Source organism: Gilliamella sp. Nev3-1 (assembly GCF_001690435.1).
Classification (GTDB): domain Bacteria; phylum Pseudomonadota; class Gammaproteobacteria; order Enterobacterales; family Orbaceae; genus Gilliamella; species Gilliamella apicola_C.
The window spans coordinates 1-115,343 of the sequence record NZ_LZHN01000003.1 but is presented as its reverse complement, the minus strand read 5'-3'; the positions used below and the strand labels follow the sequence as shown (position 1 = coordinate 115,343).

Genomic DNA, 115,343 nt, shown 5'->3' with positions numbered 1-115,343 from the left:
GAGAAAGATTATTGGTTGTTGAACCACATTCAAAATCGTAAGAACCGTTTTGTAACAGTGGAATACGGTTTTGAGAAGTCAGCGGTAAGTATTTAACTTGCAAGTTAGGCATGTTTAACTCTTTTTTTACCGCATTAATAATAAGATCTGAGTAATCTTGAGAATAACCCACAACTTTTTGGTTATCACCATAATATGAGAACGGGACTGATGATTCTCTATGTCCTACGACAATCACACCATTTTCTTTTACTTTAGCTAGTGTACCAGTTAATTCATCGGCAAATGCGGCACTATTCACTAGACCTAACATTGCAAATGATAACACGAGTTTGGTTAATTTTGTCTTTTTGTTCATACTCATCTCCTACGGTTTATTTTGTATCATATTAAATAATTTTAACATTTTTACAAAGGGCATATATTATAACTTATTTTTTAGCATAAAAGTACTTTTTACTGTTTATTTATCTATCATTGGAGCTAGATGTAAGTAATTAACACAATATTAGATTGTTGGTTACATCAAGATTTATTAAAACCAATTATATTTAAGCAATAATTATGCCAGTATTGTAAATTATGAACGTCGTTTTATAAAAAGTGAGATAAATATTAATATCATAATTACAAAATAGGGTAGATTGCCCCATTTTGCATAAGGTGTTAAACCTATTGTGGGCGATACAGATGCTGATAAAACACCTGTTTCAAATTGTGGTAATTGCTTAACGAGATTACCGTGCTCATCAATAATTGCCGTAATTCCCGTATTGGTACTGCGAATTAAAGGTCTGCCAAATTCCAACGCCCTTGCTTGTGCCATCTGTAAATGTTGTTTAGGACCAATGCTATCGCCAAACCAAGCATCATTTGAAACAGTAAGTAAAAAATCGGTATCAGAGGCAAAGTTTTGATGGATTAAATTCGACAAAATCACTTCATAACAAATAGCGGGTGTAAATTTAAAGCCTTTTATGTGTAATTGAGGTTGTATTGTTTCGCCAGGTTTCATTGATGACATTGGAATATCGAGAATGGCAGCAATCGGTTCAAGTATTGACTCTAGCGGTGTAAACTCGCCAAAAGGCACCAAATGATGTTTTCTATAACGATTGGTTGTTGGGTATTGATAAGGTTCTTTTTCACCGAGCACTAACAGGGTATTATAGATATCTCCATTGGACTGATATCCTTCTTCACCAAAACGATAATCAAGAATGCCCACGGCAATTTCAGCATCATGAGCTCTAGCTTCGTTGTCTAAATATTGCAAAAAAGTTTGCTGATTGATTTCATAATCGGTGATACTGGCTTCTGACCAGATGATTATTTCATTTTTATTTAAATTGTCTAAGGTTAGTTTAGTATAGGTTTGTAACGTGTTATTGAGCTGTTCTTTTGTCCAACGGATTGACTGCGAGATATTTCCTTGAATTAACGCAAAATGAGCCGAACGCGTCTTGTCTACAGTAGTCCAATTAATATTGCCGAATGAAATTGGTGCAATAAAGATCGCAAACAGTGCAATAATCGCACCAACTGCGTGCTTTCGGGATGTTTTGATGGTTATTGACTTAATACTATAAATAAATAACCCACACAAAATAGTAAGCAATAAAGTAACACAATCTATTCCCCCTATAGGGAAATAGGCTCGCAGTGGGCTATCAAGTTGACTATAACCGAGCTGTAACCAAGCAAATCCAGTCAATATATAACCACGCAAAAACTCAGTTATTTGCCAAAGCATTGGTGCTGCAAGTACTAGTTGCTTAAATGAAAATTGTCCAGCAAAATGATTTACCATTCTTAATAGAAAAGCAAAAAGCATAGGATAAAGCGATAAATACAGGATTAAAAAGCCTAAAATAATAATGGCAACGGGTAGAGGCAATTCTCCATATTGTTTTATGCTGATATAAACCCAATGCACGCCAGATGTAAAATAGCCGACACCCCAAGTTAATCCCAATAGCATGGCTTGTTTTTTAGATTTATCAGCAATAAGCCATAAAAAACCCGCAAACGAGACAAAAGCTAACGGCCAAATATGAAAAGGTGCATAACTAAAAACGGCTATTGCACCAAGAAATATACTTAATAATATCTGTTTAAGCATTTTCAGGTAACTCTAAATTGGGCACGGTTGCACCATCAGGAATGGTGACATGTAATTGAATGATTCGTCGTCTGTCTGCAATGGCGACTTTAAATTGATAACCATCAATGGTAATGCTCTCACCACGTAAAGGTAATCGACCAAAATGTTGCATGACCAGCCCCCCAATGGTGTCCATTTCTTCATCACTAAAATGAGTTGCAAAAATATCATTAAAATCTTCAACGGGAGTTAGTGCTCGCACTGTGTAGACTGAGGTTGTTAAACGGCGAATATCACGATCTTCAACCTCATCATATTCATCTTCAATATCGCCTACGATAAGCTCTAAAATATCTTCAATTGTCACAAGGCCAGAAACACCGCCAAACTCATCTATTGCCATCGCCATATGATAGCGTTGCATCCGAAATTCTTTTAACATATGATCAACGCGTTTGCTTTCGGGAACAACTACGGTTGGTCTAAGAATTTTTTTGAGATCAAAATTATCAACACCTTGGCGAATAAAAATCAAAAGATCTTTAGCTAATAAAATGCCTTCTATGTGATCTCTATCTTCACTAATAACAGGATAACGGGAGTGCCCATGTTCAGAAATAATATCTAAACATTCATCGAGGGTATAATTGTCTTTAATTGTGATAATTTGTGAACGGGGTATCATAATATCACGAATGCGCTGTTCGGCTATATCCATAACACCTTCAATCATATCGAGCGTGTCGGGATCGATAAGTTCGTTTTCTTCCGCTTCACGAATCACTTCAATCAGTTCTTCTTTATCTTTGGGTTCCGAATTAAACAACTGACTTAACCATAATGTAAACCCTTTTTTAGGTCTCCGGTGATTATCATCACTCATTTGCTCTTTTCCTTTCTTACTTTGTTATTAATTTAAATTATTTTATATATTTTGTTTAGTTAGCTAAATTGTCATTGAATTACTAAACTGCCCATTGAGTATTTTTATTCATCAACGGGTTGATAAGGATCTTCAAATCCTAACTGCTGCATGATATCAATTTCGATATTTTCCATTTCTTCGGCTTCTTCGTCAAGAATATGATCATAACCCAGCAAATGTAAACAACCATGCACAATCATATGCGCCCAGTGTGAGGTTAGTGATTTATGTTGTTGTACAGCTTCAGTTTCCACAACTTGCTTACAAATAATGAGGTCGCCCAATAAAGGAACCTCAATCTCAACGGGAGATTCAAACGGAAAAGATAAAACATTAGTTGGTTTATCTTTATGGCGATAAGTATAATTTAACTGCTGGCTTTCTTGTTCATCAACAATACGGATAGTCAGCTCGGCGTTATCCATAAACTGAGGTAAAATAACGTCTAACCATTGCAAAATTTGTGCTTCGCTGGGTAAATTCTGTTGCTCTTTTGTAGCAATTTGTAAATCTAAAATAATGGCGCTCATCTTATTTTGTTTACCTTATGTTATTATTCACGGTGATAAGGATGATTAGCGGTTAGGCTCCAAGCGCGGTAGAGGCTTTCAGCCACAATAACACGCACTAAAGGGTGGGGAAGTGTCAAGGGCGACAGTGACCAACTCTGTTCTGCCGCTGCTTTGCAAGCTGGGGACAAACCTTCTGGCCCACCAATTAATAAACTCACATCACGCCCATCAATTTTCCAGCGTTCTAACTGCTCGGCTAAATGGTGCGTGGTATAAGGCTTACCTGGAATATCAAGCGTTACAATACGATTGCTTTTACCGCAAGCACCTAGCATTGCCTCGCCTTCTTTATCTAAAATTCGGACAATATCTGCATTTTTGGTGCGCTTGCCTGCGGGGATTTCAATAAGTTCTAAAGGCATATCTTTAGGGAATCGTGACTGATAATCACCAAAAGCAGTGGTAACCCAGTTTGGCATTTTATTGCCAACAGCAATAAGCTGTATTTTCACGTAATTAACTCCAAAGTTTCTCAAGTCCGTAAAGCTGGCGGCTTTCTTCTTGCATGATATGTACAATCACTGAATCCATATCAACTACAACCCAATCTGCATCACTTTTTCCTTCACTGCCTAATACCAAATGGCCTTGTTTTTTTGCTTCATCAAGCAAATGGTTGGCGATAGACGAAACATGACGGTTAGACGTCCCCGTACAAATAATCATATAATCAGTAATGCTTGATTTACCACGGACATCAAGGGTAACAATATCTTTACCTTTTAAATCATCAATTTTATCAATAATAAAATCTTGTAACGACTGTTGCAAAATAATCTCTCTTATTAAAAAATAAAGCGTCATTATAACATATATTATTAAAAATAACGGTGATGATAAAATTTGGCGAGAAATAGTTTGTCAAACAGTTTCAGATAATCTATGCATTTCAGTAAAAAGTTCGCAACCTAGTCTACACATAAAAACACTATTGTCTTCTCTACAAAAGCAGACATTCTTACGCTAAAAAATTATTCAGAAAAACAATTGATTTTATTAGTTTTTTATTTTATAAAAAATAATTCCTTTTTTACCCCAAAAGACTCATGCTATGCCTTGCTTGGTGTTAGCATCTGCCCCCAACAGTTTGAGGTACTATTTTGTCTGGGGAAAATTAGCGACAATGGCGACGCAAATTCTTATGAAAAAAATTTGAACATCTGATCATTGCTTTACATATCATCATATACCCCATCTATTATATTATTGATATGTTTTTCTGGGTGCTTAATAAATTCTTTCCAAGAACAAATTTTAGCAAATATTTGGTGCTCAGGATCGATATAGCAAATTGCTTTTTCTGCTGGAGACCAAACAATGTATAGCTCATAACCGTCAACTTCTTCTATCAAAGAAATTAGTTTTTTCCTTTTCCATTTCATCTCCAGCAAATCGATAAAATTATAAAAAGTAATGTATTTTGAATAACAATCTTTTCCTGAAAAATGAATTTTACCTGGCGATGTTTTAAGATATGTCAACATATCCGCAGGCATTTTATAGCTTTTTAGGCGCTTTAGTTTTTCTTGCTCATTATGCCATTCAATTGGCTCTAATGATTTTAGCAATTGCATCAAATTTGTATTTTTATTCGTTGCAGCAAGAGAATATGGGCGATCACCATATTTATCAGTAATGGTAATATCGGCTCCACATTTTATAAGATATTCGGCAAGTTCGGTGTGATCGTGTCTGACCGCTTCTATCAACGGTGTTGGAGAATAAGGGAAAACCGTATCGGGTTGGTGATAATTAACATCGGCTCCCATTTCTACCCACATTTTTGTTTCTTCTATGTTTCCATCTGATGCGCTGGACCTAAGCGCAGCACCGCCATATTGTTTTACCGTTACTCCGTATTGCTCAAATAGCGCTATATTTTCATAATTTTTCCCGTAATGAATGCGGATTAATATTTCCGAATATTTTTTTAGGGGAAGAAAATCAAGCGCATTATTTTTTAGCAAAAGATCTGTAATTTTACCATCGCTATATTGTGCTGCCTTTTCGATAATGGTAAAACGACCAACATCCAAAGACACTTTATTTTCTAATAACCACTTAAAAACAGTAAAATTATTTGTGACAACAGCAAGCTCCAAAGGTGTTATATCTGTATATTCACCAAGGTGGATTTTTTCATTTATATCCCAGTTGGCATCATATAAACTTTGCATTTTTTCGATATTTGTTTCATATATGGCAACAGCTGGTTCAGGCATCGTTTCAAAGTTGCCAATGTGTTTTATGTTGTACATTTATAATCCTGTTTCATATTGTAAAAATACTTATTATTATATATATAATTTCTGAATTTAGCTAAATTAAAACAGTAAATTAAACAAAACATTCTATTTTTTACTGTACTTTTAGAACACATTATAGTGCCAGATTTTTTAAGGAATTTTCCCAAATGAATAATAACAAACTTAATGAAATTAACCATTATTTATCGGATCCAATCAACTTTGATTTTTTAAAAGCATTAAATGCAGACCAAGCATTAGATCTAAGAGATGAACCTGAGTTTGATAATCAATGGGTGAATAGCTTTAATACCTTAAACAAAAAAAGTTTTAAAAAGGAAGAAATCGAACTTATTAATATATTAAGAGAAAAAGCATTCAAACTGTCTTTTCAACTAATTAATCATTTTGAAATTGCGTCTCAAATATCTGACGATATAGAAATAATAGCGAAAAGTTTTCTTGCTCAAGAATATAATAACTGGGCAGTTACGCACTTATGGTCGGCTTATAAAAACAAAAAATTTCCAGTATAAATAGCCCAACGCATAGCAAAATAAACAAAAAAAGGATAACAGGTATATTTTTATGGACAAGAAACAATTAATTATTGATGAACAAAAATACCCAATTAACGCTAAAGATTGCTTGCTATCGCTTGATGAAAAAAGAAAAATTACTTTCCTTAGTTTAGGAGAATCAGCTTAGAAGAATTCAATCACTTTTGGGACGTAACATTTCCATTTAACCACTTAACCCCAATGCCCCATCCTTTTGTTCTGTTATAGAAAAAACGAATTTAGACTTTAATGCCCCAAAAAACTCGTTATTTTTTAACAACAAATTCACCGATACCACATTAATTTTTTCGGCAAACAAGCAAGCGCCATTGTTCCAGCGAATATTTTTATAAGATTCTAGAAAGACTTTTTCTACCCTAGTGATGAAACAAGCATTCTTTTAATAACAATAAAAATAAAATCATTTTTTCTTATGAAGACACCTCTTTTTATGCAGAGATCTTAAATGGATAAAAGGCCGAAAAAGGTTGAATTACGGCAAATAGCACCTTACCTGTTGGTGGCATATTCTGGGGCTGAGTAAGTATGGCGTTAGGTTTGTTGGGTAAAAATCGGTGATTTTTATAAAAAAACAAAAAAATAAAAACTTAAATAAAATCAATTGGTTTTCTGACTTATTTTTAAGTGCAAGAATGCCCCATTTTTCACGCTCTTTCGCGTTTATGATTTTTATTCAGAATTATTTAATAACATAATGATTTTATTTGTATTAATTCAAAAAGTTTGCATATGCTTTAATCTATTTAATCAAATCGTGTTTAATTATTAGGAATCTTCTTGAATAAGTCTTTAAAATTTGATAGTTTACAGGAAAGATTTTTAACATTAAAAACACTAAAAAGAAGGTAATTGTTATGACTATTAAAGTAGGTATTAATGGTTTCGGCCGTATCGGTCGTATTGTTTTCCGTGCTGCTCAAAAACGTTCAGACATCGAAATCGTTGCTATCAATGACTTATTAGATGTTGAATATATGGCTTACATGCTTAAATATGATTCAACTCATGGTCGTTTTGATGGTACTGTTGAAGTTAAAGACGGTAAATTAGTGGTTAACGGTAAAACAATCCGTGTTACTGCAGAACGTGATCCTGCAAACTTAAAATGGGACGAAGTAGGTGTTGATGTTGTTGCTGAAGCAACTGGTTTATTCTTAACTGACGAAACTGCTCGCAAACATATCCAAGCTGGTGCCAAGAAAGTTGTTTTAACTGGTCCTTCAAAAGACAACACGCCAATGTTCGTTATTGGTGTTAATGATAAAGAATATGCTGGTCAAGATATCGTTTCTAATGCGTCATGTACGACTAACTGTTTAGCCCCTTTAGCTAAAGTTATTAACGATAACTTTGGTATTGTTGAAGCATTAATGACAACCGTTCATGCAACAACCGCAACTCAAAAAACAGTTGATGGTCCATCTCATAAAGATTGGCGTGGTGGTCGTGGTGCGGCTCAAAACATCATCCCTTCATCAACTGGCGCGGCTAAAGCGGTAGGTAAAGTTATCCCTGAGTTAAACGGTAAATTAACAGGTATGGCTTTCCGCGTTCCAACACCAGACGTTTCTGTTGTTGATTTAACTGCTCGTTTAGAAAAACCAGCTAAATACGAAGATATTTGTAAAGCAATCAAAGCAGCTGCTGAAGGCCCAATGAAAGGTGTGCTTGGTTATACTGAAGATGACGTTGTATCTACCGATTTCTTAGGTGAAGTTTGTACATCTGTATTTGATGCTAAAGCGGGTATCCAATTAAGCGATAACTTCGTTAAATTAGTATCTTGGTATGATAATGAAGTTGGTTATTCAAACAAAGTATTAGATTTAATTGCTGTTGTTTCTAAATAATTAGTATTTATTGGTTGAAAAGCGACTTTGAGGTCGCTTTTTTTATGCTAAATTTTGAGTAATTTTAGGTTTACTTGGGATAAAAAACGCCCACCTTAAGGTGAGCGTTTTGCTAGTATGGAAATAAATTAGTTAGATAAACTAAATAACAACAACTTCAGCTGCTGCTGGTCCACGAGGGCTATCTTGGATCGCAAATTCAACTTGTTGCCCTTCAGCTAAGGTTTTAAAGCCATCACCTGAAATAGCAGAAAAATGAACGAATACATCTTTGCTTCCATCCGCAGGAGTTATAAAACCAAAACCCTTACTTTCGTTAAACCATTTTACTTGGCCTGTTTTTTTATTCATTTACTAGACATCCTAACAATAATTAATAATTAGCCTTTTAGGCTCGTATGGGCTTTAACACTGTATTAATTATGTAACTCAACACCATGATAAAGCTATCAAAATTACATTATTAAAGTTAATTGATTTCATAATTTCAACGTTGTTGTTTACCCAGTGCTATTACCGCATAAATTATAATCAAAAGCAAGATGTTAATAATAATTTTTTTTCTTAGAATATAGTTTTTTCTTAAATTTTTAGATAATTACCTAGAAATTGATAAAAGACAAATTATTGCATGATTCAAGTGCTGAAATTACTTCAAAAGTTGGCGTATTATAAAATAAAAAAGCCATAAAATATTATTTTATGGCTTTGGATTAACAGTGACTTTTTTGTTATTCAATTTTATTTGTTTTTTGCTCGTTCAAATGACTCAAGTATTTCTTTACGAGCTGCATCGGCATTGTCCCAACCGTCAACTTTTACCCATTTACCTTTTTCTAACGCTTTGTATTGCTCAAAAAAGTGTTTAATTTGTGATTTAAGTAGTTCAGGTAAATCATCAACATCTTTAATGTGATCATATTCTTTTGACAGTTTAGTGTGAGGTACAGCAACAAGTTTTGCATCTTGACCAGCTTCGTCTGTCATTTTTAATACACCAACAGGGCGACAACGAATCACTGAGCCTGGTTGTAATGGATATGGCGTTGGGACTAAAACATCAACAGGATCACCATCTAATGATAATGTATTATTGATATAACCATAGTTGCATGGGTAAAACATCGCTGTTGCCATAAAACGGTCAACAAATACAGCACCAGTATCTTTATCGACTTCATATTTTATTGGATCAGCATTAGCCGGAATTTCAATCACAACGTAAATATCATCAGGTAATTCTTTACCAGCAGGTACATTTAAAAGTCCCATTTTTGTATCCTCTATCTAAGTTAGTATAGTGTTTGTTAATAACAGTAAGCGCACATTATAAAGATTATTCTGTATCACTCAATTTTTTTAAATGTTGAAAAATTTGCCTTGCCGTTTTGGTGGGTTTATTGGCTTCTTGCTCTTTTTTAGCTAAACGCGCTAAGGTACGCAGTTGCTGGCGATTGGCTGTTGGATATAAGCTCATGATAGTTTCCGCATCGCCTGTTGCAATCAGGTCATCTCGTAGTTTTTCGAGTTTATGAAATAAAGAAATTTGTTGATTATGACGATTTTTGAGCTTATCAAGGGCTTGGCTAATGGGATCGATATCTCGGCTACGTAGTAGCTTGCCAATGTATTGGATTTGTCTGCGATACCCTTCTTTTTTTATTTTTTGAGCAAGTTCAATAGCATAAATAAGATCTTCATCGAGAGGAATTTTTTCCAGTTCGTTTTTGCTTAAATTAACAAGCTCAACACCTAATTTTTTTAGCGCTTCCGCATCACGTTTGATTTCGCTTTTACTAACGTAAATGATTTCATCGTCTTGGGTGTCAATAGCAAAGTTGGGTTCTAAATTTGTCTCTTGATTATGATTCATATTATTTCTTTTGTTAACTAATATTCAATTCTAGCTTATTATAACGTATCACTAGCAGAATTGTAGAAAATAATAAAATGAGTATTGAACAAATTAAAAAAGAAGCGATAAACCAAAAAGAAAATTTATCAGCTATTGTCGCTAATGCTATTAAGCAAGCAAAGTCACGAGTGGATGCCGTTGAAGTATCGATTAATCAATCAACGGGTATTAGTGTTAGCACCCGAATGGGGGATACCGAAAATGTTGAATTTAATAGTGATGGGGCATTATCCATTACTGTTTATCAAAACCAACGTAAAGGCAGTGCATCAACCAATGATTTATCCCCTTCGGCGATTTTGCAAACGGTGGATATGGCGATTAATATTATGCAATATACATCACCCGATCCTTGTTCTGGTTTGGGCGATGTAAGCCAAATGGCATTTAATCCTCCTGATTTGGATTTATTTTATCCAAGTGATTTAAATGTCGATAATGCCATTGAACAGGCAAAACAAGCTGAATTAACCGCACTCAATCATTCAAAACTAATTAGCACTGATGGTGGTTATTTTAGTAGCCGATATGGTGTTTATGTTTATGGTAATAGTTTAGGAATGCTACAAGGTTATTGTGCAAGTTCACATTCGCTTTCATGTTCAGTTATTGCCGAACAAGCAGGGCAGATGGAAAGTAATTATGCTTATACCTCGTCACGTGATTTTAGTGAATTAAAATCAGCAAGTTGGGTGGGTACGCAAGCAGCTGACAGAGCAATATCGCATTTAGGTGCTAAGCAAATCGCAACCATGCAAGCCCCAGTACTGTTTAGTGCTGAAGTTGCTGTTGGGCTTATTAGGCATTTAGTCAATGCCATCAGTGGTGGCGCAATTTATCGTAAATCCTCATTTTTATTAGACTGTGTTGGGCAGGCTATTTTTCCTAAATGGCTGACTATTTATGAAGATCCTTATATTTTAAAAGGTATTGGCTCTTCGCCTTTTGATAGTGAGGGCACAAAAACAGTTAAGCGTAATATTGTTGAGCAAGGCGTGTTGCAAACTTATTTATTAAGTAATTATTCAGCGCGTAAATTGGGTTTAACATCAACAGGTCATGCAGGTGGGATTCATAATTGGCTTATCTCGCCTAGCCAAACTCATGCTAGCTTTGATGATATGCTTAAAAAACTGGATAAAGGCGTTGTCGTTACTTCGTTAATGGGACAAGGTGTTAATAGTGTAACTGGCGATTATTCACGCGGAGCCACTGGATTTTGGGTTGAAAATGGGCAAATCCAATATCCTGTTAGCGAAATTACTATTGCCGGCAATCTTAAAGATATGTATAAAAACATTGTGGCAATAGGTAATGATGTCGAAACGAGAACTAATATTCAATGTGGTTCGATTTTGATTGATAATATGAGCATAGCTGGAAAATAAGGATTAGTATGGGTCGTTTTTTTAACAATGCTTTTTTTCAAAAATTAGCTTTGTGGATGCCAGGGTTAAGTAGCCTATTACAGTATAAGCGAGAATATCTTAATTTTGACATTAAGGCGGGTTTATCGGTCGCGGCAGTTTCGTTACCAGTGTCAATTGCTTATGCTGAATTGACAGGTGTTGGTGCTATAGCAGGACTATATTCGACCATTTTGCCTTTAATTGCCTATGCACTTTTTGGATCTTCGAAACAACTGATTGTCGGACCTGATACGGCAACATGTGCTGTCGTTGCGGCTGTTGTGTTGCCGTTAGCAGCTAATGATCCCATATTACGTTGGCAATTAGTCATGATATTAACAATAATGATTGGTATTTGGTGTATTATCGCAGGAAAGCTACATCTTGGCGCTTTGGCTGACTTGCTTAGCCAGCCTATTTTAATTGGTTTGCTTAATGGTATTTCAATCACCATTATGGTTGATCAGTTAGCAAAAACACTTGGTTTTAGTTATGATTATTCTTATCTGATTGAGCGAATCGTTTATTTACCTTTTAAAATATCGCAAATCCATATAGCCACTGCACTAGTTTCATTTTTTACTTTGTTTATTTTAATTGCTTTAAAGCGATTAAAACCGTTATATCCAGCGCCACTATTAGCCGTCATTGTGATGACATTTTTTTCATGGTTATTTAATTTTGAGTATTTTAATATTCGTATTATTGGCAATGTTAGTGGAGATTTGATTCCTGCCAAATCATGGCTTGATTTTGATAAAGGGTTGATGCGTGATTTAGTTGTGCCCTCACTGAATATTGCTATCATTTGTTTTGTTAGTATGATGATAACCGTGCGCAGTTTCGCATCCAAAAATAACTATGAAACCAACGCCGATATCGAATTTAAAGCGCTAGGTGTGGCTAATATTGTAGCGGGGTTATCACAAGGTTTTGTTGTTAGTGGTACCTCATCAAGAACAGCTGTTAATGATGCCAATGGTGGTAAAACTCAGCTAGTTTCAATTATTGCTGCAATATTAATTGGTATTGTCGTGTTGTTTTTTCTTTCGCCTTTACAATATATTCCCACTTGTGTATTAGGCATAATTTTGATTTATTCATCCATTTCATTAATTAATTTTCAAACAATCCTCCGCTTTTTTAAATTTGATCGAGATGCGTTTTATTTAAGTTTAACAACACTGATTTCAGTTCTTGTGATAGGTATTATTCCCGGTATGGCACTGTCGGTGTTACTTGGGATATTTTTATTTTTGCGCCGTGTATTTAGGCCGAAAGATCAATTATTAGGTGTTGATGCAAGTGGTCGAATTCATTCAATAAACCAAGGTGTTAAACCAATCAATAATACTCTGATTTATCGATTTAACTCTCCACTAACTTATTTTAATATTGCCTATTTTAAACGGAGAATTATTAGTTATATTGATGAAGCAAAAGAGCCAATAAACTATGTGATTGTTGATGCAATTCCTTGTTTTACTTATAAAGACGTGAGTGTGTTGTCAGGAATCGATGAATTAGTAAGATCCTTAAAAGTAAGAAACACCATGTTAATCTTATCAGGTCGGCGTAAAACACTCAAAAATTGGTTTAAACAAATGAATATTAAGCTTGATAACGATCATATTGATTTTGCTTATGATCTTTATTTTGCTGTGAGATTAGTTCAAAGTAAAAAGCATATGGATAATAAAATTGATGATGAATATGAAAAGTTATCGTAATCAATGATAAGAACCTAGCAATTTTTTATTATCTAAGATCTCTTTATTTCAATGTATAAAACAATATTAATATAGACAAATCACTACAAATTTAAGTAGAATATCAGATCTTTCAAATAAAGCATTTTAGTAAACAATTTAGAGGTGAAAATGGCACGTGTAACTGTTCAAGATGCAGTAGAAAAAATTGGTAATCGCTTTGATCTCGTTATTGTAGCAGCAAGACGCGCTCGTCAATTACAAGTTGAAAATAAATCTCCACTGGTTCCGGAAGAAAACGACAAAGAAACGGTTGTTGCTTTACGCGAAATTGAAGAAGGCCTTGTTAATAAACAAATTCTCGATATTGCTGATTTCCAAGCGCGTCAAGATGAAGAAGCAGAAGCACGTGCAACACTTCATGAGTCGATTCTTCTCGAAAACACACCATCATACGAATAAGCTTTACAGGAATTGCTTATGCAATATTTTGATAGCTTAAAAGAGGTTGTAGCATCTTATCTTCCTGCTAAAAAAGTGGAATTGATACAAGATGCTTATCTTTTTGCTAAAAATGCACATGAAGGGCAATTCCGATGCAGTGGTGAGCCTTACATCACCCACCCTGTTGCAGTTGCAACAAATTTAGCTGAGATGCGGCTTGATTATGAAACAATTATTGCCGCACTTTTACACGACACTATCGAAGATACTCCGGTTACCTTTCAAGATATTACGAATAAATTTGGTAAACATGTTGCCATTTTAGTTGAAGGTGTTTCTAAACTTGATAAATTAAAATTCCGTAATAGACAAGAGGCACAAGCTGAAAATTTTCGGAAAATGGTGCTTGCCATGACCGAAGATGTGCGTGTTATTTTAATTAAACTAGCTGACCGTACCCATAACATGCGCACACTCTGTGCCTTAAGATCTGACAAGCGCCGTCGCATTGCCAAAGAAACTCTCGAAATTTATGCCCCTTTAGCTCATCGTTTGGGCATTAATCATATTAAAACAGAGCTTGAGATTTTGGGCTTTACCGCAATGCATCCAAATCGTGCCAAAGTGATTGAAAAAGTAATTAAAACCGCGCGAAATACACGAAAAGAGCTTATCCAACAAATTTTGTCTGAAATACGTAATCGATTATTAGATGCTCATATTGACGCCGAAGTTACTGGTATCGAAAAAAACATTTATGCGATTTATCAAAAGATGAAATTGCGTGAGCAGCAGTTTCATTCCATTATGGATATTTATACGTTTAGAATTGTAGTAAAGGACGTTGATGCTTGTTATCGCGCTCTTGGGTTAGTGCATAATCTTTATAAGCCACGGCTTAATCGTTTTAAAGACTATATAGCGATCCCCAAAGCGAATGGTTATCAGTCATTACATTCATCGTTAATTGGACCTCATGGAACACCTGTTGAAGTACAAATCCGCACTGAAGATATGGATCAAATGGCTGAAATGGGCGTTGCTGCTCATTGGGCATATAACGAAACCGATGAAATGAACAATACTACCACGCAAATTAAAGCTCAGCGCTGGATGCAAAGTTTATTAGAATTACAACAAAGTGTGGGTAACTCTTTCGAATTTATCGAAAATGTAAAGTCTGATTTGTTTCCTAAAGAAATTTACGTTTTTACCCCTAAAGGGCGTATTGTTCAGCTACCTGAAGGCGCAACAGCAGTTGATCTTGCCTATGCAGTCCATTCTGATATTGGTTATCAGTGCATTGGTGCAATTGTTGATCGTAAACCTTATCCTCTATCGCAACCATTAAGTAGTGGTCAAACTGTTGAAATTATTACTTCATCGGAAGGGCGACCTAATGCTAATTGGTTAAGTTTTGTAGTTAGTGCTAAAGCAAAATCTCGAATTCGTCATGCGCTTAGGACACTTAAACGTGAAGATGCAATTAAATTGGGACGACGTTTACTCGATCTTTCGTTAGTTAAATCTGGCGGTATTAGTGAGTTATCATCAAATCAAAAAGCTCGTGCAGCTGAGTTAGCTAAATTGCCAACTTTTGATGATGTTTTGTCCGAAATTGGGCTAGGCAATATTATGAGCCATTTTATAGCTAAAGGATTAGAACATAAATCGCTATTACAAAATAAAACAGAACCCAATAAAACACTAGTTATCACGGGTAGTGAAGGCGTTTTGGTTACGTTTTCTAAATGTTGTCATCCTATTCCAAATGACCCTATCGTGGGACATGTCAGCCCAGAAAAGGGACTGATAGTGCATCACGAATCTTGTCGAAATATTTCAGACTATCAAAATAATCCAGGAAAATATATTCCACTTAAATGGGCGCCAGATATTTTTCAACGCTTTGTTGTTGAAATTTGGGTTGATATTTTAAATGTTCAAGGCGCTTTAGCGAATCTCCTTTCAATTATTAATGATGAAAATACCCACTTGCAGTGGTTAAATACCGAAGAAAAAGACAGACAAATTTATACCATCATTTTGCAAATAGAAGTAAAAAACACTCAGCAACTTAGTGAATTAATGCGGAAAATATCGCTACAGTCCGATGTAGTGAGCGTGACAAGAAATATAAATTAGTCATTATGATAAATCGATTTTTTGATCATTTGCCGTTGATAAAATTAACGGGGATTGGTGCAAGTTTAGAAAAAAAATTTAATACATTAGGTATTTATACCGTCAAAGATCTGTTATTGCATTTCCCTTTACGTTACGAAGATCGTACGTCGTCTTGTTCCATTGGCGATGCGGTTATTGGTGAGTTCACTACAATAGAAGGCGCTATAATCAAAAGTGAAGTTGCCTTTAAGCGTCGACAAATGTTAATTTGCTATATTCAAGATGATTCGGGCGTTGCCGTATTACGATTTATGCATTTTACACCCAGCATGAAAGCTTCTTTGATTAAAGGAAAATGGGTGAGTGCGTATGGCGAGATAAAACGTGGCAAAAATTATATTGAAATTATCCACCCACAATTTAAATTTAAAGCCAATGGAAACGAGTCATCAGTCAGGTTAGATGATACTCAAGAAAAATATACACCCATTTATTCAACGACCTATGGACTATCTCAAGCATTGATTCGACGGTCAATTATGGCAGCACTTTTGTTGTTAAAAAATAATCCGCCTAATGAAATTTTACCAGCAAAGCTAGCATGCCACTTTTTGCCAGTATTGGATTCTTTAAATATTGTACATAACCCGCCTATTGATACTCATATTGAACAATTAATGTCGGGCGAACACCCAGCTATTAAACGATTTATTTTTGAAGAATTGATTGCTTATCATTTAAGTATGTTGATGCTAAAAAAGCATAATCAAAAACAGCAAGCACATCTGTTTTCTCCAAATCAATGTTTGATTAAACCGTTTTTATCATCATTGCCTTTTACACCCACTTGTGCTCAGCAACGTGTTGTGCAAGAGATTTATCAAGACATGGCAAAACCAGTACCTATGATGCGATTAATTCAGGGGGATGTTGGTTCAGGCAAAACATTAGTTGCTGCATTAGCTGCATTAAATGCTATTGAAAATGGTTGTCAGGTAGTATTAATGGCGCCGACAGAAATATTAGCAGAGCAACATTATAACAATTTTAGTACTTGGTTTGCACCGTTGGGGATTAGTGTTGATCTGTTGTCGGGGCGATTAACGGCTAAACATAAACGACAGTGTTATGAACGTATTCAAAATGGTGACAGCACGTTATTAATTGGTACTCATGCGGTGTTTGTTGATAAAGTGGAGTTTAACTCGTTAGGATTAGTCATTATTGATGAACAGCATCGCTTTGGTGTAAACCAGCGTCTAAGCCTGTGGGAAAAAGGTATTAAAGATAATTTCTTTCCACATCAATTAATTATGACCGCAACACCTATTCCTCGAACATTAGCAATGACCGTCTATGCTGATTTAGATGTTTCAGTTATTGATGAATTACCACCAGGGCGAACACCAATTACTACGGTAGTAATACCAAATACTCGTCGAGATGAAATTATTGAACGGGTAAACCAAGCTTGTTTAGCAAATCGTCAAGTTTATTGGGTGTGTACTTTAGTCGAAGAGTCCGAAACACTTGATGCGCAAGCGGCCGAAATGCTGGTTACCGAATTACAAGCCCGTTTACCCCATTTAAGTATTGCGTTAGTACATGGCAAAATGAAATCGGATTTAAAACAATCCGTCATGCAAGCTTTTAAAGCTGGGAACATCCAATTACTTGTTGCAACAACAGTTATTGAGGTTGGTGTTGATGTGCCTAATGCTAGCTTAATGATCATTGAAAATGCTGAGCGATTGGGTTTAGCTCAATTGCATCAATTACGTGGACGAGTTGGACGAGGATCAGCCGTATCGCATTGTGTATTGATGTATCAAGCCCCCCTAAGTAAAGTTGCTCAAGCACGCATGAAGGTGATGCGTGAAAGTAATGATGGTTTTGTTATTGCACAAAAAGATCTTGAACTTCGTGGCAGTGGCGAAATTTTAGGTACCCGGCAAATGGGTATAGCTAATTTTAAGGTTGTCGATTTGGTTCGTGATCAACATTTGATTAGCCAAGTGCAACAAGCCTCTTATGACATTCAAAAACACTACCCGCAAAGTGCTACTCAACTAATTGATTGCTGGTTGCCAGATCGTGAAAGATACATTAATGTTTAATTAATTGGAGTAAAGAGATTGATGTGTGGACGGTAAAAAGCATTGTTTGAATCAGTCCACACATTGAAGCCTAATAATTATATTAGCCAATTATAAGAATGATCGATACGGCAATTCTGGTTCATCGGTAAAAATATCTCTAAAGCCACGGTAATGCTGATAATGCATTTTATGTTTATCGGTTGGATAAGTGTATCTACCACCAACTTGCCAGAAGAAAGGCGTAAATCGATAATCAAGACGATCTTTCTTCATTTGCCATAATACTTCAATTTCGCGTGGGTCACTTTGAAAGTTTGCCCAAATATCGTGATGGAAAGGGATCACAACTTGAGTATTAAGCGATTCAGCAGCACGTAAAATATCGGCTGATGTCATTTTATCCGTCACTCCTCGCGGGTTTTCACCATAAGATAGTAATGCCACGTCAATTTTGTAGTCATTGCCATGTTTGGCATAATAGTTAGAGTAGTGGGAATCGCCCGAGTGGTACAACGAACCTCCTGATGTCTCAAATAGATAATTAACTGCTCTATCATTCATGCCATCTAAAATAGATTTGTCGGTAGATGAAACGCCTTTTGGCAAAGTAACTAACGATGTTCTATCAAAAGAGTCTAATACGCGAATTGTAATATCACCAACCTCAATCGTTTCCCCCACTTTGGCAACAATACAACGATCATCTGGCACGCCCCAGCTTTTCCACAATTCTACACAAGCTTTCGGGCCAATAAATTTTACTTTTGGTGAACAGTTTTGAATAACTGCTGCAGCAACATTGACATCAATATGATCGGCATGATCATGAGTTGCCATCACTGCATCAATTTCTTTAATTGCAAAAGGATCAAGAACAAATGGGCTAGTTCTTAAGTTTGGTTGCAATTCACGGACTCCACCCATTCGCATCATTTGATGCTGTTTGTTCATTAATGGATTTGCGTGAGTTTTTTTACCAGTGCCACACCAAAAATCAACAGAAATATTGGTATTACCCGCTGATTTTAGCCAAATCCCCGTACAAGCAAGCCACCACATAGTAAATGTATTGGGTTTGACCTCTGTTGTTTCGATCTCCTCATTAAGCCACGTTCCCCATTCAGGAAATGTATTTAATATCCACGATTCACGGCTAATTTCATTTACTTTACTCATACTCTGTTCCTTCTACAATTTAATTGTTAAACTAAAATAACCTCAACGCCTTGCTCCTTAATGCATTCAATTACGTCCTTATTAGCTTGTTTTCCTGTGATTAAAATATCTATTTTATTAATAGGGCAAAAAAGCATGCCTGAATTGGCTTTGGTATCAATTTTGGAGCTATCAACTACAACAACTAATTTCTCGGTTTTTTCCAATATCTGTTGTTCAGCTACAGCGCCTAATATTTCGTTTTTATAAAGACCTGTTGGTGTTAATGTTTTACCACTGGTAAACATCCACTTGCCAGCATAAGAATCGGTTATGTTAGCAATAGGATTAAGAATAATATTTTGTGTTTTGTTATATAATCCTCCCATAATGATGACATTTTCATGATCATGCTCAATTAAGTAACAAGCTAATGGAAAATAATTAGTAATAATTGAAACATTTTTACCGCACAGTTCACGGCCAAGTAAAAAAGCCGTAGAACCGCAATTTATAACAATATTTTCGTCACAGTTGCATAATTGTGCAGCTCGAATTGCAATACGGGCTTTTTCGTGATAATGATCGGTATTATTACTATCAATCGGTGCCCAAATTGGTTTTATTTCTTCTAATCGCATAATACCATTGCGAACTTTTTTAACGCGCCCTTCCTCATCTAGCTTAGTAATATCGCGCCTTGCTGTTGCTGGTGATATAGCAAATTTTGCGATTAATTCGGACACTCTAACCATACCTTTTTCGTTTACTAACGCTACTATTTCATTATGTCGTGCAATTTCGTTCATTTTTTCTTACATTTCATTGTGATTAAATATGATTATTTTATCGTAATTTTTATTTGTATTATTGTCAATTGCTATAATTTTATTTATTAATACCAATATTTTTTAATTAATTGATAATAATAATTTTAATGGTTTTTGTCTTTATATTTTATTTAAGTTGTGATGCTGATCACATATGAAATTATAGTTTGTTAAGAAAAGTGATCCTTGTCAAAACAATCATAAATAATCATTGAATGATTTATTTTGATTGTAGAATATAACAAGTGTTTTTAATGAGCGATGATAAATAAAGTAAAGTAATCAGCGGTTCCATTCATTTACTTTACAGATTATAAGAAACTTGATGAGAGGCAATTAAATGAAACTCAATATCAGAGGTGAGTGTTGTTCGAGCAGTAAAAATGTCAATAACCGATGAGAGGAACATATGGAAGTAATTTATAACGTATTTTATATTTTTTATAGTCAAGTGATGACAAAAGCACCTTTGTTACTTGGCTTGGTGACAATGCTTGGTTATTGTCTATTACGTAAAGATATAACCACCGTGTTAAAAGGCACGATTAAGACCATTGTTGGATTTATGTTATTACAGGTTGGATCTGGCGTTTTGGTATCAACATTCAAACCTGTTATTGCTAAATTGGCAGAATACCATGGCATTAAAGGCTCTATCATTGATACTTATGCATCAATGGTCGCCGTCGAAACAGGTATGGGCGAATGCTATTCATGGGTTGGCTATTCTGTTTTGCTTGCATTAGCGATTAATATTATTTTGGTGGTATTTCGACGTTTAACCGGAATTCGAACCATTATGTTAACTGGCCATATTATGTTCCAACAGGTTGGTTTAATTGCACTATTTTATTTCCTTTTTGGTTACAGCATGTGGGAAACTATCATCTATTCGGCCATTATCACTGCGCTTTATTGGGGAATATTTTCGAATATGATGTTTAAGCCGACCGAGGCCGTTACTGGGGGAGCAGGGTTTTCAATAGGCCACCAACAACAATTCGGTTCTTGGATAGCGGTTAAATTAGCGCCAAAATTGGGGGATAAAAACGATACAGTTGATAATCTAAAATTGCCAAAATGGTTGCATATCTTTCATGATAGTATTGCCGCAACTACAATTGTGATGACAATTTTCTTTGGTATTATCTTGCTGTCATTTGGGTTAGATAATTTACAAACAATGGCAGGATCCACCCATTGGACCATTTACATCTTTGAAACAGGGCTTAAATTTGCCGTCGCAATTCAAGTTATTGTTGGTGGGGTGCGTATGTTTGTTGCTGAATTGTCCGAAGCTTTCAAAGGTATTTCAGAAAAGCTAATTCCTAATGCGGTATTAGCTATTGACTGCGCGGCAATTTATGCTTTTTCACCTAATGCGATGGTGTTTGGTTTTATTTGGGGGGCTTTAGGGCAATTCTTAGCGATTGCATTATTACTCATCTTTAAATCGCCAATTATGATTATTCCAGGCTTTATACCAATGTTTTTTTCGAATGCAACCATTGGTGTATTTGCCAACCATTTTGGTGGTTGGAAAGCCGTAATGAAGATCTGTTTTGCCATGGGAATGATAGAGGTATTAGGCTCTGCTTGGGTAATTCATATCTTTGCTCAAAACGGTACGCCGATTGACTCATGGATGGGGATGGCAGATTGGGCGATTTTATTTCCACCGATTTTACAGGCTTTATCTATTTCACACTTATTTATCTATGTTCTTATTGTTCTAGCCCTGATTTATATGTTTTTTGCTGCTAGACAGCTTCGCCAAGAAGAGGCTAACTCTACAAATCAGCCTGAAGTCAACGATAAACATCAAGATGTCAATGAATCAGTACTTGAAAAAATGGATGAAGTCGCCGTGAGTGAAGGTCGCCCAATTCGTATCTTGGCAGTATGTGGGAGTGGGCAAGGCTCTTCAATGATGATGAAAATGAAGATTGCTAATTATTTAAATAAAAAAGGCATCCCAAACGAAATGGATTCTTGTGCAGTGACTGATTATAAATCACGTTTACCCAATGTCGATATCATTGTTGCATCTAAACATCTTATTCATGAAATTGAGGTAAATGAAGGTCAACATGCGTTAGGCGTACAAAATATGTTAAATCCACAAACTTTTGGCGATGAGCTGATAAAGCTGATTGAACAAGTGTTTTCTAAATGATTTTAAATACTAAGGAGTGCACCATGGCTTTAAAAGAATCACTAATTGACAATAACTCTATTTTACTCAAAGCAAATGCTGCAACTTGGCAAGATGCCATTAAGCTAGGCACTGATATGCTAGTCGCCTCTAAAGCAATAGAGCCGTCGTACTATGATGCTATTGTTCGCTGTGTCAAAACAATGGGGCCTTATATTATTATTGCACCAAACTTTGCCATGCCTCATGCAAGGCCTGAAGATGGAGTAAATCGTACAGCTTTTGCTTTAGTTACCTTAAAAAAACCTGTCTATTTTGATGGTGAAGCTGAGCCTGTCGATGTTTTAGTGACATTAGCGGGTAGCACATCGGATCAGCATATGGAAGGATTAATGGAGGTCACTCAAATTTTAGATGATGAAAACAGTGAAACAGGGGTTGATCTAGATAAATTAAGGCGTTGTAACACCAAAGAAGATGTTTATGCCGTTATTGATCGTGCCTTAAATGGAGGTTAAATCATGTATCAAGCATTAAAAGAACGGGTATTGAATGCTAATTTATTGTTACCTAAATATCATTTAGTGACTTTTACTTGGGGTAATGTCTCTGAAATCGATCGTGAAAAAGGCGTTATCGCCATCAAGCCTTCTGGTGTTGAATATAGCAATATGAAACTGGATGATATTGTGGTTGTTTCGCTAATGGGAGATATTGTGGAGGGAAAATTAAATCCTTCAAGCGATACCGCAACGCATATTGAATTGTATAAAGCATTTCCACAAATTGGTGGTATTGTGCATACCCATTCTCGTTATGCCACTATTTGGGCACAAGCGGAATTAGACATCCCTGCACTAGGTACGACGCATGCCGATTATTTTTATGGTGATGTGCCTTGTACGCGTGAACTAACCGATAGTGAAATTGCAATTGATTATGAAAAAAATACAGGATTAGTCATTGTAGAAGAGTTTAAACGCCGAGGTCTAGATCCCGTCGCAATGCCAGGGGCAATTATCTCTGGTCATGCTCCATTTTGTTGGGGTAAAAATGCGTTAGATGCAGTGCATAATGCGGTCGTACTTGAAGAAGTAGCTATGATGGCTCTTGCCACTCGGCAACTTAATCAAGCAATCAAAATTCAACAAACGTTATCTGATAAGCACTATTTTCGCAAACACGGTGCGAATGCTTACTATGGTCAAAAATAGCAAATAGGAGAACAACATGGCAGCACCTAAATTACAAATCGCATTAGATCAAACTGAATTAGCGCCAGCATTAGATGTGGCAAAAAATGTAGCGGGTTTTGTCGATATCATTGAAGTGGGAACCATTCTCGCTTTTGGTGCAGGTATGCAAAGTGTAAAACAGTTAAGAGAACTTTATCCTAATCATATTTTGGTATGCGATTTAAAAACCACTGATGGTGGTGCAATATTGGCAAAAATGGCTTTTTCCGCAGGTGCAAACTGGTTAACAGTTTCAGCCGCTGCGCACATTGCTACAGTGGAAGCTTGTAAAAAAGTGGCTGATGAGTTTAAAGGTGAAATTCAGATCGAATTATACGGGCATTGGACATTAGAAGATGCTAAAGCTTGGCGTAACCTTGGCATTAAGCAAGCAATATACCATCGATCTCGTGATGCTGAACTTGCTGGTATTGGTTGGGGTGAAGATGATATAGCAAAAATGCGCCAATTATCTGATTTAGGACTTGAACTTTCAATCACCGGTGGCATTGTGCCAGAAGATATTCATTTATTTGCAGGCATAAAAACTAAAGCGTTTATTGCTGGTCGTGCGCTTGCTAATGAAAACGGTCAACAAACTGCGCAAGCATTAAGAACGCAGATCGCAAAATATTGGTAACAACAGCATGCAGTTGAAAAATCAGCTGCATGGTATTTTTTCATATAAAAAATGGGTTATCACAATGCCACAAAGTAACGATATATTTGAAAAACGGTATCAAACCAAAAACACGCCTCGAATAGGCATTTACGAAAAAGCCTTACCTAATCAACTATTATGGCAAGAGAAATTACAAATAGCCAAAAACTTAGGATTTGATTTTATCGAAATGTCGGTCGATGAATCAGATGAGCGCCGCGCACGATTAGATTGGTCTGACGATGAGATCTATTCACTTAGGCATCAATGTGAAAAAATCGGCATTCCACTACATTCCATGTGCTTAAGTGCGCATCGTAAATATCCATTTGGTTCAGCTAATCATGATACCCGCAATGAAGCTAAAAGCATTATGGATAAAGCGATTACACTAGCTTACAAATTAGGGATAAGAGTGATCCAGCTAGCGGGTTATGATGTCTATTATGAACCCGCTGACTTGCAAACTCATCAACGTTTTATTAAAGGTATGCAGTGGGCCGTTAAGCAAGCTGAGCGAGCTGGGGTGATGCTGGCGGTTGAAATTATGGATACACAATATCTTAATAGTTTAAGCAAGTTTGAAATTTTAAAAAAAGAAATCAACTCGCCTTATTTTATGGCTTACCCTGATGTAGGCAATATTACCGGATGGAATTACGATACTTGTACCGAGCTTATGTTAAGTCGTGATCATATTGTGCAGATTCATTTAAAAGATACCTATAAAGTTAGGTCGAATTATCTTGGTCAGTTTAGGGATCTTGTTATTGGTGAAGGTGAGGTTGATTTTACCGCTATATTCAAAACGCTTAGAGCTATGAATTATGTGGCTCCCCTAGTTATCGAAATGTGGGCGAATGATGATAATTGGGAAACTAATATTATTACTGCGCAAAAAAGATTAAAGCTAATAGGTGATAGAACCAATTTTCCTATTTTTGACAAGTAAACTAACCTTTTTTCAATCCACAGTTAGAATCAGTTTTTGTGCTATGACAACACGGTATTAAGTTCTACCAAAGTAATTCAGCGGTAGAGCTTAATATGAAATTGTTTAACGTGTGTTAAGGTATATGAATCAATGACAACAACAAGACCATAATTAACCTTTTTGGCATTTTACTTATTGCAATACGCCATCGACTTACTAATTTTATATATCGGTTTATCTAGACTTGATTAATTACACTTTGCACTGCTATGGGTATCGTGTAATATAGATAGCATCATAAAAAATCGAAATAATCTTGAATACGATATGAAATTAACTATAAAATTACTCTCTATCTTTTGGATTACGTTGGTATTAATGGGGTGTGGATTAAAAGGGCCGCTTTATCATCCAGTTGAAACCGCATCGATAGTACAGTTTAAAACTGCAACAACAGCTTCAATTCAGTCTGATTCATTGATTAAAAGAGTATAAAGGAATAAAGGGATGGATTTTCTGCATTATCAGCAGGGTCACTTATTTGCTAATCAAATAGCTATAGCGGATCTTGCAAAACAGTATGGCACTCCATTGTATGTTTATTCAGCAGATCACATAAGCAAACAGTTTTTAGCCTATGAACAGGCATTGGCTGCTAATAAACATTTAGTTTGTTACGCCGTTAAAGCGAATAGCAATTTAGCTGTTTTAAGTTTATTGGCAAAATTGGGAGCGGGCTTTGATATTGTTTCACAAGGTGAATTAGAACGAGTATTGAAAGCAGGCGCTGATCCTAAAAAGATCGTGTTTTCTGGCGTGGCTAAATCAATCGTTGAAATTGAACGCGCGCTTGAAGTTGGCATTAAATGCTTTAATGTTGAGTCTGAGCCTGAATTATATCGAATTGATGAAGTTGCAAAAAGATTAGGTAAAATCGCACCGATTTCATTGAGAATTAATCCTGATGTGGATGCTAAAACACATCCTTATATATCAACAGGTCTGCGCGAGAATAAATTTGGTATTAGTTATCAGTTAGCGTTGAATATTTATGAAAAAGCACGATCATTAGCGCATATTACCATTGTAGGTATTGATTGCCATATTGGTTCGCAACTAACCCAATTGTCACCATTTCTTGATGCTGCTGATCGCATTCTTGCTTTAGTTGATAAATTACAATCCAATGGTATTTTTATTAAACATATCGATTTAGGTGGTGGTTTAGGCGTTTGTTATGACAACGAGCAACCTCCGACAGCATTGCAACTCGTCACCGAGTTAAAGAATAAATTAGTTAATTACCCTGATATTGAAATTCTGTTTGAACCAGGGCGATCTATTGTTGCTAATTCAGGTTTGTTAATTACTAAAGTTGAATATACCAAACACCAAGATAGCAACCACTTTGCGATTGTCGATGCGGGAATGAATGATTTAATTCGTCCAGCACTGTATGAAGCTTGGATGAACGTATTACCTGAAAAACAACCGCAAGCTAGCGATGAGCCATTCATATACAATGTTGTTGGTCCTATTTGTGAATCTAGTGATGTTCTGGCCTATCAGCGTGCGCTTTCGGTTAAGCAGGACGATTTGTTGGTAATTTGTAGTGCTGGTGCTTATGGGTTTTCTATGGCATCGAATTACAATAGTCACCCAAGACCTGCTGAAGTGATGCTAATTAATGAACAACAGCATAAATTAATTCGCCAACGTGAGTCTTTGGATGATTTATGGCGAGGGGAAGTGGTTTTATAGCATTTATAAATAGTTGAAGGGTTAATAATCTCCATACAATATTCTTCTTTGCGTGGGTACGAGTTAACAGCCAAAATAAAAAAATAAAGAACTAATATGTTTGACAACAAAAGGTAAATTTACGATGAACTTTTCAAAAATGCATGGACTCGGAAATGATTTTATGGTTATTGATGCAGTGACGCAAAATGTTCATCTGTCAACTGAAATGATTAAGCGTATGGCTGATAGATATACTGGCATTGGCTTTGATCAACTTCTTATTGTTGAGCCACCTTATGTGCCCGATAGCGATTTTCATTATCGTATCTTTAATTCTGATGGTTCTGAAGTTGAGCAATGCGGTAATGGTGCTCGTTGTTTTGCTCGTTTTGTTCGTTTAAAAGGGTTAACTCGAAAACGTGTATTAAAAGTTAGCACCATGAAAGGCAATATTATTTTAACCGTAAATGACGATGAGACAGTACGCGTTAATATGGGGGAGCCTATTTTTGAACCCAATAAGATTCCTTTCAAGGCTATTAAAGAAGAAAAAACTTATATAATTCGAGCACAAGAACAGACCGTGTTATGTGGCGTTGCATCTATGGGAAATCCTCATTGTGTTATTCAAGTCGATAATATTGTAACAGCAGAAGTTACAAGGTTGGGAGCGGTATTAGAGCAACATGAACGCTTTCCCGAACATGCTAATATTGGCTTTATGCATATTATCGATCGCGATAATATTAATTTACGGGTATTTGAAAGGGGGGTTGGCGAAACCCAGGCTTGTGGTACAGGTGCTTGTGCAGCAGTGGCAGTAGGTGTTAATCAAGGGTTATTAAACCCGCGTGTTAATGTTAATTTACCAGGTGGTAAATTATTGATTGAATGGAACGGTGGGCATCAACCACTTTATATGACAGGACCGGCTACACATGTGTATGATGGCTTTATTGCCATTTAATTTTGATATTATCGCTGTTTAACCACAAGGCTTTGTTATCGAAAAATTTCGGCGGGTAAAAATTGTTTAGAAAACCCATTGATTTTTATTTGATTTTTTTTCGTTTGTTTTAAAAGGGTGACTTTAATCCCCCAAAAACGTTAGACATATAATATGATAGAAATGAATTATGGTTGCAAAAACTACTAGGAATAGACGAGCAAGAAAATCCCAGAAAAAACCATCTTCTGTACAATTGAATGATGAAATTGTCAGTCAATATATTATTGATAACCCTGATTTTTTTATACGAAATGCACGATGTGTAGAGAGTGTTCAAGTGCCTCATCCTGTTCGGGGGGGGATTTCATTACCTGAATGGTATATGGCACGCCAGCGCAATAAAATTAAGCAATTAGAATCCGAAATTACGTTGTTAATGGAACATGCTAGCGCTAATGAGCTACTTTTTAACCAAATGATGGATTTACAAATTGAATTGTTCAAAGCGCAAGATTTAAACCAATTAATAGTCATATTAAACACATGGGCAAAATCGTTAGGTCTCAGTGGTGCTTACTTATATCTTTTTGACGACAAATGGTTACTTAGTGCGCCGTCAAGTTATTATCATTTAGCTTTAAATACGTTACAGTTTGATTTTATTCGTGTTAGGCATTTACAGTATAGCCAACAATATTTAGGGACATTGAATTCAACCGAAATTGATTTTTTACTACCAGAACATGGTTATATTGGCTCGGTAGCTTTATCATTATTAGGACAATTTGGTGATCTGGGACTGTTAATGTTTACTAGCACTAATCCAGAACATTACCAAGCAGGGCAAGGGACATTATTACTTGAAAAAATGAGTGAAATTTTACCTATTTTAATTAGTAGATGGATCATGCGAATAAATTAAGGAAAGATCATGGCTCAGCCTAATCAAAATGTCGATGCTCGATTAACTTTGCCTGTTGAGCAGTTTTTAAATTATTTAAAGTCAGAAAAACAGCTCAGCTTAAACACACAAATTAATTATCGGCGTCAACTTTATGCGCTTATGTCATTGGCAAAAGATGCCGAAATTTCAACTTGGCAAGATTTAGACTCTTCAGCTGTAAGATTGTTAATTAGTCGTAGCAGACAAACAGGGTTACAAGCTAGAAGCTTATCATTAAGATTATCTGCTTTACGTAGCTTTTGTGATTGGATGGTAAAAAATGAATATCTTAACGTCAATCCTGCTCGAGGCGTGCTAAATCCCAAATTAGGTCAGCATCTACCAAAAAATATTGATATTGACGAAATTAATCAGCTACTTGAAATTGACCATAATGATCCGCTTTCTGTTCGTGATAGAGCGATGCTTGAAGTTATGTATGGTTCGGGGTTACGCCTTTCTGAATTAGTTACGCTTAACTGTCGAGAGTTAAATCTAGTTGATGGTGAAGTCCGTGTAATGGGTAAAGGAAATAAAGAGCGAAAACTGCCATTAGGCCGAGAATCTATCAAATGGATTAAACGCTGGTTGTCAATGCGAGATTTTTTTATTCCACAGGATGATGCGCTGTTTATTTCAAAGTTAGGTAAACGAATTTCACCACGTAATGTTGAAAAACGATTTGCCGAATGGGGCGTTAAGCAGGGCTTAAGTAGTCATGTCCATCCACATAAATTACGTCATTCATTTGCAACTCATATGCTCGAATCAAGTGGTGATTTGCGAGCAGTGCAAGAGTTGCTTGGGCATGCTGATTTATCTACGACTCAAGTTTATACGCATTTGGATTTTTCACATCTGTCTGAAGTTTATGATTCAGCCCATCCACGAGCTAAAAGAGGAAAATAAAGATGCACTTTTATCGCTCTATTACTACGATTAAAGCGCTGACTTTCGATCTGGATGATACTTTATATGATAACAGTATGATCGTTGAAAAAGCGGAAGACGAGATGATCAATACGCTTAAGCGTTATGAACAGTTGCATACTTTAACTCTATCTGAGTATTTTACTGAAAAGTATGCCGTGCTTGCTGATAATCCCGAAATCTATCATGATGTTAATGTTTGGCGAGCTCAAACGATTAAATCGTTATTAAGTAAAACCAATATTCCAAAATCAAAATTTACCGACGTGATTGATCAATCCGTTGCCTGTTTTAATTTTTGGCGACATAAGATGAAAGTACCTGAATCAACACACTTATTATTAACTCAATTGGCTGCTAACTATCCTTTAGCGGTGATCACTAATGGTAATGTCGATATTAATCAAATTGATTTGGGGGATTATTTTCAATTTTCCTTGCGAGGTGGTGAATGTACGCGTTCAAAACCTTTTCCAGAAATTTTTAATTTAGCCGCTCATAAATTAGCTATTCCATCACACCATATTTTACATGTAGGGGATAATTTATTAACGGATGTCGCTGGTGCTATTGATAGTGGTTTCTTAGCTTGTTTTATCAATATTTATAATCGCGATATTTTACAACTTGAGGAAGCAAGATGCTTGCCCCACATGGAAATAACTCAATTGTCAGAATTAGAGAATCTGCTATAATCTTCATTGTGTCTGTATAAATAAACAGTAAGATTAAGTGAAGATAAATTATGTTAATACCAGCGATACATTTTCTTAATAAATTTCTTTTTTCTTGGCTGCAAGTCGACAATAGTGGCTCAAGATATGATAACAATATTAATAATACACTCGACATTAATGCTGGTTAATGTTTTCGATTACTAAAATAGGTTATGAACGTAATGCAAAATAATAAATCATTATTAGACGACCTGAATACAGAACAACAAAATGCAGTCACCACCGATAATCAATATACCATTGTCCTTGCTGGAGCAGGGAGTGGTAAAACGCGAGTTTTAGTTCACCGTATTGCTTGGCTTTGTATTGAGAAACATTATTCACCGGGATCAATTTTTGCGGTTACTTTTACCAATAAATCTGCTGCAGAAATGCAAGAGCGAATTCAAACATTAGTAGGCGAAAGTTATTTTAATGGGATGTGGGTAGGGACATTTCATGGACTGACTCACCGTTTATTACGCATGTTTCCTGAACAAGCTAAGTTGCCACCAAATTTTCAACTTATTGATTCTGAAGACCAAGTTCGGCTCATCAAACGGATTTTTCGGGAACTAAAAATAGATGAAAAACAATGGTCACCTAAACAATGTGCTGCTTTTATTTCCACTCAAAAAGAAAAGGGGTTACGTGCTGGCGATATTGTTCCAGAAGATCCTAAACAAGTTATGTGGCAAACGATTTATCGCGATTACCAAGCTATTTGTGATAGAGTTGGTTATGTTGATTTTTCTGAATTAATCCTAAGAGCTTATGAACTGCTTTGCCGTGATAATGAAGTATTAGCTTATTGTCATCACCGTTTTTGCAATATTCTCATTGATGAATTTCAAGACACAAATCATATTCAATACCGCTTTGTACAAAAGTTAGCAGGTGGAACTGCCAATGTAATGATAGTCGGGGATGATGATCAATCTATCTATAGTTGGCGTGGTGCGAATGCAGATAATCTTCAATTATTTATTAATGATTATCCTGAAACTGAAATAATTCGATTAGAGCAAAATTACCGTTCGACAGGTAATATTCTTGATGTAGCAAATAAATTAATTGCACAAAATAAAAATCGGTTGGGAAAAAACTTATGGACAGATAGAGGCAATGGTGAGCTCATTTCGCTTTATGTTGGCTTTAATGATGTTGATGAAGCCAGATTTGTTATTGGTCAAATAAAAAAACTGCATCAAGAAGGCGAAAATTATGCAAGTTGTGCAATTTTGTACCGAAATAATGCGCAATCACGCATCTTTGAAGATACCTTGTTACAAGCTGGATTACCTTATCAGATTTATGGCTCTATACGTTTTTATGAACGGCAAGAGGTAAAATTAGCACTTGCTTATTTACGATTATTGCACGACCACAATAATGATATGGCGTTTGAAGCTACAGTCAATACACCGCCACGAGGTATTGGTCATGTTACGCTAGATAAAGTTAGATTGGCAGCAAAGCAACATAATATTTCATTGTGGCAAGCGTGTATAATGCTAATCCAAGCTAATGCATTGACAGAAAGACAGTGTTCGGGAATTCGTCGTTTTTTGGAGTTGATAGATTCTATTTTTAATGAAGTAGGTACGCAACCATTTTATAAGCAACTCGACGCGATTATTAAATTATCTGGTGTATTGCAAATGTATGAGCAAGAACCTGGCATTAAAGGTCAATCCAGATTAGAAAATCTTGAAGAATTAGTATCCGCAGCTGAGCAGTTTTATCTTTCTAATGAAAACACGGTTATTGAAGACAGTGAAACGGGTAAAACATTGACTGTTTTAGAGTCTTTTTTAGCTTATACGTCGTTAGAAAGCCGGGATGCAAATCGCGAACAAGATTTAGTTCAATTGATGACCCTGCATTCAGCCAAAGGTCTTGAATTTGATAATGTATTTATTGTTGGATTAGAAGATGGGTTATTTCCTGCTCTACGCTCTTCCCAAGAGCCTGAAAAAATAGAGGAAGAAAGGCGCCTTGCTTATGTTGGTATTACTCGAGCTCGTAAATTTTTGACCCTTTCATTAGCTGAGCTAAGGCGTTTATATGGACGTGAAGAACGTAATTTGCCTTCCCGCTTTTTGGCGGAATTGCCTGTTGATAAATTAAATGAAATTAGTTATCGAGGCGATATTACCTTATCAGGAAAAGAAAAATATTACGATTCAAATGAAGATAGACAACCTTATCGTGATCGCCAAAAATCTTATATTAAGAAAACTTGCCAAAGCGATGGTTACACACTAGGTCGTAAAGTGTTACATAACCGCTTCGGCGAAGGCACGATTGTTAACCTTGATGGAGACGGCGATCATAAGCGAGTACAAATTGCTTTTGTTGATGAGGGAATTAAATGGTTGGTAGTGAAACTGGCTAATCTTACCTTACTGTAAACTTCATTTTTAAGTAAGATTCTATAATTATCTGATGAAACGGGGATTGAGCGTTAAATTAATCCCCGATTTTAATCTACCTTATTGATCTGCTTGTTCTCTTACAGATTCCGAAAAAATCTGGTCAAATGGTTGGTTAGTTCGATTACAAATCCAATTATCATTTATATATTCAAAATGATAACCTTGTATACGAGTGGCTAACCAGACCTGAAAAAGAGGCTCTTGGGTATTAACGATGATTTTACTGCCATTGGGAAAACTAACAGTAATGACATTGCCATTTGCTTCATAGTCCAAATCGATATCATGCTTATCTGCATAATCATCCAAATACAATTCAAGTTTATTAAATAGCTCATCAGTAAGTGCATGGAATTGTGCGGTATTCATAAAAGTATAATCGGTTAGGTAAATAATGGCATGATATTAGCATAAATAGATATGCTCTGCCACACAGCAAGGTGGCAAGAGTAAAATAGGTACAGATTTAATTATTAAGGTGCTAGCGGTAATGAACAACCAATAACAAGTAACTTATATTGCTCACTACCTTGGTTTGTATTTACCCAGCGATTTGGCATTTCAATTGTATTGACTAATGTTCCATCGCCAAAGTTGTTTTCAATTGTTCTGAGTTTTCCCTTTGCTAATTCCATTTTATCGCAATTAGCATAATAATCAATTTTAATGGAATGATAAGGCGTTTCAGTACCATCATTATTTTTTTGAACTAATGCTGGACTGTAGTTAGTCACTTCACTAAATACACGGATTTTAGTATTAAAAGGGTGAAGTTTAATCGATTTTCTATCTAAAAAAGAATAACCAACAATATCATCTTCGTTCGATTTCGATATTGGAATGAATTGCTCACCGACTCTAGGATCTTTCAAGCTTTCAGCTGCTGTATTTTCATTTTTTTTAGCGTCATTATCGATTTTTTCTTCAGCAGCATGGCTAAATGTGGCAAAAGAAAAGAGAATTAAAAATAAACTGACCTTTTTCATCTAAATATTATCTCCATCTTTTGAGGTAGTTTCTATAGGATTAATGTGCGTTTGAGGTTGTTGTTCCTGTTCCTGTTTTTCTTTTTTCTTTTGCATCTTTTCTTTATATGCTTTGATTTTTTCTTGAAGCTCAGCTTCTTGTTTTTCAATAATTGGTTTTAGATCTGGTCGAATAACAAATAGCTCTTTTTTCTCTATATCACCTTGGATAGAACAAAAAACACTACTTTGGTTATTGGCAATTTGTTCTAAGTAAAGTGCTTTATTAATGGTTCCGATCCTTGGTATAACGCCATCAATAGCATAAGGATCGTCTTGCCATGTTGCAGGATTCAATTTGTGATCATAAATTTGGGAATTTGCTATGTAAATATTGGTATTGTATGGCAACCAATTAATATTATTTAAAGCATTTTTAACCTCAATTTCATTATTATCAAAGATAAAACCCCAATATAAAAAATAACCATACAAGGAGGTTGGAATATAAATATTACGATAGCCAATAATCTTCAAACCATGATATTCAAGTGGTTTTTTTAGCATGACTTGGTTTTCATCAAGATTTTGAATAGCCTTAACAGGAATATAGGTGACCTGTTCAGGTGTAGTTGCTAAATCAACATATTGGTTGATTGATTCTTGGTGTTTAGCAAGTTGTTCAAAAAACTGATTATCACATTGAAGAAATGTATCAATTACTTTGTCTGTTTCACGTTGCTCGGTATTGGTCTGTGCAAAAGATATACAAGAAATAAATGAAGCACAAACAAGCACAGAAAGTTTTTTTAGAAGCATGGTGAGTTTCCTTGACCAATAAATTATACTTATTTTTTGGGGAAAATTATTGTAAAGTAATGTAAATATGTGTGTCAATTAACATTACGTAAATCCTCAATAAAGACGATTAAATCACCGTTTTTAAATGATATTTTAGCCAAATCACTAATAATTTTGTTTCTTAAACTAACACTTCCACCCAATGATAGCGTTTGCTTTGTTAAGGGATACTGAAAACCAGTGATAGTTAAACCTGTTACTTTTGAAAGTGGCATTAGTGAAATAATACGATTTTTTACATTAGTCATCTTTTGATAACGTTTGGCAAAAAAGAAATGACAATAATTATCATAAAATGTTATTTGAAATCGATGATAATATCTCATTGCAACAGAAATATTACCTAAAAAGTGATCGCTAGCATGACCGCAAGCGCCATAAATATCGAATGTGGTTACGCCTTTATCTGCTAAAAACAAGATTGCCTTTTCAAAATCCGTTTTATTTTGATCGGGAGTGTGGATAATTTCAGTTTGCTTTGGAATGGTAAGGTTATTATTGAAACTATCTAAATCACCAATAATAAAATTGGGTATAATCGGTGAGTTAATCAAATAGTTATGATAAGCGCCGTCAGTTGCTGCAATATAGGTATAACTATCTAAATTGTTGGGGTAAAACTTCGGCGGCTCACCATTGACAAATAGTAGGGCTGTATTTCTTTGCATGATTACTCTCTCAGATGTCTTTATCCGTTAAGCCGTAACATCTTGCTTTCTGGGATGAAATGTAAGGGGTAAACGACGGTGGTGGTAGTCATTCACCCATTGTTTAGTATGTGAAGGATGTTAAAAAGCTAATGTATAAGCCATAATAATTGCATCTTCTCGTTTACCATCAGTTGTTGGGTAATAGCCTTTTCGAACTGTTATTTGGTTAAAACCCAATGATTGATATAGTCTCATTGCTGGTGAATTTGATTGCCTTACTTCAAGCCAAAGTGTTGTAATTGGGCTTGGTGATGTTATGGTTATTAATCTCTCTATCAAGTGGTTGAGTAGATCTTTAGCCAGCCCTTGTTTTCTAAAATTGGGATGGATAGCGATATTAAATAACTCAGCTTCATCGAATGCTTGGTGGCAGATACAAAATCCTACTAGCTGATTATCGACAGTTATTTTAAAATTTAAATACCCATTCCCGTGGTTTGAAAAGAATGTCTGTTTTGACCACGGTATCGCATGGCAGATCTGTTCTAATTTGAAGGCTTTGGTTAAATCATTTTTTGTTAGGGTGGAAATCGTTTTCATATTGACATAATTGTTGCCAAAGTTGGCGTTTTTGTTGTGATGCATTTGCAAGTAAGTCTAAACTTATGGTTTGAATTGTAAGTGAATGCTCCCAATGCTCATCAGGTTTAATATCAATAAACCAAACCACGGTTTTAATCTCACTAGCAGGTATAATAAGCTGTGAAGGCGTTAAGACCAGTACTTGCTCTTCGGTAAGACGAATAGCATTTAAAATATCAAAATAGATTTTTTGCGTTGGTTTTTGTTCGGCCACAACGATTAAACGAATCTCGTCACTAATGTGTGTGGATACTTCACCTTTCAATACGGCTGGTCTGCGCAAAACATACTGCGTTATATTGCATTGCTTTAGGTACCAATCTTGTTGCGTCATTATCGACTTAAGTTTTTTATTAGAGATTAAAGGTGGTTAATTGTATAATCAACGCATCAATTTATAAAGGTTTTTCATCGAGGAAATATGGCCATATCCACTTTTACTCCTGCAAGTCAGGTTCTTGAGCGCCGCCAAGCATTTTTTAACGATAAAAATGTGGTGATAGCAGGTGATATCCAAGATAGTTATCCATCGGTTATGTCAGCAAATCAAGTTAAGATTCATTGCACACAATTTCATACGTATTTACGTTTAAAAAATAGCGCACGAGGCAATCATACCTATTTTTCATTGTTGCCAGAAGCGGATTTTTACGTTGGAATGAACACACTGATTTACTATTGGCCCAAAACGAAAAGTGAAGCGCAGTTTCAGCTATCGTATTTATTACATAATATGCCTAAAGGGAGTGATATTTTTATTATTGGTGAAAATCGCACAGGCGTAAAAAGTGTTGAATCTTTATTAGGCGATTTTGGGACAATTCAAAAAATAGATAGCGCAAGACGTTGTGGGTTATATCATTTTCAGGCAGAAAACCGTTTAGCGTTTGATCTTAATGAGTGGTGGTTAAGTTATCATTTAACTATTGAAAATCAAGATATCGAAATTAAAAGTTTGCCAGGTGTATTTAGCCAAAAAGGGTTAGATGCAGGCAGTGAGTTATTATTAAATGCATTAATAGATCATGCTGATATTATAAAAGGCAATGTATTGGATGTGGGCTGTGGCTCGGGTATATTATCTACAGTGCTTGGTAAATTATGCCCTGATATAGAACTGACGTTATCCGATGTTAGTAGCGCAGCAATTGAGTCAAGCAAAATGACGTTAGCTAGTAATAGTGTAAATGGGGCCGTTGTAGCCAGTGATGTTTTTTCTCATTTAAATGATAAATATCATCTTATTGTTTCGAATCCCCCTTTTCATGATGGTAAACAAACCAGTTACACTGCGGTTAATTCCTTAATTAAGGAAGCTAAAAAACATTTAAAATTAAATGGTTATTTGTGCATTGTGGCAAATTCATTTTTACCGTATCAAGCCATTTTAGATGAAACATTCAAATGTGTTGAAGTGATAGCCCAAACGACTAAATTTAAAGTTTATTTAGCAAGCCATTAATAAGTGAGGTTTGTTTATTTTTTAAAGAAAAGGATGCGTTGCAATACATATCACAAGTTTTATAAATAAAGGGGCGATTTTATCACCCCTTTATTTTAAAATGTAAATAGTTGTTAGATTTAAATTGATTTCACTATTATTGATATCATATCTAGATTATGAGAGGGCTTCTTTTAATGCCTGCATTTCATTATAGGTAAAATCACAGCGCGTAAATTCTTGATCAAGAAGAATAGGAACAGAGTTGCTTTCACCGACTACGGCCAACGCATTACATTTATTTCTAATCCTATCACCTATAATGATTGGTCCACCGTTTGAGTCTTTATTAAAATTGGCTGCATATTTAGCATTTATTCCTTGTGCATTGTTTGCACGATATAAAGCAGTTATTATTTTACCATAAGAGACTAATTTAACTGGCACAATAACAGGTGTTAATTTTTGCCCATTAATTTCCTTGATAACTTTTGTCATTTTATGTGTTCTTAAAAAACATCCTAAACTCATCCATGTAACCAATAACAACAAAAGAATAAGACCAGTAGTAGCCACAAATACAGTTCGCATATTATCAATAGCTAAATTGAGTGTTACTAGTGATGGATCATCGGCAGAAGCCACAGTTACAACTTGGTAATTTCCTTTTTTCCCTCCAATGAAAGTATAATCACGCTTAATAACTTGTCCTGTATCAGTGGTAATTTTCACTGAACAGTTATCAACCGCACGTTTTGCACGACATGTTCCTTCTACATCATAGTTAACCACAACTGGATTCCGTGATATTTTATAATCAGTAATTAATCCAGGATAATTTTTCAGGGCTATAAACATTGCTAACCCAAAGAAAAATATTGCCGCAAATATTCTTCTTATTTGATGTAATGAGCCCTCTTGCTTTAGCTTCACAACTTTTAAAGGGCGAGTTGGAAATACTTCTACTAATTTATTCGTCAATCCCATTTTATCAATATACTCCTTACTAAAATAAAAATTTCATGTCTAAACTAAAATTGTGTTATTAAAGGTTAACCTTTAATAACACAATAAAATTAACAAGTTATTACTTTCTTTTATTAAATTGGGCTAAATCTTATCATAATATTTATTTTATAGGAATCACTCGCGTTGTTTCAGTGATTTGAAAAATGATATCAAATTAAATAACTCTGGAAAACTGTTGCTGCCTTGCCATTTTTCGCATATAAATATCAAAGCACATACAAATGTTGCGTATCAGTAAATGCCCTTTACGTTGAACTTTAATTATCTTGTCATTTACTGTGACTAATCCATCTTGTTGCAATGGAGCGAGTAGTTTTAAGTCTTCAGCAAAATAGTTATCGAACTGGATATGAAATTGTTCTTCTATTGCTTTTTTATCTAAATAAAAGTGGCAAATGAGTTGCTTGATTACATCTCGACGAATGATATCATCTTGATTTAAATTAAATCCTTTCCATAACCCATGACCTTTTTGTTCAACTTGACTTTGATAGCTACTCAGATCTTTTTGGTTTTGCGCATAACTATCACCTAACATACTAATGGCTGACACACCCAGCCCTAGTAAATCCGCATCTCCTTGCGTTGTGTAACCTTGGAAATTGCGGTGTAATTTATTTTCTTGCTGAGCAATAGCCAGCTCATCAGCGGGTTTGGCAAAATGATCCATACCAATAAAGTGGTAACCAGCATCGGTTAATTTTTTGATGCTGGTTTGTAAAATTCGCAATTTTTGGTCGGCATTCGGTAAATCATCATCTTTAATTTTACGTTGCGCGGCAAAACGATTTGGTAAATGAGCATAATTAAATACACTTAAACGATCGGGTGAAATATCTATCACTTTATTGAGCGTTTCGGTAAAGCTTTCTACGGTTTGCTTGGGTAAACCATAAATTAGATCTAGACTAATAGAGTGAAAACGATTTTTTCGTGCCTGATTAATAAGAGAACGTATTAGTGTTTCATCTTGTTTGCGATTAATTAGATTTTGGATTTCGTGGTTAAAATCTTGAATCCCCATACTCAACCTGTTAAAACCAACACTCGCTAAGTGGTCGATGGTTTGTGGCGTAATTTCACGAGGATCGATTTCGATCGACAGTTCGGCATTATCCGCAAAATTGAAGTGCTTTTTTAGCGAAGTAATCAGCCGAGTAATTTCATCATCAGTTAAAAAAGTCGGCGTACCCCCTCCCCAGTGCATTTGTGTTACAGTGCGTTGTTTGAATAATTTTGCCCGTTCGGCAATTTCAATATCCAAAATATCGAGGTATTTGGTGACTTTTTTTGTTTGGCGAGTAATGAGTTTATTACAACCACAAAAGTAACAAAGTTTATGACAAAACGGAATATGTACATAAAGCGATAATGGCTTTGTAGGGTAACGTGTGGCGGCCGATAAAAAGTCCTGCTTGCTAAATTCTTCATTAAATTCAAGTGCAGTAGGATAAGAGGTATATCTTGGACCAGAATAGTTATATTTTTCAATTAACGCCTGATCCCATAATTGCATATCAGTCATGCTGTTACTTCCGTTTAAATCTCTGTTTAGTGCTGTTATTTTTATCGAATTTTCGTATCAGTTTTCGATGATTTCTAATTTTTGTTTTAATTTTTATTTGATTGGTTTTATTTAAATATAACAATGTGCAAATTAATAACCCAAAATATAAACTTAGCATAATTAATATTGGCATTATGATTCGCTCGCTTTTAAGTTATTAATTAGAGGCATAAAAAATAAAGGTTGTGACATTAAATCACGAGCCGAAACTTAACTATTACAATGGCATTCCAGCTCGCATATCAGAAATATACAATCATGAGTATTAATTATATTTTCCTACCATTAGTTTCGTTTTAACAAACTAACAATATCTTCTTTCTTGTCGTCTTGATCTTCAATATCATCAAAATCGTCGTCAGTATAACCGAGCTCTTGCATTAACTCATCAATTCGATTTAATTTACTATCAAGATAAGTTTGTTGCTCTTTAGTTAGTTTGCTATTTTGCTCGACTAAATCCAGTAACTGATCTAATTTTGGATCATTTTCTAGTTGTTCTAACTCTTGTTGTGGAGATAAATTTGATGATAAAACCATTTTAGTTGGTTTAGTAGGTTGTTTAGCTTGTGTGACATTGCTTGAAGTTTCCGCAATTAAAGAAATTGGCTTTTTGCTACCCACACGTGGATCTTTGACTGTTTTTGTCGAATTTTTATTCTTGTTATTCTCTTGATTATTAAAGCGGGAACCACTTGGCAAACCTTTGTGTTTACGTTTACGCTTTAGTTCACGAGATTCTTCATTGATCTCTTGACGGCTTTTCTTAGTTTTTTGTTTCGATTTATTTTTTAACATACAATCTCAATTTAATACCAGAGTTAAAGATTTAGCTAGTATTTTAACAGTAACTTGACCAGATAGCTATGATGAAGCATCAATGCTAATTTGTGATTGTAAAAAATGAGATTTATGTATAATCTGAGCCAACTATTTGAGAATTAATTGCAATAGAGAAACATAAAACATGAACAATCATTTAAGCCCTTATATGCAATTTAGTCGTAAAGAGTGGGCTAGCTTACGTAATGCAGAGCCAATGACATTAACTTGTGACGAGTTAGTCTCTCTACAAGGCATTAATGAAGATCTGTCAATGGATGAAGTAAGTGATATCTATCTACCTTTATCCAGATTGCTTAATTATTACATTAGTAATAGTTTTAGTCGGCAGGTTGTTTTATCTAAATTTTTAGGCAAAAGCCAAAAAATTCCTTATATCATTGGTATAGCAGGAAGCGTTGCTGTGGGGAAAAGTACTACAGCTCGTGTATTGCAAGCATTATTATCTCGTTGGCCTGAGCATCGCAAAGTGGCTTTGGTGACAACTGATGGTTTTTTATACCCCAATAAATGCCTTGAAGAACGTGGAATAATGAATAAAAAAGGCTTTCCGCAATCTTATGATATTAAAAAACTGATCAATTTTGTTGCTGATATTAAGTCTGGCCAAGCACAGGTTAAAGCCCCCGTTTATTCTCATTTAGTTTATGATATTGTTCAAAATGAACAAATTATTCTCGATAGCCCTGATATTTTAATTCTTGAGGGATTAAATGTGTTACAAGGCGCTGTAAATTATGCACAAGCCAATAATCGTGTTTTTGTTTCTGATTATGTTGATTTCTCAATTTATGTTGATGCCGATGTTTCGTTGCTACACAATTGGTATGTCAATCGTTTTTTAAAATTTAGAGCAGGAGCATTTAGCGATCCCAATTCTTATTTTAATCATTACTCAAAATTGCCAGAGCAAGAAGCGCTTAACATCGCAAACCGTCTTTGGCATGAAATTAATGAATTGAATTTAATAGAAAACATCCTACCAACAAGGGAAAGAGCCAGCCTTATCCTAACTAAAGGCAAAGATCATAAAGTTGATTGTGTTCAATTAAGAAAATAATTTAAAAAGGGGAAGAAGATCGATATGAAATTAACAATAAGATCAATTTGTAAGTTAATTTTTTTAGTATTAACAGCTATCGCTTTTATACCTAATATTTATGCAGCAAATCATGACGAATATAAAGGTGTAACTTGTTTTAGCAAAAAACACATTATGGAAAAACAAATTGATAAGGCAAAAAAGGCGGGTAACTTGCACCAAGCTCAAGGGCTTGAAAAAGCATTACATGATATCAATACATATTGTAATGATGATGATTTAAAAGCTAAATACACCGAAAAAGTAATTGAAAAGACTAAAAAAGTTGCCGAAAAAGAGCAAGCTTTAGCTAAAGCGCAAGCAAAAAGAGACTCCCAAAAAATAGCTAAACAAAAGCTAAAATTAAGTGAAGCTCAAAAAGAGTTGAGAGAAGCTAAAACTAAATTAGCTGAATTTTATAAAGAAATTCAAGCTAAATAAGGATGTGAATTCAAGCATAATTAACACCTTATTTACTGTCACTGATTTAGCGTTGAATATGTTCAATATATTTACATATATGAAAATAGAATATAAAATATTCAGCATTTTCAATACAATGGATAAGGTTATTTTAATTGCTAGCTTTTGGAAGAAAACATTCGGCGGTTTATCGGCAAGGTATTTAATACGACAATATTTATTTAGTTTTATAATTACTCTTCCTCCTTTATGTACCCTGATCTTCAAATTTAAAATGCCTGAAAGCATATATACAGTGATAGCTCTTTTAATATTATGGGGTTTATATCCATATTCTCGATTTGTTTATGAAAATGTTATTAGTTATATCGTTGGTGATAATACTTTCATTGTAAGTACAGAAACATGGCTCGTTACTAAATTCTTTACAATGGTAATATGCTTTGCTTTTAGTTGGGTGCTTGCTCCATGTGGGTTATTATATTTATATTTTCAATCATCTAAGTTAGGATAAAGCGCTTATAACTAGACTTTTTTATTTAAAAAGAGTATGGTGTGCGCTTTGTTACGTGGTTCGTGAACCTCCCACGCTAAAAAACTAAGGAAAATTATGAATAAAGTTACACTACTTGGCGATCAATCTGTTCGCTATCCTACAACCTATTGTCCTGAAATACTCGAAACGTTCGATAATAAACACCCAACTAACGATTATTTTGTTAAGTTTAATTGCCCAGAATTTACTAGTCTTTGTCCTATCACTGGGCAACCTGATTTTGCGACGATTTATATTTCATACGTACCTAATATTAAAATGGTTGAAAGTAAGTCACTCAAGCTATATCTATTTAGCTTTCGTAATCATGGTGATTACCACGAAGATTGCATCAATATTGTTATGAAAGATCTTATTAAACTAATGGATCCTAAATATATTGAAGTCTGGGGAAAATTTACCCCTCGCGGTGGAATCTCTATCGATCCTTATGCAAATTATGGTAAAGCCGGCACTAATTGGGAACAAATAGCGATGAGCCGTTTGGCTAATCACGATCTTTATCCTGAAAAAGTCGATAATCGCTAATTCAATTTACCCTAACAGGAAACTCTCAATGCAAACTCGTAAAGCACTAGTGATATTTTCTGGTGGGCAGGATTCTACTACCTGTTTACTGCAAGCCATTACTGATTATGGTCGTGAAAACGTCGAAACCATCAGCTTTCAATATGGTCAACGTCATGCTATTGAGCTTGAAAAAGCCAAGTGGATTGCTGAAGATCTTGGCGTTAAGCAAACAGTAGTGGATACCTCGGTGATTAAACAGACGACCAATAATGCTTTGATTGATGATTCACAAAAAATCACCGCAGCCAAAGAAGGCGATTACCCTAATACTTTTGTGGATGGACGTAATATGCTGTTTTTGCTTTTAGCTGGTTGTCATGCCAAGCAACACGGTATTAGTGACATTATTATTGGCGTTTGTGAAACCGATTTTAGTGGCTACCCTGATTGTCGTGATATTTTTATTAAATCAATGAATGTATCGATGAATCTTGCTATGGATTATAATTTCAATCTTATCACCCCTTTGATGTATTTGACTAAAGCTCAAACATGGGAAATGGCTGATAAACTGGGTTATTTGGGTTATGTCCGTGACCATACTCATACTTGTTATTACGGAATTGATGGTGGATGCGGCAAATGCCCGAGCTGTATTCTTCGAGATAAAGGATTAACAGAATACCTTAATCATTCAAATTAATTGAAACACTGGGTTCACTTACCCCATTAAAAAGGACAAATTTATGCACCTGAACGCTAATTCAGAACATATAAACCAATTTACTCACGCACAGCAAATCAAGGCTCTAAGCTGGCTTTCGTTTTTTCATATTTTGGTTATCGCTTCCAGCAATTATTTAGTACAAATTCCATTTGATATTTTTGGTTTTCAAACCACTTGGGGGGCGTTTACTTTTCCATTTATCTTTCTTACCACTGATTTAACTATTCGGGTATTTGGAGCGAGTTTAGCTAGGAAGATAATTTTTGTGGTGATGCTCCCCGCATTGCTATTTTCATATGTGATTTCCGTACTATTTTTTGAAACACATTGGGTTGGTTTATCGGCATTGACGGAATTTAATAGTTTTGTTTTTCGAATTGCATTAGCTAGTTTTGCAGCTTATTTAGTTGGACAATTGATGGATATTACTGTCTTTAACTATTTAAGAAAAAATAAATCGTGGTGGGTTGCACCAACAGCATCGGCTATCTTTGGGAATGGTATTGATACTATTGTCTTTTTTGCTATTGCCTTTTATCAAAGTAGCGATGAATTTATGGCAAATCATTGGGTCGAAATTTCTTTAATGGATTACAGTTTTAAAATTATCATTTGTGGCTTATTCTTTTTGCCTCTTTATGGTGTGATTTTAAATTTTATCCTAAAAAAATTAATTTTTGTCTCCAAAACTAATTAATCGTTATAACCTAAATTTCACTGACTTATCTTAATAAACTAAAACTCATTAATTATTTTTGATGAGTTTTAATTCTATTTTCAATGCATACAATAAAGACTATAAAAAACGTTCAGAAAAGTAATTGATTTTATTGAAGTTTTTCTTTCTGGTATTTGCAATAAAATTGCTCAATCTGTTGCTACACGCTTTGCTAAAAAGCGAAGAACTGTGCATAATATATATATAAAATATAATCAATATCAATAATAATAAAATATGAGGTGGGAGGTGGACAAAGTATGGCATTAGTAAAACATTTAGCTATATTTAGCCTATTGTTAGCTTTAGCGGGGTGTGACAATAAAGAAACAGAACAAACAGCAAATGCAGAGCAATCATCACCGCAATTAGCAACAGAAGTTATTGATAACAGCAACACGACCAAAATTGGTGAGCCTAATGAAAATAATAAAATAGCGCAAGATCAATCACCAACAACGGTTTTTAATCCCACACCAGAATTAATCGAAAAATATCATGGTAAGGCCTTAACGGTCATAGATAGTTCCGAAACCATTCTGGATGGTTCTAGCACGTTGGTTGTAACCTTTTCTGTTCCTTTAAATCCTAATCTTAATTTTTCTAATTTGCTTCGTCTAGTTGATAAAAAAATGGGTAATGTTGATGGAGCTTGGGAGCTGTCAGATAATGGACTCGAATTAAGACATCGATACCTTGAACCCAACCGTGAATTAGAGCTCACTATCGATAAAATGTTAGTTGCAATTAATGGCAACAGCTTAAAAGAAGTCTACCAAACCGAATTTAAAACTCAAGATCGCCAGCCGTTTGTTGGTTTTGCCAATAGTGGTGTTTTATTGCCTAGCAAATCAATGAGTGGTTTACCGATTACTACGCTTAATGTTAATAAAATTGATGTTAACTTCTTTAAAATTAAACCTGAACATTTATCGGATTTTATTTCTGATTATGGGTTTATTAATCAAATAACAAGTTGGAACTCAAATAATATCAATAAATTTGCTGATTTAGTTTATTCATCTCGCTTTGATCTTAACCCTAAACGTAATTTTCAAGAAACGGTATTGCTTGACTTATCCTCAATTTCTCAATTACAGCAAGAAGGTATTTATTTTGCCGTTATGAATCAAGCGGGAACTTACAATTATTCCAACCCTACATCACTATTTTCGATTAGCAATATTGGTATTGCTGTTCATGCGTATGAAAATGGTAAATTATCAGTGCTTACGCATGCACTAGACAATGGTCAGCCTCTTGGCGACGTTGACATATTGATTTTATGTAATAAAAGCATTCGAGAGAGCAATAAAAACTGTTCCACCATTTTAGCTAAAACTGATGCAGACGGTTATGCTGAAGTAACCTTACCAAAAGGTATGGATTATGCTTTACTTACCGCAAATAAAGGGCAACAAATTTCTTTTGTAAATTTAGATCGTAATGCATTAAATTTAAGCAAGTATAACTTAGTCGGTTCGGCTTTTTATCAAAAACAGCTATTTGTTTTTGGCGCTCGTGATTTATATCGCCCTCAAGAAACGGTTTATTTTAATGCGCTTTTACGTGATGCTAATGGTAAGCCATTGCCAACCCAACCTATTGTGGTTGATGTTATGTTACCTGATAATCAAATTGTTGAAAATTTTACTATCAATGCTAAAGCTGACTCAAATGGCTTATATCAGTGGCAATATGTTATTCCTGCTAATGCAGCAACAGGTAAATGGGCTTTTCGTTTTAATCTAGGTGATGATAACTACCGTTATGCCGGGTTTCATGTGGAAGAATTTTTGCCAGAACGCATGGCAATGGAAATTACAACCACATCAGACAAGCCGGTTATCTTGGATAAGAATGTTAGTTTTAATGTTAAAGGTTGGTATCTTTATGGTGCTCCAGCAATAGGTAATAACTTAGAAGGTCATGTTTATCTCAAAAAAGCAGATTCAATTGCTAACTTAGCCAATTATAAAATTGGACGTGTGACTGATGATAATCTTGATCGCCAACTTGATAATATTGACATGGTTCTGGATAAAAATGGGATTGCACAAGTTGGCATTGATACTAGCGATTGGGGTAAATTAAGCTCTCCAATTAAAGTTATTTTACAAGCAAGTTTGCTTGATTCTGGTGGACGCCCTATTACACGTTATGCAAGCCAAACAATTTGGCCAACTGAAAAAATGCCTGTGGTACGTGCGTTGTTTTCTCAATCGCTTTATTATGATTGGTCAACAGATCGTTATGAAAATAGTCCCACAGTTGATAAAGGCGCTAATGCTGAATTTGAAGTTGCCTATGTCAATACTGACGGAAAAAAGCTAGCATCAAATCATTTAAAAGCAAAAATTATTCGTGAACGTCGCAACTATTATTGGAGTTGGTCTGACGATGCAGGGTGGCACCAAGAATCTAATTCCAATGAATTTGTTGTTCAAGAACAACCACTAACTATTGATGAAAATGGTACAGCTAAAGTGAGTTATCAAACAGAGGATTATGGATCTTATCGTATTGAAATTGTTGATACTACAAATAATATTAGCAGTAGTTTACGTTTTCGGAGTGGTTACAATTGGGAAGATAACACAAATGGTACAAATGCTGTTCGGCCTGATCAAGTTAAACTAAGCCTTGATAAAACTGCTTATTCAGTTGGTGATACCGCTAAAGTACGTGTACAAGCTCCTGTTGCTGGATCAGGCTATATTTCACTTGAAACCAATGACGGAATGTTATGGAAAAAAGATATTGCTGTTGATGATCAAGGTCTAGATGTTGAGATACCAATTAAAGACTGGGGACGCCATGATATTTATATTAATGCTATGATCATTCGTCCATCAACCGATGCTGCTGTACAAACAATTAAAAGAGCAATTGGTTTACTTTATTTGCCAATTGACACGTCAAATCGTCAATTAACCGTGAGCCTTGACGTTCCGCAAAAAACAGAGCCAGAAAAAACAATTCCAATTAAAGTTAAAATGGATAAAAACGCAATACAACAAGATCACAAAGTAACCGTATTGGTTTCAGCCGTTGATTCGGGGGTATTGAACATTACTGGTTTTGCAACACCTGACCCATACAGTGCATTCTTAGGGCGTAAACGCTATAATGTTGATCTTTATGATGTATATGGCAAATTGATTGAAGGCAAAGGGCGTAATGTAAATATAAGTTTTGGGGGGGATGCTTTACTCGGCGCAGAAAATACAGGGGGTAAAACACCATTAACTGACGTCAATATTGTTGCCCAGCAATTGCAAACTATCGAACTGAACAATGAAGGTGAGGGGGTTGTTAATCTTACTTTACCTGATTTTAATGGCGAATTGCGCATAATGGCTCAAGCATGGGATGATAGCCGTTTTGGTAAAGCAGAACAAACTATGATAGTTGCTTCACCAGTAATTGCAGAGCTATCCACTCCGCGATTTTTATCTGGTGGCGATCAAGCCACATTAGCGCTAAATCTTCATAATTTAACCGAAAAAAAACAAACAATACAGCTTGAAGTTTCAACAGGAGGTTTGATTTTTCAAAATTCGGTAAACACTACAGCAATAACTTTAGAAAGCAAGCAAAGGCAGATTATTCAATTGCCTGTTGTTGCTAATTATGGCTATGGGCAAGGATCTATAACAATTAATGTTAAAGGGATTTTGTTAGATGATGGTTCAAATTACCAAATCAAACGTTCATGGCATGTAGGCGTTAGACCTGCTTATGCTGCGACCACAAAATACTATGCGGCAGCAATAAATGGTGGTGACAGCTGGGTTTTACCTGAAGATAGTATTGCCGAAATGATTGAAAATACGGTTGATGGTAAATTGATTGTATCAAATCAACCACCGCTGAATATAGCTCAGTATATCAAGTCGTTATTGTCCTATCCGTATGGCTGTTTAGAACAGACTATTAGTAGCTTAATGCCATCATTATATGCAAACCAAGAACAGCTGGCTGCATTAGGAATCAAAACTGAATCGGATACCAAACGTCGCGAAAAAGTACAAGCAGGGATTTCTCAAATATTATCAATGCAACGTAATGATGGTAGTTTTGGTTTATGGACTAAAGATAGTGCAGAAGATCATTGGTTAACCGTGTATGCGACCGACTTTTTATTGCAAGCTAAAGAGCGTGGTTATAATGTTAATAATGCTGCACTTGATGCGGCTATTTCTCGTATTAACCAATATATTTATGATGTGAATGTATTTAATAGTTTACAAAACTATAATGATAATTCACAAGTAAGTGACTACACGCAATTTGCAACTAAAGCTTATGCTTTAGTTGTACTAACCAAACAAAATAAAATCACTGTACCTGTACGTAATGAAATTAATAAAATGTATCAACAGATCACCGAAAGCGATTTTAAGGTGTTTTCGCCGTTGCCAGTTGCTCAATTAGCATTATCAGCCAAACTTGCAGGTTTTGAAAATATCTATAACAGCTTAATGCCACAAGTATTTACAAAAAGTTACGACAATCAATATCCTTGGCTTGGAGAGTATGGCAGTGCAGTTCGTGATAATGCGTTAATTTTAGCTTTATTGATTGAAAACAAGTTGAGTATTGATAAACAAGCTGACTACTTAATCCATTTATCTGATTTACTCAATGATACTCGCTATTTTTCAACCCAAGAGCTTAGTGCATTATTTGTGGCGGGTTGGTCATTGGATCAATATAAATCTTCAAAGCAATTTAATGTTACAATTAATAAACAGAGCAATGATGTAGATACTAGCTTATCACGCTCACTCGATTTTGCTAATTTAGCAAATGGATTAACGATTTCGAATCCAGAAAATGCACAGCCACTTTATATTAAATTGACCGTTTCTGGTTATGGTAAAAAACCCCCTGCGCCAACAAGTGATGAAAATAAATTAACAATTAATCGCTCTTATTATGATTTAAAAGGAAATAAAATCCAACCTGATCAGATGAAAGTAGGTGATTTAATGGTGGTTTTATTAGATGTCAACGCTCATAAAGAAGCTATTCATGATGCATTAATCGTTGATTTCTTACCTGCTGGACTTGAAATAGAAAATCAAAATCTAACTAACAGTAGTGTCAGCTTACAGGCGATCCCTGAATTAGCCAACCTATTGAAAGATGATGATAGTAATGATATTAAATATCAAGAATTCCGTGACGATAGATTTGTTGCTGCGGTTGATATCAATCATTATGTGAGTGAAGATTCTTATCGTTCACGGGTAGCTTACTTAGTTCGGGCTGTAACAGCTGGTAATTATAGGATTCCGTATCCTTATGTTGAATCAATGTACCGCCCAGATAGATTCGCTGTTGGTCAATCGCTTAACTTCATGTCTATTGTTGAACGCAAATCAGAATCGAATAATGCCGAGCAATAATAGCATTGGTATTAGAATTGATTAATAAAATACAAACAAAACGATGATCCGCTAACGAAAGTTAGCGGCACCATTTTATATTAAACCATAGATTTTTTGAGGCTTTTTGACAAAAATGAAAAAGCGCCTGCTAAAAATTCTGGCTTTATTGCTTTTTGTACTCCTACTACTAGTTGGTATTTTTTTTATTGCCGATTGCTTATTTCCAATATCAATAGCAAAACAAAAAAGCACACAAACAATTCTTGCACAAGATGGCACTCCTCTTTGGCGATTTGCTGACGAAAACGGTGTGTGGCGATATCCTATCAAATTAGATGAAGTGCCCAATGATTATCTTGATGCTTTATTAAATTATGAAGATCGCTATTTTTATCATCATTTTGGCATTAATCCAGCATCATTACTGCGCGCAGCTTGGCAAAATATTACCAATAAAAAAATTATTTCAGGTGGTAGTACTATTTCAATGCAGGTTGCAAGGCTGCTTTACCCTCACGATCGCACCATGATAGGTAAGCTGAAACAAGTGTTTCGAACGCTACAACTTGAATTGCGCTTCAAAAAAGATGAAATTTTAACTTTATATATTAACCATGCACCATTTGGTGGCACAATTGAAGGTTTAGGCGCTGCCAGTTGGTCATATTTTGGTAAAGCACCAAAAGCATTAACGCATAGCGAAAGTGTCTTATTAGCTATATTGCCTCAAGCTCCTAGTCGTTTGCGCCCAGATAGATACCCAGAACGAGCCAAAAAAGCTCGAGATAAAGTTCTAACAAGATTATCTCAATACCAAATATGGTCGCCCGATATTATAAAGCAAGTTCAAAAAGAAGAAGTCTGGGTTTATCCACGTAAAAAAACACAGCTTGCGCCTTTATTAGCTCGCAGACTCAGTCAGCAATACCCTAATATTGACATTATTCATTCAAATATCGATCTATCCCTTCAATATAATCTTGAAGATATTGCTAGAAATCGAAAAAACCAGTTACCACCTAAAACTTCACTTGCTATTTTAGTTGTCGATCATACCGATATGACTGTAAAAGGTTATGTTGGCTCAGCTGATTTTAATGATAAAGAACGATTTGGCCAGGTTGATATGATCAGTGCACTACGTTCACCAGGATCAACATTAAAGCCTTTTATTTATGCATTAGCGATTGATGATGGCATGATTCATTCTGAATCATTATTGCAAGATACGCCTCGAATTAACTCTGATTACCTTCCTACTAATTTTGATAAGAGCTTTTATGGTCCAGTAAGTGCTTCAGAAGCGCTAAAAAATTCGCTAAACCTACCAGCGGTTCAGCTAATTGAACACTATGGTCCTAAAAGATTTACCGGTAACCTTGTGGACATTGGTTTATCCCTTGTATCTACTGGTAATAATCCTAATATTTCATATATATTAGGAGGCGCATCGCTAAGAATGGATAATTTAGTTAGCGCATATAGTGCCTTTGCACGTCATGGACAAGTCAGTCCTTTACGATTTACGCAAATCGAACCACTGTTAAGTAAACCATTTATTAGTGATGGAAGTGCATGGATCACAAGGCAAATGTTAATTAATAACCAACAACTTGCCTATAAAACAGGGACTAGTTATGGCTATCGTGACGCTTGGGCAATGGGTATCAATCCTCGCTATTTAATTGGTATTTGGGTTGGCCGCCCAGATGGTACCCCCGTTGTTGGTCAATATGGTGCTATCACAGCGGTGCCAATTTTGCGACAGGTTAACACGCTATTATTAAACAAAGAACGGCGATTGAATCGACCATTACCCGTGGTGACCAAACCAGCAACCGTTACCTTACACAAAATTTGCTGGCCATCAGGGCAAATACTGTCAGTAACTGATGAAAACTGCCATCGTCAAAAAAGCGCTTGGATATTAAATAACATGGTACCGCCAACGCTTGATACTCTTGCATCGCTTAATAATAACATCTATCGTTCAGGCTGGACGACTATTTGGGTAAATGATAAAGGAAAACTAGTATCAGCAGATTGCAGCAATGCGCATAAAAAACAAATTGCACTTTGGCCAATAGCATTAGAAAATTGGTTATTACCCAAAGAGCGCCGACAATCAAGGCTCCCTGAGGTTGATAAAAATTGCCCAGTTCTTGGTAAAGATACCTTTTCGCCACTGAATATTATCGGATTGCGCGATAAGCAATTGGTAAAACGCCTACCAGGGCAAAACGATGTCACAATTGATTTAACACCACAAGGTGGCAATGGTGATAAATGGTGGTTTCTAGATGGCGAGCTAATTGCGCACACCCATAACGAGCAAAAAACATCCTTAACTATCACTCAAACAGGCTTACATAACCTTTTATTGTTAGATCAGAGTGGGCAAATTGTGCGAATGGCATTTACTTTCGATTAATCATATAGAAAGCAAGCTTGTGGCTGTTGGGTGAGCATTATTTGTAGAATTTGCTAGCGCTATTCACTGTATTACTCAGTATAGTTACAGGCATCAGAGTAAAATATTTAAAGGAGCATATTGTTAATTGATCTTTTCTTCCATCACATTTTACAAATGCCCCCCTTCATTTTTGTATTGTAAAATTTATATTAGATATCGCAATTTATTGATGAAAAATTATAATAAAACCTAATCACTATTATAAAATTTTAAAAAAGGCATAACGCTACCATCAGGCATAAAAACACGATCATTATTTTTTTCTTTGTTCAGAGTAGTTTGATCAACATTGTACCCTAAAAGATTAGATAAAATATATTTATTCATCAACCCACTTAAATAACCAGTTGGGTTTCGAAACGACTCTATAAATTGACAGTTATAACGATCATTTGTTGATATAAACATAAACGGAATTAAAAATTGGTCAACATTTGTGTTGTTTACACCATGCCCAACATTAACGATTTCGCCATGATCCGAGGTATAAATTAAGGTATAATTATCGCTATATTTGTTAATAACATCATACAATGCTTTCACTGTACGATCTGTATGATGGATGGTCAGATCATATTTTTCAGCATCAGGTAAAGCTTGCTTATCAATTTCATCATAATTTTCATAAGGTTGATGACTTCCTCGCAAATGTACGAAAATGAATTTTTTCGGTGAATTGTCTTGCTGAAGCGTTTCCTCTAATAGCTGACTTAAATAAATATCATGCATATCTTTACCAAAAGCGACAACATCGCTCTTACGTGCAATAAAACCAAATTTAGTATCAAATGACCCTTTAATCTCCTGAGCAGGTGAGGCTAGCCAATAAGTTTTGTAATGATTGAATTTAGCCATCTCAATAATCGATTTATTATTAAATAAATTATCATCGCTTTCTGGGACATTAAATGAAAGTGTTAATGCTAATGAATCTCTTGTAATAGCGGCAACAGAGTGGCTGTTTTGAATAATACAAGCACCATTTTGACTAAAAATTTTGGTTATAAACGGTGTTGTTTGTTTAAAAAAAATAATTCTTTCTCATTTGTTATTTTGATAAAAAACATTTTAGTTAAAAAAATTTTAAAAAAATTAATCGATTATTTTTATTAATATTAACATGATTAATAATGAATTTACGCCAATTTTTTTTTATTTGCCATATTGGCAAACTATAAAATTAAGTATATTATACACCCACTTTCTGATTGGAAAGTGATATTTTAAAATAAAAGAAATGTAAGAAATATTTAAAGGAGAAAACTATGATGTATTTATCAGCACTTCGTGCTCAAGCTAGAACTTTTTTAGGTAAATTTGCTAAAACCGAAGAAGGTGTAACTGCGATTGAATACGCAATCGTTGCAGCTGGTGTTGCGGCTGTTGTTTCAGTTATTTTCAAGGGTCAGTCAGGTGGTCCAGTTTATGATATGTTATCTAACGTATATACCAGCTTACAAGCTAAAGTACAAAGCATGTTGGTCGTTAATGGCGGTGGTGGTCAGAACAACCCTGCTCCTTAATTAGTGCTATGTAACATTTGAAAGTAGACGGTAACAAGTTACCGTCATCATCTAAGATTAAAGCTACTAGGAAGTGATCGGTAGCTTTAATCTGTTTTTAGTAGAAGAGCATGATGAAATATAAAACATGGATAATGAACAATTAAAATTTCCTAGTGAATGGGGTAAAGTTCGTGATTTGGTTTTTCAAGTTCTTGACTTAGAGCTAGTTGAACAACTAAAAAACGAACCCGCCAGAATCCAGCGTGAAGTGCAGACTATAATCAGAGATATTGTTAATTCAGGTAACGTTCATATTACAGCTGACGAATTAAATGTATTGGCTGGTATGATTTGTGATGAAATTGTTGGTTATGGTCCAATTGATTCATTAATGAAAGACGAAACTGTCAACGATATTTTAGTAAATGGTCCGTATAGCATTTATGTTGAACGAGGAGGAGTCCTCAGTAAAAGCGAAAAGTTTTTTATTAATGAGCGACAGTTACTTGATATCGCAAGGCGTTTAGTCAATAAAGTTGGTAAAAATATAGATGAATCACACCCGTTAGTTGATTCACGAATGCCTGATGGTAGCCGCCTTAATGTTGTGATTCCGCCCATTGCAATTGATGGCACCTCGATGTCAATTCGTAAATTTGGAACGGGGCGTCGCACATTCCATGATTTAATTAACTATGGCTCACTAAACGAAGATATGGCTAATTTTTTAGTTATTGCAGCTCGTTGTCGAATGAATATTATTGTTTCGGGTGGAACAGGCTCTGGTAAAACCACAATGTTAAATGCATTATCTGGATTTATTGGTGAACATGAACGAACCATTACACTTGAGGATGCAGCCGAATTAAAACTACAACAAGACCATGTGGTTAGAATGGAAACAAAAGCGGGTGGAGAGGATGGGCGTGGCAAAGTGACCATGCAAAATTTATTAGTTAATGCCCTTCGGATGAGGCCAGACCGAATTATTTTAGGGGAATGTCGTGGTGAAGAGGCCTTTGAGATGCTTCAGGCTATGAATACAGGACACAACGGTTCAATGTCGACATTGCATGCTAACACTGCTAAAGATGCCTTATCTCGCCTTGAAAGTATGATTATTATGGCTCAGCCAGAATTACCCATAGTTGCAATTAGGCACTATATTGCTTCTTCTGTTAATTTTATTATTCAGGCCTCTCGCCTTCCAGATGGACAACGTAAGGTGATGAGTATTACTGAAGTTGTTGGCTTAGAATCTGAAAATATTATCACCCATGATGTGTTTAAGTTTCGTATTAGTGATGAAAGAAACGAACAAGGCAAGATTCAGGGTGAATTTGTTTGTAATGGGTTAATAAAACGATCTGCACTTTATGAAAGTGCTCAATATTATGACATGTCAGACGTGTTAGAAAAGCTTATGTTAAATGCAGTGGGGATCAAATCATGATTCTTGTTCTTTCCGTTATACTTATTCTTATCTCTATTGCTAATATTTGGATTTTACGTCGTCGTAGAGGACGATTACAAGTTTTTTATAATCTGGAAGTTAAAAATAAATCATTATCTAGTTTAGTTGAAGAGCAACTAAGAACACAAAAACTATCTTTTTGGGAGCGATTAGGCTTTGATTTCAATGCACTATTCGGTTCCTACTATAATTTGCTTATAGTGGGTCAATCTAAAGCACGTTTGCTTATTTATATTTTTGCAGGTGTTGTGGCAGGGGTAGTGATGAATCAAAAGTTTTTCAATTACGCTAATTATATAGTAGTTCCATCTAGTGCTATTTTTACAGTTTTCATAATTCTTTTTTTGAAAAAAAGAAAGCTGAAAAAAGAATTTTACGAAACGTTTCCCGAAGCATTGAATATCATCTCAGGTGTGGTCTCTTCTGGTAATGCAATAACAACAAGCTTTAAAGTATGTGGAAACGCAGTGGACGGGATTGTTGGCAAAACAATGAAAGAAATAGATAGGCGGATAGAAATTGGTGAAAGTGCTGAGGGAGTTTTGTTAAATTCTTATCAGCGGCTTCCTTTTCCAGAATATTATTTCTTTATTTTAACAATTATGGTCAATCTTGATGGCGGTGGGGAGTTAAAAGAGGTTCTTAATAGGTTAACCAAAATGCTATCTAACAATCGAATACTAACGAAAATAAGGGATGGAAAAACTGCGGAACTAAGAATGTCAATGATAATATTAGGTTTTATGCCTTTTGGTTTTATTCTTTTACTTAAGTTTCTCTCAGAAGAAAATTATGGGTATTTAGTTGGTACAACGGTTGGTCACTATATTTTGTACTATATTGTAGGGAGTGTAGTTATTGGTTATTCAACTATCAAAGGAATGATTAATAAGATCATTTAAATTATGACTAGTTTGCTAAATATATTATTTCCAGTTATTTTAATTTATCTTGGTGGCAAAGAATTGATTAATTCGTATCAACTGCATCAAAGAAAAGAAAAAATTGGTTTACTCTTAAATAATGAAAGCAAAGGAAAGAAAGCGATTAACCTTAGAAAGGATATTGGTCAAAAGAATGTTTCCTTTGAAAGAATTGCAGCTAAAAATAGTGTTACCCTTAGTTTTTTACGCCGTTTTCAAGAAGAAAACAGCTGGAAAGTCTATGCGGTTATTGTTGGTTTTTCGTTTTTTTATCTGATAAATCAGCTCTTTTCTTTTGTTGCACTTGAAAGCGATATATTATTGATTACTTTGCTGATAATTATTATTGTGGTGATTTTTGTGCCTGAAAAAATAGTGAAAAGGCAAACAGAAAAAAGAATTAGAAAAATTTCGCGAGATTTACCGTTGATCATTGATATGATGGCAATTATGGTTAAATCAGGCATGACCATTGAAAATGGTTTTAAGTATTTAAGCCTAAGAACGAAACCAATTAATAAAGATATCGCAGTTATTTTGGAGAGAGCTTGTTTAATGATGGAGGTCAATGGTATTGGTCCTTCTATTGATTTAGTTCAGCGGGAAGTGCCAAGTAAAGAGGTTAGAATGTTTTGCACTACGTTAAAAAGAAGTATTAGTTATGGTAGTTCAATTTATGATGCTTTATTAGAGTTATCAGCTGAAATTAGAGAAATACAAAAATTAACCATAGAAGAAAAAATTGCAGCTATTGCCGCAAAAATGACAATACCAATGATGATTTTTTTTCTAGTACCTGTTCTTGTTGTTGTTGTTGCACCTGTTATCATGAGTATTATATCAACATTTAGTAATAGTTAGGGATGTAGAGATAATGAATTACTTTTCAATATGCTGTAAGCCAAGAAAGTTAATAAAGCCGAAATGTATTGCGGTCTGTTCAGTATTGTTTTTTGCCATTGGGTGCCAAAATAGCACCTTAAAATATGATTTAAATGAACAACAAAAAATTTATATTCATGAAACAACAAAAAATTACGGTGGTTTAATTGAGCTCTATAAGCAACGCTTACAGCGCTCTGACACTGAAGATACAAGGTATAAACTTGCTCAAATCTACTACCTTTCTAATGATTTTGAAGCGGCAAAAAGGGTATTATCGCCAGTTTTAAATAAAAGCAAAAATGATAAGCTTTTTGTTTTGTATGGTCATGTTGAGTCTAGAATGCGGAACAATGACACAGCATTAGCATATTTAGACAAAGCGATTGCAATCAATCCTAAAAATGGTGAAGCATATAATGTAAAAGGCATTGTTTTGCTAAAAAAGAAACAATATGATGCAGCGCGTTATGCATTCAATCTAGCTAGAGAAAACTTTTATGATGAAAATAAAGTTACAAATAACTTAGCGATGCTAGCCATTTTGAATAAAGACTATACTGAAGCTTATAAACACCTAAATATTTTATATACTAAAGGATATCGTGATCAGACAATTCTTCATAATTTATTTTATACATTGGTGAAATTAAATAAAATTAAATTAGCTAAGTCATTTTGTTTAGCTCATAAGTTATCTAATGAACCAGAAATTTTAATTCAAGAATTAAAGCAGATCGAACCAGATAATGCGATAAAATTTAATGAAATTACGCCAGCACAAAGTGATAATCAAAAGCAATATTCAGTTGAAAAAGTAGCATCGCAGCAAATATCCAAAACAGAAATGGTTGTCAAGTCAGAAAAAGGAACAAAAATACGAGCTGATGATAAGTCAGAAATTAGTGCTAAATTAGCAAATGTGGCTAAATTGGGAACGACAGAAAACAAATCTAAAATAGTTACTCAACAATCTAATGTAGCTAATCTAGAATCGGTTACTAACACAACTGATTCTAAACAGAATAGCCAAGCAAATCAGGCAACGCCAAAGTTGACTATTTTAGCAGTTCGATCGGGTGAGCACGGTAAGTATAGCCGAATTACCTTAGAAACAGATACTCAATTGGGTAAAAATCAATATTTAGTTGAGAAAGTTTCGCCAACAGAATTCAAATTATCGTTCTATGACGTAAACATTTCTGCCGAACGAATAGATTATATTATTAATCAAATTTCTCGTAGTGATCGCGATTTTGCTAGTGTTACAGGAAATTTAACCACTGAAAAAACATTAATTCTACAAATAAAAACAAAGCAGAACTCAATATTAAAAGATTTTTATGCTGGTCCTAACTCTAAGGGTAAGGCTCACTGTTTTGCATTTGATTTTTATTTAGAAAATAAATAAGTGCAAAAAATAACTATAAATATAGCACCATAGGGAGCTTGCATGAAAGGAAAGAAAATAATTGTTCTATATGTATTAATGTTAATTGTAGGATTAGCATTACTATTTACTAAAACAACACCTACACCTGTTGCTGAGCCACCAGTTCAGTTGCCAGTTGAGGTTATCAAAGAGGAACCCAAGAAAGAAGAGCCAAAAACAGAAATCATCACGGTTGCTGTTGCAAAACGCGATATTAATAAAAAATCGATTTTGTCAAAAGATGATTACTATTTTAAGTCAATAGAAATTAGCATTAATAGTGAGCAGAAGCCTGAATATATAACTGATGCAGTAGAAGTAGATACTTATATTGCTAAAAATAATATTGCAAAAGATTCTTTTATAAAACGTAGTTTTATTGTTTCACCTAAGTCGCCTGACTATGCAATATTAGCTTTAAAAGAGGGAAATTACATGTTTCCGTTCAAGTTGGAGAAAACAGATACCTATTTAGCAAAAAACCTAAAAAGTGGCGATTTGGTTGATATTTATGTATTTTATGGTAGCGATGATGAGTTTACAGATTATCACGGTAAAAGCCGTAAAGAGGCTAATTTGGTTTCGCCTAGTAACGCTTTTAATAAAAATCGTATAAAACCGATTATTGTTGGCAAGAGAATCCTTTATATTGATTTAGATAATGACATGAAAAATTTTGGAAAAGTTGAGACTGCGCAAATTCAATTAGAGCTTTCAAATCAAGAGATTAAACTATTAAGAACATTAATGACCAATTCTACAATTATGATGTACCCTAGCACTTATAAAAAAAATGTTGATGATGGGTTACGTTTGCTAAGTGATAAAGAGAAAAATTGGCCATTATCTGATAACGATATTTTTTCAAAGAAAAAACGGCTCAACTTGCTAAAAGGTAACTAAGAATGTTAATAAGAATTAAATCAACTATGGAAACAATAAAACTTTTAGTTTGTTTACTATCTATCGGCTTTTCCTCGACGGTTTTTGCTAGTATTCACAATTTACAGATAGGACAAAGTAAAACAATTGTTTTACCTGAAAATGTAGGAACCGTTTTTATTAGTCAAGATAGTGTGGCAAATTATGAGGTTGTTGATGGCAAATCATTAATTATATATGGGAAATCAAATGGTAGAGCAAGTCTACTTGTTTACGATGATGCAAATAACCTTATTATTAATGATACTATTAATGTCGATCCACTTTTATCTCAAATTACGCATAGATTAGCACAAAATTTTCCAAATAGTAGTGTGACAATCGATCGTTATGATAATGGTGATCCAAATGGTAAATTTGTATATGTACTAAATGGCACTACACCCGATACTACGACAAAAGGTAAAATTATCGCGGTTGTTGGTTCACTTGTTGGACAAAATTCTGAGCGAATACGAACTGATGTAACAGGTGAAGTCACAGTCAAGCCAGATCTTTCATTTCAGGATCATTATGTTTATAGTAATATTATCGACAATATTAGAGTTATTGAAGAGTTTCAGGTTAATGTAAAATTGACTTTTGTGGAAGTTAGCAAAGAATTTACCGACTCATTGGGTATTGAATGGCAAAGTTTGACTTTGAAAAGCATGATGGATGGCAAATCTTTTGATATGAACACTATTGGCGAGTTTACACTGTTAGGACTAAAAAAAGGTTTTGATATTCATAATATTACGACAATGATTCGTGCTATAAAGAACGATCGTTTAGCCAAAATTTTGGCGCAACCTAATTTATCGGTATTGTCTGGCGAAAGTGCATCGTTTTTAGTTGGCGGTGAAATTCCCATCGTGACAAAAGATAAAGATGGTGGTTCAAATGTTACTTATAAAGATTATGGCATAAAATTAAATATTAGCACAAAAGTGAATAATGATAAGCGTATCAGATTATTTATTGATAACGAAGTAAGCTCAGTTTCTGGCTCATATGCTTTTAGTGATTATAATATTCCCACTTTATCAACTCGAAAAACGAGTTCAACTATTGACTTGTCTGACGGGGATAGTTTTGTTATTGCGGGTTTAATTAATGAGCAAGACGAAGAAGTATTATCTAGAATTCCTTTTATTAGTGATATTCCTATTTTAGGCGCATTGGCTCGTAGTGCAACAACTAGCCGAGGAAAAACTGAAATGGTTGTGTTTGCGACAGTTAAATTAGTTACCTCTAATAGCAGTTTTGATAGTGTAGAACTACCAATTTTAGAACGCACTGATATGATTAATAGTTTCTTCAATATTAAGAATAATGTGGATAAACAACGACGTAAGACAGTGCCAATATCTAACGAAAGTGAAAAATTTATTAATGATATGGGCTTTATTGAATAAAAGGTTAATGAGATTCTTATGCAATTATTTGGTAATAAAAACGATAATGATATATCAAAAGGTTCTTCACAAGAATTTGTGACTAAGAGTATTTCAGGTTTTCGTGTTGCTATTTTAAGTAAAAGAAGTAAGTTGGTTGAAGATATTCGATCTGTGCTTTTTCTTTACAACGTATTAGGTATGGAAATTATCCCTTTAGAGCTATCAGAATTAAAAGAAGCAGCTAGTTGGAATAAGTATGACATAATTATTTTAGATATTAAAGACGAGGCTGACGCAGAATTCTTATCGGAAAATATTAATCGTTGTATTCCAATTCAAGTTACAACAATCCTTATTGGCGACCATGACTCAATTCGATTTTCTGAATTCTTATTGAAAAAAGGGATTCATTTTTTATTAGAGAGCCAATTAGATAAAATTACTGATATATTACATTTAAGAAGCCTTGCTCCAAATAGTTCGAGCAAAAGAGTAGGGAGTGTTATTACATTTTTAGGTTGCAAAGGAGGAATTGGCACATCATCATTAGCGATTCATACGCTAAAAAATATTAGTTCTTTAACTAATTACCCACTTCTTTATATTCAAGGGGCAACAACAAGCCCTAATGCCGATTTTTTATTTGAAATGCCAATACCTCAAGATGGTACATTTGTTAATGTTGGAGATTCTATACAAGTAAAAATTGAGAATAGTGACAGAGCTTGGAAATACGATGATCTTAATTCTGGACAATTTAATATTACTTTTATTGATCAAAATATGGGATTATCATCCTCATTTGAACATTTTGAAGATATTATCGATCTTTCAAATATTGTTCTTATTATAATGAACCGAGATCCTTATTCTGTCAAAGTTGCAAAAAAGATTCTAGATGACATTGCACGTGCTAGTGTGCAAAATTTGGATTTACTCGATAAGCGATTTTTGGTTTGTTTAAATGATAATTTGCCTTGTGATAAAAAGAACGTTTTACGAAATGACGATATTGAAGAGTTTTTGGGTAGAAGCATTGATTTTACTCGTAAATTTATTCCAAAAATGAATGATTTTAAAAAAGCGTATAATAGTCGTGAAATAAAAGAGATATCTTCGGCTCTTATTGGCAATAAAAAAATCGAGAAAAATAAATCAAAAAGATCTTTTTCAATTTTAAAGAAAAAGAAAGGTTAACCTTTAATATAATAAGGTAGAGCAAGAATTATGTTGAAATATTGGGAATTGTTCCTTCGTCAAAAGCAAGCAAGTATTGCCATAGAATTTGCATTTGTTTTCCCTTTTTTAATAAGCCTATTTTTGTTTACGCTTGAGTTAAGCCGTATCATGATTATTGGTTCATCCTTAGATTTAATGGCTACAGAAATTACAAGGAGAGCCGCAATTTCTGAAAGGGGCAATTATGTTGCACAAATGAATCAATTCGCTACATCTGAAGTACCGTTATGGCCTTATTTGACTAATTCGAATGATTTGCATATTACAGTAAAATTTTGCAAAACAATTCGAGATACAATTGACAATACTTGCCAAAATACAGTGAATGATGATACTAGCATAATACTATTTTATTTGAAGTATGACTACTATGCTATATTTTCCCAATTATTTGGTCGTATTATTGATTCTTCTTTGACAAAGAAAACTATTGTTTACCGTGAATTTTATGATAATTAAAAGAAAGGAATAATAATGAAATATTCTGGTAATTTTTTTCGTAATAAAGACGGTGCTATTATTTCAATTGAGTTTGTATTTTGTGCCTTTTTGTTTACAGCATTAATGTTTATTATCTATGATGGATATTCCGTCATTTCGCTAAAAAATAAGCTGGAGCGAGTAAATTATGCTGTAGCATCAATTTTTCGCGAGAGAACGGCTCTTTACCCTGTGATAAACGATAGAGGAAAATGTTTTAATCTGTGTGACAAATCTCGTGAGTTATTTGATAATACTCAAGCGGAGGAATTACGTCAAATGGCCAGCGAACTACTAAATCGTGAGGTATCTATAAAAATAGATGTTTTACTTATTTCACAAGACACAAGTGATCCTAATTTTCAAGCTAAGATAGAGCATGCTAAATTGAAACAACTCAGTAGTGATCCAATTTGTCCTTCAAACTCTTGTGGTGACGCAATTAATTATTTTAATTCACTCTCTTCTATGGAGGATTCTACTAACTATGTAAAATTCATTCCGTATGTGCGGAGAAATGGTACTACTGGTAGTGGTCAATCGTTGACTGGGCGTTGGATTCCTTTGTATCGCGTTAGCATGTGTGTTAAGCAGGAAGAAAGTCTTTTTTTAAGACTGACTAATAGCTCTGAGGGGGGGGGTGGATTCGGTCAATCTATATGTACTAGTACTATGGTGTTGTCTCGCTGTAATGATATGGCAATTATTAATAGTACTTGTCCTATGTATGCACATTAGAGGGCTATATGAAAGATAATAAACAAGTAAAACGGCTCAATGATCAGAAATCCTTTTTTAAATGTACTGCTGGAAATGCACTTATTTTTTTTGCGATTATGGCTCCTGCCATATGTGCTTGTATGTTTATTTCATTTAATTATAACGAAACATTATCTAATCGTGCGAGGATCTCTGAGGCGACTAACGAGGCTTCATTAGCCATAGCAGCTTTAAATAATAAAAATGTTGATAGTACAGCACGTGAAGAAAATAAACGAATAGCATTGAGTTATATTAATTATTTTCTTAATCAAGAAATTAGCGATGCTTTATCTGCAAATGCTAATATTTCTATTGATTTTGATTCTAGAAATGATATTCAAGAATATCATGTCAGTTATACACAGAAATTCGGTTCTCTGTTTGGTAAAGAAAGGGAGGGCAGTGGTGATGATTGGGGAACACTATTGTACAACTCATCTAATGTAACTAATAATACTGAAAGCTATGGTAATGCAAGAAAAGTAAGTAGTGATGGCACGGGGGTTGCTATTGCTTTTATTGCTGATTTTTCAGGTTCAGCAACATGTAAATACAATGATCCATCTTGCAATAAATACTCTGAAGTAAATTATAATCAGCTACGTGTTGATTATATGAAAGAGGTAATAGTGGACATTGTTGATAGATATAAAGGTGTGCAAGATTATGACTTCGCTTTAATTCCTTATGATATCGGTGTTCCCACGCCTCCTGACGTCCCTCCGCATACTTTGAGCGGTGATGCCTACAATGTCTATAATTGTTCGGTTCTGTATAAAATGAAGCCACCTTACGACACTGTTGACTATAATTTTTGGGCAAATAAAAATATGGCAACAAATATATCTTTTTTTGGTGATAGGCCTGATTTTGATCGCGATGGTAATATGATTTATTACTATTTAGACTATTATTTTTACCTTTTTTATTCAAAAATTATTGAACCATCGATGTCTAGAAACATGTGTAGAGAGCGTAATCAAAATAATAATCCGTTTCAAAATGGGGAGTCAAGATATGCTTGTAACGAAAATGCAGCTGATTATCCGTTAAAACAGGCAAATAAAGATAAAATAAAAAATCAATATAATAGCGTAGCTAAATTATATAATTCTATGTACTCAGGGTCAAACGCTAATGTGCATTATTCTTTCGCCAATACTGAAACAGTTAATGTAATAGGCACCATTGATGCATTGTTCAGTGATATGGATAATAATATAATAACATTTAATCGTCCCGTTACACCTACTGGCGATTTTTCACCGTTTTATGGGATGTGTCAGTCACCTTTATATAATCTTGGTGTCATAAGTGAAAATATGGTAGGAAAGTCAAACGGCAGAATGTATGAAATAGCATCAGGAAAACTCAAAGATAAATATAACAGAGATCGTAATTTTAAAACTGGGCCAGTTTTAATTCCTCTTCCACTAGATAAGTATTCATTAAGAGACAAGATAGCAGATTGGAAACCTGGGGGAGGCACTGATACTATAACTGCCTTGTTAAGGGCTGTACCAGAGATAGCCGGAGGGGCGTATGATGATAAAATTCTAATTATTATCACAGATGGTAAAGATGATAAAGGTGCGGATGTTCTTAGGGATGATTTTTTAAATAATAATGTTTGTCAGACAATAACTACAGGGTTAAAAACTACAGCTCAAAATGCAGCTATTCACTATATAAAGATAGACCCTAATGCTAGAAATTTAACCTCTCCAGCTCAATATGAACAAGTATATGGCTTGTGGTATACTAAATGCATGGATCGTGATGAACGTTATTTACACGAGGCTCATGATTATCAGTCATTGATTAAGGCAATAACTAAAATTATTGAAACTGAAACGGGGCAATTTATTAATAAGAATGATTAATCTATGAAAAATAATGGTTACTAAAAAATGGAAATGATGAACGTTCCAATTTTATTTATATACTGTTTATAGTTATCATTCTTATCAAGTGGATTTAAGGATGTAATAATATAAAATAACTAAGGGATTTATGACTAGACTTGAACTAAGCTTAGCTTAGCCGGAAAAGATATTACCATAAAAATAGTAATGTTTGGGTTTTGGGGTAAATATTAAATTATTTTATTTTTAATTTTGTGGCTTTGTCATTACTTACAAAGTAAGTCCAAAATTTGGAGAAAAGATGACTTATAGAAATATAATGTATGATATAAGTTTAACAGGAAAGCTATTGAATGGTAATTTAGTCAAAATTGATGAGGGTATAAAATCTACTCTATTATAGTGATGAAGCAGATTTTTTATTGGACAAGGTATTAGACGTAAATTTGGCCCGTATTGTAGCAAAACGAGGAATTAACTAGATGCTAAATTAGCGTTTATAGGTAGGATTATATTCTAGGTCAAGGTAAATAATGATTAATCAATTATTAATTAATGATGTTATTATTTTAACAATTTGGGGATGTTTATTAGTTGCTTGTTATACTGATTTAACACGCAGAATAATATCAAATTATATTGTTTGTATAATATTCATCCTCGCTATTTTTAATTTTATTTTTGGAGAGGGTCAACTAAATTATAAAGCATCAGGGATATTCTTGATTTGCGGTCTATTTATGTTTTATTGCCGATTAGTTGGAGCAGGAGATATAAAATTAATTACAGCACTCTTGATATCTATTCCACCGCATGATGTTTGGGTTTTTTTAGTGCTAATTACATTACTTGGGCTGCCGATTGCGATTATAGCAATAATATATAAATATATTAAAAAACCAGAAGCAGGAGTTACATTACCTTATGGTTTAGCTATTAGCGGAAGTTATTTTTTAACGTCAATTACACTATTTAAAACAGTATTCTAATAATTACTTATTGTTCCTCCCGAATAATTACACTTTGATGGGTAGTTTTTGGGGGGCATTTATTTGGCTCTGTATATTCTTTATGCTAAGATTAAGCTCTAATCCCCAGTACACGCGATAGCACGTCGGTTTATGATGTCCATTGATAGACTAGATTTCTGACACTGTTAAAACACTTAGGTTTGATATTGGCTACTTTCATGCTATTGCCTTTTTCCCCACTTATTATAACAAGCCGAATTACCTATGCACTATCTACAGCACAAAACTTTACGAAAATTCCAATTTTAACCTTTTTTGTAATAGATATGATTTTGTGATGGGGTATTTTTCCATAATTAAATTCTATTCACTTTTATTATAGAGAATTTTCTACTTTTTAGATGCACTATTTTAAGGAGTAGTTACAATAAGCATACATAAAAACTAAACTAACCTTTGTCAAAAATAATAGATATCAATTTAGTTAAATGTAGTGATTTTTTGCCACTCATTAATATTATGCCGCCCACTTACTAATATGTGCATGGGCGTAATAACGAATAAAATGGCTATTTCACAACACGAAATGGATTAGTTTTTGGCTTCGGTTGTTGAGGTGGAGTTTCGCATTGGTCTTGATGATATTGCGGTTCATCTTCAAATCCCATACCAATGCCGTTTTCACGCGCATAAATTGCTTCAATAGCCGCCATCGGTACAACAATGTGTTGAGGGACACCCGAAAAACGAGCATTAAATTCTACTTGTTCGTTAGTTGCACAATATTGACCTACAGAATGAGGAGCAATATTTAATACAATTTGATTATTTTGAATGAATTCTTGAGGAACTATCACACCATATTTCGAAGTATTAACCACAATATAAGGTGTTAATTCATTATCTAGAATCCAGTCATAAAAAGCCCTAAATAAATAAGGCCGGCGAGGAGTCATTTGCTCAAGTTCCATAAAAAGCCACCTTGTCTACGATTATTACAAGTCAGATAAAATTATTATTATGATCTTATCTTTTTTTCGTCTTCTGTTAATGAATTAATGAAAGCTGGTCGTTCAAAAATTCGTGCCATATATGCTAAATAATTTTTCTCAGCAACTTTAGGTAACTCAATACCAAGCATCGGTAAACGCCATAATAATGGAGCAAAATAGCAATCACTTAACGTAAAATCATCACTCATAAAATAAGGCTTTTCTTTAAATATGACCGAAATAGAAACAAGATCATCAAGTAAATTTTTACGTGCAAGCTGTGCTTCATTACTACTAGGATCATTAATAATAGTTTCGTAAGCACTATACCACTCTTTTTTGATGCGATACATTGTTAATCGAGAGTTAGCACGAACAATAGGATAAACAGGCATTAATGGTGGGTGGGGAAAACGTTCATCAAGGTATTCTAATGCTATATGTGGTTCATATAACGTTAGATCGCGATCAATTAATGTTGGGATTGAACCATATGGATTAAGATCCAATAATTCTTGAGGTAAATTATCTGCCGTTACAAACTCAATTTCCGCAGTTACCCCTTTTTCTGCCAGCACAAAACGAATCTGATGCCCGTAAATATCTGTTGTATCACAAAATAATGTCATCACAGAACGTTTATTAACAGCAACAACCATATTCACTCCAAATATGAAAAATTAAAATAAGCTTCATTGATTACTATTCTAACAAATTGAATAACAAATTTGTTAAAAAAATGAATTTTATTATTATCTTTATTTTAAGAAACTGTTTTATGGCAATAAGATATCAGATGGTATATACGTTTTAGTAGAAAATGATTTTTACTATATAAGTTGATTCCAATGAAAATAGTGTTTTTAGTTATGTGGATGTATTTACGAAAAAAAACCAGCCTTGGCTGGGTTTTGAGAACTTTTGTAAAGTTGTAGTCGGGTAGCAGTAGCACATTACTGTGCCACCGCCCCCTAAGAACTGTACGAGCGAATTTCTCCGCATACAGCTCAAGCCTTCCAATTGACTTAATAAGCCAGTTTCACTACTTCTAACTTCAGCGCATGAACTTTTTTATGGCAGATAGGATGTAATAACACTCTATTTTTCAAAGCATCAGTACCCCCTTGCACTTTGTAGATTATATGGTGGTCATGCCATCCCGTTTCTTTTGTGATAGGGAGTAAACATAATCCACAACGACCTTTTTGAGTTTTATATAACATTTGCCATTTACTTCTGTGAGAGAATTCCTCGTACATCCGTTTTTGGTATAATGTTTCTCCGTATAATTCCCATTCAGGTAAAAACGGGTTATAGTCCGATTTTACTTTGATGTGTCGTTTGATTGCTGTCTTGCTACACTGCAATATTTCAACCCATTTTTCTACACCATGGCGGTCTTTCATCGTAGTACCGAAATTCCACACTCGATTAGCGGTTGTTTTAAAGTATTTCTCTTTAATCCAACGTTTGCCTTTCTTGCTGTGTCGTCTTTTGCTCCAATTCCATAAAGCCCGCCATATTAATGCATCCATATGCCCATAAGCTTCACTGGCGACTTGACTTCGGTGGTAGTTTGCCCACCCCCTTATCATTGGGTTAAGTATTTTTATTAAGTCTTCTTGTTTTATCATGCTTAACTTCTTTATCCTCTCTCTTACCTTGTTATAAAATGCTTTCACATTCTTTTTACTCGGTTTGATAATGATACTCTTGTTAAACTTTCTTACCGTCCAACCTAAAAAGTCAAAACCCTGCTCGATATGCACGATTTTGGTTTTTTTCTCCGATAGAGTTAATCCCCTTTCTTTGAGAAACGCCTTAACCACTGGGATAACCTTTTCTTCCAGTAACTCTTTCGAAATCCCCGATATGACAAAGTCATCCGCATACCTTACCATGTACGTTTTATGTTGCCTGATTTTCTTACTTGCTTTTTCACCGAAGTGTTCAGCGAGCACTTTCTCTAAGCCATCTAACGCCATGTTCGCTAGTGTCGGGGAAATTATGCCGCCTTGCGGTGTTCCTTCCTCCGTTGCTTTTACCTGTCCCATGTCCACAACGCCCGATTTTAACCATTTCTTTAATATCCTTTTATTCATTGGGATATTATTTATTAACCATTCATGGCTAATATGGTCAAAACAGCCCTGTATATCTGCATCTAATACCCACTGCGCAGGTTGGTTTGTTTCCCTCCCTTTGTGCGAGTATATTCGATGTATATGTGTTATCGCATCTGCCGTTGACCGATTAATGCGAAACCCATAGGAGCCTTTGTCCGCTGTTGTTTCTGCTACAGGCTGAAGGGCAAATAGATAAAGCGCTTGCATTGCTCTGTCTTTCATAGTCGGAATACCCAAAGGGCGTTTCTTTCCATCAGACTTTGGGATATATACTCGCCTAAGTGGCATCGGTTTATATCCCTTACTTGTCAACGTTGCAATCGCTTGCCATTTTGCCTCGGCAGTTGACCATGCTACTTTGTCAACTCCCGTAGTCCTTTTACCTCTGTTTTCAGTCACTCTTCTTACTGCTAATTGCTTAGCATAAGTCGAGCGTGTTAATAATCTTTGCAATCTTTTCACTTTGCGCCAATTATTCTCAAGTGTCGCTTTCGCAATCCTACTCTGCAATCCTTTAACATGTCTTGTTGCTTTGACCCAGTCAATACTGTGCCATTTACGAGCCATGTCAGAGGTCGCTGGAGCTGGACTCTTATTAGCCTTTAAGCTATTATGAGCTTGCTCTTTCATACTTACCTCTTGATACAAGAAGTAGCAGAAATTACTTGATTTTGGTGAATAACTACCAAGGAACTACCACGTTACACGTGGTAGTTATTCAGTAAATCAAATAACTCTACCACGATGTAACATGGTTAATGATTGAGTTTTGAGTTTGGCGTCTGCTTGTCACAGATGAATTACTTCCCAATAATTCATTTTAAACTGTTAGGCATTCGTCAGCTCATCCCTCGCCTAAAATAATTCCATTAGAAATTATCCACTAAAGGATTAGCCCGTCATCTTGCGACGGAAGACCAGTTAGAAGTCTGCACCCTTTCGGGTTAGGTTATGTTTCACACCCTATGTTAGCCATTACAGCCAACCCTTCGCTTTCTCTAACCTCCTTTACCTGCACACTCAACAGCATTGCTTACGCTCTGCCTGCCGTACACTCTTCCATTTTCCGTATATATACGGTTGCTGAATTGTGGACGGCAAATGTACAGGCTTACCAAGTTCCGTTATTACCACACAAATAGTTAAGATGTAGACTGTCCGCCGATAGTCGTATGATGGCGTATTCCCACGTTAAAAAGGAATAACCCACTATGCACCTTTTGGTTAAAGCCTATCAGTAGCTTTGGCTTTGTCAGCTTTACGACGTTTATCATCTATTCACTTACGTTCATCTTTCTATTCAGTCTAGCCCCTCATAACCTGCTACTGGTTATTACTTAGTTTCACCTCACGATTCCACTAACCTTGCTATTCCTCAAGGGGGTACATTGTCGGGAAGCTCCGCACCAGACCGTTACCCGTCTCGCACTATCCCTAGACTACTACTCGCCATAAAGTAGGTTGGCTCACGCTTTCGCTTAATTGCTAGCTCGTTCCAACAATGGCAATAACAGCTTATGCACTGCTCATAAAACTGCTCGAGTGAAATAAATAGGCTTTTACACCTGATATTTTACCAATAATATATTGTAGACATGATTCTCTATTGCCCCTTCATTATCAACCTTAAAGTTAGTATTACGCTTAACTTTAATATTATGTTGATTAATGTTGCGACTAATCACTTTGTCTATATTGTAATTACTTTCTTAATGTTTTACCCTGTGGTTTTAAATAAACCCTGGACATTAAGTCGTATCTTATTAGTTAAAAAGAGACGTCGGCAATCGTTTTATTGCTCGCCTTGTAGTTGTGTATAGTCCAACTATGACTGGAGAGTGTAAGACTCTCAAAAGGCTCCAGTTTACTTCATGGCGAAGTTTTGATGTCAGCTATATCTTCGGCTCATCATGTAGTTGTATATAGTTCAACTCTGGACTGGTAAGGTTTAAACCTTACAAAGGGCTTACAAGAATACGTCCCCTCTTGTATACGGGTTGAAAGGTTATCTCTATAACGCTTTCTGTATTATCTCCCTTTCGGGAGTATGAAGGCTCCCTCGAGGAGTTTACAAGCTTGTAAATAAGGAAAGAATATTTCATCTTTGCGCTTATTTACTGATAAAAGGGGAAAGTATTTCATTTCCGCCTTTTATCTCACTTGATTTTACGAAAAACTTCATAAAAATCAAGCACTTAGTGCTGCTTGTCGCACTTAACGTTTGCTGAATTGTGGACGACGACGCGCTTTGCGTAGACCCACTTTTTTACGTTCAACTTGACGAGCATCACGAGTAACAAAACCTGCTTGACGTAACGCTGAGCGTAAAGTTTCGTCATACTCCATTAATGCACGAGTAATACCGTGACGAATTGCACCAGCTTGACCTGAAATACCACCACCTTTAACAGTAATGTAAAGATCAAGTTTGTCAGTCATTTCGACTAACTCTAACGGTTGCATAACAACCATACGAGCTGTGTCACGACCAAAGTATTGCTCTAATGAACGTTTGTTAATAACGATGTTACCACTACCTGGTTTGATAAATACACGAGCAGCAGAACTTTTGCGGCGACCTGTACCGTAATATTGATTATCAGCCATCTTCTATCCCCTTAAATATCTAATACTTGCGGTTGTTGTGCCGCATGATTGTGCTCATTACCAGCATAAACTTTTAGTTTACGGTACATTGCACGACCAAGAGGACCTTTCGGTAACATGCCTTTTACAGCAATCTCGATGACTTGTTCAGGATGACGTTCAATCATTTCTTTAAAAGTCGCTTCTTTAAGCCCACCGATGTAACCAGTGTGACGATAATAGATCTTATCAGTGCGTTTTTTGCCTGTTACAGCAACTTTTTCTGCATTGATAACGATAATATAATCACCTGTATCAACATGTGGTGTGTATTCTGCTTTGTGTTTACCACGCAAACGGCTTGCGATTTCAGTAGCTAAACGACCTAACGTTTTACCTGCTGCATCAACAACGTACCAGTCGCGTTTAACTGTTTCTGGTTTAGCTGAAAAAGTACTCATTCGTAATTATCCAATTTTCAATTAATCTCACGTCAATAAATCAATTGATTTATTTACACTTTTTGATTGTTACTATTAAGCAACACACCCCTTCGAGTGGTTATATTAATGCTCACAACCTAAAACAACATTGGGAAAAATGTTGTCGTAACGTGGGTGGCAATATTATACAGAAATAATATAAAAGCGCTAGAGTAAAAATAAAAAATCATGGCGATAAAGAAGCCTTACTGATAAACTTAAAATCAACATTAAATAACACAATATTTATACAAATGAACAAAACTATTCAACTTTCAGAAAAAGATTATATTAACAAAGGATTGCATCGTAAATGTTATCATCATCCTAGTGATCTTAATAAGTGTATTAAAGTAAATTATAATGATGGTGCCGAAGAGGAAACTAACCGCGAAATTGCCTATTATAAACACCTGATCAGACGCAACATTTCATTTGAAGCGTTAGCTAAATATTATGGCTCGGTGTTAACCAATTATGGGCAAGGTCATGTTTTTGAACTTATCCGTGATTATGATGGAAAAACAGCGACATCACTTGAAAAATATCTTGCGGATGAAAAATTAACACAACAATATTATGCTGATTTAGTTATTTCATTAAAAAATTTAAAATCGGCTTTATTAAAAAACCGTATTATTACTATGACAATAAAAAGCAAGAATATCTTGTTTCAGCACTTAAGTGCTGATAAAAGTCGTTTGATTATTATTGATAATATTGGTAATTCGACGCTTATCCCTATTGCTAATTACATTTCTTTTTTTGCTAAAGCGAAAATTGAACGAACTTGGCAACGTTTTTTAAACTCAATTGTTAAAGAGAATAGCAATAATCGATTAATTACTCGTTTAGTTGATGAAGTGAAGCAGTCATCCTGAATTCTGCAATAACACCTTTTGCATTATCTGTTCTATTTTTTAAGGTAAATAGGCTTTGATGTAATTTAGCAATACGATTAACAATACTTAAACCAAGCCCTATACCATTATGTTTGCGATCCATACGAAAAAAGGCTTGGGTTAGTTTTTCGCTTTTAGATTCATCAATGCCGTTACCTTCATCTTGTACAGTGATAAGGTTGTCTTTTTTATCCTTATTACAACTCACCAAGATTTTAGTCTCATTGGGGCTGTATTGATAACTATTTTCAACTAAATTACGTGCTAGTAGTCTTGTATCTCGTGCTGTCAAAATCAAGACTGGCGTTGTAATACCATTTTTTCGCCAATGCATTAGCAATTCAAGCCCATCACAATCGGTAGCCCTAAATCCAAAATGATTAAGCTAAATTGTCCAAATTGGATATATTGTTCAGCTTGATTACCATTTTGTGCAACTTCACAGACATAACCGTTTGAAGTTATACCGTCGTATAGTCCTTTTTGTAACAAACTATCATCTTCAAAAATTAATATCTTCATTGTTCATTACTTTAATACCGATTTTAGCATTATTGAAAATGCGCAATAATTTATTTTATATTGCACTTTACATTGCTAAATCTGTTTATTTAGTCCAATAAAGCGACAATCGATTAAGAAATTTATGAATATTTACTCCAAATTTTTAGTTAAACATACGGATATGATGCTCATAATAAATCCAACAATAATCCCTAATGATAATTGAATACCCAAAACATATCACATAAAAATAATTGGGATTTATATTTTGACTCGTTAATCAAAAATAAAAGGTTGTTTGTAAATTATGCAGATAAACCATTTTCTAGATCTATTTAACCTATTAACAATTTAACGCAAAAACCTTAAGACAACCTTAAAATAAAAAAACAATTAAGAAATAAGGATAGAAAATAGATAACGTATTATTTAAAAAAGCATAATAAGTATTTTGGTAAAATCGAAGCCGCAAGATCAAGTGTGGCACAAATAATAAAATAAACTACAATGACAAATAAAAAGATTTCCGTTGGATAGACCATACTACGATTATTAATTTGTGTTGCAACAAAAGTAAATTCAGCCACCCCGACAATATAAGCCAAAGAGGTATCTTTAATAAGTGACACCCATTGGTTAACAAAAGACGGTAGCATCATTTTAACGGCTTGAGGTAATATAATAAATATAATCACCTGTTGTTTAGTTAAACCTAATGAAAACGCTGCTTGCCATTGCTCTTTAGCCACCGCACTCATGCCAGCATGAACGGAGTGGCCAATGTATGCAGCACCTATTAAAGATAGAGCAAATATCACCGTTGCAATTGCTGGTATATCAACATGAAGCACCATAGGTAATAGAAAGTAACTCCAAAAAATAAGCATAATAACAGGAATAGCTCTAAAAAAACTAAGCACGCTAATTAATAAATTGTGTAAAATCCCTTTTAAAACCGTTAATCCTACCCCTGCAAAAATACCTAAAATTGTTGAAAACAAGATAGCGATAATACTTATTAATAATGTTAAGAAAATACCTCCAGGGAAATTTCCCCACATTAAGTAACCTAAATTATTCCAAATAACTTCAAATCCTTTAAAGCCCATAAATAATCACACCCTACTTGTTTGCAATTGTTTTGTTTGATAAATATTGCCTAAAGTTCCAACTATTACTATCGTTATAATATAAAGTAAAGTTGCAATGGCAAAATCTTGAAAGGTTTTTAATGATTCAGTTTCGATTTGGCGCGAGACATAAGAAAGTTCTAGCACACCAATAGCCATGGTTAACGACGAATTTTTAATAATATTCATGTACTGACCAATTAAAGGTGGAAAAGCAATGCGAAAACTTTGTGGTAAAATAATAAAGCGCATACTTTGCCACCAACTTAAACCCAATGCTAATGCGGCTTGCTCTTGCGCTCCTCTAACTCCAGCAATACCAGCTCTAAACTCTTCGGCAATAAAAGCACAGGAATAACAAGTTAAACTAATTGAGCCTATGATGAATTCAAATGATGGTATTTTCACTGAAAAAAAGAACAATTGAATTTGTGGTTCTTCAAATAACCATAATTTAAATTCGACTGGCAATAAACTACCTACCCCAAAATACCAAAAAAAGAGTTGAGGTAGTAACGGAGAATAACGAAAAATTGCGCTATACCCCATTACGATTATTTGAATGATTTTAATTCGACTTTGTTGAGCAATAACTAATAAAAAACCCAGTAATGTTGAAAAAATAATGGTAAGCAATGAAATAGCCAACGTAACTAAAAAACCATCCCATAACCACCACAAATAACGTGGTTCAAGTAATTGCTCGTACATAACTACTGACCTTTACCTATTTTAAAATCACCACGAGGCATAGCCGATGTTGTTTCAGGCCCAAACCAACGATTATGAATTGTTAATGCTTCGCCATTTTTTTCAAGCGTTAACAAAATTTGATTTAATTTATCTTTTAAACGAGTTTCCCCTTTTGGTATACCAACAGCTTGATATTCTTCAGTAATACTAAATGGTGAAATCTCAAATACTGCTCGTTGCTCTTCAGGTAAATTGGCTAATAAGCCAATTAATTTTGCATCATCTTGAGTGATTGCCTGCACAACACCATTACGTAATGCTGCAAATGCAAATGGCGTATCATCATAAGAAATCACCTTAGCCGTTGGATATTTTTCACGTAATGTAATTTCCATAACTGTACCTTTATCAGCACCAATACGAAGGTTTTTCAAATCGTCAGCTGATTTTAATACCCCCTTTTTTGCTACAAATTTTTGACCAGTCGCAAAATAAGGCAGACTAAAATCAACTGTTTTTGTTCTTTCATCAGTAATGGTAAAATTAGCGACAATTAAATCAGCTTTCTTTGATGTCAATAACGGAATTCTATTGGCGGGATTAGTTGGGATTAGCTTAACGTTAACGTTTAACCCTTTGGCTATCTCGTTAGCATAATCAACATCAAGTCCTGTAATTTTATTGGTCTTTTCATCAATGTACCCAAACGGTGGGTTACTATCAAATACCGCTATTTTGATTTCGCCTCGTTTTTCAATATCATCAAGCCGATCTGCGTAGGCAGAACTGGTACCTAATAGTGTGCTTATTAAGGTAATAGTAGTAAGTAATTTGGTTAATAATTTCATCTTGATTCTCCACTATAAAGGTTTTTATATACGTTTAAAGTCTATCAATAAAGAATCAAATGAATAAATAGCAAATATTCACATGGTTATAACTTAAAGTTATATGGAGAATTATCTGATTAAGGATTTTATCAATAATGAATAAAACTAATAAAAGTTGGTTATCACATACCAAGATAGAAAATTTTACTAACTTTTATTAACGCAAGATGCACTAAATTAAGTTGTTAATGTTCATTTTGGTGCAAATTAGCGTTATTGTGTGTTAATTATTCGCTTATCATTCCTTGGTGGTAGGTAATTATAATTATTTTTAATTAGTTTTTTTACTCGAAAACAGTAATTATAGGAACCATTCTTGTTATCAATAGATGTTGTTAGCCTATGGCATGATGTTTGCATTACTTACAAAAGTAGTAAAAATTCGTAAATAGAGTGGCCTTATCGATAATTAAAAAAACAAATTAAAAGGAGATATGCACATGAAAGATCATAGCAGTAGTACCGTTGCTTTTATTAAAAATCGGCGTGCTTCGTTAATCAGTGCTATTTTTTTAATGGCAACTTCAGCAATTGGTCCAGGTTTTATTACTCAAACAGCTACTTTTACTGTTACCCTTGGCACTGCTTTTGGTTTTGGTATTTTAGCCTCTATTATTATCGACTTTGTTGTTCAACAAAATATTTGGCGAATTGTTGCATTAACTAAAATGAACTCTTCGGATATTGCTAATGCGACTATTCCATTCAGTGGTTATGTACTCGCAGTGCTGATCATATTTGGTGGGTTAGTGTTTAATATTGGTAACATAGCGGGTGCAGGCTTAGGTTTAAATGCACTTGTTGGGCTTGATCCTAAGTGGGGTGGTGCAATCAGCGCATTAGTAGCGGTTTATATATTTTCATCACGTAAAGCCAGCAATTTTATTGATCGTTTAATGATTGGTTTTGGTTTGTTGATGATTATTTTGACCTTATTTGTGGTGTTTGCATCACATCCACCAATTGGACAAGCTTTAAAAGAAACCGTTTTTCCAAGCAATATTGATTTTGCCTCAATTACGACTATTGTTGGTGGTACGGTTGGTGGTTATATCTCTTATGCTGGAGCTCACCGTTTACTTGATAAAGGGATGGTTGGTGCTCAGCATATCAAATATGTTTCAGGCGCAGCAACGAAAGGAATTATAGTTGTGGGTTTGATGCGTTATATCTTATTTTTAGCCATTTTAGGCGTGGTAGCAAGTGGTGTCACTATTGATATTTCAAGTTATGCTGCCAATCCTGCATCGCAAGCCTTTCAGGCAGCTTTGGGTGAATTAGGATTACGGATTTTTGGATTAATTTTATGGGCTGCTGCAATAACTAGTATTATTGGTGCTGCTTATACCTCAATGACTTTTATTACTCCTTTTAGGCGTTCTATTACTGAAAAGCAACGCCAATTTGCAACCACTATTTTTATTATGGCTTCTCTGGCTATTTATTTAGCAATGGGAACGGCACCTGTATCATTATTGGTTTTTGCTGGTGGTTTTAATGGTCTAGTATTGCCAATTGGTTTAACTATCTTTATTTATATTGGTTGGAAGCGTGCCGATCTTATGTCAGGCTATCATTATCCTAGATGGTTATTGTGGTCAGGTCTGATTGTCTGTGCCATTACTTGGTATATGGGGGCGATGTCTGTAGCCACTATCTTTAACTATTTAAAATAGAAGGACAATATGACAATAACTAAATTTATTGATTTAAATAGTGATCTTGGCGAAAGTTTTGGACAATGGAAAATGGGCAATGACGAGGCAATACTAAATGTTGTTAGTAGTGCTAATATTGCTTGTGGGTTTCATGCTGGTTCGCCAGAGGGTATTTTAAAAACCTTAAAAGCCGCTAAGGCGAATAATGTGACGGTGGGAGCCCATGTCGGTTATCCTGACTTAGTTGGTTTTGGTCGCCGTAATATGGACATTGCCACCGATGAGCTAAGTGCTGATGTAATTTATCAAATTGGTGCACTTAAAGGATTAGCAAAATCGATTGGTACCAACGTTCGGTATGTGAAACCACACGGCGCATTATATAATACTATAGCACATGATAAACGTCAGGCAATGGCGGTAATTAATGCGATTTGCCTTATTGACCCTTCGTTGATTTTGGTTGCTCTTGCTGGATCACCACTCATTGGATGGGCTAAAGAAAGTGGTTTGTGTGTAGTAGCTGAAGCTTTTGCTGATAGAGCGTACTGTGCTGATGGAGCATTAGTTTCTCGCAAAGAAGCTGGTGCTGTATTACACGATCCTGATTTAGTAGCTGAGCGTATGCTACAGCTTGTTAATGATGGGGGAGTTATCTCTGTAGAAGGGCAGTTTGTGGATATTAATGCTGAATCAATTTGTGTGCATGGCGATAGTGCTGGAGCCTTAGCTATGGCACAAAAAGTACGGGAGAAATTACACCAAAATGGCATCATAATAACCCCATTTGCCAAGACAGTTGCTGCTTAAGTTGTCTATAAATGTATTTTTTAACATGATACAACAAAATAAAATTTATATATTTGATAATTAGGACTTGATCTATGTATAGAGGTGCTTAATGAGATTTTTACCTGTTAATCTTGATGCACTTATTGTTGAACTCAAAAGCCTTGAACAAACAATGGCGTTGACTGATGCACTTCAACATGTTGTTTCACATTGGAATATAGAAGAAATAATCCCCGCTGCACGCACGATATTAATTCGTTATAATCCCATTGTGACTGATGCTAATACGCTTGCTAAGCATATTGCTCAATTAGATATTGCAGAACATGTAATGCAATCTGGCGAATTGATCATAATACCAGTTAGGTATAATGGCGAGGATTTATCCCAAGTGGCTGAATATCTAGGGATAACCGTTAGTGAAGTCATTGCCAGACATACCAATAATGAATATCAAGTGGCTTTTTGTGGTTTTGCTCCAGGCTTTGCTTATATGGTAGCTAAAAATGCTGAACTTAACGTGCCACGCCGCCAATCACCAAGAGTTCGTATTCCTGCAGGCTCTGTTGCATTAGCTGGTGAATTTAGCAGTGTTTATCCCCAAGCAAGCCCTGGTGGTTGGCAACTTATTGGAACAACTGATACAGCAGTGTGGGACTTAAACCGTGATCAACCTGCGTTATTGAAGCCGGGTAACCGCGTTAATTTCATTGATGCTAGTAAGTCATCTAAAAAATATTATTTACCGCCTGCTAAAAAAGCCAATAAAAGCATTAGTCAACAACAAGATATTAAAATATTAGCAACGGGATTACAAACACTCATACAAGATAAGGGTAGAATTGGTCAGGCAGCATTAGGTATTTCTGAGTCTGGCGCCATGGATAAGGGAGCTCTGCACAGTAGCAACCGTATTTTAGGAAATCCAATTAATGAAGCAGTATTAGAAATTACGCAAGGTGGGTTTAAAGCACAGATAAACCGTAGTATGTTAGTTGCCGTCACAGGGGCTGAATGCGAGATAAGCATTACAACATCAGCTGGTGAAATGTATCATGCTGCAATGTATCAACCTATCCAATTGGAAACTGGTGATATTATTAGCTTAGGTAGCGCAAAATGCGGTGTACGTAGTTATTTTGCTGTACGCGGTGGTTTTCAGCTATCGCCTATTTTAACAAGTTGTTCTTATGATACTCTTGCGCAAGTTGGGCCATCACCACTTAATGTTGGTCAAACGCTAGCTATTAAGCACAATCAAAACTTAAATGCGGTGTCATTAATGGAAACTCCCGTTATGCACTATCCTACTTGTGACGATGTTATTGTATTAGATATTGTGCTTGGGCCACGCACTGACTGGTTTACTAAGCAAGCCGTAGAATTACTTTCTTCGCAACTATGGCAGGTTACACCAGCCTCTAATCGCATTGGTTTACGCTTATCTGGTGACATAGCTTTAAGTCGTGACAAGCAACAAGAATTACCAAGCGAAGGGACTTGTGTTGGTGCAATACAAATTCCTGCTAATGGACAACCCGTGCTATTTTTAAATGATCACCCATTAACTGGGGGATATCCTGTTATTGGCGCTGTGTGTAATTATCATTTAGACTTAGCCGGTCAAATTCCAGTCAATGCTAAAATAAAATTTAATCCTATCGGAATATTTAAAGAATTTGAAGGGAGTGATGTTGCTCATGTCTAAAAATAGTCAAAAAATAATTCATAAAGTATTGATTGCTAATCGAGGTGAGATTGCCGTACGTATTATACGAGCGTGTCGTGATATGGGCTTTTTGTCTATCGCAGTTTATGCCGATGCTGATATTGATGCACTTCATGCGCAAATGGCTGATGAGGCTTATGGGTTGTCAGGTAATCTAGCAAGTGAAACTTATCTTGATATTGATAAAATCATTACGATAGCAAAAAGAGCAGGTGCCACAATGGTACACCCTGGTTATGGTTTTTTATCAGAGCGTGTTGAATTTGCTAAATCAGTACAAGATGCTGGTTTGATATGGGTTGGTCCAAATCCAGAAACGATTGAAATACTGGGCGATAAAGTGAAAGCCAGACAGCTTGCTTTGCAAGTTGGCGCTCCTTTAGTGGTTGGAACAAAAGAGCCAGTAAAAGATGTTAAAGAAGTCGTTGAGTTTGCTCATACCCATGGTTTACCGATTGCGATTAAAGCTGCTTTTGGTGGGGGTGGTAGAGGCTTAAAAGTCGCTTGGCACAAGGACGAGGTTGAAGAGCTTTACCATTCCGCTGTACGTGAAGCGACAGCGGCATTTGGGCGTGGAGAATGCTTTTTAGAACAATTTTTACATAACCCTCGGCATATTGAAGCACAAATTATTGCTGATAAGTTAGGAAATGTCGTAGTTGTTGGAACACGTGATTGTTCATTGCAACGTCGCAATCAAAAATTAATTGAAGAATCACCCGCACCTTTTATCTCCGAGCATGTAGAACAACAAATTATTCAAGCTTCGATTGCTATTTGTACTAAAGCAAACTATGTAGGAGTAGGGACAGTTGAATTTTTACTTAGCCAAGATGGCAAATTATCTTTTCTTGAAGTCAACACTCGGTTGCAAGTTGAACACCCTGTTACAGAAGAAACAACTGGTGTTGATCTTGTTATTGAACAGCTACGCATTGCTCAAGGTTTACCACTTAGTATTACTCAAACGCCTAAACCACAAGGTCATGCTATTGAATTTCGTATTAATGCTGAAGATGCGGCAAATGGTTTTTTACCCGTAGCTGGAACGATTACGCGTTTTGATGCGCCAACAGGTCCTGGTGTACGCTTAGACAGTGGCGTAGTTGCGGGATCGTCCATTCCTGCAATGTTTGATTCACTTATTGCAAAACTTATTATTGTTGGAAATAACCGACAGCAAGCTATAGCAAGAGCTCGGCGTGCATTAGCAGAATTTTCAATTGAGGGCGTTGCGTGTGTATTACCATTTGATCGTGCGGTCATTGAGCACCCTGATTTTTGTGATGATTTTAACGTGCATACACGTTGGATCGAAACTGAATTTGATACCGCGATAGCGTCAGCAAAAAGGCAAGTACCACAAAAAGAAGAAATACTTACACATACTTTTATTGAAATTGATGGTAAGCGTTGTAAACTTGGTTTACCTGCACAATTATTAGCTGGATTATCTTTGCAAACAGATGTTAATTTGGCTACACCTTCTTGTGGCAAAGCGGCGCTTTCTGAGTTAATTGTCCCATCGCCTGTCTCAGGTAGCCTTTTTAAATGGGTGATAAACGATAATCAAAAGGTAAATGCAGGTGATGTGATTGCTATTATGGAAGCTATGAAAATGGAAGTGCAAGTTATAGCACATCGACATGGTGTTTTAAAACAAATAATCAAAGAAGGTAACTATGTCAATGCGGATGTTGCCATTGCTGAAATTGTATAGATTAAACAGAAAAAACAATCATGTTTTTTATCAAAATCACTGAAATAATCAAATATAGACGATATATTAAGCTTATTTTATACTCGTTGCGTCAGATAGTTTGCCTATGTTCATATGTAGGATGATTTATATTGAAGTTTTCTCAGCAATCAACGTTGACAAATGGGGCTTTAGCTTTAGCATTATCATCAGCCTTAACACCTAATGGGATTATTGATAACCCTCAATTTTTTACTGGTTACGCACTTTATCCACAAATTCTTGCTAGATGTTTACTTGTATTAGCAGATATTACTGCGACCCGATATTTTAAACCCGTACCAGTGGCTTTGCGAGATCCTATTTTATCTGCTCAGGGGGATCAATTAAGAGCTGAGGTTTTTTCTGCCTGTAATAGTGTTTATGCTCGTTTGGATTTATTACAACAAGGCTTCGATGGGCAAATATTACGCGGTACAACCAATGTCGATATTGGCCTTGGTTTAAGGCAAGCACTAAATCAGGTTAATAGTAAGGATAAACTTCACCTCAATATTGGTGAGCAAGGCTTAGCAACGCGCCATATCCAACAACAAGATCACGATGTGATCAGTATAAAAACTGTTGTTGAGCGCCCAGTTGAAATGCCCGATAGGTGGATTCAAGCACTTGGCAATCTTACTGAAATTCATACTAAAATGGCGGCTGTTTTTACTGTAGCGGGAATTCATGCGCAAACTTTTATTGCAAGATTGCCAGCAGTAACAAGCAAACAACAAGCAAGTTGGGTCGTTCCATCTAATACGGGCGTTAAATTGGCGTCTCAAGGCGATATTAATAGTGTCTATATTTCTGGCTTACATAGATTAAGTGCACTGAAGCGGTTAATGACCAACATAAAAAGCTTAACGTTTTATCGATTGGAAAGCGGAGAACAAGGGCCATGCATGGTTGAAGTCGCTCTTGATGGTGCAAGGCTTACCTTAAGCTTAACTGCTCAACCATGGCAGGGGTATTCAGGTGAAGGAGCATTACTTGAATCGCTTGTGCCAAAACAGCAATTACAAAATGTTCAACTTGTTCAATCTATTTTGCAATTTGATTCGCAGATTGATCCGGCGCAATTATCTTCAAAAACTCATTTAGATGCTCGGAATATCGATAGTGCGTTGGCTTACCTTGCTGTTTCAGGCAAACTTGGTTTTGATGCCTATCAAAAAAGCTATTTTCATCGCCAATTGCCTGAAGATCCTAATCGAGTCATAAAAGATAACCCATGTTTAAAATCGGCCTATAAGCTAGTTGAATTTATTGATCAGATTGATGAAACCACTTGGATTGTTCATTCTAATGATGAAGATTATCAAGTCCGTTTAGTTAGACAGAATAATGAAATGGTATCGCAATGTAATTGCTCATGGTATTTAAATCATCAGCTTAAAAAAGGACCTTGCAAACATATTTTAGCGGTTCAAATTAAGGAAAATATTTATGAATGCTAACTTAGAAAAAGCAGAAGCTATTTTTATTTCATTAAACTGGAATAATGTTACACCAGATAATATTTTGCAACAGCCGTTAGGCAGTAAGGAACAGCAAAAAATTGCCCTTTCTGGATTAAAAAGTGGCGAATGGGATGGGTATGTTCGTAGGGGAGACTCTTTCGAGCTACAAGACTATGTTAAGTGTAATAAAGCATATTTAGTGTTGTATGCTATTAGGATTGGGGTATCAGCCAGCCGAGCACTAAAGCTTGTGCGTTATGCCCATTCCTCTTTGTTATTGCCCGTTATTATGGCGCGCGGTGAGAATTATGCGCAGAAATTTGTACAATCAGCATCAGCACCAACAGATCTTGTTGCTCAGTTAGTCGATCAATTAAATTTAGCGATTCCAGAAAATCCCAATTATATCAGTGATTGGACTTTGTACGCAGCCGTTGCTATGCGGGGTGACGATATTGTAAAGCATTTTTACGATAAAACCCCGCCAAATTTAGCGCAATGTCAGCACCGATTTTTTGAACACATTCATATTGCTATAGCGTTAAATATACCAGCAACACAATCTTTTACTCAGTTATTTAGTTTAGGGGTAGCATTAGGTTGGCTTGAGTATGAGCAAGCAAAAGAACTTCTTTTCTTAGCCCTAGATATCGCCTCTCGCCCTGTAGATCGTAAAGCATGGCTTTATACACTTGATGGTTTAGGTATTACTGATGCTGAATTTTGCCAACGGGCATCTGCTTTAATTCCATTGCTAACAACGGGGGAGGCTGCGATGATTAATCGATTAGCACCTGTTTTAATTCCGTTTGTTGATGATGAATTACTAGTTGAAGTGATGACGGCCAGTTTATCGTCTAAAATAAAATCGACGCAAAAATTGGTGTTAAAAACAGCACTCAACCGTAATATACCCCAAAATGCTGATCGGTTTATGCCTTTATTTACTTTATTACTTAGCCAAACCGATGACTCGATTGTTGCTTTAACCAGAAAAATAATTACACAGTGGCAGCTTGATGGTGATTTTACGCAAGCTAGCCCAGTGGCATTAAAGCAACTTTGGCATCCAACGCCATCGCTTTGGCAATTACCACCTTTCGAGTTAGCGCCTATTTCACCTGATATATTAACAGAGCTAGCCTCTGAATTGGTAAAAAGGGACGTATCTGCCCATGATTGTGTGATGGAACGGTTTTTAGCTGTCGCCAATACGATCGCTTATAACGATCCTCAAGCCGCAAAAGCGAGTTTAGTCGGCGTAAAATTGCGAGCTGATGAGTTACTCGGTTTTATATTTTATTGGCGCAAAGGCAAAGAGATCCCGTATCACGATAATTTTACTTGTTTATTAACTGCGCGCGATTATATTGTCTGTAAAAACTTAGGAAAAATTCCTTGTTTACTGTCAACACCGAGTATGAGTGATTTGTCAATAACCGTGGATGATCTTTGTCAGCGATTAGAGACTTATCAGCAATTAAATATTGATGTATTAGAAGCGGATCTATTTTTAGCATTGACTCGTCTTGATGTATCGACACAATCATCATCAACGAAAGAAAAACTTAGTAAACTAAAAATTACTGTCACTTTGCCGTCAGGGCAAAAAATGTCGCAAAATGCCGAGGCTTTGGTCTTACAGTATCTTAATGATCCCGTGATTGAACCAAAATTAGCGTTAAATGCTAATATTAATGATGTATCGTTTCTTCCTCAATCATTAAGTGATTTTCCAGAACGAATAGGCAATAGTTGGTATACTGCTGAGCTTTTTTCTATTTTTCCCTTATGGAGCGATAGTGTTATACCTTCTGATATTGATTGGGCCAAATCATATCATCAAGGTTTTGTGTTTGAGCAACTTGTTAAAAAACGCTCTCCTTTTCCCCCTCGTTCAGCAATTACACTTTTAGCAGCACAGCGATCTCATTCCTCTCATGTGCTTGGTAATATAGCACAAGCCGTGAATCAAGCATGGCAACGAGGATTGCTTATACCTGGAGTGGCCGATGTTTTGCTATTGGAGCGTTTATCCCGTATAGCAAGTTTAGTTGCTGTATTAGCTGATATTGGAAAACAAGGGATGCTTTCGGTAGTTTGGCCCATTTTCGATCAATTAATTATTGCTTCATGCAATGCGCTAAGAATGTTATCAGGCACTGTTGAAACGGTCGATGCCATCGCTGAATTTTTACCTGAAGTTCAATATGCTGTTGATCAGGGTATAGCTGATGCAAGCCAATTACAATTATTAGGCATCAGGATGTTAGCCAGTAAAAAAGGTAGTGCTAATGCAATAAAGAAAGCCCAAGCGATAGTTGAAAAGTTCCCTAATATAGCACCAGCGCCTTTAAAACAAGAAGTGTCTATGCTGGCGCCTGATGATTTTGATCAAGTATGGGTAAAGACGGAAAAAATTAGCGTTGTACCTGAAGATAATGTTTCTATTTCTGTGAGTAAGCCTGTCATTAACCCATCTTCTCAATTTTCTAAACGTTTGTCTAAATCGTTATTATTTACTTTGAAACTTCCTAATGTAGCAAATCAAGTTTTCCAGATTGTTAAAGGTGATTGGTATTATGATTTAGAAAACGAATGGCAATGCGAAGCTTATCCCGCGCCATTGAATCATTCAGAATTTTGCATTGATTCTCAAACAGAAAGCGTTTGGTTACACTGGAGTGAAGCGAGCCAATGTCTGATTGTTGAAAAGAGCCGATATTGGTTGGAAAATTGTAAAAATGCCAATAACTTAATTTTTTCTAACGCATTGGTAATGGTGATTATTGGATTATTAGCGCAAGATAGTGATACCTATCACACAAATTCAATTTTTGAACAAAATGTTGAACAAGGCGTCATTGACGCTGACATCATGCGTAAAGCAATTATCTTATTCCTTGACTATCCCGATTTTAGCCCAGCTAAATTAATCCGATTACTGGAAAAAAAGCCTAATTTATTATCAGTATTTTACCCTGTATTAATTGAGGGCATTAAGTTTGTAGGAAAAATAGCAAAACGAGGTGAAAAAATACCTGCTTGGATCAATCGAATTTTAGATATGTCATTCATTTATGTGCCTTATTTACAAGAAGCAACAAAGCGTGGTTATCTCTCTGAATCTGATTCCCATTGGCAAGGATTAGCCGACATAGCCCATGCAAAAGTAAAATCAACGGCAGTAAATAAAGCAAGACAATTGCTTGAGTTTATTAAGTAATGTAGTTATTTCTTAACAATACATTTGGTAATGTAAAGCATGTTTAATTTGTGAATAATTAAATTTAGTAATTATTCAAATTGTTATATAAAAAAACATTATGATAATCATTATTTTCTAAAACATCATATTGAATTATGTTACTGTTTTGTCTTTATTTTAATAAGAAAGGCATATTATGACTCATTCTTCTCATCCGTTGGTTCGTTTTTACTTAAAAGTAGGGTTGATACCGCAGATTTTATTGGGCTTAATATTTGGTATTATTCTCGCCGCAGTATCGAAAGATACCGCATTAGGAATGTCTCTTATAGGTGGACTATTTATTAATGCCTTAAAATCGGTAGCTCCTATACTTGTGCTCATTTTAGTGATTGCATCAATATCCAACCATCAGCATGGTAAACAGGCGAATATGAGATCGTTAATTACCCTTTATCTTGTTGGAATGATGTTAGCTGCACTATTAGCAACTATTGCTAGTTTTTTATTTCCATCGCAAATTTCATTTGGCGATGCACTGGAGCAGATCAAGTTGACTCCACCCAACGGGGTTAAAGATGTCTTAAAAACATTACTGAATAAAATGATTGATAATCCTGTTAATGCCCTTGTTAACGCAAATTATATTGGTTTGATTATATGGGGAATAGGTATAGGGTTAGCATTAAGGCATGCAAGCCAAACGACTAAAACGATGATGAATGATTTATCTTATGCTATCTCTTTTATTGTAAGAATTATTATCCGTTTTGCACCATTAGGTGTGTTTGGGCTGGTTTCTTCAACGCTGGCCGAAACAGGTTTTGGCGAATTATTAAAATATGCACATCTATTAGGTGTATTAGTATCATGCATGTTGATTGTGGCATTAGTTCTTAATCCATTATTGGCTTATTGTGTAATGCGAAAAAATCCATATCCATTAGTTTTTACCTCATTAAAAGATAGCGCAATACCTGCCTTTTTTACTCGTAGTTCAGCTGCTAATATCCCAGTTAATATCGAAATATGCAAAAAATTAAATATGGATGAAGATACCTATTCAGTTGCTGTTCCTTTAGGTGCTGCGATTAATATGTCAGGGGCAGCAGTAACAATTACCGTTTTAACACTCGCAACAGTTAACTCAATGCATATTGATGTTGATATCTATTCTGCGGTATTACTTTGTATAGTCAGTTCTGTGTGTGCTTGCGGTGCGTCGGGGATTGCTGGTGGTTCATTATTACTAATTCCTGTTGCTTGTAGTATGTTTGGTATACCTAATGAAATTTCAGCCAAAGTCATCGGTATTGGTATTGCCATCGGTGTTATTCAAGATTCGGTTGAAACTGCATTAAATTCGTCAAGTGATGTTGTGTTTATTGGTGCAGTTTCGTCGGCAGCGCAAAATAAAAAAATGAATATCAACGCAGATTAAATATTGAACTCTATTTACATTCAGCTACATAACCAACTACATAATGATATGCAGATGGTTATTTAACCAAAATTCATGCATTGCAAACGGTGTAATATTTACACCGTTGTTATTTATACCACTATTTATTGTCATTGATAATGACTAAAATGTTAGCAATGAAACGATCTTTATCTATTTTTAATTGATTACTTGATTATAGCCGCTAATTACACTTTTAAGTTCGCTATTCAAAGAATCAACTTCTCTTTCTATAGTATTGGTCTGTAAATTTTTTAAAACTACTTTCATTTGATTAATCAATCCAGGTAAACGATCAACAAAACGGTCATAATACATATCGTTTAAACCTTGTTGTTTAATCAAGTTATTTTTGCCTTTATTCGTCATTAATTCATTGGTTATGGATTCTATTTGCTGAATTTTTTGTTCAAGGGCTGATTTATCGAGATTTTTAAACTGGTTGTTTTCGTTAAAGCTTTCATTGATTAACTCGATAACATCTTCAGATAAATCCATGATTTCCATGCAATTGTAGTTAATTGTTAACCCTTTGTTTTTTATTTCTGATTTTTGAAATGCATGGATTTCTTTGTATAATTTACCATAAGCTGCTAAAGCCACACTTTTTGCTTCAACATATTGGTTATAAAGCGTGTCAAGATTATTTAACAGTTCAGGTAATTTGGCAAAGTCATCCAATTTGTACTCATTATCTAAATAATATTTAGCTATCTGGTCATAAGCTAATCCTATTTCAACGTATTTATCACTTAATGCTTTGCCTGCGGCATCAAGTTCGGGTAACTCTGGTTTTAATGCTAATAACTCAGTAATCAATTGTTTATATTCATCAAGCTCCTTTGGTTCTGGGTGAGAGCCGATAAAAAGTTTCGTTGGATCTTTTTTCACACGATTGACATCAATTCTACCGTTTTTATCACTGACACCTCTTAAAAAATTCTTAACACTGCTATCAAGATGATAAAGAGAAGAAGTCATCTTGCCATGTCCATTCCCTCTTAATTCATCTGCAGCTTGGGTGACATTAGCATTAAAAACCTCTAGCCATATATTACCTTTACGTGCTTTCAGTGCAAATTGCCGTGAAACATCTTCAGTCTTTTTAGAATCAGAAGGTTTAGCCTCTGAAGTTGCTGTGGGTTGTTGTGTTTTGTTTTCGGTTGGTTTGTCATCACAGCCAATCATCAAAAATCCAGCAATCAATACGGTTAAAAATTTTTTTTTCATTATTTATTTCCTTAATTTTGGCATTATAAATTCAGTGTGTTAATACTTTATTATCTTTTAATGATTATTTCTAATAAAATATGAAGTTGAAACGATGAATTGCTATGTTTATGCTCAATTATTCGTAATAATTCTGGCATTGATTGATACGATAGTTATTACATGTTTTAACAAATAGATACGGTGAAGTATTAATTAACCACGAAACGGTATAGAATCCTGAATATTTTTTACAAAAATTTAGCTTGCTGTCTTAATTTATCTTCAATCTAGCTTTGTTCTTTGTTAGCTGATTATAAATGATCGGACGACTGACCATAAATATTTAGCCAATCGATAACGGTGATTTTTTTATGATATAGACGCCATATCGCTTGTTTGGGATACGGCGTTAGGTATATGCATTACTGTCATTGCTGAAATTACTATCAACAATGTGAGGTATTCCGACTCGTTAGATCACATCAGCGGGTTCTTAAATGAAATTAGCACTTGTATTATTTTATAAATGGGAATACATTCGTTGGAGTGCTATTTTTACCATTACCATTTTAAATTTTCAGTCATCTAAGATTAATTTATGAGGGAATGTGATATGCCATATAAAACACGTGAAGATTTACCTGATTCAGTACGCCATGTCTTGCCTGAACATGCGCAAGATATTTTTAAAGAAGCATTCAATAGTGCGATTAAGGAATATCAAGATCCGCATAAGCGGCGTGATAATAGTGATCCCGAAACGATTGCTTTTAAAGTGGCTTGGTCAGCGGTCGAAAAGGTTTACCACAAGGGTGAAGATGGTAAATGGCAACGTAAATAATCATTAGGCATAACAGTTAAATAATAATTCGATAGAAATAATTTATATCATCCTAATTTTTTTATTAATAATTACTTTTGTGAGAATAAAATAAATTAGGATTAGATTATTTCTATCACAAGTAAAAACGGATTTATTATATTGGTTTTCTTTTTAATCCTAGTTGGATATAAATTCTGTTTATTTTTTCTCTCAATTACCTTAAACCTATTAGCGAAATAGAACGTTATTTACAGCAACATATTAATTATCTTGAAATTAACTATAAATAAGGACATTTTATATCATCAGATCGTAAAGTTCTTGCACAGGCGGTGTGATTCTTTGCCGAGTAGAAAGTAAGGAAAAGCAAGTTTAATCATGCAGAAAGTGACATTTTATATTCATTAAATTGCTCAATATCATATTATCGAGTTTGTGCCCTCAAAATATGCCGATGGGCTTGAAGAGTTTATTTAAAATTTTCTTTAACTATTTAAAAATTAAAATTATTTTTTAGATATTTATCGTGTATGTTGATAAAGTTCTAAATATCGAAAAAAGTTACTCACTTTACTAACATTAATTCATAACTTTCCTCCAAAATATACTTATATTTTTCCTGATCAATAAGGAAAAAGTTGGTTAGTAATTCTATTTTTTTCCTTTTATACTAAATTTGAATTATCAATAAACGCAGGTACTTAATTATGAAAAATAAAGGTTTACCAAAAGATTTTTTGTGGGGGGGGGCTGTTGCTGCTCACCAATTAGAAGGGGCTTGGCAAGTTGGCGGTAAAGGAGTGAGTGTTGCTGATGTGATGACGGTGGGCTCACCTAAAAGTTATAGAAAAATTACTGAAGGTGTGATTGAAGGTGAATATTATCCAAATCACGATGCCATTGATTTTTATCATCACTATAAAGATGATATTAAACTCTTTGCCGAAATGGGTTTTAAATGTTTTAGAACCTCTATTGCGTGGACGCGTATCTTTCCAAAAGGTGATGAACTTGCGCCAAATGAAGAAGGATTAAAATTTTATGATGATCTATTTGATGAATGTCTGAAACATAATATAGAGCCTGTTGTAACCCTTTCTCATTTTGAGTTGCCTTATTATCTTGTCACTGAATATGGCGGATTTCGTAATCGTCAATTGGTCGACTTTTTTGTTCGCTTTGCTGAAGTATGTTTTGATCGTTATAAAAATAAAGTCAAATATTGGATGACTTTTAACGAAATTAATAATCAAGCTAATTTTAATGAAGATTTTGCACCATTTACTAATTCAGGTATTTACTATAAAGCAGGCGATAATCGCGAACAGATTATGTATCAAGCTGCACATTATGAATTAGTTGCTAGTGCTAAAGCAGTACAAATAGGTCATGCCATTAACCCTGATTTTAAAATTGGGTGTATGTTGGCGGTAATACCAATTTATCCTGAAACCTGTAAACCAGGTGATATTTTGATGGCACAAAAAGCAATGGAGCGTAAATACTTCTTTGCGGATGTTCATGTGCATGGCGAGTATCCGAATCATATTAAAAAATATTGGCAACGCAATGGTTTTGAGCTTGATATTACAGCGCAGGATCTTGAAGTGCTTACTAAAGGTACGGTTGACTATATTGGTTTTAGCTATTACATGTCCAATGCTATTAGGAAAAAGGAAAATGATAACAGCTATAGCTATGACGAAAAAAAGGATCTGATTGGTAATCAATACGTTAAAAAATCTGACTGGGGCTGGCAAATTGATCCTGAAGGATTACGTTATACCTTAAATTGGTTAACAGATATGTACCGATTGCCACTGTTTATTGTTGAAAATGGGTTTGGTGCATATGATAAAGTCGAGGCAGATGGTAGCATTCATGATACTTATCGTATTGAATATTTAAAAGAACACATCAAACAAATGAAGATTGCTGTTGAAGAAGACGGCGTTGATTTAATGGGCTACACCCCTTGGGGATGTATTGATTTGGTTTCGGCGGGCACTGGTGAAATGGAAAAACGGTATGGGTTCATTTATGTGGATAAAGATAATAAAGGTAATGGAACCTTAAAACGTAGCCGAAAAGATTCATTTGCTTGGTTTAAGAATGTCATTGCTTCAAACGGTGAAGTTTTATAGAAACTTATAGAAGCTCTATAAAAGTAGAATAGAAGCTCTATAAAAGTTTTATTAAGGGATCATAATTGCGTTGAGGAAAAACCATGAAAAAAGCATTAATTATTTGTGCAGCAGGAATGTCATCATCATTAATGGCTAAAAAAGTAACAGAATATTTTGCTAGTAAAGATAAAGCTATTTCGGTTGATGCAGTATCGGCAACCGAAGGAAGCAATATGATTAAAAATAGTGATTTCTCATTATTTTTAATCAGTCCACAAACGATGATGATGTTTGATAAGTTAAAAAATTTGGGTGATGAAGTGGGTAAGCCTGTAGTAAGCATTCCTTTTCAGGCCTATATCCCTATACCGTCGGGTATTGAGCAATTGGCTAAGTTAACCGAAGACAATATCAAATAACCCAAACAAAATAAGCCTTTGTTTTAGAAAAATGGCTTGGCGTTGTCATTAGATTACCAGACATGGCAGCGCCTTATTAACTTGCTTGATGTGTGCTTATCTAACATATCAGAGTAACTACACTATGATTAACAGCCTAGTTTTAGCTGTCACAGGTACGGATGATTGTGATTAAGAACAAACAACGAGATCTAATTAGTTTAATGGTTCGCTCTAAAAATCTATTCAAAAGCAGCGCATTGCTGGCAAGTGAATTATCATTATCAGATCGAACTGTTCGTACTTACCTTAATGACTTAAAACCGTTGATTGAAAACAATGGCGGAACTATTGTTAGTAAACAAGGTTATGGTTATCAATTACAAATTAAAGATAGAACGGCTTTCAACTTATTTTTAATTGAACATCATTTATTCTATCGTAACGAAGAGCAAGCAAACTGCCGAGAAGCATGTCAAAGAAAGCACCATATTCTTAATCTATTATTATTAGAAAGCCAAAAAATTGATATAGAGGCGTTATCAGAACGATTATTTATTAGCTCTTCTCAACTAAATAAAGATATTTTAGAAATCAAACACCAGCTTCAACCTTATGGGCTAACTGTCAAAAAAAGTCGATCCTTGTTTTATGTTGAAGGCGAGGAAAAAGCTAAAAGGCATTTTATTTTAAGTTATTTTTTTCATGAAGAATCAATTAACTTTTTACAAAATCTTACTTATTTGAACAAGTTTAGTGATGTAATTAGTTTTGACTCCTTGACCATTATTATTTTAGATGAATGTCGTGAGGCAAAGATAAAATTATCTGATGTCATGATGCAAAATATCGTGTTACATCTATCACTCAGCATTAAACGTCTACAATCAGGACTTTCTATTCAAAATCTTGATATGCCACAATCGACAAAAAATACATTGGAATATCAAGTTGCTAAGAAAATTATCAATAGGGTTGAAAAAGTAATTGGTTTTTGTTTTCCCAAACAAGAACAAATGTATTTAACTTTACATTTGATGAGTAAATCAAATGTTACTCACAATGATGTGGATTGCGAATTATATTTATCTGTGACTAATATATTAATCGAAATTGAGCAGCAGACAGGGTATTTATTTTTAAATGATGAACAATTGAAAGACGGCGTTATTCAACATTTAAAACCGATGATCGTTCGTTTACAACAAAATATTAAATTAGAAAATCCATTACTTGATGAAATTAAAGCTAATTCACCAGAATTATTTCAATTAGTTAAAAACTACCTTAACCAGCTACCTCAGCTTAATCAATTTACGATTCACGATGATGAGTGGGGCTACTTGACTTTGCACTTTTTAGCTTCGATTGAAAAATTAAAAAATGAACAAAAAGCCAAAGTGCTAATTATTTGTGCAACGGGTCTTGGCAGTGCCCAGCTATTAAAAAACCGAGTTGAATGTGAGTTTGATGAACGAATCAAAATTGTTGCGACACAAGGATATTATGAAATTGAACCAGAAACGTTAAATAAGGTCGATTTTATTATTTCGTCCGTTGATTTATCAGCGCAAGTATTTAAAGTGCCTGTTTTTCATGTTTCTGTATTCTTAACGGATGATGATGTACAAAAAATTCGCCGTTATCTTGCGTCACGAAATATGCCTGTCTCTGAGCGTAGAACGCAAATTCCAATGTTCGCAACAAAAAAATCTTGTAATCATTTTATTGATATTGAGCAAATTATTGATGATTTATTTGCAGATTATTTCTACCCATGCCGACAACCTCAAAGCAAAGAACATATTTTAGATTCTTTACTTGATCTTTTAGCGTTAAATGAAGATAGCAATTATAAGCAACAAATGATAAAGCAAATGCAAAATCGTATGCTATTAGGTGACATCTTCTTTAGCCAGTCGATAGTGGTGCCACACCCTGCAATTCCTGTAGGGAAATTATCTAAAATTGGCGTTGCGATGATCCCTGATGGATTATTTTGGGATGATAATTACCCACAGGTTCGCTTCGTTTTTATGATTTCCCCTTCTATTTATCAAAATTCAACTTTATCGATGATAACTAAAGCCATTATTAATTTAATTGATGATTTAGCAATGCAATCAAAGCTGTTGAAAACACATAACTATGGCCAATTTAAACGGCTTTTTATCCAACTTATTGAAAAAGGAGTATAGCAATGAATGAGGAAATGAAGCAAATGAGCTCAGAGGATATTCAACTTATCGCTTTTAATATTATTTTATATAGCGGTAATGCTAAAACTAAAATCCATGAAGCATTTAAGGCAATGAGACAAGCCGATTTTATTACCGCAAACCAGCTTCTTGATGAAGCGAATGAAGATATTTTACAAGCTCACTACTCACAAACAGAGTTACTACAAAATTATGCTAACGGTACAAAGATCACCATGGAAATTATTATGGTGCATGCGCAAGATCACTTAATGACAACAATGACAATGCGCGAAATTGCACTTGAGATGGCTCAGTTATATGAGCAAAACCACCGCTTAGCAGTCAAATTAGGGGGGTAATCCATCATATGACAACTAAAAAATTAGAAATGCACCAAAAAACGAGCCTAACCAACCTCTATTTTAATCGCTTTTTAGCTATTCGTTATAGCACGGCATTTTTTTTATTTATCAATCTGTATTGGTTTGTATTTTTAGGTGGATCATTATCTATTGTGGCCTTTTTGCCACTATCGATCCTTGTGCTAGCGATATTAACGATGTATGAGCAGATTAAACTTTATCGAAGTCATAATAATCGTTTACCTTATGCAAAGGTGTTTTATTCCACATTATCGGTAATTTGTATTGTTTTGCTGATTTCGGTAAATACATCTTTATTTCATCTATTCTTTCCTTTTTTTAAAAACACTCAATATGTCTTAAATACCGTAATGATAGTGTTAACAGCAAGTTTATTAATTAATTTTTTACTGCTTAAAAAAATAAAAAAAATTGAGCTTAATAAGGATAAATCTTTCCAAAGAATTCAAGCTTACCAACAGGTCATTAATTAGATGAGGATAACAAAATGAATACCGGATTTGTAATTTTACAGAAATTTTTAATGGCGCCAATGGCTAAAGTATCGCAATTTAAAATTGTTCGAGCAGTAATGGCCGCGGGGATGGCTTCAGTGCCTTTCTCAATTGTGGGATCTATGTTTTTAGTATTCAATACTTTACCAATGACATTTACAGGATTAGAAGGCTTTTTTGAAAATACTTTTTTTAGAGTGAGCGATCTTTATATGATTGCCAACACAGCAACTATCGGCATTTTAGCTCTCTATTTTAACTTTGTTGTTGGTTATGAACTGACTAAAATCGAAGAAGAAGAAACAGGTCTTAAAGTTAACCCTCTTAACGGCGCTATGTTATCTATTTTTGCTTTTTTCATGACTTTGCCTGAATTAGTTATGCAAAAAGGCGTGATTACATTACTTAATGATGAAAGTAATTTAGTCTTTAATGGGCTACGTTTAAAACCTTTTATTTTCCGCTTAGGTACATCGGGTATATTTATTGCAATCGTAATGGCAATTTTGGCAACTCATCTTTATTTTTTATGTGTTAGGCGAAATTGGGTTGTGAAAATGCCAGAAACTGTACCGCTAGGTGTTTCGCGGTCTTTTACTGCGCTGATTCCAACGTTTATTATTGCGTTTTTTGTGATCATTATTAATGGCGTTTTTATCTATTTTGGTACTGATATTTTTAATATTATTGCTGTGCCATTTGCTTTTGTGACCAATTTAACCAAAAGTTGGCTAGGTGTTATGGTCATTCTCTTTTTAATCCATGCATTATGGGTTGTTGGGATCCATGGCGCTACTATTATTGGCGCATTTATCACCCCAATTATGTTAGCTAATATGAACGAAAATGCACTTGGTGGTGAACATATTCCTTTTGCTGGAGAATTTAATAATTCATTAGTGATTTTAGGCGGTTCGGGTTCTACCTTATTAATGACATTCTTTATTGCTTTTTGCGCTAAGTCTAGTCAACTAAAAATCTTGGGACGAGCTTCAGCAGTACCTGCAATATTCAATATCAACGAACCTATTATTTTTGGTATGCCGATTGTATATAATCCTTACTTGGCATTTCCATTTTTCTTAGCGCCGATGGCGTGTGGAACATTAGGTTATTTTGCAATTAATACGGGTTTTATCCATCCAATCATTGCATTAATTCCATGGCCATCACCAATGGGTATAGGCGCATTTATTGGTACGGGTGGTGATTATAAAGCTGCTGTTATTGCGGTCGTGTCGGCCATTTTAGCTCTGCTAATTTATATTCCTTTTGTCAAACTATATGACAATAAACTTTATAAAGATGAACAAGGTAAATCAGCAAATCAAGCTCAAACAGCTTAGTTTTAATTAGTTTATATTAAAGGGTGTATGCCATTTAGTTTGCTACACTCTTTTTTAATTGTTTTGAGCTAATTACACGAAATCCAATTCTAAAAGTGATGAATAAGAAAGTATTTTCTTTTAATCATGTATTGAATCCTCACCATAATTGAAACGGCATAGATTCCTGAATCTTTTTTACAAAAAATAGGCAAATCAAAATTATCTAAGCAGGCTTGATTAGAAATTAATAAGAAAATCATCACAAAGTCAAGTATAGAAATTTCTATATGATCAATATTTACTCAACATTTTTATTTTCTATGCTATATTGATAATTCCCCTTAACCAAATATTGCATAATTTTTCCTATTTTTTTATGCTATTTTGTGTTAAGTGGGGCGAATAAATCATATTTTATTAGGAGGTACAACATGTTCTATCTTAAACGCAGGCTGATAACGTATTGTAGCCTTGTTATTTTTTTAGTGATAAGCCCAGTATTTGCTGTAGACAATTTAAAACAAAAATTTGAGGCTGGAGCCGTTGCCTCCCCAGATTATTATGGCGCACTAGCTGCGCAAGAGATATTAGAAAAAGGAGGAAATGCCGCTGATGCTGCTGTAGCTACAGCATTTACTCTGGCTGTTACCTATCCTGAAGCGGGTAATATTGGTGGTGGCGGTTTTATGACGCTTTGGATGGAAGGCAAGCCTTATTTTATCGATTATAGAGAAATTGCCCCGAATAAGGCTGATCGAGATATGTACCTTGATGATCATAAAAATGTGATCCCGAATTTAAGTCTATATTCCTACAAAGCCTCAGGCGTACCAGGTACGGTTGCTGGTATGTGGGCTGTGCATCAACGTTTTGGTAAATTATCTTGGAAAGACGTTATGGCGCCAGCTATACGATTTGCCAATGAAGGGTTTACCGTAGATAAACTACTAGTTAAACGGTATCATGAAGTAGAATCACTAGCGCCGGCTAATGGCCACTTTAAGCAATACTTTGGTTCTATGCAAGAAGGAAAACTATTTAAGCAGCCCGAGCTTGGCAAGGTATTAATGCGTATTGCCGATCAAGGTAGTGACGGTTTTTATAAAGGTGAAACGGCTAAATTAATTGCAAAACAGATGCAAGAAAATGAGGGTTTAATTACTGAAAATGATTTAGCTAATTACCAAGCTAAATGGCGAGAGCCGTTAGTTGCTAAGTGGCAAGATATGCAAATTGTAACTGCACCGCCACCAAGTTCAGGCGGTGTAGGTTTAATTCAACTATTATTAATGAAGCAAAATTTAGCGAATGATTTTAAGAATGTTAAAGTCAATTCACCTCAATATATTCACTTATTAGCAGAAATAGAAAAACGTGTGTTTGCTGATCGAGCCGAATATATGGGCGATCCTGATTTTATCTCGGTCCCTGTTGCTAAACTGATTGACGCTAATTATTTGGCAGAAAGATCAAAACAAGTTAACCCAAAAGCGATTTCTTTTACCGAACAAGTTAAACCTGGTTTGAACAACAACCATGAAAAATTACAGACAACGCATTTTTCTATTGTAGATAAATGGGGTAATGCAGCATCTAATACTTACACTCTCAATGGTTGGTTTGGATCTGCGGTTGTGATTGAGGGTACAGGTATTATACTCAATAATGAGATGGATGATTTTAGTAGTAAGCCAGGTGTTGCTAATCAGTTTGGTGTAGTGAGCAAAGATGCTAATGCCATAGAGCCTAATAAGCGTCCTTTATCTTCTATGACACCAAGTATTTTTATTAAAAATAATGATGTTGCAATGGTTATTGGTACGCCAGGTGGTTCAAGAATTTTTACATCCATCTTTCAAGTTGTAACTAATGTTTTTGATAATCATATGTCATTAAAAGCAGCAATGGATGCGCCTCGTTATCATCATCAATTATTACCAACTAATCTTATTTTTATTGAACGCTTTCAAAACAAAGTACCAGAGGATTTAAAAGATAAACTCAAGCAAATGGGCTACCATTTTGAGCAGCAAGATTTTAGTGGTGATATTCAGGCGATAAAAATCACAGATAAAAAACCTGAAGCAGTATCAGATATCCGTGGTCGAGGTAAATCAATGGTTGTAAGATAAAAATATTTTTCATGTTGATGTATATAATAAATATTTAATTTTATTTTTATCATTGCCACTGAAAAATAGATAATAAAAAACCCATTTAGATTAAATGGGTTTTTTATTTAAGTTGAGTTATTATTGTTCAGAAATAACTTCAACAGTCAGTTTAGCAAAAGCTTCACTATGTACTTGGAAAAATACTTCGTATTCACCTATTGTACGTAATACACCATTTGGTAAGCGAACTTCGCTTTTCGATACTTGAATACCACGAGCTTTAACTGCATCAGCGATATCACGAGTACCAATTGAACCAAAGAGTTTACCTTCATCACCAGCTTTAGAAGCGATAGTTACTTTACCTAGAGCATTAATTTCAGCAACGCGCGCTTCAGCGGCTTTTAATGTTTCAGCAAGTTTTGCTTCTAATTCAGCACGACGAGCTTCAAAGAATTCAATATTCTTTTTAGTCGCTGCTACTGCTTTACCTTGTGGAATCAAATAGTTACGAGCATAACCCGCTTTTACATTAACTTGATCACCTAAGCTGCCTAAATTAGCAACTTTATCGAGTAGAATAATTTGCATTATATGTTCCCTCTGTTGCTAATTACTGATGGTTGTCAGTATATGGTAATAATGCCAAGTAACGAGCGCGTTTGATTGCGCGAGCTAATTGACGTTGATATTTTGCGCTAGTACCAGTGATACGGCTTGGTACAATTTTACCACTTTCTGTGATATAGCTTTTTAATAAAGAAACATCTTTATAATCAATTTCTTTAACGCCTTCTGCAGTAAAACGGCAGAATTTGCGACGACGGAAATAACGTGCCATTTGGCTATTCTCCTAATAGTTTAATCTGGTCAGCATGTAATACAAGTTGGCTTGTTTGGTTACGTTTAGTGTGGGTACTTATAAATCCACTGACTAAAATTTTGCTGCCTTTTTTTATGTAACTTAACTCTTGTTGTCCACTAGCAATTACGGGCATTATGCACCATGCTTGCCTTGTGAGTTCTGCTTCGATTTGTTTAGAAACATGTTCTAAATAAAATTGGCAGTGCGAAATCCCACTTGGACTGACTTTTCTTATCGGTGTTTTTTTTACAATACCCGATAACACTAAACGATTATTCGTCGGAATCATCGTCCATGTTTACTTCGTTAAAATCTTCTTCAGAACTACGACGTTCTTCTTTAGCTTTTAACATAGGTGAAGTTTCAGTTACAGCGTGTTTGGTGCGCATAATTAAACTGCGAATCACTGCATCATTGAAGCGGAAGTTATCTTCAAGTTCATTAACAGCTTCTTGAGTTGCTTCAACATTCATTAACACATAATGTGCTTTGTGCAGTTTTTCGATAGGATAGGCTAATTGACGACGACCCCAATCTTCTAAACGATGGATTTTACCACCATCAGTGGTTAATGTACCAGTATAACGTTCAATCATACCAGGTACTTGTTCACTCTGATCTGGGTGAACCATAAATACTATTTCGTAATGACGCATTATCGCTCCCTACGGATTAATCAGCTTTCTGTCGGGGGCAACCGCAACCCATTGAAAGCAAGGAACATGAAAATAGGCGGTTGAAATCGACGTGGCATTATATATCAACTTATTATATTTGACAAATGAATATGCCAAGTGGTTTTAATACTTATTTTGATCGTTATAAGCAAGCCCTTCTGCATTTGAGTATTTCAAATTATAGGAGATATTAAAATATAACTCACAATAAAAACTTAAATAAAATCAATAGTTTTTCTGAACGGTTTTTAGGGTGTAAAATGCATTTTAAAATGTAACGATTTCTATACATTTTTATTGTTAAAATATGTTATGCTTGAGTATGTAAAATGTTAATTGTAGGTATATGCATAGTAAGGAGAATTTGATGGCTCAAGAAATTATTTTGAAGGAAACTATTTTTAGTAAAATTATTCGAAAAGAAATCCCTGCTGATATTGTTTTTCAAGATGATAAAGTGACGGCATTTCGTGATATTTCTCCTCAAGCACCGAAGCATATTTTAATTATTCCCAACAAACTTATTCCAACTATTAATGATGTTACTGAACAAGATGAAGTGATATTAGGGCATATGGTGACAGTTGCTGCTAAAATTGCAAAGCAAGAAGGTATTGATGAAAGCGGATATCGCTTAATCATGAATTGCAACAAAGATGCAGGGCAAGAGGTCTTTCATATTCATATGCATTTATTGGGCGGTAAAAATTTAGGGCGATTAATAGGTTAATCATTATATGAAACAGTTCAAAGGTATATTTGTTACTAGTGCATTAATTTTTGCGTTAACTGGCTGTCATCTTATTAGCAATACCCCAAAAGTGGAAATGAAACCGCCAGTAGATGAAACGCAGTCTAGCGATACGGCGGTCATTGAAATGCCTCCTCAAATTGTTAAAAAAACGGATTGGCATTTAATCTTATCGCCTTTTATCAATAAGTTGGCTAATACATCACTTGCAAGTTCTGATAATAAGCTTATTTTAATTAGCGATATTCAAAATCGTAGCGGTGATTATCTTGCAAGCAATCAAATTGATGAAGCTTTACACCAATTAATGCATAAACAAAACACGTTCACAGTGGTTAATAAGCAGGTCATAAATCAAGCTAAACAAACGCTGGGTATTTCAGCTGATGATAAGTTAGTTTCTCGCGGTAAGATGATTGGGTTGGCTAAGTCAATAAATGCCAACTATGTTCTTTTCACCACTATCTATAAAGTGCCTGATGAAAGCCATGGAGCAGATCTTGCAATGGAATTAATTTCAACACAAAGTGGAGAAATTCTAGCTAGATCTACCTCTAAAGATTTTTCTAAACAACTCAATATTAACGAGGGATCAAATCAAGTTATTGAGGATAACAAATAATGGGACCATTGCTGATTGATGTTGAAGGTAAATCATTAACCGAAGAAGATAAGGCATTATTACAAAACCCGTTGGTTGGTGGGGTGATTTTATTTAGTCGCAATTATCAGGATCAAACTCAATTAAGAGAATTGATAAAACAGATTCGGGCAGTTTCTACACAGCGTTTATTAATCTCGGTTGATCATGAAGGTGGGCGAGTTCAACGTTTTCGTGATGGTTTTACTGCTATTCCACCTGCGCAATCTTTTGCGGCTCTTAATGAGCTTGAGCAAGCTAAATCGTTAGCTTTTGATGCGGGGTGGGTACTTGCAATGGAACTTATTGCTTTTGATATCGATCTTAGCTATGCGCCCGTTTTAGACTTAGGTCATCATTGTCTTGCTATCGGCACTCGTTCATTTCATCAAGATGCCAATATCGCCTATCAAGTTGCTGCTGCTATGATTGATGGTATGCATGCTGCAGGAATGAAAACAACCGGTAAACATTTTCCTGGACATGGTCATGTGCTTGCTGATTCGCATAAAGAAACACCTATTGATCATCGTGAAAAATCACTCATTGAACACGATATGCAAATTTTTGCCAAATTGATCGCTGATAAAAAACTCGATGCCGTTATGCCTGCTCATGTTATCTATCCTGCTTTTAATGATCAGCCTGCTAGTGGTTCACCCTATTGGCTTAAAACAGTACTGCGTGAGCAATTACATTTTGAGGGGGTGATTTTTTCCGATGATTTATCGATGGAAGGTGCAGCAATAATGGGAGGCTATGCCGAGCGAGCCCAAGCAGCATTAGCGGCAGGCTGTGATCTATTGTTAGCTTGTAATAATCGACAAGGCACTATTGCCATTTTAGAAAGATTAACAGAGCTAAATAAGATTTATCCATTAATATCAGATAAAGCGAAACATCTATTAACTAATACAAAAATCACTTATGCTGAATTAAAAAATAATTCTCAGTGGCAACATCGACGCGATAATTTAAAAAAACTTAGTGAAAAGTGGGAAGAATATGCAAGCTGCAATGATTGAAATTGATAATAACCAACTTCTAGTTGCGTATAATGATACGGCTAAAGTATTATTTCCTCATAACGTTTTAGTATTAAATCAACCTTTTGATTACCAAAAAACATTTAATTTTGATAATACAATAAATATAAATGAACAAGATGATACAATCATCGTTTTAAATTCTCAGCACTTTTTATTGCAAAAAATGGTTGATCCATCTAAAACAGTCTTTGTTGTGCAACCAATTGCTTACTTAAAAAAACGATTGTCGAAAATCAAAGTCGTCGGGCACCATGCTTTCGATATCTTTGCTACTCAAAGTTTAGTTATGCAAAAACTTATTGCACAGGCTAAAGCTTTTTCTATGCAAAGTGAACCTTTATTAATATCAGGCGAAACAGGTACTGGTAAAGACTTACTAGCTAATGCTTGTCACCAATATAGCCCTCGTGGCGATCAAACCTTTCTAGCATTAAATTGTGCAGCTATGCCTGATGAGGTAGTGGAAAGTGAATTATACGGGCACGCAGCAGGCGCTTACCCAGGGGCGATTGAAAGTAAAAAAGGTTTTTTTGAGCAAGCTAATGGTGGTTCAGTATTGCTTGATGGCATTGATGAAATGTCTTTTCAAATGCAAACCAAATTATTACGTTTTATTAATGATGGTTATTTTCGGCGAGTAGGTGACGATAATGAAGTCTATGTCGATGTAAGAATTATTTGTGCAACAAAAGTCGATTTAGCTGATTTAGTCGAACAAGGTAAATTTAGAAAAGATCTCTACTACCGACTTAATGTACTGTCGCTCAATTTACCCTCATTGCAAGAACGTAAAGATGATATTTTGCCACTTACGCATATCTTTGTTAATGAATTTGCCAATAAACAAGGGATCATACCACCTGCGATCGATAATGACCTTATTGACTACTTTGTTCACTATTCATGGCCAGGCAATGTAAGACAACTTAAAAATATCTTATACTCTGCATTAGCCCAATTAACTACCCCAATATTAACGGTTAAAAATATCGTATTGCCAACACCTAAATCACAAGTATCATGGGTCAACAATATCGAAAATAAAACTCTGGATGAAATAACCAAGCAGTTTGAAAAAGAAATCTTATTAAAACTTTATGACCAATACCCAAGCTCCCGAAAACTGGCTAAAAGGCTCGGAGTGTCGCATACAGCAATTGCTAATAAGTTGAGGGATTATGGGATAGGGCGGTGATTTTGCTAAATAATGTTAAAAGAATATTAATAACAGGTGGAGCCGGATTTATCGGTTCTGCTGTTATTCGTTATATTATTGAACATACTCAAAGTTATGTAATTAATATTGATAAATTAACTTATGCAGCAAACTTGTGCTCATTAGCAAAGGTTTCAAGCAACAGTCGATATATCTTTAAAAAGATGGATATTTGTAATCGGCAAGGACTTGAACGTGTATTTCGACAATATCAACCTCACGCTATTATTCATTTAGTCGCCGAAACCATGCCGATAGCTCAATAATCAGTCCAATTAATTTTATCGAAAGCAATATTATTGGAACTTTTACTCTTTTGGAGGCTTCGCGAAATTATTGGAGCAATTTATCAGAGAAAGATAAAGGCAATTTCCGATTTATCTACGTTTCAACTGATGAAGTTTATGGAAATTTAGGTAGTACGAAGTTATTATTTGCCGAAGCATCCCCCTATTCCCCAAGCAGCCCTTATTCCGCATCAAAGGCATCAAGTGATCATTTAGTTAAAGCATGGCTTCGTACATATGGATTTCCTGCAATTATAACCCACAGTAGCAACAATTATGGCCCTTTTCAACATATTGAAAAATTGATTCCATCTGTAATTATAAATGCTCTAGCTGGTAAACCTATACTCATTTATGGCAATGGTTTACAAATACGTGATTGGATATATGTAGAAGATAACGCTAAAGCTTTATATGCAGTACTAATAAATGGTAAAATTGGCGAGGTTTATAATATTGGTGCTAATAATGAACATACCAATTTAGATATAGTGCAAATTATTTGTTCAATGATGGATTACCTTGTTCCCAAACACCCAATTGGAATCAAACGATACCAAGATTTAATTCAATTTATATCCGATAGACTTGGTCATGATTATCGATATGCTATCGATTCATCGAGAATACAAAAACAGTTAGGCTGGAAGCCACAAGAAACATTTGAAAGTGGATTGCGAAAAAATGATAAAAAATGAGGATATCTCAGTAGTTGTACAAGGACCTGTGGTACCTATTTTGACAAAACTTAGCTTGCTAAGTATTAGAAAGTACCTTCCTGAATCTAAAATTATATTATCTACTTGGAATTTTTCTAATTTGGAAGGATTAGATTTTGATGAATTAGTTCTTAATGAAGATCCAGGCGGATTTGCTCACACTTACTGTGATGGAATAAAAATCAATAATGTTAATCGACTCATTATTTCAAGTTTAAATGGAATTAGAGAGGTAAAAAGTCGGTATGTGTTTAAGATTCGTAGTGATTTTTTGTTAAAAGGAAATTCCTTTCTAAAGTTTTTCAATTTGTACAATCTTGTTGAGCAAAAGTATGTTTTATTTGAGCATAAAGTTTTGGCTTGTAGTTATTTTTCACGCAATCCCAACAAGGTTAATTTGCCCTATCATCCTTCAGATATTGCCTTTTTTGGTCTGAAAAATGATTTATTAAGACTATTTGATATCAAATTAATGAGCGAATCTGATGAATTCTATTTTCAAGAAAATGGCAAATCGGATAGAAGATATGCTCCCGAACAGTATATATTCATTAGTTTTTTACAACAAAATAATCGAAAAGTATTGTGTAATAATAAAGTAGCTGTTAACAAAGACCAAATAACGCAAACAGAACGTTACTTTGTTTCTAATTTTATTTTTTTAGATTGGAAAAATTTTAATTTAAAGCCTCCTAAAAAATTTTATAATTATCGTAAATTAGATCATTTTTCATGTATAACTCATGTTGAGTGGAAGAGATTGTATTACAAGTATGTAACTTTAACCTCTACTAAATTTGCTGGATTTAATTGTGAAAGATTAAAATTGAATTTCATTTTGCTGAATTATCAATTAGTAAAAACGATTGCAAAGTTAGTAACCTTGTTTATTTTAGGTAAAAAAAATAAAGAATTGCGAAAAAAAATTAGAAAAAAAATAATAAGGAATTAATTTTTTCTGTTAAAATGCGAAAATTTAATCATTTATTTTAATTTATTGGGAATAATAATTATATGCTTAACATCGTATTGCCTATGGCTGGTAGGGGAAGTAGATTTGCAAATGCAGGGTTTTCTATACCCAAACCATTTATTCCAATTCATGATGTTCCCATGATAAAGGTTGTTGTAGATAACCTATCACCGAAATGTGAACATCGTTTTATTTTTGTCTGCCAACAACAACATATAGATCAGTATAATTTAATACCTAAATTGAAATCGTATTCAAAAAATGTGGAAATTATTGGTATTAATGGAATAACTGAAGGTCAAGTTTGTACAGCACTTCTTGCTAAAAAATACTTCGATAATAATGAACCTTTAATGAGTGCCAATGCTGATCAATATATTGATTTTGATATAAATGAATATTTAGATGCAATTTCTGACAAAAATCTAGATGGTATGATTATGACGATGAAATCTAATGATCCTAAGTGGTCATATGCCAAAACAAATAATGAGGGTTTTGTGATTGAAACAGCTGAAAAAAAAGTAATCTCAAATGATGCTACAGTTGGAATATTCAATTTTTCTAAAGGTAAATATCTTGTTAAAGCTGCTGAACAAATGATAAAGGATAATATTCGAGTTAATAACGAATTTTATACTTGCCCTTGTTATAACTATCTAATAAGAGAAGGGAAGAAAATCGGTATATATGGTATAGGTGAAGAATATAATGGTATGTATGGATTAGGTATTCCCAAAGATTTGGATTTTTTTCTTAATAATCCTATTTCTTTGAGGGTAAAAAAATGATAGTTCTTTCTCATCGAGGATATTGGAAAGCAATTGAAGAAAAAAATACTGAGATTTCATTCAAGAGAAGCTTTGATCTTGGTTTTGGTACAGAAACTGATTTAAGAGATCATGATGGTGAAATAGTTATTTCACATGATATGCCTGTAGGTGATGAAATGAGATTTGAGCAGCTTTTATCCATTATGGATGGAAGAAATTTACCATTGGCTCTAAATATTAAAGCTGATGGATTATCTAAAATTATCAAAGAAATACTCAAAAAATACAACCATACTAATTATTTTACTTTTGATATGTCAATACCAGATATGGTTTGTCAAATTAATAACAAACTCAATGTCTTTACTGGACTAAGTGATATTTTGAATCAACCAGTTTTAATTGATGATTGTTGTGGTGTTTGGTTGGATTGCTTTAATTCAGATTGGTATGATCACACGCAAATTGATAATCTTATTAAACAAGGAAAAAAGGTTTGTTTAGTTTCGGCTGATTTACATAGAAGGGATGTATCAAAACAATGGGATATGATTCGTAAAAGTAAGTACGTAACTAATGAAAATTTAATGCTTTGTACTGATTTTCCTGAAGTAGCAAGAGGATATTTTAAATGAAAATTAAAGCTGTATTATTTGATATGGATGGAGTATTAATAGAAGCTAAAGATTGGCATTATGAAGCTCTTAACCGCGCTTTAAATTTATTTGGATATGAAATAAATCGTTTTGAGCACCTAACTAGTTATGACGGATTGCCGACTTCAATGAAGCTAAAGAAATTAACTTTAGAAAAAGGATTACCTGCGCAGTTACATAATTTTATTAATGAAATGAAACAACAGTACACTGTATCAATGATTCAAAATCTATGTAGACCTCGCTTTAATCATGAATATGCGTTATCGAAGTTAAAATCAGAGGGTTATCGACTTGCAGTAGGCTCTAATTCAATTCGAATGACGATTGAAATGATGATGAATTATGCTAAATTAACAGATTATTTCGACTTTATGCTAAGTAACCAAGATGTAAAAAATGCTAAACCGGATCCTGAAATATACCTAACTGCCATATCAAGAATGGAGCTTTGTCCTCAAGATTGCTTGATAGTTGAAGATAACGCAAATGGTATCAAAGCTGCAATTGCTTCTGGGGCTCATGTATTAGTAGTTAAAACAGTTGATGATGTTAACTATAAAAATATAAAAAAGCGTATTTTAGAAATAGAGAAAGGAGATATTAAATGCAAATAATCTTCTTGATGGGGGGGCAAAATTTTGAAAAAAATAGTGAAGATTACCCTCTTTATCTTACAGAAATTAATGAAAAATTGGTAATTGAGAGACAGATTGAATATTGTAAAGGATTAAATCCAAGAAAATTTTTGTTTTGTGTTAAAAATGATGATATTAAAAATTTTCAGGTCGATTCAGTTATAAAACAATTGGTTCCTGATAGTGAAATTGTTATTATAAATGACCAAACAAAGGGGGCAGTATGTACGGCTTTGCTTGGTATAGAGTATATTAATAACGATGAAGAATTAATACTTTTAGCTGTAGATGATTTTATTGAAGTCTCAAGCGAGAGAATTTTACAATATTTTCGTGATAATAAAAGTGATACAGGTGTAGTTTCTTTTAATTCTGTTCATCCAAGATATTCTTTTGCAAAATTAGACAAAAATAATTTAGTGATTGAAGTCTCAGAAAAAAAACCTATTAGTAAAAATGCGTTAGCTTCCTTTTATTATTACAAAAAGGGGGCCGATTTTGTAGAGTGTGCTATGGATGTTATTCGAAAAGATAACTTGATCAATGGTTCTTTTTATCTGAGTCAGTCTGTTAATGAGATGATTTTGAGACAAAAAAAAGTCTCTCTTTATAAAATTAATAATGAAAAGTTTCATCCTCTTAAAACGGAGATGCAATTAGCTCAATATTTAGCAGAATTATTGGATGTAAAGGACAGTAAGTAATGAAAATTGCAAAATTAGATGATATGACAAAAGGTTGGTTTATCGGAAACTTTGAGCCTTCTATTTATAAAACTAATGATGTTGAAGTTGCTGTAAAAAAATATAATAAAGGCGATTATGAAGAAGAGCATTATCATAAAATAGCTACCGAATATACTGTAATTCTTTCTGGAAAGGTGAGAATGAATGGTATAGAGTATAGTTCGGGTGATATAATTGTAATTGAGCCACGTGAAGCAACGGATTTCGAATGCCTAGAAGATGGTACTATAAATGTGGTTGTAAAGCTACCAGGGGCTAATAATGATAAGTATTTAAAGTAATTTAATTTGTCAATTTATGTTTAATGGGAATTCTTTAGTGTTTTCAAGGGAAAGTAAAAAGAGAAACTTATCAGTCCTACTTATTTTCCAGATTTTGAAAACCAAGCTAGTTTGTGGTTTATTTTTCCAAATTTAAATGAGTCAAATAAATTCGGTGATTATGGATATAAATTGATTTTATCTGAGGAAAATTTTATAGTTGAAAATAGCGGTATAATCTAGATTACACCATGAAGTGCAATTAGCCTTAACTCCTAAAAAGAGACAGGGCTTTTAAGCTTATGCTGTTTTCTTGGCAGTGAGTTCAATAAATATGGTATTTTCCTTATCTGTTGATCGTCAACTAGTAAAATGGACGATGAATTAATAAAACTGACGGATTAAGTCATTGGTGTTTTCATTTATGCCTCTTTGCCTGCTTTTATAAGGCTTAGCAAAATATACCATGGTGTTTGAATAATATTCAATAGCACGATGATAATTAAATTCCGCTTCATTATCAAATGATGATGTTTTTAACCGTTTTTTTAAACGGCGTTAGCCATTTTATTATCATATATCTAGCTTTGGAGATGGTGCGTTGATTGGTGTTTCCGATTAATACTTGCCCAGTTTTGCGTTCAACGAGCCGTCACCAACACTTGCTTGTCTTTGCGGTTAATAATGGTATTGTAAATACCACAAACTTAGTACACAACTTACGTAGAAAATTAAGCTGCCTGTTTTAATGTTTTATATTCGAGCGGTGTCATGTTATTTAATGCCTCATGCGGTCTTTCGGTGTTATAAATCGTTAACCCTTCTTCGGTTATTCTCCTTGCTTGTGCTAAGTTGTTAAAAAGATATAAATCGAGTACTTCAGTACGATAGGTACGATTAAATCGTTCAATATAGCCATTTTGATATGGGCTACCGGGCTCTATATAATCAATGGTTATACCATGTAATTTAGCCCAGTTGGTAAAGGTTTTTCCTGTAAATTCTGGCCCATTATTACCCGTATTTTTAATGGATAGCCATGATATTCGGCCAGTTTATCTAAGTAACGGGTAATCCTTCCTGCCGGTAAGCTTACTGTGTAACTACCCCCTAAAATAGTACAGCACAAAAGTAGAAAATTCTCTATGATAAAAGAAAAGAGGATTTAATTATGAAAAAATGACTGAACATCAAATCGCAGCTATTTTAAAAGAAGCTGAAACAGGTATTCCTGTCAAGGAACTCTGCCGTAAATAGGGCATGGGTAATTCAACTTTCTATAAATGGCGGGAAAAATATGGTGGTATGGAAACGTCGGATATCAAACGCTTAAAAGAGCTAGAGGCTGAAAATCGCAAGCTTAAGCAGATGTTTGCCGAACTGAGCTTAAAATCCCAGCTTCAGGAAGAAATTATAAAAAAGCTTTAGTGCCAACAGGGGCACGTAAAACGTGGGCACAGCAACTACAACAAAATCATTCAGTTACTATTGCTATGAGTTGTGCCATTGTTGGTTTAAGCCGTTGTGCTTACTATTATCAACCTAAGTTACTGGATGATTCGGTGATTGTTTCGGTGTTGAATGCTATCACAGACCGGCATTTACGCTGGGGCTTTCCTAAATACTTTAATCGTATCAGGAAGCTCGGTTATCAATGGAACCATAAACGTGTTTATCGGGTGTATAGTGAATTAAAGCTTAATCTCTGAATAAAGCGCAAAAAACGCATTCCTCCACGAAGCCCAGAAAGGCTATTAGCACCCAGTAAACAAGGTGAATGCTGGTCAATGGATTTTATGAGTGATAGTCGCTGTAATCAACGTCGCTTTAGGACATTCAATGTTATCGATGACTTTAATTGTGAAGCGTTAGGTATTGATATTGCAGTAAGCTTACCGGCAGGGAGAGTTACCCGTTACTTAGATAAACTGGCTGAATATCATGGCTATCCATTAAAAATACGAGTCGATAATGGACCAGAATTTACAGGAAAAACCTTTATAAACTGGGCTAAATCACATGATATAGCCATTGATTATATAAAGCCCGGTAGCCCTTATCAAAATGGCTATATTGAACGATTTAATCGTACCTATCGTACTGAAGTACTCGATTTATATCTTTTTAACAACTTAGCGCAAGCAAGGAGGATAATCGAAGAAGGGTTAACGATTTATAACACCGAAAGACCACATGAGGCATTAAATAACATGACACCGCTCGAATATAAAACATTAAAACAGGCAGCTTAATTTTCTACGTGAGTTGTGTACTAAGTTTGGGGTATTTACAATCAAACTTATTAAAATCTGACTTATATTTATGGTTTAATCAACTTTGTATATATAAAACGATTGGGAGTAAGGATGTGTCCTTTATAAATTTTTCGCTTATTGGATAATCCATCATTATTTTTTAATTATGTAAATTAACAGAAATTGCATTAATAACTAATTGATATTAAAAATATTAGGAATAGCAAAAAAAAATTCTTGTATATATAAAGAAAAAAAACTAGTATATCATGTCGCCAGATTATATGTAATTCAGTTTCGAAAATTTTGGAAGTGTTTACATTTTTTGCCCCCCCTTAAATATTTTTAGATTTAAGGGGGGGTAAATTCGTTGAAAATAATTGCTAGCTGTTTTGTGATAATAGTTTTACAGAGTATTATATATACTTATTTAAAATTATTTCATAGATATTTAATCGAAACATATTAATTTTAATGGAAAAATTATGTTAAACAAAATTGCTTTTGTTGCCCATGAATTTGGTTTTTATCCTGGACATGGTGGTATTGCATCTTATCTATATAATATTTGCAAATATATTCTGTTAAACCACACAGGAGTTGAACTATATGTATTAGTTAATTGTTTTGATAAAAAATGTGATTTATTAGCTTTTAAAAACTTAACAGTTATAAGTATAACTAATTCTAAAGATGTCTATGAGCATCTTATTTCTATCCAACCTGATTTCGTTGAAGTCTCTGATTATTGTGCGTTGGCATTGGATTGCCTAATAGCAAAAAATCTTAAAAAACAATTTTCGGAAACTGTTTTCGCTGTTCATCATCATACAGCTTCCCGGGAGTGTTATGAATGGAATACTTCGTTACCTGTTAAGTACGCAAACCATTTCATTAAAGACTGTTATATGAGAGAAAAACTACAAATTATGTTGGCTGATGCCCAAATTTCACCTTCTAGTTTTATGAGTGCATATGTCAAAAAAAATTATCTTATTTATGACGAAGTAAGAGCATTTAATCATCTTAATGTGGAGCTAGTTGATAACCCCAAAAGTATTAAAGAAGAATTATCTGAATTATATGATTTAGGACAATTCAGTGATACTTTTAATATTCTTATAATATCAAGAATAGAAGGCCGTAAGAATCAACGTTTTCTAGTTGAACAATTCATTAAATTAAAAAAGAAAGTTTATAATTGTAAACTTTTTATTGTCGGAAACACAAATTATGATGAAATTACTAATGAGGAGTCGAGATATCAAATTTATAAAGAGGTACCTTTAGAGTTTAGAAATGATATCTTGTTTTTTGATTTTGCTGATACTAAACAAAAAGAAAAATTTATTGCCATAGGTGATCTTTGTGTCTTATCTTCTACATTTGAAAGTTTTTCAATAGCATTAGGGGAAACAATTGTGAAAGGAATTCCAGGAATGGCTTCTAAATATACAGGATGTTGTGACTATTTAGGCGCAACTAAAGAAGTTGCTACTTTTGATCCTTTTGATGATACTGATTTAGCGGAAAAGATAGAAAATTTTTATAATATGTCTAAAGAAGAAAGAATGAATATTTTATCAATTCAACAGGAAACTTTTTCTAAAGTAACATCTCCTTTAATTACTGTTGATTCACGTCTAAATTGGATAAATGAGAAGTTAAAATCTCGAAAAAAAAGGAGGGGGGGAAATATTGACTCATGGCAATTTATTAATAACCAAGAAGTTGTCAAATTTATAGGTAAACATGTGATATTAACTCCCAATAATAAAAAAAATAAAATAATTGATAATTTCTTACAAGATTTTACGTTCAATCAAAATTTTACTGATAAAATCATAATGTTTAATGAAAATTATGCCTATATTAATGAAGTTATTGATGCTGTTGATTATGGTTGCCCTATTTTGATTCTGAATGCTCGAAATTTATTTTCTGAGGGGAGCTTGTTATCTTATAAAGACCTTCTAACAGCAATTAATTCAAAAAAAGAGAACGTTATTGAAATAGCTATAAATGGATTTGGTAATTTAGAACCTAATAGGACTCATCTAAAGTTTATGCTTTCCCTTAATGAAAAACTCAATTTTAAAGGTAATGTAAATGGATAACATATCCTTATTAATTCATGGTCCCTACAATGATAATATCCTAAATAAAATTTCATATTCTATGAAAAAAAGCCGTTGTGATATAAATGAAATAATATTTGTTATATATGAAAATGATAAGGAACTATATGAAAAGGAAATAACAAATTTATTTAGTTCATTTAATGTTAAAAAAGTTTTTGTTAAAGATTTGATAAATCCTGGATTTGCCAATATAAATAGGCAATTATTGTCTGTTCAAGCTGGGCTTAACGTTATTGATAATGATAGTTTCGTGATAAAGTTAAGAAATGATCAGTATATTGATTTCAATAAGTTTTTTAGAAAAATAAAAAAATATAATTGGGTTTTGGATAATAATAAAATAATTACGACATGTTGTTATACTCGAAAAGATAGATTGTATCATCCCTCGGATATGTTTTTAGCAGGGATGGCTGAAATATTGAAAGAATATTATGCATTACCGTTATATGACAAAACTGAGTTGAATGTTATCATGGAGGTTAGGGAGCTTGTAGAAAATAGTGATTATCAACTAAAGTATAATCCTTTTTCGCCTGAAAGCGAGCTATTCAGAAGTTTTTTAATTAAGCGAAATTGGGATATTAAAGAAACTAAAGAAGATAGCTATAATGCTTTTTGTAAATATATCTATCTTTTAAACTCTTGGGATATTTCTTTAAGATGGAAGAAAAAAAGAAACTATCCTTTTAAAAAGAAAAATCAAATAGTTTTACCTCATTTTTTTAAATTAGCTCCTTTTGTCGGCGGTCCAGTTGAAAACGCCTCTTGTATATTAAGGCATGAGATACATGGAAGAAAAAATATTATAGACTGCTATTATATTGTAAAGTCAAAAGTGATATGGAAGTTTT

General features: G+C 34.6%; 107 protein-coding genes, 2 pseudogenes and 1 riboswitch (1 of these 110 running past the window's edge). Of the genes and pseudogenes, 71 read left to right on the top strand and 38 right to left on the bottom strand.

Going from position 1 to position 115,343, the window contains the following annotated elements; genetic code table 11:
- From A9G40_RS00640 to A9G40_RS00610, 7 genes are all read right to left on the bottom strand, one after another.
- Positions 1 to 358, bottom strand: partial view of a glutamate/aspartate ABC transporter substrate-binding protein gene (locus A9G40_RS00640; RefSeq protein ID WP_065581448.1) — the beginning only. 551 nt of this gene lie to the left of the window's left edge; 358 of the gene's 909 nt are visible here — the first part of the coding sequence; it begins with the start codon at positions 356 to 358; its stop codon lies off the left edge, out of view.
- 222 nt (positions 359 to 580) lie between these two features.
- Positions 581 to 2,122, bottom strand: a complete 1,542-nt coding sequence (lnt, locus tag A9G40_RS00635) for an apolipoprotein N-acyltransferase (RefSeq protein ID WP_065581447.1) — start codon at positions 2,120 to 2,122, stop codon at positions 581 to 583.
- On the bottom strand, positions 2,115 to 2,987 hold the full coding sequence (corC, locus tag A9G40_RS00630; protein ID WP_065567924.1) for a CNNM family magnesium/cobalt transport protein CorC: 873 nt from the start codon (positions 2,985 to 2,987) through the stop codon (positions 2,115 to 2,117). Before corC ends, lnt begins: the two co-directional genes overlap by 8 nt.
- A 104-nt stretch (positions 2,988 to 3,091) precedes the next feature.
- Complete coding sequence (ybeY, locus tag A9G40_RS00625; protein WP_065581446.1) at positions 3,092 to 3,559, bottom strand: rRNA maturation RNase YbeY; 468 nt, start codon at positions 3,557 to 3,559, stop codon at positions 3,092 to 3,094.
- Between the two features lie 23 nt (positions 3,560 to 3,582).
- Complete coding sequence (gene rlmH, locus A9G40_RS00620; protein WP_065581445.1) at positions 3,583 to 4,053, bottom strand: 23S rRNA (pseudouridine(1915)-N(3))-methyltransferase RlmH; 471 nt, start codon at positions 4,051 to 4,053, stop codon at positions 3,583 to 3,585.
- A gap of 4 nt (positions 4,054 to 4,057) precedes the next feature.
- Positions 4,058 to 4,405: a ribosome silencing factor gene (rsfS, locus tag A9G40_RS00615; protein ID WP_065581444.1), complete on the bottom strand. Its 348-nt coding sequence runs from the start codon at positions 4,403 to 4,405 to the stop codon at positions 4,058 to 4,060.
- A gap of 368 nt (positions 4,406 to 4,773) precedes the next feature.
- The gene (locus A9G40_RS00610; RefSeq protein WP_065581443.1) at positions 4,774 to 5,859 is read right to left on the bottom strand and encodes an ankyrin repeat domain-containing protein; all 1,086 of its coding nucleotides are present in this window, start codon (positions 5,857 to 5,859) and stop codon (positions 4,774 to 4,776) included.
- Positions 5,860 to 6,014: 155 nt separating this feature from the next.
- Between A9G40_RS00610 and A9G40_RS00605 the strand changes: the two genes are divergently transcribed.
- Positions 6,015 to 6,383 carry a hypothetical protein gene (locus A9G40_RS00605; RefSeq protein ID WP_065581442.1) on the top strand — a complete coding sequence of 123 codons (369 nt, stop codon included), beginning with the start codon at positions 6,015 to 6,017 and terminating at the stop codon, positions 6,381 to 6,383.
- 899 nt (positions 6,384 to 7,282) lie between these two features.
- The gene (gene gapA, locus A9G40_RS00600) at positions 7,283 to 8,278 is read left to right on the top strand and encodes a glyceraldehyde-3-phosphate dehydrogenase (RefSeq protein WP_065567930.1); all 996 of its coding nucleotides are present in this window, start codon (positions 7,283 to 7,285) and stop codon (positions 8,276 to 8,278) included.
- A 141-nt stretch (positions 8,279 to 8,419) separates the two neighbouring features.
- Here gapA and cspE read toward each other — a convergent pair whose 3' ends face one another.
- From cspE to yjgA, 3 genes are all read right to left on the bottom strand, one after another.
- A complete protein-coding gene (cspE, locus tag A9G40_RS00595) occupies positions 8,420 to 8,629 on the bottom strand; it encodes a transcription antiterminator/RNA stability regulator CspE (RefSeq protein WP_025315032.1) in 210 nt (69 codons plus the stop codon).
- Positions 8,630 to 9,019: 390 nt separating this feature from the next.
- Positions 9,020 to 9,550 (bottom strand): inorganic diphosphatase, encoded by a 531-nt coding sequence (gene ppa / locus A9G40_RS00590; RefSeq protein ID WP_065567931.1) that lies wholly within the window; start codon positions 9,548 to 9,550, stop codon positions 9,020 to 9,022.
- A gap of 64 nt (positions 9,551 to 9,614) precedes the next feature.
- On the bottom strand, positions 9,615 to 10,151 hold the full coding sequence (gene yjgA, locus A9G40_RS00585) for a ribosome biogenesis factor YjgA (RefSeq protein WP_065581441.1): 537 nt from the start codon (positions 10,149 to 10,151) through the stop codon (positions 9,615 to 9,617).
- 77 nt (positions 10,152 to 10,228) lie between these two features.
- Here yjgA and pmbA point away from each other — a divergent pair, with 77 nt between their 5' ends.
- From pmbA to recG, 5 genes are all read left to right on the top strand, one after another.
- Positions 10,229 to 11,581, top strand: a complete 1,353-nt coding sequence (pmbA, locus tag A9G40_RS00580; protein WP_065581440.1) for a metalloprotease PmbA — start codon at positions 10,229 to 10,231, stop codon at positions 11,579 to 11,581.
- An 8-nt stretch (positions 11,582 to 11,589) separates the two neighbouring features.
- On the top strand, positions 11,590 to 13,332 hold the full coding sequence (locus tag A9G40_RS00575; RefSeq protein ID WP_141672028.1) for a SulP family inorganic anion transporter: 1,743 nt from the start codon (positions 11,590 to 11,592) through the stop codon (positions 13,330 to 13,332).
- A gap of 150 nt (positions 13,333 to 13,482) precedes the next feature.
- Positions 13,483 to 13,773: a DNA-directed RNA polymerase subunit omega gene (gene rpoZ, locus A9G40_RS00570; protein ID WP_065567934.1), complete on the top strand. Its 291-nt coding sequence runs from the start codon at positions 13,483 to 13,485 to the stop codon at positions 13,771 to 13,773.
- 18 nt (positions 13,774 to 13,791) lie between these two features.
- Positions 13,792 to 15,900 carry a bifunctional GTP diphosphokinase/guanosine-3',5'-bis pyrophosphate 3'-pyrophosphohydrolase gene (spoT, locus tag A9G40_RS00565; protein ID WP_065581439.1) on the top strand — a complete coding sequence of 703 codons (2,109 nt, stop codon included), beginning with the start codon at positions 13,792 to 13,794 and terminating at the stop codon, positions 15,898 to 15,900.
- 5 nt (positions 15,901 to 15,905) lie between these two features.
- Entirely contained in the window at positions 15,906 to 17,999 is a 2,094-nt protein-coding gene (recG, locus tag A9G40_RS00560) for an ATP-dependent DNA helicase RecG (RefSeq protein ID WP_065581438.1), read from the top strand.
- Between the two features lie 90 nt (positions 18,000 to 18,089).
- On the opposite strand, the gene ulaG is transcribed toward recG, so the two are convergent.
- Both ulaG and ulaR read right to left on the bottom strand, forming a co-directional pair.
- The gene (ulaG, locus tag A9G40_RS00555) at positions 18,090 to 19,157 is read right to left on the bottom strand and encodes an L-ascorbate 6-phosphate lactonase (RefSeq protein WP_065581437.1); all 1,068 of its coding nucleotides are present in this window, start codon (positions 19,155 to 19,157) and stop codon (positions 18,090 to 18,092) included.
- Between the two features lie 26 nt (positions 19,158 to 19,183).
- A complete protein-coding gene (gene ulaR, locus A9G40_RS00550; protein WP_065581436.1) occupies positions 19,184 to 19,945 on the bottom strand; it encodes an HTH-type transcriptional regulator UlaR in 762 nt (253 codons plus the stop codon).
- Positions 19,946 to 20,375: 430 nt separating this feature from the next.
- Here ulaR and A9G40_RS00545 point away from each other — a divergent pair, with 430 nt between their 5' ends.
- The 12 genes from A9G40_RS00545 (at position 20,376) to uvrD (ending at position 32,646) form a co-directional block, all read left to right on the top strand.
- Positions 20,376 to 22,142, top strand: a complete 1,767-nt coding sequence (locus A9G40_RS00545; RefSeq protein WP_065581435.1) for a PTS ascorbate-specific subunit IIBC — start codon at positions 20,376 to 20,378, stop codon at positions 22,140 to 22,142.
- 23 nt (positions 22,143 to 22,165) lie between these two features.
- The gene (locus tag A9G40_RS00540; protein WP_065581434.1) at positions 22,166 to 22,639 is read left to right on the top strand and encodes a PTS sugar transporter subunit IIA; all 474 of its coding nucleotides are present in this window, start codon (positions 22,166 to 22,168) and stop codon (positions 22,637 to 22,639) included.
- Positions 22,640 to 22,642: 3 nt separating this feature from the next.
- On the top strand, positions 22,643 to 23,335 hold the full coding sequence (locus A9G40_RS00535; RefSeq protein ID WP_065567941.1) for an L-ribulose-5-phosphate 4-epimerase: 693 nt from the start codon (positions 22,643 to 22,645) through the stop codon (positions 23,333 to 23,335).
- Positions 23,336 to 23,351: 16 nt separating this feature from the next.
- The gene (locus A9G40_RS00530) at positions 23,352 to 23,996 is read left to right on the top strand and encodes a 3-keto-L-gulonate-6-phosphate decarboxylase UlaD (protein ID WP_065581433.1); all 645 of its coding nucleotides are present in this window, start codon (positions 23,352 to 23,354) and stop codon (positions 23,994 to 23,996) included.
- A gap of 64 nt (positions 23,997 to 24,060) precedes the next feature.
- A complete protein-coding gene (locus tag A9G40_RS00525; protein WP_065581464.1) occupies positions 24,061 to 24,969 on the top strand; it encodes an L-ribulose-5-phosphate 3-epimerase in 909 nt (302 codons plus the stop codon).
- A 309-nt stretch (positions 24,970 to 25,278) separates the two neighbouring features.
- Positions 25,279 to 25,446, top strand: a complete 168-nt coding sequence (gene lptM, locus A9G40_RS14505; protein WP_141675145.1) for an LPS translocon maturation chaperone LptM — start codon at positions 25,279 to 25,281, stop codon at positions 25,444 to 25,446.
- Positions 25,447 to 25,458: 12 nt separating this feature from the next.
- Positions 25,459 to 26,712: a diaminopimelate decarboxylase gene (gene lysA / locus A9G40_RS00520; protein ID WP_065581432.1), complete on the top strand. Its 1,254-nt coding sequence runs from the start codon at positions 25,459 to 25,461 to the stop codon at positions 26,710 to 26,712.
- A gap of 124 nt (positions 26,713 to 26,836) precedes the next feature.
- Entirely contained in the window at positions 26,837 to 27,661 is an 825-nt protein-coding gene (gene dapF, locus A9G40_RS00515) for a diaminopimelate epimerase (protein WP_065581431.1), read from the top strand.
- 169 nt (positions 27,662 to 27,830) lie between these two features.
- Positions 27,831 to 28,565, top strand: coding sequence for a DUF484 family protein (locus tag A9G40_RS00510; protein ID WP_065581430.1), 735 nt, complete (start codon positions 27,831 to 27,833; stop codon positions 28,563 to 28,565).
- 9 nt (positions 28,566 to 28,574) lie between these two features.
- Complete coding sequence (gene xerC / locus A9G40_RS00505; RefSeq protein WP_065581429.1) at positions 28,575 to 29,495, top strand: tyrosine recombinase XerC; 921 nt, start codon at positions 28,575 to 28,577, stop codon at positions 29,493 to 29,495.
- Between the two features lie 2 nt (positions 29,496 to 29,497).
- On the top strand, positions 29,498 to 30,211 hold the full coding sequence (gene yigB / locus A9G40_RS00500) for a 5-amino-6-(5-phospho-D-ribitylamino)uracil phosphatase YigB (RefSeq protein WP_065581428.1): 714 nt from the start codon (positions 29,498 to 29,500) through the stop codon (positions 30,209 to 30,211).
- Between the two features lie 194 nt (positions 30,212 to 30,405).
- On the top strand, positions 30,406 to 32,646 hold the full coding sequence (gene uvrD / locus A9G40_RS00495) for a DNA helicase II (RefSeq protein WP_081302094.1): 2,241 nt from the start codon (positions 30,406 to 30,408) through the stop codon (positions 32,644 to 32,646).
- Between the two features lie 81 nt (positions 32,647 to 32,727).
- Here the strand turns inward: uvrD and cyaY are convergent, their stop codons facing one another.
- From cyaY to A9G40_RS00465, 6 genes are all read right to left on the bottom strand, one after another.
- Positions 32,728 to 33,039 (bottom strand): iron donor protein CyaY, encoded by a 312-nt coding sequence (gene cyaY, locus A9G40_RS00490; protein WP_065581426.1) that lies wholly within the window; start codon positions 33,037 to 33,039, stop codon positions 32,728 to 32,730.
- Positions 33,040 to 33,143: 104 nt separating this feature from the next.
- Positions 33,144 to 33,656: a surface-adhesin E family protein gene (locus tag A9G40_RS00485; RefSeq protein ID WP_065581425.1), complete on the bottom strand. Its 513-nt coding sequence runs from the start codon at positions 33,654 to 33,656 to the stop codon at positions 33,144 to 33,146.
- The gene (locus A9G40_RS00480; RefSeq protein ID WP_065581424.1) at positions 33,657 to 34,454 is read right to left on the bottom strand and encodes a hypothetical protein; all 798 of its coding nucleotides are present in this window, start codon (positions 34,452 to 34,454) and stop codon (positions 33,657 to 33,659) included.
- Between the two features lie 74 nt (positions 34,455 to 34,528).
- Positions 34,529 to 35,164: a thiamine diphosphokinase gene (locus A9G40_RS00475; RefSeq protein WP_065581423.1), complete on the bottom strand. Its 636-nt coding sequence runs from the start codon at positions 35,162 to 35,164 to the stop codon at positions 34,529 to 34,531.
- A 120-nt stretch (positions 35,165 to 35,284) separates the two neighbouring features.
- Positions 35,285 to 35,746 carry a ribosomal protein S18-alanine N-acetyltransferase gene (gene rimI / locus A9G40_RS00470; RefSeq protein ID WP_065581422.1) on the bottom strand — a complete coding sequence of 154 codons (462 nt, stop codon included), beginning with the start codon at positions 35,744 to 35,746 and terminating at the stop codon, positions 35,285 to 35,287.
- The gene (locus A9G40_RS00465; protein WP_065581421.1) at positions 35,715 to 36,122 is read right to left on the bottom strand and encodes a DNA polymerase III subunit psi; all 408 of its coding nucleotides are present in this window, start codon (positions 36,120 to 36,122) and stop codon (positions 35,715 to 35,717) included. The genes rimI and A9G40_RS00465 overlap by 32 nt, the downstream gene beginning before the upstream one ends.
- Before the next feature lie 93 nt (positions 36,123 to 36,215).
- Here A9G40_RS00465 and rsmC point away from each other — a divergent pair, with 93 nt between their 5' ends.
- The gene (rsmC, locus tag A9G40_RS00460) at positions 36,216 to 37,250 is read left to right on the top strand and encodes a 16S rRNA (guanine(1207)-N(2))-methyltransferase RsmC (RefSeq protein ID WP_065581463.1); all 1,035 of its coding nucleotides are present in this window, start codon (positions 36,216 to 36,218) and stop codon (positions 37,248 to 37,250) included.
- Between the two features lie 156 nt (positions 37,251 to 37,406).
- On the opposite strand, the gene A9G40_RS00455 is transcribed toward rsmC, so the two are convergent.
- From A9G40_RS00455 to yihI, 3 genes are all read right to left on the bottom strand, one after another.
- Positions 37,407 to 38,216 carry a hypothetical protein gene (locus A9G40_RS00455; RefSeq protein WP_065581420.1) on the bottom strand — a complete coding sequence of 270 codons (810 nt, stop codon included), beginning with the start codon at positions 38,214 to 38,216 and terminating at the stop codon, positions 37,407 to 37,409.
- Between the two features lie 196 nt (positions 38,217 to 38,412).
- Complete coding sequence (gene hemN / locus A9G40_RS00450; protein ID WP_065581419.1) at positions 38,413 to 39,783, bottom strand: oxygen-independent coproporphyrinogen III oxidase; 1,371 nt, start codon at positions 39,781 to 39,783, stop codon at positions 38,413 to 38,415.
- A 327-nt stretch (positions 39,784 to 40,110) separates the two neighbouring features.
- Entirely contained in the window at positions 40,111 to 40,623 is a 513-nt protein-coding gene (yihI, locus tag A9G40_RS00445) for a Der GTPase-activating protein YihI (protein ID WP_065581418.1), read from the bottom strand.
- A gap of 169 nt (positions 40,624 to 40,792) precedes the next feature.
- On the opposite strand from yihI, the gene coaA reads away from it, so the two are divergent.
- From coaA to pbpC, 7 genes are all read left to right on the top strand, one after another.
- Entirely contained in the window at positions 40,793 to 41,728 is a 936-nt protein-coding gene (gene coaA, locus A9G40_RS00440) for a type I pantothenate kinase (protein WP_065581417.1), read from the top strand.
- A gap of 24 nt (positions 41,729 to 41,752) precedes the next feature.
- On the top strand, positions 41,753 to 42,190 hold the full coding sequence (locus A9G40_RS00435; protein ID WP_065581416.1) for a DUF1090 domain-containing protein: 438 nt from the start codon (positions 41,753 to 41,755) through the stop codon (positions 42,188 to 42,190).
- Positions 42,191 to 42,735: 545 nt separating this feature from the next.
- Positions 42,736 to 42,780, top strand: a riboswitch (PreQ1 riboswitch).
- 2 nt (positions 42,781 to 42,782) lie between these two features.
- Entirely contained in the window at positions 42,783 to 43,256 is a 474-nt protein-coding gene (queF, locus tag A9G40_RS00425; RefSeq protein ID WP_065581415.1) for a preQ(1) synthase, read from the top strand.
- Between the two features lie 28 nt (positions 43,257 to 43,284).
- Positions 43,285 to 43,941 carry a 7-cyano-7-deazaguanine synthase QueC gene (gene queC, locus A9G40_RS00420; RefSeq protein WP_065581414.1) on the top strand — a complete coding sequence of 219 codons (657 nt, stop codon included), beginning with the start codon at positions 43,285 to 43,287 and terminating at the stop codon, positions 43,939 to 43,941.
- A 70-nt stretch (positions 43,942 to 44,011) separates the two neighbouring features.
- Positions 44,012 to 44,662 (top strand): 7-cyano-7-deazaguanine/7-aminomethyl-7-deazaguanine transporter, encoded by a 651-nt coding sequence (locus A9G40_RS00415; protein ID WP_141671984.1) that lies wholly within the window; start codon positions 44,012 to 44,014, stop codon positions 44,660 to 44,662.
- 281 nt (positions 44,663 to 44,943) lie between these two features.
- On the top strand, positions 44,944 to 50,097 hold the full coding sequence (locus A9G40_RS00410) for an alpha-2-macroglobulin family protein (RefSeq protein ID WP_065581412.1): 5,154 nt from the start codon (positions 44,944 to 44,946) through the stop codon (positions 50,095 to 50,097).
- A 115-nt stretch (positions 50,098 to 50,212) separates the two neighbouring features.
- Positions 50,213 to 52,510 (top strand): penicillin-binding protein 1C, encoded by a 2,298-nt coding sequence (gene pbpC, locus A9G40_RS00405; RefSeq protein WP_065581411.1) that lies wholly within the window; start codon positions 50,213 to 50,215, stop codon positions 52,508 to 52,510.
- 231 nt (positions 52,511 to 52,741) lie between these two features.
- On the opposite strand, the gene A9G40_RS00400 is transcribed toward pbpC, so the two are convergent.
- On the bottom strand, positions 52,742 to 53,584 hold the full coding sequence (locus tag A9G40_RS00400; RefSeq protein WP_255307284.1) for a sulfatase-like hydrolase/transferase: 843 nt from the start codon (positions 53,582 to 53,584) through the stop codon (positions 52,742 to 52,744).
- A gap of 233 nt (positions 53,585 to 53,817) precedes the next feature.
- Here A9G40_RS00400 and A9G40_RS00395 point away from each other — a divergent pair, with 233 nt between their 5' ends.
- From A9G40_RS00395 to A9G40_RS00340, 12 genes are all read left to right on the top strand, one after another.
- Positions 53,818 to 54,075 carry a Flp family type IVb pilin gene (locus tag A9G40_RS00395; protein WP_065581409.1) on the top strand — a complete coding sequence of 86 codons (258 nt, stop codon included), beginning with the start codon at positions 53,818 to 53,820 and terminating at the stop codon, positions 54,073 to 54,075.
- Positions 54,076 to 54,202: 127 nt separating this feature from the next.
- Entirely contained in the window at positions 54,203 to 55,510 is a 1,308-nt protein-coding gene (locus A9G40_RS00390; protein ID WP_081302092.1) for a CpaF family protein, read from the top strand.
- Positions 55,507 to 56,433, top strand: a complete 927-nt coding sequence (locus tag A9G40_RS00385) for a type II secretion system F family protein (protein ID WP_065581408.1) — start codon at positions 55,507 to 55,509, stop codon at positions 56,431 to 56,433. Before A9G40_RS00390 ends, A9G40_RS00385 begins: the two co-directional genes overlap by 4 nt.
- Before the next feature lie 3 nt (positions 56,434 to 56,436).
- The gene (locus A9G40_RS00380; protein WP_065581407.1) at positions 56,437 to 57,315 is read left to right on the top strand and encodes a type II secretion system F family protein; all 879 of its coding nucleotides are present in this window, start codon (positions 56,437 to 56,439) and stop codon (positions 57,313 to 57,315) included.
- Positions 57,316 to 57,328: 13 nt separating this feature from the next.
- Positions 57,329 to 58,747 (top strand): tetratricopeptide repeat protein, encoded by a 1,419-nt coding sequence (locus A9G40_RS00375; protein ID WP_065581406.1) that lies wholly within the window; start codon positions 57,329 to 57,331, stop codon positions 58,745 to 58,747.
- A gap of 42 nt (positions 58,748 to 58,789) precedes the next feature.
- Positions 58,790 to 59,671 (top strand): hypothetical protein, encoded by an 882-nt coding sequence (locus A9G40_RS00370; protein ID WP_141675144.1) that lies wholly within the window; start codon positions 58,790 to 58,792, stop codon positions 59,669 to 59,671.
- A 2-nt stretch (positions 59,672 to 59,673) separates the two neighbouring features.
- Complete coding sequence (locus A9G40_RS00365; protein ID WP_081302091.1) at positions 59,674 to 61,107, top strand: type II and III secretion system protein family protein; 1,434 nt, start codon at positions 59,674 to 59,676, stop codon at positions 61,105 to 61,107.
- A gap of 18 nt (positions 61,108 to 61,125) precedes the next feature.
- The gene (locus A9G40_RS00360; RefSeq protein ID WP_065581404.1) at positions 61,126 to 62,286 is read left to right on the top strand and encodes a hypothetical protein; all 1,161 of its coding nucleotides are present in this window, start codon (positions 61,126 to 61,128) and stop codon (positions 62,284 to 62,286) included.
- 30 nt (positions 62,287 to 62,316) lie between these two features.
- Entirely contained in the window at positions 62,317 to 62,787 is a 471-nt protein-coding gene (locus A9G40_RS00355) for a TadE/TadG family type IV pilus assembly protein (RefSeq protein ID WP_065581403.1), read from the top strand.
- A gap of 15 nt (positions 62,788 to 62,802) precedes the next feature.
- On the top strand, positions 62,803 to 63,546 hold the full coding sequence (gene tadF / locus A9G40_RS00350) for a tight adherence pilus pseudopilin TadF (RefSeq protein WP_065581402.1): 744 nt from the start codon (positions 62,803 to 62,805) through the stop codon (positions 63,544 to 63,546).
- Positions 63,547 to 63,554: 8 nt separating this feature from the next.
- Positions 63,555 to 65,453 carry a TadE/TadG family type IV pilus assembly protein gene (locus A9G40_RS00345; protein WP_065581401.1) on the top strand — a complete coding sequence of 633 codons (1,899 nt, stop codon included), beginning with the start codon at positions 63,555 to 63,557 and terminating at the stop codon, positions 65,451 to 65,453.
- Between the two features lie 515 nt (positions 65,454 to 65,968).
- Entirely contained in the window at positions 65,969 to 66,424 is a 456-nt protein-coding gene (locus A9G40_RS00340; RefSeq protein WP_065581400.1) for an A24 family peptidase, read from the top strand.
- A gap of 551 nt (positions 66,425 to 66,975) precedes the next feature.
- On the opposite strand, the gene A9G40_RS00335 is transcribed toward A9G40_RS00340, so the two are convergent.
- The 5 genes from A9G40_RS00335 to rplM form a co-directional block, all read right to left on the bottom strand.
- Complete coding sequence (locus A9G40_RS00335; protein WP_065566229.1) at positions 66,976 to 67,377, bottom strand: ClpXP protease specificity-enhancing factor; 402 nt, start codon at positions 67,375 to 67,377, stop codon at positions 66,976 to 66,978.
- A 47-nt stretch (positions 67,378 to 67,424) separates the two neighbouring features.
- On the bottom strand, positions 67,425 to 68,057 hold the full coding sequence (gene sspA / locus A9G40_RS00330; protein ID WP_065581399.1) for a stringent starvation protein SspA: 633 nt from the start codon (positions 68,055 to 68,057) through the stop codon (positions 67,425 to 67,427).
- A gap of 366 nt (positions 68,058 to 68,423) precedes the next feature.
- The gene (ltrA, locus tag A9G40_RS00325; protein ID WP_081302090.1) at positions 68,424 to 70,154 is read right to left on the bottom strand and encodes a group II intron reverse transcriptase/maturase; all 1,731 of its coding nucleotides are present in this window, start codon (positions 70,152 to 70,154) and stop codon (positions 68,424 to 68,426) included.
- 1,584 nt (positions 70,155 to 71,738) lie between these two features.
- Positions 71,739 to 72,131 (bottom strand): 30S ribosomal protein S9, encoded by a 393-nt coding sequence (gene rpsI, locus A9G40_RS00320; protein ID WP_034915459.1) that lies wholly within the window; start codon positions 72,129 to 72,131, stop codon positions 71,739 to 71,741.
- 11 nt (positions 72,132 to 72,142) lie between these two features.
- Positions 72,143 to 72,571: a 50S ribosomal protein L13 gene (gene rplM, locus A9G40_RS00315; RefSeq protein WP_065566227.1), complete on the bottom strand. Its 429-nt coding sequence runs from the start codon at positions 72,569 to 72,571 to the stop codon at positions 72,143 to 72,145.
- Positions 72,572 to 72,846: 275 nt separating this feature from the next.
- Here rplM and A9G40_RS00310 point away from each other — a divergent pair, with 275 nt between their 5' ends.
- Positions 72,847 to 73,473, top strand: a complete 627-nt coding sequence (locus A9G40_RS00310; RefSeq protein ID WP_065581398.1) for a YrbL family protein — start codon at positions 72,847 to 72,849, stop codon at positions 73,471 to 73,473.
- On the opposite strand, the gene A9G40_RS00305 is transcribed toward A9G40_RS00310, so the two are convergent.
- The 5 genes from A9G40_RS00305 to A9G40_RS00285 all read right to left on the bottom strand — a co-directional run bounded on the left by A9G40_RS00305 (position 73,436) and on the right by A9G40_RS00285 (position 76,675).
- Entirely contained in the window at positions 73,436 to 73,828 is a 393-nt protein-coding gene (locus tag A9G40_RS00305; RefSeq protein WP_065581397.1) for an ATP-binding protein, read from the bottom strand. The genes A9G40_RS00310 and A9G40_RS00305 overlap by 38 nt on opposite strands.
- Complete coding sequence (locus A9G40_RS00300) at positions 73,828 to 74,016, bottom strand: response regulator (RefSeq protein ID WP_065581396.1); 189 nt, start codon at positions 74,014 to 74,016, stop codon at positions 73,828 to 73,830. The genes A9G40_RS00305 and A9G40_RS00300 overlap by 1 nt, the downstream gene beginning before the upstream one ends.
- Before the next feature lie 407 nt (positions 74,017 to 74,423).
- Positions 74,424 to 75,107, bottom strand: a complete 684-nt coding sequence (locus tag A9G40_RS00295) for an amino acid ABC transporter permease (protein WP_065581395.1) — start codon at positions 75,105 to 75,107, stop codon at positions 74,424 to 74,426.
- Positions 75,108 to 75,113: 6 nt separating this feature from the next.
- Entirely contained in the window at positions 75,114 to 75,839 is a 726-nt protein-coding gene (locus tag A9G40_RS00290; protein WP_065581394.1) for an amino acid ABC transporter permease, read from the bottom strand.
- A 2-nt stretch (positions 75,840 to 75,841) separates the two neighbouring features.
- Complete coding sequence (locus A9G40_RS00285) at positions 75,842 to 76,675, bottom strand: ABC transporter substrate-binding protein (RefSeq protein WP_442902693.1); 834 nt, start codon at positions 76,673 to 76,675, stop codon at positions 75,842 to 75,844.
- 476 nt (positions 76,676 to 77,151) lie between these two features.
- On the opposite strand from A9G40_RS00285, the gene A9G40_RS00280 reads away from it, so the two are divergent.
- The 7 genes from A9G40_RS00280 (at position 77,152) to sstT (ending at position 88,743) form a co-directional block, all read left to right on the top strand.
- Positions 77,152 to 78,387, top strand: coding sequence for an NRAMP family divalent metal transporter (locus tag A9G40_RS00280; RefSeq protein ID WP_141675143.1), 1,236 nt, complete (start codon positions 77,152 to 77,154; stop codon positions 78,385 to 78,387).
- 15 nt (positions 78,388 to 78,402) lie between these two features.
- Positions 78,403 to 79,179, top strand: coding sequence for a LamB/YcsF family protein (locus A9G40_RS00275; RefSeq protein WP_065581458.1), 777 nt, complete (start codon positions 78,403 to 78,405; stop codon positions 79,177 to 79,179).
- A gap of 91 nt (positions 79,180 to 79,270) precedes the next feature.
- Positions 79,271 to 80,869 carry an urea amidolyase family protein gene (locus A9G40_RS00270; protein ID WP_065581391.1) on the top strand — a complete coding sequence of 533 codons (1,599 nt, stop codon included), beginning with the start codon at positions 79,271 to 79,273 and terminating at the stop codon, positions 80,867 to 80,869.
- Positions 80,853 to 82,610, top strand: coding sequence for an acetyl/propionyl/methylcrotonyl-CoA carboxylase subunit alpha (locus tag A9G40_RS00265; RefSeq protein WP_065581390.1), 1,758 nt, complete (start codon positions 80,853 to 80,855; stop codon positions 82,608 to 82,610). Before A9G40_RS00270 ends, A9G40_RS00265 begins: the two co-directional genes overlap by 17 nt.
- Before the next feature lie 155 nt (positions 82,611 to 82,765).
- Positions 82,766 to 84,091, top strand: a complete 1,326-nt coding sequence (locus A9G40_RS00260; protein WP_218057903.1) for an SWIM zinc finger family protein — start codon at positions 82,766 to 82,768, stop codon at positions 84,089 to 84,091.
- On the top strand, positions 84,081 to 87,320 hold the full coding sequence (locus A9G40_RS00255; protein ID WP_065581388.1) for a hypothetical protein: 3,240 nt from the start codon (positions 84,081 to 84,083) through the stop codon (positions 87,318 to 87,320). The genes A9G40_RS00260 and A9G40_RS00255 overlap by 11 nt, the downstream gene beginning before the upstream one ends.
- A 178-nt stretch (positions 87,321 to 87,498) precedes the next feature.
- Complete coding sequence (gene sstT, locus A9G40_RS00250) at positions 87,499 to 88,743, top strand: serine/threonine transporter SstT (protein ID WP_065581387.1); 1,245 nt, start codon at positions 87,499 to 87,501, stop codon at positions 88,741 to 88,743.
- Positions 88,744 to 88,923: 180 nt separating this feature from the next.
- On the opposite strand, the gene A9G40_RS00245 is transcribed toward sstT, so the two are convergent.
- Positions 88,924 to 89,994 (bottom strand): DUF3829 domain-containing protein, encoded by a 1,071-nt coding sequence (locus A9G40_RS00245; protein ID WP_065581386.1) that lies wholly within the window; start codon positions 89,992 to 89,994, stop codon positions 88,924 to 88,926.
- Positions 89,995 to 90,589: 595 nt separating this feature from the next.
- Here A9G40_RS00245 and A9G40_RS00240 point away from each other — a divergent pair.
- The 8 genes from A9G40_RS00240 (at position 90,590) to ggt (ending at position 99,861) form a co-directional block, all read left to right on the top strand.
- Positions 90,590 to 90,817 (top strand): ChaB family protein, encoded by a 228-nt coding sequence (locus A9G40_RS00240; RefSeq protein ID WP_065581385.1) that lies wholly within the window; start codon positions 90,590 to 90,592, stop codon positions 90,815 to 90,817.
- Positions 90,818 to 91,506: 689 nt separating this feature from the next.
- Positions 91,507 to 92,943 carry a 6-phospho-beta-glucosidase gene (locus A9G40_RS00235; RefSeq protein WP_065581384.1) on the top strand — a complete coding sequence of 479 codons (1,437 nt, stop codon included), beginning with the start codon at positions 91,507 to 91,509 and terminating at the stop codon, positions 92,941 to 92,943.
- Positions 92,944 to 93,026: 83 nt separating this feature from the next.
- A complete protein-coding gene (locus A9G40_RS00230) occupies positions 93,027 to 93,344 on the top strand; it encodes a PTS cellobiose transporter subunit IIB (RefSeq protein WP_065566914.1) in 318 nt (105 codons plus the stop codon).
- 167 nt (positions 93,345 to 93,511) lie between these two features.
- Entirely contained in the window at positions 93,512 to 95,521 is a 2,010-nt protein-coding gene (locus A9G40_RS00225) for a PRD domain-containing protein (RefSeq protein ID WP_065581457.1), read from the top strand.
- Positions 95,522 to 95,544: 23 nt separating this feature from the next.
- Positions 95,545 to 95,883: a PTS cellobiose transporter subunit IIA gene (locus A9G40_RS00220; protein ID WP_065581456.1), complete on the top strand. Its 339-nt coding sequence runs from the start codon at positions 95,545 to 95,547 to the stop codon at positions 95,881 to 95,883.
- Between the two features lie 8 nt (positions 95,884 to 95,891).
- Positions 95,892 to 96,380: a hypothetical protein gene (locus A9G40_RS00215; protein ID WP_065581383.1), complete on the top strand. Its 489-nt coding sequence runs from the start codon at positions 95,892 to 95,894 to the stop codon at positions 96,378 to 96,380.
- Between the two features lie 14 nt (positions 96,381 to 96,394).
- Complete coding sequence (celB, locus tag A9G40_RS00210) at positions 96,395 to 97,747, top strand: PTS cellobiose transporter subunit IIC (protein ID WP_065566917.1); 1,353 nt, start codon at positions 96,395 to 96,397, stop codon at positions 97,745 to 97,747.
- Between the two features lie 413 nt (positions 97,748 to 98,160).
- Positions 98,161 to 99,861 carry a gamma-glutamyltransferase gene (gene ggt, locus A9G40_RS00205; RefSeq protein WP_065581382.1) on the top strand — a complete coding sequence of 567 codons (1,701 nt, stop codon included), beginning with the start codon at positions 98,161 to 98,163 and terminating at the stop codon, positions 99,859 to 99,861.
- A 120-nt stretch (positions 99,862 to 99,981) separates the two neighbouring features.
- Here the strand turns inward: ggt and rplI are convergent, their stop codons facing one another.
- Genes rplI through rpsF form a run of 4 tightly spaced genes read right to left on the bottom strand, consistent with a single transcriptional unit; the run spans position 99,982 to position 101,364 of the window.
- Positions 99,982 to 100,434, bottom strand: a complete 453-nt coding sequence (rplI, locus tag A9G40_RS00200; protein ID WP_065581381.1) for a 50S ribosomal protein L9 — start codon at positions 100,432 to 100,434, stop codon at positions 99,982 to 99,984.
- 22 nt (positions 100,435 to 100,456) lie between these two features.
- A complete protein-coding gene (gene rpsR, locus A9G40_RS00195; protein WP_025314965.1) occupies positions 100,457 to 100,684 on the bottom strand; it encodes a 30S ribosomal protein S18 in 228 nt (75 codons plus the stop codon).
- A gap of 4 nt (positions 100,685 to 100,688) precedes the next feature.
- A complete protein-coding gene (priB, locus tag A9G40_RS00190; RefSeq protein WP_065566922.1) occupies positions 100,689 to 100,997 on the bottom strand; it encodes a primosomal replication protein N in 309 nt (102 codons plus the stop codon).
- Entirely contained in the window at positions 100,981 to 101,364 is a 384-nt protein-coding gene (gene rpsF, locus A9G40_RS00185) for a 30S ribosomal protein S6 (RefSeq protein ID WP_065566923.1), read from the bottom strand. The genes priB and rpsF overlap by 17 nt, the downstream gene beginning before the upstream one ends.
- Before the next feature lie 403 nt (positions 101,365 to 101,767).
- Here rpsF and A9G40_RS00180 point away from each other — a divergent pair, with 403 nt between their 5' ends.
- The 11 genes and pseudogenes from A9G40_RS00180 to A9G40_RS00130 all read left to right on the top strand — a co-directional run bounded on the left by A9G40_RS00180 (position 101,768) and on the right by A9G40_RS00130 (position 110,114).
- Entirely contained in the window at positions 101,768 to 102,115 is a 348-nt protein-coding gene (locus A9G40_RS00180) for an HIT domain-containing protein (RefSeq protein ID WP_065566941.1), read from the top strand.
- Positions 102,116 to 102,122: 7 nt separating this feature from the next.
- The gene (locus A9G40_RS00175; RefSeq protein WP_065581380.1) at positions 102,123 to 102,758 is read left to right on the top strand and encodes a hypothetical protein; all 636 of its coding nucleotides are present in this window, start codon (positions 102,123 to 102,125) and stop codon (positions 102,756 to 102,758) included.
- The gene (nagZ, locus tag A9G40_RS00170) at positions 102,758 to 103,801 is read left to right on the top strand and encodes a beta-N-acetylhexosaminidase (RefSeq protein WP_065581379.1); all 1,044 of its coding nucleotides are present in this window, start codon (positions 102,758 to 102,760) and stop codon (positions 103,799 to 103,801) included. The genes A9G40_RS00175 and nagZ overlap by 1 nt, the downstream gene beginning before the upstream one ends.
- Positions 103,782 to 105,020: a sigma 54-interacting transcriptional regulator gene (locus A9G40_RS00165; protein WP_065581378.1), complete on the top strand. Its 1,239-nt coding sequence runs from the start codon at positions 103,782 to 103,784 to the stop codon at positions 105,018 to 105,020. Before nagZ ends, A9G40_RS00165 begins: the two co-directional genes overlap by 20 nt.
- 2 nt (positions 105,021 to 105,022) lie before the next feature.
- Positions 105,023 to 106,026 (top strand): annotated as a pseudogene (gene rfbB / locus A9G40_RS00160) (dTDP-glucose 4,6-dehydratase).
- On the top strand, positions 106,013 to 106,999 hold the full coding sequence (locus A9G40_RS00155) for a WavE lipopolysaccharide synthesis family protein (RefSeq protein WP_065581377.1): 987 nt from the start codon (positions 106,013 to 106,015) through the stop codon (positions 106,997 to 106,999). The pseudogene rfbB and the gene A9G40_RS00155 overlap by 14 nt, the downstream one beginning before the upstream one ends.
- Before the next feature lie 83 nt (positions 107,000 to 107,082).
- Positions 107,083 to 107,811 carry a glycosyltransferase family 2 protein gene (locus tag A9G40_RS00150; RefSeq protein ID WP_218057901.1) on the top strand — a complete coding sequence of 243 codons (729 nt, stop codon included), beginning with the start codon at positions 107,083 to 107,085 and terminating at the stop codon, positions 107,809 to 107,811.
- Positions 107,808 to 108,428 (top strand): phosphodiesterase, encoded by a 621-nt coding sequence (locus A9G40_RS00145; protein WP_065581375.1) that lies wholly within the window; start codon positions 107,808 to 107,810, stop codon positions 108,426 to 108,428. The genes A9G40_RS00150 and A9G40_RS00145 overlap by 4 nt, the downstream gene beginning before the upstream one ends.
- Positions 108,425 to 109,066: an HAD family hydrolase gene (locus A9G40_RS00140; protein ID WP_065581374.1), complete on the top strand. Its 642-nt coding sequence runs from the start codon at positions 108,425 to 108,427 to the stop codon at positions 109,064 to 109,066. The genes A9G40_RS00145 and A9G40_RS00140 overlap by 4 nt, the downstream gene beginning before the upstream one ends.
- Positions 109,057 to 109,791 carry a glycosyltransferase family 2 protein gene (locus A9G40_RS00135; protein WP_065581373.1) on the top strand — a complete coding sequence of 245 codons (735 nt, stop codon included), beginning with the start codon at positions 109,057 to 109,059 and terminating at the stop codon, positions 109,789 to 109,791. The genes A9G40_RS00140 and A9G40_RS00135 overlap by 10 nt, the downstream gene beginning before the upstream one ends.
- Positions 109,791 to 110,114, top strand: coding sequence for a hypothetical protein (locus A9G40_RS00130; protein ID WP_065581372.1), 324 nt, complete (start codon positions 109,791 to 109,793; stop codon positions 110,112 to 110,114). Before A9G40_RS00135 ends, A9G40_RS00130 begins: the two co-directional genes overlap by 1 nt.
- 710 nt (positions 110,115 to 110,824) lie before the next feature.
- Here the strand turns inward: A9G40_RS00130 and A9G40_RS15670 are convergent.
- A pseudogene (locus tag A9G40_RS15670) lies at positions 110,825 to 111,109 on the bottom strand (transposase); the annotation flags it as partial.
- Positions 111,110 to 111,353: 244 nt separating this feature from the next.
- Here A9G40_RS15670 and A9G40_RS00125 point away from each other — a divergent pair.
- The 5 genes from A9G40_RS00125 to A9G40_RS00110 all read left to right on the top strand — a co-directional run.
- Entirely contained in the window at positions 111,354 to 111,521 is a 168-nt protein-coding gene (locus A9G40_RS00125) for a transposase (RefSeq protein ID WP_081297217.1), read from the top strand.
- On the top strand, positions 111,521 to 111,802 hold the full coding sequence (locus tag A9G40_RS14100; RefSeq protein WP_081302089.1) for an IS3 family transposase: 282 nt from the start codon (positions 111,521 to 111,523) through the stop codon (positions 111,800 to 111,802). The genes A9G40_RS00125 and A9G40_RS14100 overlap by 1 nt, the downstream gene beginning before the upstream one ends.
- Complete coding sequence (locus tag A9G40_RS14095) at positions 111,803 to 112,345, top strand: integrase core domain-containing protein (protein WP_442902692.1); 543 nt, start codon at positions 111,803 to 111,805, stop codon at positions 112,343 to 112,345.
- Positions 112,346 to 112,833: 488 nt separating this feature from the next.
- Entirely contained in the window at positions 112,834 to 114,465 is a 1,632-nt protein-coding gene (locus tag A9G40_RS00115) for a glycosyltransferase family 4 protein (protein ID WP_065581371.1), read from the top strand.
- Positions 114,458 to 115,343, top strand: an 886-nt coding sequence (locus tag A9G40_RS00110) for a WavE lipopolysaccharide synthesis family protein (protein ID WP_141675142.1), incomplete at its 3' end; no start/stop codon positions are given. The genes A9G40_RS00115 and A9G40_RS00110, both read left to right, overlap by 8 nt.

What these genes read in the sequence shown, in the direction of transcription:
- lnt (WP_065581447.1), bottom strand. Translation starts at nt 2,122, where the DNA reads ATGCTTAAACAGATATTATTAAGTATATTTCTTGGTGCAATAGCCGTT.
- corC (WP_065567924.1), bottom strand. Translation starts at nt 2,987, where the DNA reads ATGAGTGATGATAATCACCGGAGACCTAAAAAAGGGTTTACATTATGG.
- ybeY (WP_065581446.1), bottom strand. Translation starts at nt 3,559, where the DNA reads ATGAGCGCCATTATTTTAGATTTACAAATTGCTACAAAAGAGCAACAG.
- rsfS (WP_065581444.1), bottom strand. Translation starts at nt 4,405, where the DNA reads ATGACGCTTTATTTTTTAATAAGAGAGATTATTTTGCAACAGTCGTTA.
- A9G40_RS00610 (WP_065581443.1), bottom strand. Translation starts at nt 5,859, where the DNA reads ATGTACAACATAAAACACATTGGCAACTTTGAAACGATGCCTGAACCA.
- A9G40_RS00605 (WP_065581442.1), top strand. Translation starts at nt 6,015, where the DNA reads ATGAATAATAACAAACTTAATGAAATTAACCATTATTTATCGGATCCA.
- gapA (WP_065567930.1), top strand. Translation starts at nt 7,283, where the DNA reads ATGACTATTAAAGTAGGTATTAATGGTTTCGGCCGTATCGGTCGTATT.
- cspE (WP_025315032.1), bottom strand. Translation starts at nt 8,629, where the DNA reads ATGAATAAAAAAACAGGCCAAGTAAAATGGTTTAACGAAAGTAAGGGT.
- ppa (WP_065567931.1), bottom strand. Translation starts at nt 9,550, where the DNA reads ATGGGACTTTTAAATGTACCTGCTGGTAAAGAATTACCTGATGATATT.
- yjgA (WP_065581441.1), bottom strand. Translation starts at nt 10,151, where the DNA reads ATGAATCATAATCAAGAGACAAATTTAGAACCCAACTTTGCTATTGAC.
- pmbA (WP_065581440.1), top strand. Translation starts at nt 10,229, where the DNA reads ATGAGTATTGAACAAATTAAAAAAGAAGCGATAAACCAAAAAGAAAAT.
- A9G40_RS00575 (WP_141672028.1), top strand. Translation starts at nt 11,590, where the DNA reads ATGGGTCGTTTTTTTAACAATGCTTTTTTTCAAAAATTAGCTTTGTGG.
- rpoZ (WP_065567934.1), top strand. Translation starts at nt 13,483, where the DNA reads ATGGCACGTGTAACTGTTCAAGATGCAGTAGAAAAAATTGGTAATCGC.
- spoT (WP_065581439.1), top strand. Translation starts at nt 13,792, where the DNA reads ATGCAATATTTTGATAGCTTAAAAGAGGTTGTAGCATCTTATCTTCCT.
- recG (WP_065581438.1), top strand. Translation starts at nt 15,906, where the DNA reads ATGATAAATCGATTTTTTGATCATTTGCCGTTGATAAAATTAACGGGG.
- ulaG (WP_065581437.1), bottom strand. Translation starts at nt 19,157, where the DNA reads ATGAGTAAAGTAAATGAAATTAGCCGTGAATCGTGGATATTAAATACA.
- ulaR (WP_065581436.1), bottom strand. Translation starts at nt 19,945, where the DNA reads ATGAACGAAATTGCACGACATAATGAAATAGTAGCGTTAGTAAACGAA.
- A9G40_RS00545 (WP_065581435.1), top strand. Translation starts at nt 20,376, where the DNA reads ATGGAAGTAATTTATAACGTATTTTATATTTTTTATAGTCAAGTGATG.
- A9G40_RS00540 (WP_065581434.1), top strand. Translation starts at nt 22,166, where the DNA reads ATGGCTTTAAAAGAATCACTAATTGACAATAACTCTATTTTACTCAAA.
- A9G40_RS00535 (WP_065567941.1), top strand. Translation starts at nt 22,643, where the DNA reads ATGTATCAAGCATTAAAAGAACGGGTATTGAATGCTAATTTATTGTTA.
- A9G40_RS00530 (WP_065581433.1), top strand. Translation starts at nt 23,352, where the DNA reads ATGGCAGCACCTAAATTACAAATCGCATTAGATCAAACTGAATTAGCG.
- A9G40_RS00525 (WP_065581464.1), top strand. Translation starts at nt 24,061, where the DNA reads ATGCCACAAAGTAACGATATATTTGAAAAACGGTATCAAACCAAAAAC.
- lptM (WP_141675145.1), top strand. Translation starts at nt 25,279, where the DNA reads ATGAAATTAACTATAAAATTACTCTCTATCTTTTGGATTACGTTGGTA.
- lysA (WP_065581432.1), top strand. Translation starts at nt 25,459, where the DNA reads ATGGATTTTCTGCATTATCAGCAGGGTCACTTATTTGCTAATCAAATA.
- dapF (WP_065581431.1), top strand. Translation starts at nt 26,837, where the DNA reads ATGAACTTTTCAAAAATGCATGGACTCGGAAATGATTTTATGGTTATT.
- A9G40_RS00510 (WP_065581430.1), top strand. Translation starts at nt 27,831, where the DNA reads ATGGTTGCAAAAACTACTAGGAATAGACGAGCAAGAAAATCCCAGAAA.
- xerC (WP_065581429.1), top strand. Translation starts at nt 28,575, where the DNA reads ATGGCTCAGCCTAATCAAAATGTCGATGCTCGATTAACTTTGCCTGTT.
- yigB (WP_065581428.1), top strand. Translation starts at nt 29,498, where the DNA reads ATGCACTTTTATCGCTCTATTACTACGATTAAAGCGCTGACTTTCGAT.
- uvrD (WP_081302094.1), top strand. Translation starts at nt 30,406, where the DNA reads ATGAACGTAATGCAAAATAATAAATCATTATTAGACGACCTGAATACA.
- cyaY (WP_065581426.1), bottom strand. Translation starts at nt 33,039, where the DNA reads ATGAATACCGCACAATTCCATGCACTTACTGATGAGCTATTTAATAAA.
- A9G40_RS00485 (WP_065581425.1), bottom strand. Translation starts at nt 33,656, where the DNA reads ATGAAAAAGGTCAGTTTATTTTTAATTCTCTTTTCTTTTGCCACATTT.
- A9G40_RS00480 (WP_065581424.1), bottom strand. Translation starts at nt 34,454, where the DNA reads ATGCTTCTAAAAAAACTTTCTGTGCTTGTTTGTGCTTCATTTATTTCT.
- A9G40_RS00475 (WP_065581423.1), bottom strand. Translation starts at nt 35,164, where the DNA reads ATGCAAAGAAATACAGCCCTACTATTTGTCAATGGTGAGCCGCCGAAG.
- rimI (WP_065581422.1), bottom strand. Translation starts at nt 35,746, where the DNA reads ATGAAAACGATTTCCACCCTAACAAAAAATGATTTAACCAAAGCCTTC.
- A9G40_RS00465 (WP_065581421.1), bottom strand. Translation starts at nt 36,122, where the DNA reads ATGACGCAACAAGATTGGTACCTAAAGCAATGCAATATAACGCAGTAT.
- A9G40_RS00455 (WP_065581420.1), bottom strand. Translation starts at nt 38,216, where the DNA reads ATGGGATTGACGAATAAATTAGTAGAAGTATTTCCAACTCGCCCTTTA.
- hemN (WP_065581419.1), bottom strand. Translation starts at nt 39,783, where the DNA reads ATGACTGATATGCAATTATGGGATCAGGCGTTAATTGAAAAATATAAC.
- yihI (WP_065581418.1), bottom strand. Translation starts at nt 40,623, where the DNA reads ATGTTAAAAAATAAATCGAAACAAAAAACTAAGAAAAGCCGTCAAGAG.
- coaA (WP_065581417.1), top strand. Translation starts at nt 40,793, where the DNA reads ATGAACAATCATTTAAGCCCTTATATGCAATTTAGTCGTAAAGAGTGG.
- A9G40_RS00435 (WP_065581416.1), top strand. Translation starts at nt 41,753, where the DNA reads ATGAAATTAACAATAAGATCAATTTGTAAGTTAATTTTTTTAGTATTA.
- queF (WP_065581415.1), top strand. Translation starts at nt 42,783, where the DNA reads ATGAATAAAGTTACACTACTTGGCGATCAATCTGTTCGCTATCCTACA.
- queC (WP_065581414.1), top strand. Translation starts at nt 43,285, where the DNA reads ATGCAAACTCGTAAAGCACTAGTGATATTTTCTGGTGGGCAGGATTCT.
- A9G40_RS00410 (WP_065581412.1), top strand. Translation starts at nt 44,944, where the DNA reads ATGGCATTAGTAAAACATTTAGCTATATTTAGCCTATTGTTAGCTTTA.
- pbpC (WP_065581411.1), top strand. Translation starts at nt 50,213, where the DNA reads ATGAAAAAGCGCCTGCTAAAAATTCTGGCTTTATTGCTTTTTGTACTC.
- A9G40_RS00395 (WP_065581409.1), top strand. Translation starts at nt 53,818, where the DNA reads ATGATGTATTTATCAGCACTTCGTGCTCAAGCTAGAACTTTTTTAGGT.
- A9G40_RS00390 (WP_081302092.1), top strand. Translation starts at nt 54,203, where the DNA reads ATGGATAATGAACAATTAAAATTTCCTAGTGAATGGGGTAAAGTTCGT.
- A9G40_RS00385 (WP_065581408.1), top strand. Translation starts at nt 55,507, where the DNA reads ATGATTCTTGTTCTTTCCGTTATACTTATTCTTATCTCTATTGCTAAT.
- A9G40_RS00380 (WP_065581407.1), top strand. Translation starts at nt 56,437, where the DNA reads ATGACTAGTTTGCTAAATATATTATTTCCAGTTATTTTAATTTATCTT.
- A9G40_RS00375 (WP_065581406.1), top strand. Translation starts at nt 57,329, where the DNA reads ATGAATTACTTTTCAATATGCTGTAAGCCAAGAAAGTTAATAAAGCCG.
- A9G40_RS00370 (WP_141675144.1), top strand. Translation starts at nt 58,790, where the DNA reads ATGAAAGGAAAGAAAATAATTGTTCTATATGTATTAATGTTAATTGTA.
- A9G40_RS00365 (WP_081302091.1), top strand. Translation starts at nt 59,674, where the DNA reads ATGTTAATAAGAATTAAATCAACTATGGAAACAATAAAACTTTTAGTT.
- A9G40_RS00360 (WP_065581404.1), top strand. Translation starts at nt 61,126, where the DNA reads ATGCAATTATTTGGTAATAAAAACGATAATGATATATCAAAAGGTTCT.
- A9G40_RS00355 (WP_065581403.1), top strand. Translation starts at nt 62,317, where the DNA reads ATGTTGAAATATTGGGAATTGTTCCTTCGTCAAAAGCAAGCAAGTATT.
- tadF (WP_065581402.1), top strand. Translation starts at nt 62,803, where the DNA reads ATGAAATATTCTGGTAATTTTTTTCGTAATAAAGACGGTGCTATTATT.
- A9G40_RS00345 (WP_065581401.1), top strand. Translation starts at nt 63,555, where the DNA reads ATGAAAGATAATAAACAAGTAAAACGGCTCAATGATCAGAAATCCTTT.
- A9G40_RS00340 (WP_065581400.1), top strand. Translation starts at nt 65,969, where the DNA reads ATGATTAATCAATTATTAATTAATGATGTTATTATTTTAACAATTTGG.
- A9G40_RS00335 (WP_065566229.1), bottom strand. Translation starts at nt 67,377, where the DNA reads ATGGAACTTGAGCAAATGACTCCTCGCCGGCCTTATTTATTTAGGGCT.
- sspA (WP_065581399.1), bottom strand. Translation starts at nt 68,057, where the DNA reads ATGGTTGTTGCTGTTAATAAACGTTCTGTGATGACATTATTTTGTGAT.
- ltrA (WP_081302090.1), bottom strand. Translation starts at nt 70,154, where the DNA reads ATGAAAGAGCAAGCTCATAATAGCTTAAAGGCTAATAAGAGTCCAGCT.
- rpsI (WP_034915459.1), bottom strand. Translation starts at nt 72,131, where the DNA reads ATGGCTGATAATCAATATTACGGTACAGGTCGCCGCAAAAGTTCTGCT.
- rplM (WP_065566227.1), bottom strand. Translation starts at nt 72,571, where the DNA reads ATGAGTACTTTTTCAGCTAAACCAGAAACAGTTAAACGCGACTGGTAC.
- A9G40_RS00310 (WP_065581398.1), top strand. Translation starts at nt 72,847, where the DNA reads ATGAACAAAACTATTCAACTTTCAGAAAAAGATTATATTAACAAAGGA.
- A9G40_RS00305 (WP_065581397.1), bottom strand. Translation starts at nt 73,828, where the DNA reads ATGCATTGGCGAAAAAATGGTATTACAACGCCAGTCTTGATTTTGACA.
- A9G40_RS00300 (WP_065581396.1), bottom strand. Translation starts at nt 74,016, where the DNA reads ATGAAGATATTAATTTTTGAAGATGATAGTTTGTTACAAAAAGGACTA.
- A9G40_RS00295 (WP_065581395.1), bottom strand. Translation starts at nt 75,107, where the DNA reads ATGGGCTTTAAAGGATTTGAAGTTATTTGGAATAATTTAGGTTACTTA.
- A9G40_RS00290 (WP_065581394.1), bottom strand. Translation starts at nt 75,839, where the DNA reads ATGTACGAGCAATTACTTGAACCACGTTATTTGTGGTGGTTATGGGAT.
- A9G40_RS00280 (WP_141675143.1), top strand. Translation starts at nt 77,152, where the DNA reads ATGAAAGATCATAGCAGTAGTACCGTTGCTTTTATTAAAAATCGGCGT.
- A9G40_RS00270 (WP_065581391.1), top strand. Translation starts at nt 79,271, where the DNA reads ATGAGATTTTTACCTGTTAATCTTGATGCACTTATTGTTGAACTCAAA.
- A9G40_RS00265 (WP_065581390.1), top strand. Translation starts at nt 80,853, where the DNA reads ATGTTGCTCATGTCTAAAAATAGTCAAAAAATAATTCATAAAGTATTG.
- A9G40_RS00255 (WP_065581388.1), top strand. Translation starts at nt 84,081, where the DNA reads ATGAATGCTAACTTAGAAAAAGCAGAAGCTATTTTTATTTCATTAAAC.
- sstT (WP_065581387.1), top strand. Translation starts at nt 87,499, where the DNA reads ATGACTCATTCTTCTCATCCGTTGGTTCGTTTTTACTTAAAAGTAGGG.
- A9G40_RS00245 (WP_065581386.1), bottom strand. Translation starts at nt 89,994, where the DNA reads ATGAAAAAAAAATTTTTAACCGTATTGATTGCTGGATTTTTGATGATT.
- A9G40_RS00240 (WP_065581385.1), top strand. Translation starts at nt 90,590, where the DNA reads ATGCCATATAAAACACGTGAAGATTTACCTGATTCAGTACGCCATGTC.
- A9G40_RS00235 (WP_065581384.1), top strand. Translation starts at nt 91,507, where the DNA reads ATGAAAAATAAAGGTTTACCAAAAGATTTTTTGTGGGGGGGGGCTGTT.
- A9G40_RS00230 (WP_065566914.1), top strand. Translation starts at nt 93,027, where the DNA reads ATGAAAAAAGCATTAATTATTTGTGCAGCAGGAATGTCATCATCATTA.
- A9G40_RS00220 (WP_065581456.1), top strand. Translation starts at nt 95,545, where the DNA reads ATGAGCTCAGAGGATATTCAACTTATCGCTTTTAATATTATTTTATAT.
- A9G40_RS00215 (WP_065581383.1), top strand. Translation starts at nt 95,892, where the DNA reads ATGACAACTAAAAAATTAGAAATGCACCAAAAAACGAGCCTAACCAAC.
- celB (WP_065566917.1), top strand. Translation starts at nt 96,395, where the DNA reads ATGAATACCGGATTTGTAATTTTACAGAAATTTTTAATGGCGCCAATG.
- ggt (WP_065581382.1), top strand. Translation starts at nt 98,161, where the DNA reads ATGTTCTATCTTAAACGCAGGCTGATAACGTATTGTAGCCTTGTTATT.
- rplI (WP_065581381.1), bottom strand. Translation starts at nt 100,434, where the DNA reads ATGCAAATTATTCTACTCGATAAAGTTGCTAATTTAGGCAGCTTAGGT.
- rpsR (WP_025314965.1), bottom strand. Translation starts at nt 100,684, where the DNA reads ATGGCACGTTATTTCCGTCGTCGCAAATTCTGCCGTTTTACTGCAGAA.
- priB (WP_065566922.1), bottom strand. Translation starts at nt 100,997, where the DNA reads ATGATTCCGACGAATAATCGTTTAGTGTTATCGGGTATTGTAAAAAAA.
- rpsF (WP_065566923.1), bottom strand. Translation starts at nt 101,364, where the DNA reads ATGCGTCATTACGAAATAGTATTTATGGTTCACCCAGATCAGAGTGAA.
- A9G40_RS00175 (WP_065581380.1), top strand. Translation starts at nt 102,123, where the DNA reads ATGAAACAGTTCAAAGGTATATTTGTTACTAGTGCATTAATTTTTGCG.
- nagZ (WP_065581379.1), top strand. Translation starts at nt 102,758, where the DNA reads ATGGGACCATTGCTGATTGATGTTGAAGGTAAATCATTAACCGAAGAA.
- A9G40_RS00165 (WP_065581378.1), top strand. Translation starts at nt 103,782, where the DNA reads ATGCAAGCTGCAATGATTGAAATTGATAATAACCAACTTCTAGTTGCG.
- A9G40_RS00155 (WP_065581377.1), top strand. Translation starts at nt 106,013, where the DNA reads ATGATAAAAAATGAGGATATCTCAGTAGTTGTACAAGGACCTGTGGTA.
- A9G40_RS00150 (WP_218057901.1), top strand. Translation starts at nt 107,083, where the DNA reads ATGGCTGGTAGGGGAAGTAGATTTGCAAATGCAGGGTTTTCTATACCC.
- A9G40_RS00145 (WP_065581375.1), top strand. Translation starts at nt 107,808, where the DNA reads ATGATAGTTCTTTCTCATCGAGGATATTGGAAAGCAATTGAAGAAAAA.
- A9G40_RS00140 (WP_065581374.1), top strand. Translation starts at nt 108,425, where the DNA reads ATGAAAATTAAAGCTGTATTATTTGATATGGATGGAGTATTAATAGAA.
- A9G40_RS00135 (WP_065581373.1), top strand. Translation starts at nt 109,057, where the DNA reads ATGCAAATAATCTTCTTGATGGGGGGGCAAAATTTTGAAAAAAATAGT.
- A9G40_RS00130 (WP_065581372.1), top strand. Translation starts at nt 109,791, where the DNA reads ATGAAAATTGCAAAATTAGATGATATGACAAAAGGTTGGTTTATCGGA.
- A9G40_RS00125 (WP_081297217.1), top strand. Translation starts at nt 111,354, where the DNA reads ATGGGTAATTCAACTTTCTATAAATGGCGGGAAAAATATGGTGGTATG.
- A9G40_RS00115 (WP_065581371.1), top strand. Translation starts at nt 112,834, where the DNA reads ATGTTAAACAAAATTGCTTTTGTTGCCCATGAATTTGGTTTTTATCCT.